Source organism: Kitasatospora sp. NPDC098652 (assembly GCF_044760155.1).
In the GTDB taxonomy this organism is placed as follows: Bacteria; Actinomycetota; Actinomycetes; order Streptomycetales; family Streptomycetaceae; genus Kitasatospora.
The window spans coordinates 213,849-324,079 of the sequence record NZ_JBIWAQ010000003.1 but is presented as its reverse complement, the minus strand read 5'-3'; the positions used below and the strand labels follow the sequence as shown (position 1 = coordinate 324,079).

General features: G+C 74.3%; 107 protein-coding genes and 1 pseudogene (1 of these 108 only partly in view). 56 read left to right on the top strand and 52 right to left on the bottom strand.

The features are described from left to right. Positions 1–10 precede the first annotated feature (10 nt). Complete coding sequence (gene galE, locus ACIQWA_RS09435) at positions 11–1,027, top strand: UDP-glucose 4-epimerase GalE (RefSeq protein ID WP_360240398.1); 1,017 nt, start codon at positions 11–13, stop codon at positions 1,025–1,027. Positions 1,028–1,034: 7 nt separating this feature from the next. Here the strand turns inward: galE and ACIQWA_RS09430 are convergent, their stop codons facing one another. Further along, entirely contained in the window at positions 1,035–1,733 is a 699-nt protein-coding gene (locus ACIQWA_RS09430) for a lytic transglycosylase domain-containing protein (RefSeq protein WP_402480294.1), read from the bottom strand. A gap of 82 nt (positions 1,734–1,815) precedes the next feature. Beyond that, the gene (locus ACIQWA_RS09425) at positions 1,816–2,022 is read right to left on the bottom strand and encodes an antitoxin (RefSeq protein WP_360240392.1); all 207 of its coding nucleotides are present in this window, start codon (positions 2,020–2,022) and stop codon (positions 1,816–1,818) included. A gap of 257 nt (positions 2,023–2,279) precedes the next feature. Here ACIQWA_RS09425 and ACIQWA_RS09420 point away from each other — a divergent pair, with 257 nt between their 5' ends. After that, on the top strand, positions 2,280–2,852 hold the full coding sequence (locus ACIQWA_RS09420) for a DUF6542 domain-containing protein (protein WP_402480292.1): 573 nt from the start codon (positions 2,280–2,282) through the stop codon (positions 2,850–2,852). Next, entirely contained in the window at positions 2,845–4,473 is a 1,629-nt protein-coding gene (locus ACIQWA_RS09415; RefSeq protein ID WP_402480290.1) for an LCP family protein, read from the top strand. The genes ACIQWA_RS09420 and ACIQWA_RS09415 overlap by 8 nt, the downstream gene beginning before the upstream one ends. Positions 4,474–4,616: 143 nt before the next feature. Here the strand turns inward: ACIQWA_RS09415 and ACIQWA_RS09410 are convergent, their stop codons facing one another. After that, positions 4,617–5,423 carry a nucleotidyltransferase gene (locus ACIQWA_RS09410; protein ID WP_402480288.1) on the bottom strand — a complete coding sequence of 269 codons (807 nt, stop codon included), beginning with the start codon at positions 5,421–5,423 and terminating at the stop codon, positions 4,617–4,619. Between the two features lie 113 nt (positions 5,424–5,536). Here ACIQWA_RS09410 and ACIQWA_RS09405 point away from each other — a divergent pair, with 113 nt between their 5' ends. After that, a complete protein-coding gene (locus ACIQWA_RS09405) occupies positions 5,537–5,974 on the top strand; it encodes a DUF4259 domain-containing protein (protein WP_402480285.1) in 438 nt (145 codons plus the stop codon). A 7-nt stretch (positions 5,975–5,981) separates the two neighbouring features. Here ACIQWA_RS09405 and ACIQWA_RS09400 read toward each other — a convergent pair whose 3' ends face one another. After that, entirely contained in the window at positions 5,982–7,214 is a 1,233-nt protein-coding gene (locus tag ACIQWA_RS09400; protein WP_402480282.1) for an MFS transporter, read from the bottom strand. Positions 7,215–7,345: 131 nt separating this feature from the next. Between ACIQWA_RS09400 and ACIQWA_RS09395 the strand changes: the two genes are divergently transcribed. After that, positions 7,346–7,789 carry a winged helix-turn-helix transcriptional regulator gene (locus ACIQWA_RS09395; protein ID WP_402480279.1) on the top strand — a complete coding sequence of 148 codons (444 nt, stop codon included), beginning with the start codon at positions 7,346–7,348 and terminating at the stop codon, positions 7,787–7,789. Between the two features lie 63 nt (positions 7,790–7,852). On the opposite strand, the gene ACIQWA_RS09390 is transcribed toward ACIQWA_RS09395, so the two are convergent. Continuing rightward, positions 7,853–9,361 carry a DUF6777 domain-containing protein gene (locus ACIQWA_RS09390; protein WP_402480277.1) on the bottom strand — a complete coding sequence of 503 codons (1,509 nt, stop codon included), beginning with the start codon at positions 9,359–9,361 and terminating at the stop codon, positions 7,853–7,855. Between the two features lie 186 nt (positions 9,362–9,547). On the opposite strand from ACIQWA_RS09390, the gene ACIQWA_RS09385 reads away from it, so the two are divergent. Continuing rightward, on the top strand, positions 9,548–10,957 hold the full coding sequence (locus ACIQWA_RS09385; protein ID WP_402480275.1) for a streptophobe family protein: 1,410 nt from the start codon (positions 9,548–9,550) through the stop codon (positions 10,955–10,957). 49 nt (positions 10,958–11,006) lie between these two features. Here the strand turns inward: ACIQWA_RS09385 and ACIQWA_RS09380 are convergent, their stop codons facing one another. The 4 genes from ACIQWA_RS09380 to ACIQWA_RS09365 all read right to left on the bottom strand — a co-directional run bounded on the left by ACIQWA_RS09380 (position 11,007) and on the right by ACIQWA_RS09365 (position 15,611). Next, positions 11,007–11,381 carry a DUF1304 family protein gene (locus tag ACIQWA_RS09380; protein WP_402480273.1) on the bottom strand — a complete coding sequence of 125 codons (375 nt, stop codon included), beginning with the start codon at positions 11,379–11,381 and terminating at the stop codon, positions 11,007–11,009. A 13-nt stretch (positions 11,382–11,394) separates the two neighbouring features. Next, complete coding sequence (locus ACIQWA_RS09375; RefSeq protein ID WP_402480874.1) at positions 11,395–12,384, bottom strand: serine/threonine-protein kinase; 990 nt, start codon at positions 12,382–12,384, stop codon at positions 11,395–11,397. Between the two features lie 95 nt (positions 12,385–12,479). After that, positions 12,480–13,118, bottom strand: a complete 639-nt coding sequence (locus ACIQWA_RS09370) for a hypothetical protein (RefSeq protein WP_402480270.1) — start codon at positions 13,116–13,118, stop codon at positions 12,480–12,482. Between the two features lie 108 nt (positions 13,119–13,226). Beyond that, the gene (locus tag ACIQWA_RS09365) at positions 13,227–15,611 is read right to left on the bottom strand and encodes an FHA domain-containing protein (protein ID WP_402480268.1); all 2,385 of its coding nucleotides are present in this window, start codon (positions 15,609–15,611) and stop codon (positions 13,227–13,229) included. 125 nt (positions 15,612–15,736) lie between these two features. On the opposite strand from ACIQWA_RS09365, the gene ACIQWA_RS09360 reads away from it, so the two are divergent. Beyond that, positions 15,737–17,086 (top strand): acyltransferase, encoded by a 1,350-nt coding sequence (locus ACIQWA_RS09360; RefSeq protein WP_402480266.1) that lies wholly within the window; start codon positions 15,737–15,739, stop codon positions 17,084–17,086. Between the two features lie 58 nt (positions 17,087–17,144). On the opposite strand, the gene ACIQWA_RS09355 is transcribed toward ACIQWA_RS09360, so the two are convergent. The 12 genes from ACIQWA_RS09355 to ACIQWA_RS09300 form a co-directional block, all read right to left on the bottom strand. Then, a complete protein-coding gene (locus tag ACIQWA_RS09355) occupies positions 17,145–17,930 on the bottom strand; it encodes a DUF3050 domain-containing protein (RefSeq protein WP_402480264.1) in 786 nt (261 codons plus the stop codon). A 133-nt stretch (positions 17,931–18,063) separates the two neighbouring features. Further along, on the bottom strand, positions 18,064–19,032 hold the full coding sequence (locus tag ACIQWA_RS09350; RefSeq protein ID WP_402480261.1) for an alpha-ketoacid dehydrogenase subunit beta: 969 nt from the start codon (positions 19,030–19,032) through the stop codon (positions 18,064–18,066). After that, complete coding sequence (locus ACIQWA_RS09345) at positions 19,029–20,081, bottom strand: thiamine pyrophosphate-dependent dehydrogenase E1 component subunit alpha (RefSeq protein ID WP_402480259.1); 1,053 nt, start codon at positions 20,079–20,081, stop codon at positions 19,029–19,031. The genes ACIQWA_RS09350 and ACIQWA_RS09345 overlap by 4 nt, the downstream gene beginning before the upstream one ends. After that, entirely contained in the window at positions 20,078–20,992 is a 915-nt protein-coding gene (locus ACIQWA_RS09340; RefSeq protein WP_402480257.1) for a phytanoyl-CoA dioxygenase family protein, read from the bottom strand. The genes ACIQWA_RS09345 and ACIQWA_RS09340 overlap by 4 nt, the downstream gene beginning before the upstream one ends. 26 nt (positions 20,993–21,018) lie before the next feature. Beyond that, complete coding sequence (hppD, locus tag ACIQWA_RS09335) at positions 21,019–22,062, bottom strand: 4-hydroxyphenylpyruvate dioxygenase (protein ID WP_402480255.1); 1,044 nt, start codon at positions 22,060–22,062, stop codon at positions 21,019–21,021. 97 nt (positions 22,063–22,159) lie between these two features. After that, entirely contained in the window at positions 22,160–23,413 is a 1,254-nt protein-coding gene (locus tag ACIQWA_RS09330; RefSeq protein ID WP_402480253.1) for a beta-ketoacyl-[acyl-carrier-protein] synthase family protein, read from the bottom strand. Further along, positions 23,410–25,041: an AMP-binding protein gene (locus tag ACIQWA_RS09325; protein WP_402480251.1), complete on the bottom strand. Its 1,632-nt coding sequence runs from the start codon at positions 25,039–25,041 to the stop codon at positions 23,410–23,412. The genes ACIQWA_RS09330 and ACIQWA_RS09325 overlap by 4 nt, the downstream gene beginning before the upstream one ends. Before the next feature lie 216 nt (positions 25,042–25,257). Beyond that, a complete protein-coding gene (locus ACIQWA_RS09320; protein WP_402480249.1) occupies positions 25,258–25,779 on the bottom strand; it encodes a hypothetical protein in 522 nt (173 codons plus the stop codon). 16 nt (positions 25,780–25,795) lie between these two features. Then, complete coding sequence (locus ACIQWA_RS09315; RefSeq protein WP_402480246.1) at positions 25,796–26,989, bottom strand: beta-ketoacyl synthase N-terminal-like domain-containing protein; 1,194 nt, start codon at positions 26,987–26,989, stop codon at positions 25,796–25,798. After that, the gene (locus ACIQWA_RS09310) at positions 26,986–27,267 is read right to left on the bottom strand and encodes an acyl carrier protein (protein WP_402480244.1); all 282 of its coding nucleotides are present in this window, start codon (positions 27,265–27,267) and stop codon (positions 26,986–26,988) included. The genes ACIQWA_RS09315 and ACIQWA_RS09310 overlap by 4 nt, the downstream gene beginning before the upstream one ends. Beyond that, positions 27,264–27,539, bottom strand: a complete 276-nt coding sequence (locus tag ACIQWA_RS09305) for an acyl carrier protein (protein WP_360243150.1) — start codon at positions 27,537–27,539, stop codon at positions 27,264–27,266. Before ACIQWA_RS09305 ends, ACIQWA_RS09310 begins: the two co-directional genes overlap by 4 nt. A gap of 81 nt (positions 27,540–27,620) precedes the next feature. Further along, positions 27,621–29,054: a class I adenylate-forming enzyme family protein gene (locus tag ACIQWA_RS09300; protein WP_402480239.1), complete on the bottom strand. Its 1,434-nt coding sequence runs from the start codon at positions 29,052–29,054 to the stop codon at positions 27,621–27,623. Positions 29,055–29,242: 188 nt separating this feature from the next. Here ACIQWA_RS09300 and ACIQWA_RS09295 point away from each other — a divergent pair, with 188 nt between their 5' ends. From ACIQWA_RS09295 to ACIQWA_RS09280, 4 genes are all read left to right on the top strand, one after another. Next, complete coding sequence (locus ACIQWA_RS09295; protein WP_402480237.1) at positions 29,243–30,343, top strand: alpha-hydroxy acid oxidase; 1,101 nt, start codon at positions 29,243–29,245, stop codon at positions 30,341–30,343. 41 nt (positions 30,344–30,384) lie between these two features. Next, positions 30,385–31,203, top strand: coding sequence for a class I SAM-dependent methyltransferase (locus ACIQWA_RS09290; RefSeq protein WP_402480234.1), 819 nt, complete (start codon positions 30,385–30,387; stop codon positions 31,201–31,203). 141 nt (positions 31,204–31,344) lie between these two features. Beyond that, on the top strand, positions 31,345–32,280 hold the full coding sequence (locus ACIQWA_RS09285) for an alpha/beta hydrolase (RefSeq protein ID WP_402480231.1): 936 nt from the start codon (positions 31,345–31,347) through the stop codon (positions 32,278–32,280). Continuing rightward, positions 32,277–33,656, top strand: a complete 1,380-nt coding sequence (locus ACIQWA_RS09280; protein ID WP_402480228.1) for a PLP-dependent aminotransferase family protein — start codon at positions 32,277–32,279, stop codon at positions 33,654–33,656. The genes ACIQWA_RS09285 and ACIQWA_RS09280 overlap by 4 nt, the downstream gene beginning before the upstream one ends. Before the next feature lie 74 nt (positions 33,657–33,730). Here the strand turns inward: ACIQWA_RS09280 and ACIQWA_RS09275 are convergent, their stop codons facing one another. From ACIQWA_RS09275 to ACIQWA_RS09260, 4 genes are all read right to left on the bottom strand, one after another. Next, entirely contained in the window at positions 33,731–34,495 is a 765-nt protein-coding gene (locus tag ACIQWA_RS09275) for an ABC transporter permease (RefSeq protein WP_360243132.1), read from the bottom strand. 42 nt (positions 34,496–34,537) lie between these two features. After that, positions 34,538–35,512 carry an ATP-binding cassette domain-containing protein gene (locus tag ACIQWA_RS09270; RefSeq protein ID WP_402480226.1) on the bottom strand — a complete coding sequence of 325 codons (975 nt, stop codon included), beginning with the start codon at positions 35,510–35,512 and terminating at the stop codon, positions 34,538–34,540. A 150-nt stretch (positions 35,513–35,662) separates the two neighbouring features. Further along, a complete protein-coding gene (locus tag ACIQWA_RS09265) occupies positions 35,663–36,895 on the bottom strand; it encodes a glycosyltransferase (RefSeq protein WP_402480224.1) in 1,233 nt (410 codons plus the stop codon). After that, on the bottom strand, positions 36,892–37,191 hold the full coding sequence (locus ACIQWA_RS09260; protein ID WP_402480222.1) for a hypothetical protein: 300 nt from the start codon (positions 37,189–37,191) through the stop codon (positions 36,892–36,894). The genes ACIQWA_RS09265 and ACIQWA_RS09260 overlap by 4 nt, the downstream gene beginning before the upstream one ends. 204 nt (positions 37,192–37,395) lie before the next feature. Here ACIQWA_RS09260 and ACIQWA_RS09255 point away from each other — a divergent pair, with 204 nt between their 5' ends. The 5 genes from ACIQWA_RS09255 (at position 37,396) to ACIQWA_RS09235 (ending at position 42,252) form a co-directional block, all read left to right on the top strand. Next, positions 37,396–38,328 (top strand): 3-oxoacyl-[acyl-carrier-protein] synthase III C-terminal domain-containing protein, encoded by a 933-nt coding sequence (locus tag ACIQWA_RS09255; RefSeq protein WP_402480219.1) that lies wholly within the window; start codon positions 37,396–37,398, stop codon positions 38,326–38,328. Between the two features lie 92 nt (positions 38,329–38,420). Beyond that, positions 38,421–38,711 (top strand): phosphopantetheine-binding protein, encoded by a 291-nt coding sequence (locus ACIQWA_RS09250; protein WP_360243117.1) that lies wholly within the window; start codon positions 38,421–38,423, stop codon positions 38,709–38,711. Between the two features lie 4 nt (positions 38,712–38,715). Further along, complete coding sequence (locus tag ACIQWA_RS09245) at positions 38,716–39,573, top strand: hypothetical protein (protein WP_402480216.1); 858 nt, start codon at positions 38,716–38,718, stop codon at positions 39,571–39,573. Beyond that, positions 39,570–40,247: a 4'-phosphopantetheinyl transferase family protein gene (locus ACIQWA_RS09240; protein ID WP_402480214.1), complete on the top strand. Its 678-nt coding sequence runs from the start codon at positions 39,570–39,572 to the stop codon at positions 40,245–40,247. The genes ACIQWA_RS09245 and ACIQWA_RS09240 overlap by 4 nt, the downstream gene beginning before the upstream one ends. 193 nt (positions 40,248–40,440) lie before the next feature. Then, complete coding sequence (locus ACIQWA_RS09235) at positions 40,441–42,252, top strand: condensation domain-containing protein (protein WP_402480211.1); 1,812 nt, start codon at positions 40,441–40,443, stop codon at positions 42,250–42,252. Between the two features lie 30 nt (positions 42,253–42,282). Here the strand turns inward: ACIQWA_RS09235 and ACIQWA_RS09230 are convergent, their stop codons facing one another. Both ACIQWA_RS09230 and ACIQWA_RS09225 read right to left on the bottom strand, forming a co-directional pair. Further along, positions 42,283–43,023 carry a hypothetical protein gene (locus ACIQWA_RS09230; RefSeq protein ID WP_402480208.1) on the bottom strand — a complete coding sequence of 247 codons (741 nt, stop codon included), beginning with the start codon at positions 43,021–43,023 and terminating at the stop codon, positions 42,283–42,285. Next, positions 43,020–43,652: an RNA polymerase sigma factor gene (locus ACIQWA_RS09225; RefSeq protein ID WP_402480207.1), complete on the bottom strand. Its 633-nt coding sequence runs from the start codon at positions 43,650–43,652 to the stop codon at positions 43,020–43,022. The genes ACIQWA_RS09230 and ACIQWA_RS09225 overlap by 4 nt, the downstream gene beginning before the upstream one ends. A gap of 236 nt (positions 43,653–43,888) precedes the next feature. Between ACIQWA_RS09225 and ACIQWA_RS09220 the strand changes: the two genes are divergently transcribed. The 6 genes from ACIQWA_RS09220 to ACIQWA_RS09195 all read left to right on the top strand — a co-directional run bounded on the left by ACIQWA_RS09220 (position 43,889) and on the right by ACIQWA_RS09195 (position 48,292). Then, complete coding sequence (locus ACIQWA_RS09220) at positions 43,889–44,692, top strand: SAM-dependent methyltransferase (protein WP_402480204.1); 804 nt, start codon at positions 43,889–43,891, stop codon at positions 44,690–44,692. A gap of 192 nt (positions 44,693–44,884) precedes the next feature. Beyond that, positions 44,885–45,310: a DUF2690 domain-containing protein gene (locus ACIQWA_RS09215; RefSeq protein WP_402480201.1), complete on the top strand. Its 426-nt coding sequence runs from the start codon at positions 44,885–44,887 to the stop codon at positions 45,308–45,310. Positions 45,311–45,451: 141 nt separating this feature from the next. Next, entirely contained in the window at positions 45,452–46,366 is a 915-nt protein-coding gene (locus ACIQWA_RS09210; RefSeq protein WP_402480198.1) for a hypothetical protein, read from the top strand. Between the two features lie 51 nt (positions 46,367–46,417). Then, a complete protein-coding gene (locus ACIQWA_RS09205; protein ID WP_360243090.1) occupies positions 46,418–47,224 on the top strand; it encodes an SDR family NAD(P)-dependent oxidoreductase in 807 nt (268 codons plus the stop codon). Next, positions 47,221–47,991 (top strand): polysaccharide deacetylase family protein, encoded by a 771-nt coding sequence (locus ACIQWA_RS09200; protein ID WP_402480196.1) that lies wholly within the window; start codon positions 47,221–47,223, stop codon positions 47,989–47,991. Before ACIQWA_RS09205 ends, ACIQWA_RS09200 begins: the two co-directional genes overlap by 4 nt. 64 nt (positions 47,992–48,055) lie before the next feature. Further along, entirely contained in the window at positions 48,056–48,292 is a 237-nt protein-coding gene (locus ACIQWA_RS09195) for a hypothetical protein (RefSeq protein ID WP_402480193.1), read from the top strand. A 63-nt stretch (positions 48,293–48,355) separates the two neighbouring features. Here ACIQWA_RS09195 and ACIQWA_RS09190 read toward each other — a convergent pair whose 3' ends face one another. Genes ACIQWA_RS09190 through ACIQWA_RS09180 form a run of 3 tightly spaced genes read right to left on the bottom strand, consistent with a single transcriptional unit; the run spans position 48,356 to position 51,556 of the window. Beyond that, a complete protein-coding gene (locus ACIQWA_RS09190; RefSeq protein ID WP_402480190.1) occupies positions 48,356–49,435 on the bottom strand; it encodes a hypothetical protein in 1,080 nt (359 codons plus the stop codon). A 13-nt stretch (positions 49,436–49,448) separates the two neighbouring features. Beyond that, on the bottom strand, positions 49,449–50,393 hold the full coding sequence (locus ACIQWA_RS09185) for an NAD-dependent epimerase/dehydratase family protein (protein ID WP_402480187.1): 945 nt from the start codon (positions 50,391–50,393) through the stop codon (positions 49,449–49,451). Between the two features lie 38 nt (positions 50,394–50,431). After that, positions 50,432–51,556 carry a DegT/DnrJ/EryC1/StrS family aminotransferase gene (locus tag ACIQWA_RS09180; RefSeq protein WP_402480185.1) on the bottom strand — a complete coding sequence of 375 codons (1,125 nt, stop codon included), beginning with the start codon at positions 51,554–51,556 and terminating at the stop codon, positions 50,432–50,434. A gap of 391 nt (positions 51,557–51,947) precedes the next feature. On the opposite strand from ACIQWA_RS09180, the gene ACIQWA_RS09175 reads away from it, so the two are divergent. From ACIQWA_RS09175 to ACIQWA_RS09160, 4 genes are all read left to right on the top strand, one after another. Further along, positions 51,948–54,164: an MMPL family transporter gene (locus ACIQWA_RS09175; protein WP_402480182.1), complete on the top strand. Its 2,217-nt coding sequence runs from the start codon at positions 51,948–51,950 to the stop codon at positions 54,162–54,164. Positions 54,165–54,468: 304 nt separating this feature from the next. Then, positions 54,469–55,932 carry a sensor histidine kinase gene (locus tag ACIQWA_RS09170; protein ID WP_402480181.1) on the top strand — a complete coding sequence of 488 codons (1,464 nt, stop codon included), beginning with the start codon at positions 54,469–54,471 and terminating at the stop codon, positions 55,930–55,932. After that, the gene (locus tag ACIQWA_RS09165) at positions 55,929–56,603 is read left to right on the top strand and encodes a response regulator (RefSeq protein WP_402480179.1); all 675 of its coding nucleotides are present in this window, start codon (positions 55,929–55,931) and stop codon (positions 56,601–56,603) included. The genes ACIQWA_RS09170 and ACIQWA_RS09165 overlap by 4 nt, the downstream gene beginning before the upstream one ends. Before the next feature lie 112 nt (positions 56,604–56,715). Further along, entirely contained in the window at positions 56,716–57,369 is a 654-nt protein-coding gene (locus tag ACIQWA_RS09160) for a hypothetical protein (RefSeq protein WP_360245398.1), read from the top strand. 118 nt (positions 57,370–57,487) lie between these two features. Here ACIQWA_RS09160 and ACIQWA_RS09155 read toward each other — a convergent pair whose 3' ends face one another. After that, positions 57,488–58,318 (bottom strand): SAM-dependent methyltransferase, encoded by an 831-nt coding sequence (locus ACIQWA_RS09155; protein WP_402480174.1) that lies wholly within the window; start codon positions 58,316–58,318, stop codon positions 57,488–57,490. Positions 58,319–58,560: 242 nt separating this feature from the next. On the opposite strand from ACIQWA_RS09155, the gene ACIQWA_RS09150 reads away from it, so the two are divergent. From ACIQWA_RS09150 to ACIQWA_RS09125, 6 genes are all read left to right on the top strand, one after another. Beyond that, positions 58,561–58,908, top strand: a complete 348-nt coding sequence (locus ACIQWA_RS09150; protein ID WP_360245404.1) for a PRC-barrel domain-containing protein — start codon at positions 58,561–58,563, stop codon at positions 58,906–58,908. A 198-nt stretch (positions 58,909–59,106) separates the two neighbouring features. Further along, on the top strand, positions 59,107–59,373 hold the full coding sequence (locus ACIQWA_RS09145; protein WP_360245407.1) for a metal-sensitive transcriptional regulator: 267 nt from the start codon (positions 59,107–59,109) through the stop codon (positions 59,371–59,373). A gap of 326 nt (positions 59,374–59,699) precedes the next feature. Next, on the top strand, positions 59,700–61,133 hold the full coding sequence (locus ACIQWA_RS09140; RefSeq protein ID WP_402480171.1) for an endonuclease/exonuclease/phosphatase family protein: 1,434 nt from the start codon (positions 59,700–59,702) through the stop codon (positions 61,131–61,133). A gap of 14 nt (positions 61,134–61,147) precedes the next feature. Continuing rightward, positions 61,148–63,142: a phosphocholine-specific phospholipase C gene (locus ACIQWA_RS09135; RefSeq protein ID WP_402480168.1), complete on the top strand. Its 1,995-nt coding sequence runs from the start codon at positions 61,148–61,150 to the stop codon at positions 63,140–63,142. Positions 63,143–63,237: 95 nt separating this feature from the next. Then, positions 63,238–63,711 carry a VOC family protein gene (locus ACIQWA_RS09130; protein ID WP_402480165.1) on the top strand — a complete coding sequence of 158 codons (474 nt, stop codon included), beginning with the start codon at positions 63,238–63,240 and terminating at the stop codon, positions 63,709–63,711. Between the two features lie 4 nt (positions 63,712–63,715). After that, positions 63,716–64,165 (top strand): SRPBCC family protein, encoded by a 450-nt coding sequence (locus ACIQWA_RS09125; RefSeq protein ID WP_360245415.1) that lies wholly within the window; start codon positions 63,716–63,718, stop codon positions 64,163–64,165. A 62-nt stretch (positions 64,166–64,227) separates the two neighbouring features. Here the strand turns inward: ACIQWA_RS09125 and ACIQWA_RS09120 are convergent, their stop codons facing one another. From ACIQWA_RS09120 to ACIQWA_RS09110, 3 genes are all read right to left on the bottom strand, one after another. Next, positions 64,228–65,475, bottom strand: coding sequence for an aromatic acid exporter family protein (locus ACIQWA_RS09120; RefSeq protein WP_402480163.1), 1,248 nt, complete (start codon positions 65,473–65,475; stop codon positions 64,228–64,230). Between the two features lie 59 nt (positions 65,476–65,534). Then, a complete protein-coding gene (locus ACIQWA_RS09115; RefSeq protein WP_402480161.1) occupies positions 65,535–66,272 on the bottom strand; it encodes a polyprenol monophosphomannose synthase in 738 nt (245 codons plus the stop codon). Between the two features lie 194 nt (positions 66,273–66,466). Then, positions 66,467–68,032 carry a N,N-dimethylformamidase beta subunit family domain-containing protein gene (locus ACIQWA_RS09110; RefSeq protein WP_402480158.1) on the bottom strand — a complete coding sequence of 522 codons (1,566 nt, stop codon included), beginning with the start codon at positions 68,030–68,032 and terminating at the stop codon, positions 66,467–66,469. A gap of 394 nt (positions 68,033–68,426) precedes the next feature. Here ACIQWA_RS09110 and ACIQWA_RS09105 point away from each other — a divergent pair, with 394 nt between their 5' ends. Next, positions 68,427–70,328 carry an amino acid transporter gene (locus tag ACIQWA_RS09105; protein ID WP_402480156.1) on the top strand — a complete coding sequence of 634 codons (1,902 nt, stop codon included), beginning with the start codon at positions 68,427–68,429 and terminating at the stop codon, positions 70,326–70,328. 19 nt (positions 70,329–70,347) lie between these two features. Here the strand turns inward: ACIQWA_RS09105 and ACIQWA_RS09100 are convergent, their stop codons facing one another. Together ACIQWA_RS09100 and ACIQWA_RS09095 are read right to left on the bottom strand one after the other, a co-directional pair. Further along, positions 70,348–70,641, bottom strand: a complete 294-nt coding sequence (locus ACIQWA_RS09100; RefSeq protein WP_360245427.1) for a hypothetical protein — start codon at positions 70,639–70,641, stop codon at positions 70,348–70,350. 85 nt (positions 70,642–70,726) lie between these two features. Next, complete coding sequence (locus tag ACIQWA_RS09095; protein ID WP_402480153.1) at positions 70,727–70,996, bottom strand: GlsB/YeaQ/YmgE family stress response membrane protein; 270 nt, start codon at positions 70,994–70,996, stop codon at positions 70,727–70,729. Between the two features lie 268 nt (positions 70,997–71,264). Here ACIQWA_RS09095 and ACIQWA_RS09090 point away from each other — a divergent pair, with 268 nt between their 5' ends. Further along, entirely contained in the window at positions 71,265–71,630 is a 366-nt protein-coding gene (locus ACIQWA_RS09090) for a hypothetical protein (protein ID WP_402480150.1), read from the top strand. Positions 71,631–71,681: 51 nt separating this feature from the next. On the opposite strand, the gene ACIQWA_RS09085 is transcribed toward ACIQWA_RS09090, so the two are convergent. Both ACIQWA_RS09085 and ACIQWA_RS09080 read right to left on the bottom strand, forming a co-directional pair. Then, on the bottom strand, positions 71,682–72,500 hold the full coding sequence (locus ACIQWA_RS09085; RefSeq protein WP_402480148.1) for a HEAT repeat domain-containing protein: 819 nt from the start codon (positions 72,498–72,500) through the stop codon (positions 71,682–71,684). 11 nt (positions 72,501–72,511) lie between these two features. Next, positions 72,512–73,273 carry a TetR/AcrR family transcriptional regulator gene (locus tag ACIQWA_RS09080; protein ID WP_402480145.1) on the bottom strand — a complete coding sequence of 254 codons (762 nt, stop codon included), beginning with the start codon at positions 73,271–73,273 and terminating at the stop codon, positions 72,512–72,514. 112 nt (positions 73,274–73,385) lie between these two features. Between ACIQWA_RS09080 and ACIQWA_RS09075 the strand changes: the two genes are divergently transcribed. Continuing rightward, the gene (locus tag ACIQWA_RS09075) at positions 73,386–74,597 is read left to right on the top strand and encodes an FAD-dependent monooxygenase (protein ID WP_402480143.1); all 1,212 of its coding nucleotides are present in this window, start codon (positions 73,386–73,388) and stop codon (positions 74,595–74,597) included. On the opposite strand, the gene ACIQWA_RS09070 is transcribed toward ACIQWA_RS09075, so the two are convergent. Then, positions 74,581–76,554: a hypothetical protein gene (locus ACIQWA_RS09070; protein WP_402480140.1), complete on the bottom strand. Its 1,974-nt coding sequence runs from the start codon at positions 76,552–76,554 to the stop codon at positions 74,581–74,583. The genes ACIQWA_RS09075 and ACIQWA_RS09070 overlap by 17 nt on opposite strands. Before the next feature lie 382 nt (positions 76,555–76,936). Between ACIQWA_RS09070 and ACIQWA_RS09065 the strand changes: the two genes are divergently transcribed. Together ACIQWA_RS09065 and ACIQWA_RS09060 are read left to right on the top strand one after the other, a co-directional pair. Beyond that, a complete protein-coding gene (locus ACIQWA_RS09065; protein WP_360245448.1) occupies positions 76,937–77,566 on the top strand; it encodes a CBS domain-containing protein in 630 nt (209 codons plus the stop codon). A 145-nt stretch (positions 77,567–77,711) separates the two neighbouring features. Then, entirely contained in the window at positions 77,712–78,362 is a 651-nt protein-coding gene (locus ACIQWA_RS09060; protein WP_360245451.1) for a beta-glucanase, read from the top strand. Positions 78,363–78,479: 117 nt separating this feature from the next. Here the strand turns inward: ACIQWA_RS09060 and ACIQWA_RS09055 are convergent, their stop codons facing one another. Further along, complete coding sequence (locus ACIQWA_RS09055; protein ID WP_360245454.1) at positions 78,480–78,851, bottom strand: hypothetical protein; 372 nt, start codon at positions 78,849–78,851, stop codon at positions 78,480–78,482. 209 nt (positions 78,852–79,060) lie between these two features. On the opposite strand from ACIQWA_RS09055, the gene ACIQWA_RS09050 reads away from it, so the two are divergent. Beyond that, positions 79,061–79,435, top strand: coding sequence for an SHOCT domain-containing protein (locus tag ACIQWA_RS09050; RefSeq protein WP_402480137.1), 375 nt, complete (start codon positions 79,061–79,063; stop codon positions 79,433–79,435). A gap of 199 nt (positions 79,436–79,634) precedes the next feature. On the opposite strand, the gene ACIQWA_RS09045 is transcribed toward ACIQWA_RS09050, so the two are convergent. Beyond that, positions 79,635–80,045 carry an organic hydroperoxide resistance protein gene (locus ACIQWA_RS09045; protein ID WP_360245460.1) on the bottom strand — a complete coding sequence of 137 codons (411 nt, stop codon included), beginning with the start codon at positions 80,043–80,045 and terminating at the stop codon, positions 79,635–79,637. A 184-nt stretch (positions 80,046–80,229) separates the two neighbouring features. Here ACIQWA_RS09045 and ACIQWA_RS09040 point away from each other — a divergent pair, with 184 nt between their 5' ends. From ACIQWA_RS09040 to ACIQWA_RS09030, 3 genes are all read left to right on the top strand, one after another. Beyond that, a complete protein-coding gene (locus ACIQWA_RS09040) occupies positions 80,230–80,706 on the top strand; it encodes a MarR family winged helix-turn-helix transcriptional regulator (RefSeq protein WP_402480134.1) in 477 nt (158 codons plus the stop codon). Between the two features lie 324 nt (positions 80,707–81,030). Beyond that, the gene (locus ACIQWA_RS09035; RefSeq protein ID WP_402480131.1) at positions 81,031–81,600 is read left to right on the top strand and encodes an RNA polymerase sigma factor; all 570 of its coding nucleotides are present in this window, start codon (positions 81,031–81,033) and stop codon (positions 81,598–81,600) included. Next, complete coding sequence (locus tag ACIQWA_RS09030; protein ID WP_402480128.1) at positions 81,597–82,319, top strand: hypothetical protein; 723 nt, start codon at positions 81,597–81,599, stop codon at positions 82,317–82,319. Before ACIQWA_RS09035 ends, ACIQWA_RS09030 begins: the two co-directional genes overlap by 4 nt. 152 nt (positions 82,320–82,471) lie before the next feature. Here the strand turns inward: ACIQWA_RS09030 and argG are convergent, their stop codons facing one another. From argG to ACIQWA_RS09015, 3 genes are all read right to left on the bottom strand, one after another. Beyond that, positions 82,472–83,884 carry an argininosuccinate synthase gene (gene argG / locus ACIQWA_RS09025; RefSeq protein ID WP_402480125.1) on the bottom strand — a complete coding sequence of 471 codons (1,413 nt, stop codon included), beginning with the start codon at positions 83,882–83,884 and terminating at the stop codon, positions 82,472–82,474. A gap of 320 nt (positions 83,885–84,204) precedes the next feature. Further along, the gene (locus ACIQWA_RS09020) at positions 84,205–85,038 is read right to left on the bottom strand and encodes an SAM-dependent methyltransferase (RefSeq protein ID WP_402480122.1); all 834 of its coding nucleotides are present in this window, start codon (positions 85,036–85,038) and stop codon (positions 84,205–84,207) included. Positions 85,039–85,135: 97 nt separating this feature from the next. Continuing rightward, positions 85,136–85,963 (bottom strand): rhomboid-like protein, encoded by an 828-nt coding sequence (locus ACIQWA_RS09015; RefSeq protein WP_402480121.1) that lies wholly within the window; start codon positions 85,961–85,963, stop codon positions 85,136–85,138. 245 nt (positions 85,964–86,208) lie between these two features. On the opposite strand from ACIQWA_RS09015, the gene ACIQWA_RS09010 reads away from it, so the two are divergent. Together ACIQWA_RS09010 and ACIQWA_RS09005 are read left to right on the top strand one after the other, a co-directional pair. Continuing rightward, entirely contained in the window at positions 86,209–86,976 is a 768-nt protein-coding gene (locus tag ACIQWA_RS09010; RefSeq protein ID WP_402480118.1) for a rhomboid-like protein, read from the top strand. Between the two features lie 211 nt (positions 86,977–87,187). Continuing rightward, positions 87,188–89,938: a glycosyl hydrolase gene (locus tag ACIQWA_RS09005; protein ID WP_402480871.1), complete on the top strand. Its 2,751-nt coding sequence runs from the start codon at positions 87,188–87,190 to the stop codon at positions 89,936–89,938. Positions 89,939–90,053: 115 nt separating this feature from the next. Here the strand turns inward: ACIQWA_RS09005 and ACIQWA_RS09000 are convergent, their stop codons facing one another. The 4 genes and pseudogenes from ACIQWA_RS09000 to ACIQWA_RS08985 all read right to left on the bottom strand — a co-directional run bounded on the left by ACIQWA_RS09000 (position 90,054) and on the right by ACIQWA_RS08985 (position 92,998). Continuing rightward, positions 90,054–90,434, bottom strand: coding sequence for a VOC family protein (locus ACIQWA_RS09000; RefSeq protein ID WP_402480115.1), 381 nt, complete (start codon positions 90,432–90,434; stop codon positions 90,054–90,056). Positions 90,435–90,545: 111 nt separating this feature from the next. Then, positions 90,546–91,481 carry an STM4011 family radical SAM protein gene (locus tag ACIQWA_RS08995; RefSeq protein WP_402480114.1) on the bottom strand — a complete coding sequence of 312 codons (936 nt, stop codon included), beginning with the start codon at positions 91,479–91,481 and terminating at the stop codon, positions 90,546–90,548. 11 nt (positions 91,482–91,492) lie between these two features. Further along, positions 91,493–91,876, bottom strand: a pseudogene (locus ACIQWA_RS08990) (coproporphyrinogen III oxidase family protein); the annotation flags it as partial. A 78-nt stretch (positions 91,877–91,954) separates the two neighbouring features. Further along, on the bottom strand, positions 91,955–92,998 hold the full coding sequence (locus ACIQWA_RS08985) for a helix-turn-helix domain-containing protein (protein WP_402480112.1): 1,044 nt from the start codon (positions 92,996–92,998) through the stop codon (positions 91,955–91,957). A 163-nt stretch (positions 92,999–93,161) separates the two neighbouring features. Between ACIQWA_RS08985 and ACIQWA_RS08980 the strand changes: the two genes are divergently transcribed. The 4 genes from ACIQWA_RS08980 to ACIQWA_RS08965 all read left to right on the top strand — a co-directional run bounded on the left by ACIQWA_RS08980 (position 93,162) and on the right by ACIQWA_RS08965 (position 95,917). Further along, positions 93,162–93,602: an ATP-binding protein gene (locus tag ACIQWA_RS08980; protein WP_402480109.1), complete on the top strand. Its 441-nt coding sequence runs from the start codon at positions 93,162–93,164 to the stop codon at positions 93,600–93,602. A gap of 262 nt (positions 93,603–93,864) precedes the next feature. Beyond that, a complete protein-coding gene (locus ACIQWA_RS08975) occupies positions 93,865–94,224 on the top strand; it encodes a hypothetical protein (RefSeq protein ID WP_402480106.1) in 360 nt (119 codons plus the stop codon). After that, on the top strand, positions 94,221–94,535 hold the full coding sequence (locus tag ACIQWA_RS08970) for a hypothetical protein (protein WP_402480104.1): 315 nt from the start codon (positions 94,221–94,223) through the stop codon (positions 94,533–94,535). The genes ACIQWA_RS08975 and ACIQWA_RS08970 overlap by 4 nt, the downstream gene beginning before the upstream one ends. Before the next feature lie 179 nt (positions 94,536–94,714). Beyond that, positions 94,715–95,917, top strand: a complete 1,203-nt coding sequence (locus tag ACIQWA_RS08965; protein ID WP_402480101.1) for a DUF6745 domain-containing protein — start codon at positions 94,715–94,717, stop codon at positions 95,915–95,917. Between the two features lie 18 nt (positions 95,918–95,935). Here ACIQWA_RS08965 and ACIQWA_RS08960 read toward each other — a convergent pair whose 3' ends face one another. Continuing rightward, on the bottom strand, positions 95,936–97,729 hold the full coding sequence (locus ACIQWA_RS08960) for a hypothetical protein (protein WP_402480099.1): 1,794 nt from the start codon (positions 97,727–97,729) through the stop codon (positions 95,936–95,938). A 373-nt stretch (positions 97,730–98,102) separates the two neighbouring features. Then, the gene (locus ACIQWA_RS08955; RefSeq protein WP_402480869.1) at positions 98,103–98,885 is read right to left on the bottom strand and encodes a class I SAM-dependent methyltransferase; all 783 of its coding nucleotides are present in this window, start codon (positions 98,883–98,885) and stop codon (positions 98,103–98,105) included. Positions 98,886–99,083: 198 nt separating this feature from the next. On the opposite strand from ACIQWA_RS08955, the gene ACIQWA_RS08950 reads away from it, so the two are divergent. The 3 genes from ACIQWA_RS08950 to ACIQWA_RS08940 are packed head-to-tail and all read left to right on the top strand — an operon-like array spanning position 99,084 to position 100,899. After that, the gene (locus ACIQWA_RS08950) at positions 99,084–99,752 is read left to right on the top strand and encodes a hypothetical protein (RefSeq protein WP_402480096.1); all 669 of its coding nucleotides are present in this window, start codon (positions 99,084–99,086) and stop codon (positions 99,750–99,752) included. After that, positions 99,749–100,129, top strand: a complete 381-nt coding sequence (locus ACIQWA_RS08945; RefSeq protein ID WP_402480094.1) for a hypothetical protein — start codon at positions 99,749–99,751, stop codon at positions 100,127–100,129. The genes ACIQWA_RS08950 and ACIQWA_RS08945 overlap by 4 nt, the downstream gene beginning before the upstream one ends. 8 nt (positions 100,130–100,137) lie before the next feature. After that, entirely contained in the window at positions 100,138–100,899 is a 762-nt protein-coding gene (locus ACIQWA_RS08940; RefSeq protein ID WP_402480092.1) for a class I SAM-dependent methyltransferase, read from the top strand. A 76-nt stretch (positions 100,900–100,975) separates the two neighbouring features. Here ACIQWA_RS08940 and ACIQWA_RS08935 read toward each other — a convergent pair whose 3' ends face one another. Together ACIQWA_RS08935 and ACIQWA_RS08930 are read right to left on the bottom strand one after the other, a co-directional pair. Beyond that, on the bottom strand, positions 100,976–102,577 hold the full coding sequence (locus tag ACIQWA_RS08935) for an ABC-F family ATP-binding cassette domain-containing protein (protein WP_402480089.1): 1,602 nt from the start codon (positions 102,575–102,577) through the stop codon (positions 100,976–100,978). A 237-nt stretch (positions 102,578–102,814) separates the two neighbouring features. Further along, the gene (locus tag ACIQWA_RS08930; RefSeq protein WP_402480087.1) at positions 102,815–104,149 is read right to left on the bottom strand and encodes an NAD(P)/FAD-dependent oxidoreductase; all 1,335 of its coding nucleotides are present in this window, start codon (positions 104,147–104,149) and stop codon (positions 102,815–102,817) included. 473 nt (positions 104,150–104,622) lie between these two features. Here ACIQWA_RS08930 and ACIQWA_RS08925 point away from each other — a divergent pair, with 473 nt between their 5' ends. From ACIQWA_RS08925 to ACIQWA_RS08900, 6 genes are all read left to right on the top strand, one after another. Next, positions 104,623–105,792, top strand: a complete 1,170-nt coding sequence (locus tag ACIQWA_RS08925; protein ID WP_402480084.1) for a magnesium and cobalt transport protein CorA — start codon at positions 104,623–104,625, stop codon at positions 105,790–105,792. Between the two features lie 336 nt (positions 105,793–106,128). Next, positions 106,129–107,577 (top strand): hypothetical protein, encoded by a 1,449-nt coding sequence (locus ACIQWA_RS08920; RefSeq protein ID WP_402480081.1) that lies wholly within the window; start codon positions 106,129–106,131, stop codon positions 107,575–107,577. Between the two features lie 198 nt (positions 107,578–107,775). After that, the gene (locus tag ACIQWA_RS08915; RefSeq protein WP_360229074.1) at positions 107,776–108,372 is read left to right on the top strand and encodes a helix-turn-helix transcriptional regulator; all 597 of its coding nucleotides are present in this window, start codon (positions 107,776–107,778) and stop codon (positions 108,370–108,372) included. A gap of 65 nt (positions 108,373–108,437) precedes the next feature. Beyond that, entirely contained in the window at positions 108,438–109,454 is a 1,017-nt protein-coding gene (gene lepB / locus ACIQWA_RS08910; RefSeq protein WP_402480078.1) for a signal peptidase I, read from the top strand. Positions 109,455–109,643: 189 nt separating this feature from the next. Beyond that, entirely contained in the window at positions 109,644–109,958 is a 315-nt protein-coding gene (locus ACIQWA_RS08905) for a hypothetical protein (RefSeq protein WP_402480076.1), read from the top strand. A 96-nt stretch (positions 109,959–110,054) separates the two neighbouring features. Next, positions 110,055–110,231 carry the beginning of a zinc ribbon domain-containing protein gene (locus ACIQWA_RS08900; protein ID WP_402480073.1) on the top strand. The gene runs 483 nt beyond the window's last position, so the window shows 177 of its 660 coding nt (coding positions 1–177); its start codon is at positions 110,055–110,057; its stop codon lies off the right edge, out of view.

Genomic DNA, 110,231 nt, shown 5'->3' with positions numbered 1-110,231 from the left:
GCATCCGCGTATGAGGAAGGTCCTGATCACCGGCGGTGCCGGCTTCATCGGCAGCACGGTGGCCTCGGTCCTGCTGGACCGGGGCATCACCCCGGTCGTCCTGGACGACCTGTCCAAGGGCCGCGCCGAGTTCGTGGAGAACCGCGTCTTCTACCAGGGCGACATCGCCGACGCCGCCCTGCTGGACCGGATCTTCACCGAACACCCGGACATCGACGCGACCGTGCACTGCGCGGCCAGGATCGTCGTCCCGGAGTCGGTGGCCAAGCCGCTGTTCTACTACCGGGAGAACGTCGCCAAGACCGTCGAACTGCTCGACGCCCTCCAGCGCCACGGCTGCACCCGGGTGGTGTTCAGCAGCTCCGCCTCGATCTACGCGCCCACCCCGGACGGCCGGGTCGACGAGGACTCCGCGCTGGAGGCGAACAGCCCGTACGCCCGCACCAAGCTGATGATGGAGCAGGTGCTCCAGGACTGGACCCGGGGCGAGGGCGCCGAGCGGCAGCGGGTCATCACCCTGCGGTACTTCAACCCGGTCGGCGCCGACTCCCGGCTGCGCACCGGTCTGCAGAACCTCAACCCCAGCCACGCCCTGGGCAAGCTGATCGAGGCCCACACCGAGGGCACCCCGTTCACCGTCACCGGCGTCGACTGGCCGACCCGGGACGGCTCCGGCATCCGCGACTACGTCCACGTCCAGGACCTGGCCGAGGCCCACGTCGCGGCACTGCTCCGGTTCGACGAGGTGATCGCCCCCGACGCGGCCGACCGCTTCCGGGCGATCAACGTCGGGACGGGCGAGGGCACCACCGTCCGCGAGCTGGTCGCCGCCTTCGAACAGGCCGTCGGCACCGAGCTGGACGTCCGCGAGGCCGGCCCGCGCCCGGGCGACGTGATCGGCTGCTACGCCTCCGTCGACGCCGCCCGCGAACTGCTCGACTGGACGCCGCGGCGCACCCTCGCCGAGGGCGTCGCCGACGCGCTCGCCTGGCGCGCCAAGTGGGCCGCCCAGCTCGGCGCGAGCTGACCGGCCGTCACCGCTGCTTCACGGCCTCGCCGGACTTCGCCCAGTTGTCGTGCAGGCGGTCCAGGTAGGACTGCGCCTGCGGGCCGATCTTGACGCCCCTGGCGAAGGCGAGCATGTTGCCCGCCCCGGCGTTGTAGCCGAGGGCGAGCAGCTCGTCCTTGTTCAGCGGGGCGCCCACCTTGGCGGGGAGCTGTTCGGCGAGGTCGTGGAGGTGCCAGGCGGCTGCCTGGACGGCCAGGTTGCGGTCGTCCGGCAGCTCCTCCCAGCGGCGGGAGGCGAACGGGCGGCCCGGCTTGGTGTCGTCGAAGGCGGCCCGGTGCATGTTGGCGATGCCGAAGGCGGCGTCCGGCTTGTTGCGCTGCCAGGCTCGCTCGAAGTCCGGGTCGTGCGGCTTGTACGCCTCGTTGTAGAGGATCGCCATCAGCAGCTGGGGGTTGACCCCGGCCTCGGCCGCGTACTGGCGCACCGGCGCCGCGTAGTCGGCGGGCTCGTAGGGGCCGGAGGGCTTCGACGGGGCCGCCGACGGCCCGCCGGATCCGGCCGACGATGGGGCGGCGGCGGCGGACGACGAGGACGAGGACGAGGGCGTCGCCGAAGCGGCCCCGGGCTCGTGGCCGCCGCTGCGGACGATGCCCCACCCGGCTGCCGCCAGCACGCCGATCACGATCCAGCGCCCCCAGCGCGGACCCTTCTGCTCCTCGCTCACCGCCGTCGACCCTCCCCGTTCGCCCGTCATCCAGTTCGACCGCCGTACGGTCGCTCGCGCCCCGCGGGAGGCCCGGCCGGTGCTACTCGGCGGACTTCGCGTCGCCGTCGAGGTTGCGCAGGAAGTCCTTCGCCTTCTCGACACCGGTGTCGATCTGCCCGCTGTACTTGCCGTCCGTGCGGTCGTCGATCACGTCGCCGACCTTCTCCAGGCCCTGCCCGAGCACGTCGCTGTGCTCGCGGGCGAGGTCGGTGGCCTTGTCCGCGATGTTCTTAAGACTTTCAAACATGGTGACGCTCTACTCCTCTTGTGCGTTCCTGTTGGTGTGCCGACGTGGCGGGGATCATGGCCATCCTAACGAGGGGCGGCCGGGCGGCCCGCCGCTGCGGAACGGCGGCGAGTGACTTTGCCGAAATGGGTTTGTATGCTCCAGACCAGCCTCTACAGGCCTGTAGACAGCGGGAATTGCCGGCGGACGGATGGCGTCCCGGCACGACGGGCGGCGTGGTCGCGCCGCCGCAGCCGAAACGATCGAGGGAAGTGCGCATGGCCGGCCAGCGGGCGAGAACGCCGTACCAGGACGCGGGACCTCGCACCGAGGACCCCGCCGTGCCCGCCCAGCGCTCCCGCGCGGCCGGCGGTGACCCCGACCCGTCGCGGGAGACCCGCACCCAGCGCGCCGGGGCCTCGCGCCGCAGGCACCAGGCCCGTCGGCGCGGCGGAGCGGTCGCCGCGCTCGCCGCGGTCGGGCTGCCGCTGCTCGGCGGGATCGGCGACGAACTGGGCGGCCCCGGCGTCGGCATCCTGTTCGCGGTCGGCGCGGTGCTCGGCACCGGCGTCGCGGCGGTGCTGTGCAGCCGGAGCGGCCGTTGGTGGGTGCTGACCGCGACCCCCGTGGTGGTGCTGCTGACGGCCTCGGGTGTCGAGTACGCGGCCGATCCCGCCAAGTACCAGGGCAAGGGGCTGGGCACCGGCGCGGTGCGCTGGGTGGTCGGGGCGTTCCCGGTGATGGCGACGGCGCTGGCGGTCGCACTGCTGGTGATCGTGGTGCGCACGGTGCTGGACCGCCGCCGGCCCCCCAGGGCCGGGGCCCCGAGCGGAAGGGGCCGCCGTGGCTGAGCGCACCAACCGCACCAACCACACCAATCGCGCCAAGCGCCCGCGCGGCCGGTCCCCGCGCCGAGGCTCCGCCCCGCTGACCGTGGCCGGCCGCACCCTGGCCTGCACCGTCTCGGCCGCCGTGCTCGGTGCCAGCGGTTTCACCTGGTACGAGTACCGCAGCCTGGACGACGGCATGATCAAGTCCGGTGCGCTGAACGAGGCGAAGAAGAACGCCCCGCCGCACCTGGACAAGTCCGTCAACCTGTTGCTGATCGGTCTCGACAGCCGCAAGGACATGGACGGCAACGACCTGCCCAAGCAGTTCGTCGAGGACGAACTGCACGCCGGCTCCAGCGAGATCGGCGGCTACAACACCAACGCCCTGATCGTGCTGCACATCCCGGCCAACGGCGGGAAGGTGACCGCGCTGTCCGTGCCGCGCGACGACTACGTGCAGACCGCCGGCGCCGACGGCAAGATGCACAAGATCAAGGAGGCCTACGGCATCGCCAAGGAGGCCGCCGAGTCGAAGCTCGCGGGCAAGGGCCTCTCCAAGGCGGATCTGGAACGGCAGAGCCGGGAGGCCGGCCGCTCGGCCACGATCCAGACCGTGCAGAGCTTCCTGGACGTCCCGATCGACCACTTCGCCGAGGTCAACCTGATCGGCTTCTACGACATCGCCAAGGCCGTGGAACCGATCCAGGTCTGCCTCAACCACCCGGTCGACGATCCGATCGTCGCCCGGACCGCCGCGCACGAGGGCGGCGGCACCGGCCTCAAACTGCCCGCCGGGATCAGCTCGTTGGACGCCGCCCAGGCACTGTCCTTCGTCCGCCAGCGCCACCACCTCACCAACGGCGACCTCGACCGCACCCACCGGCAGCAGGCGTTCATCTCCTCGGTCGAGTACAAGCTCAAGCAGCAGGGCATCCTCAACGACTTCGGACAGATGCAGAAGCTGTTCGGGGTGGTGAAGAAGGACGTCGTGATCGACAACGAGTGGAACATCCTCGACTTCGCCCAGCAGGCGCCCAACCTCACCGGCGGCAACGTCGAGTTCAACACCCTGCCCATCACCGGGTTCAAGACCATCGGCGGGCAGGAGGTCAACACCGTCAACCCGGACCTGATCAAGAAGATCGTCCGGCAGCTGTTCAGCCGGGAGCAGGCGCCCGCCGCCCCGGCCGCGGCACCCGGCGACACCCCGGGCGAGACGGCCCCGCCCTCGCCCTCGCCCAGCGCCGTACCCAAGTCCGTGGTCGACGTCAACGCGGCGGCGGGCGCGGGTGCCGCCGCCACCGAGTCCAAGGCGCTGGTCGACCTCGGCTACCAGGCCGGCCGGATCGGCGACGCGCCCGCGCGGATCCGCACCACCACCGTGACCTACGGCACCGGCACCGGCGCCAAGGCGGACGCCCAGGCGCTCGCCGCCCGGTACGGCGTCACCGCCGGCCCGTCCTCGGCCGTCCCGGTGGGCCACGTCCTGGTCACCCTCGCCGCCGCCCGGGCCGCGACCCCCAGCCCGGCCGCGCCCGCCTCGGGTGCCCCCGCGCCGGCCGACGGCTCCGCCGACCCGGCCGCCGGGCTGCCGATGCAGGGGCCGGCGGTGAAGGCCGGCGGGATCCCCTGCGTGGACTGAGCGCGCCTCACCGGGGAGCGCCACCGGCGTGCGTCACTGGGGTGCGTCACCTGCGCGCGTCACCGGGGTGCGGCGGCCGGCCGAGCGCCGCACCGGGCGGGCGGCCGCGCTCGGTGGACGACGGGCGGCCGGGCTCCCGCCGGTCAGGGGCGCGGGGCCTTCTCGCCGTGGACGGCGGAGTACTCGGCGGCCAGCCAGGGGCCCAGTCCGTCGATGAGGGCGGCCAGGACCGCGCGGTCGGTGGTGGGTGTGCGGGCGACGGCGGCGGCCAGGCGCATCCGGTCGGCGTGGTCGGGGTAGTGGGCGGCGAAGGCCTCGGCGGAGACGGTGAGGTCGCTGGTCCAGCCGCCCCAGCGGGGCATGACCAGGGTGAAGCCGGTGCGGACGAGTCGGCGGGAGACCGCGCGGCTGAGCGCAGTGAGCTGGGCGTCCGTGTCGGCGGCGGCCAGTCGCTCGCGCCAGCGGGGGAGGGCGAGCGCGAGGTCGCCGTTGGTCTCGCGGGCGAGCAGGGAGTCCGGGCGGTAACGGGGAAGCTGCTCGGCGAGGTCCTCGCCGAGCAGCGGGGTGCACAGGCAGGCGACGAACCAGCCCAGGTCGTGCCGTTCCAGCTCGCTGAGCAGCGTGCCGGTGCCGAACAGGAGCACGCCGACGCCGTCGACCTGCGGGAAGTCCGCGTCGAGGCCTGCCCCGAGGGCGTCGGCCGCGCGCCGGTCGTCGGGGGTGGGCTCCCGGTGCAGGGCCAGCAGCAGGTCGAGGTCGGAGACGCCGGGGACCGCGGTGCCGCGCGGGATGCTGCCGTACAGGTAGGCGCCGTGCAGGCGGTCCGGGCCGAAGGCGGCGGCGATCCGCGCCCGGGCGGCGTCGACCAATGGCGTGAACTCCGGTCGGACGCGCTCCAGCGAGCCCTCCCGCGCGATGTACCCGTCCTCGTCCAGCCCCTGAGTGTCCATGGGGCGAACCCTGCCGTACCGTCACGTGGTTGACCAGCGAATTTCCGGGGCCCGGGCGAATTGTCAGTGGGGCGTGCCAGCATCCATTGCACACGAACACGAGGGGAATCACGATGGGGACCTGGGGCACCGGCTACTTCGACAACGACACCGCGGCGGATTTCGCCGGCGGCCTGGACGACGCCGCGCCGGGCGAGCGGGCGGCGCTCGTCCGGGCGGCGCTGGAACGCGCCGCCCGTGGGTCGGAGTACCTGGACGACGACGAGGGCGCGGAGGCCGTCGCGGCGGCGGCGCTGGTCGCCGCCCAGTGCCCCGGCGGTACGGCGGTGACGACCGCCTACGGCCCGGCCGAGCCGATACCCGGGCTGCCCGGCGACCTGCGCGCGCCGGCGGTTGCGGCGCTGGACCGGGTGGTGGCGGAGGCGTCCGAACTGGCCGAACTGTGGGGCGAGTCGGGGTCCGACCGGGTGTGGCGGCGGGGGATCCGCGCCCTGCGCGAGGTCCTGGAACCGGTGCCGCCGACCGCAGGCGCTCCGCTGCCGGGGCTGTGAGCGGGCGTCAACCGTCCTTGGCGGTGCGCCAGTAGGCGAGCGCGGCGAGGCTGGTGGCGGCCCCGAGCGCGCAGACGGCGTGCCAACCGCCCTGGTCGTACACCAGGGTGGAGGCGATGGCGCCCGCTCCGCAGCCGACGGAGTACAGCAGCATGTAGCCCGCGGTCAGGCGGCTCCGGGCCTCGGGACGGACTTGGTAGAGGAGGTGCTGGTTGACCACGTGCACGGACTGGAGGCCGTAGTCGATGACGACCACGGCGAGCACCAGCCACCACACCGAGTGGGGCAGCAGTGCGGCCGGGAGCCAGGCGGCGAGCATGGCCACCAGGCCGAGGCCGGCGGTGCGTTCGGCGTGGCCGCGGCCGCGGTCGGCCTGGCGTCCCGCGTGCCCGGCGCCGAGCGCCCCGGCGGCGCCGGCCAGTCCGAACAGGCCGATCTGGGTGTGGCTGAGCTCGAAGGGCGGTGCGGCGAGCGGGAGGACCATCGGGGTGAGCAGGACGGTGACGGAGGTGAAGGTGAGCAGGGCGAGCACGGCGCGCACGCGCAGCACGCGCTCCTCGGCGAAGAGCGTGAACACCGAGCCGACCAGGCGCAGGTAGCGGATCCGCCGGGCCGCCGGGCCGCGGCGTTCGGGCGGTAGGACGGCCGCGACGGCGAAGGCCATGGCGCCGGTCGCGACGGCGGAGGCGAGGTAGACGGCGCGCCAGCCGGCCAGGTCGCCGATCGTCCCGGCGACGGTGCGGGCGAGCAGGATGCCGACCACGATGCCGCTGGTGACGGTGCCGACCACCCGGCCCTGGTCGCCGGGCGCGGCGAGCGAGGCGGAGTGGGCGACGACGACCTGGGCGACGACGGCCAGCACCCCGACGGCCGCCATCGCGGCCAGCAGCAGCGGAGCGGAGGGTGCGACGGCGACGGCGAGCAGGGCGAGGACGGACAGCCCGAGTTGGGCGGTGGTCAGGGCACGGCGGTCGACGTGGTCTCCGAGCGGGACGAGCAGCAGCAGGCCGAGCCCGTAACCGACCTGGGTGAGGGTGCCGACCAGGCCGACGGTGGCCGGGTCGATGCCGTAGTCCCGGGCGATCAGGTCCAGCAGGGGCTGGGAGTAGTAGACGTTGGCGACGGCCAGGCCGCACGTGACGGAGAGCAGCCAGGCCGCGGCCGGTGACAGGCCGCGCGGCGGCGTGGCCGCGTGCGTCACGTCGGTGGTGGGCGGGCCGGTGGGAGCGGGGGAGGTCATGAGCGGGAACCCCTCGACGGGCAGCAGTGGTTTCAAAGTGCTACCACGCCACCCTGGCATATCCTGGTTTCAATAAGCAACCACTGGTTCGGCGGTACGCTGGCCGCCGACCGGTCGAGAGGTGGGACGAAGTGCCGAAACGCACCACGCACGAGGAGTCGACCTGCCCGGTTGCCCGCCCGCTCGACGTGGTCGGCGACGGCTGGACGCTGCTGATCGTCCGGGACGCCTTCGACGGGCTGCGCCGCTTCGGGCAGTTCCAGAAGAACCTGGGGCTGGCCAGGAACATCCTGTCGGCGCGGCTCACCAACCTGGTCGCCACCGGGGTGTTCGAACTCGCCCCGGCCGCCGACGGCAGCCCCTACCAGGAGTACCTGCTCACCGAGAAGGGCCGCGCGCTGTTCCCGGTGATCACCGCGCTGCGGCAGTGGGGTGACGAGTGGTTCTTCGCCGAGGGCGAGCCCCGGGCCCGGCTGGTCGACCGCGTCTCGGGTGCCCCGGTCGCCCCGGTGGAGGTGCGCTCGGCGGACGGGCGGCTGCTCGGCCCGGACGACGCGAAGGTGCTGCTGCCCTGAGACGTGCCGCCGCCACCGGCCGACGGACGGACGGTGGCGGCGGGGCTCCGGCTCGGGACTGCGTCAGGGCGTGGTCGGACAGGGCGGCAGGGTCGACGGCGCCGTGCTCGCACAGGTCGCGGTCGGTGTCCTCGGCGCGGTGCCGGTCGAGGTCGTCGTGCCGGTCGAGGTCGTGGTGCCGGAGGAGGTCGTGCCGGTCCCGGTCGTGGTGGTCTTGCTGGTCGGTGCCTCGCTGAGCGTCGACGCGGACGAGGAGTGCGTTGTCGCGGTGCTCTCGGAGGGCTTGCCCGAGGTGGTCGAGGAGGTCGCCGAGGCCGAGCCCGTCCCGGTGGAGGCACCGGAGGAGGTCGCGCCGCTGGACGTCGCACCGCTGGAGGTGGCGCCGCTGGAAGTCGCTCCCGACGAGGTCGCGCCCGAGGAGGTCGCTCCCGAGGTCGAGGAGGTCGCCCCCGAGGAGGTGGCGCCGGAGGACGTCGCCCCCGAAGTGGTCGCGCCCGAGGTCGAGGCCGTCGCCGTCGGCGACGTGGGCTTCCACGGCATGGGCGGCGGAACGCCCGGCACCAGTTGCTTCGGCGGCTCGGCGCGCTTGTCCACCACCTCGATCCGACCGGTCAGCCGGGAGAACCAGCCGCCCGTCTCGATGTTCACCAGGATGATCTCGGTCACCGGCTGCGGGGCCGGCACCACCACGATCAGCGTGGTCGGCTCGAAGCCCGTCCAGGCCTTCCCGGTGTACTTGGCGTTGCTCACCAGCACCGCCGGCTTCAACGGGTTGCCGCAGGCACAGCGCACCCGGGGCACGCCCTGGGCGTCCACCAGGACGGCGGTGCCCGCCTGCAGCACGGACTGGTACTCGACCACGGCGCCGCTCTTGTAGCTGTGGTTGGTCACCCGGCTGTCCACCCGCAGGTACGCCGAGGTCAGCGAGCGCAGGTAGGACGGGATCGCGGACTGCTCGATGCCCGCCGCCGAGGCCCAGGCCCGTCCGGCGTCACCGCTGGAGACCATGCCGATCAGCCGTTCGGTGTCACAGCTGGGCCGGTTCATCGTCCCGCCGTACAGCCCTGCCGAGCTGCCCTGCACGCTGTGCAGGACGGCCGGGGAGCCGGCCTTGGAGGTGCCGCCCGGTTGCGGCGCCGTGCTGGTGGGAGCGGGGGCCGGGGCACTCACGCCCTGGGTTTCCACCGATGGGGTGAACGGCGCCGGCCCGGGGTCGGCCGGGGTCTGGAGGGCGACCTCGTTGGCGGTCGGAACGGCCTCGTTCTTGCCGCCCTGGTTGTTGACGATCAGCACCGTCGCCACCACGGCCGCCACCACCACGCCCGCCGCGACCGAGAGCCCCTTCCTGGAGCGCCACCACGGGGTGCGCGGACCCCGCCCGCTGCCCGCGCTGGAGCCACCCCCACCGCCCCCGGACGGCCCCGACGGGCCGGAGGGCGGCGGCGGTACGGACGGTGGTCCGCCCGTGCCGCCACCCGAAGGGGGACCGGCCAGCGGGCCGGACGGGGGACCGGAGGGCGGGCCGTAGGGCGGCTCGCTCGGCGGGCCGGACGGGGGCGGTTGGGAACTCATCGAGGCTCCGTTTCGCAGGCGGCCGACACGTACGGTCGGCACGGGAAGCTCCTGCCACTGGGTTCCATTTCTCCCCCGGCGCCCCGTTCGCCGCAACAGCAGGTGGCCCCGCCGTCGCCGAGCGTGCCCCGCGGCAGTCGGTCACCCTGGGAACGGACCAGGCCCGTTCGAGCAGAGGGAGGCGGCATGCAGCAGCCCACCACCGGGGCCGCCGGCCCGCCCGGAGTCGTCCGCGGCTGGCTGGACGCGCTCGCCGTGGTGCTGGCCGGACTCGTCGCGATGGCGGCGGTGGCCGCACTGGGCCTCTGGCTGGCCGGCGCGAGCGACCTCCCGGAGGGCGGCTTCCCGCCGGTGCTCGCCGCGACGCTGGCGCTGGCCGTCGGCGGTTCGGTCCAACTCGACGGCGGCGCGGGCAGCTTCGCGGCGGTGGACGCCGGGGTCAGTGCGATGCCGCTGAGCGTCTCGCTGGTCGGTGCGGTGGTGATCGCCGAGGTGTTCCTGCGTCAACTGCGGTTCCGCGCGGTCGCGGGCGGCGGTGAACTGCTGGGCCGGATCGCCCGGACGGTGGTGCTCTGGCTGATCGCCCTGGTGGTGATCACCGTCACCGCCAAGCACACCTTCGTGATCCAGCTCGGCGGCAGCCTGGTGGAGACCATCGGCGGCGCCCTCGGGCTCACCCCGGAGGTCGGCTTCCACGCGGACGGCGCCACCACCATCGGCATCGGGCTGGCCTGGCTGCTGCTGGTGTTCGCCGCGGTCTTCGCGGTCTCCCGCCGGGCGCCGCTACCGCGCGGCCTGCTGCGTTACCAACTCGCCGTCCGCCCGGCCGCGTTCGCGCTCTGGACGGTCCTGCTCGGATACGTCGCGATCGGCGCGGTGGCCGGGGTCGTCACCGCGCTCGTGCACGGCAACGCCCGCTCGACCATGGCCGTGCTGCTGCTCGCCCTGCCCGACCTGGTCTGGCTGGCCTTCGGTCTCGGCCTCGGTGCCGTCTGGCACGGCCGGCTGGTCGGCGCGCTCGGCCTGCCCGTCCCCCAACCGCTCAGCGCGGTGCTGCGGGCCCCCGGCGGGAAGGAGGCGACCATCGACCTCGGCACCCTGGCCGACCACGACGCGCGCAGCTGGTGGCTGCTGCCGGTGGCCGCCGTGCTGCTGACCGCCGCCGCCTTCCTGGCCGCCCGCCGCTCGCCGCGCGGCGTCCGGCTCTGGCAGCACGCCGTCCGCTTCGCGCTGGCCACCGCCGTCACCGTGCTGCTGGTCGGCCTGTGGACCCGGATGGACGCCGACTACGGGCTGTCCGTGCTGGGCGTCGGCCTCGGCCAGGGCGGACTGGGGGACCTGCTCGGCGCGGTGCTCGGCGGGGACAACCCGGTGTCGGCGCTGGGCAGCGGCAGCCTGACGCTGCGCCCGGAGCTGTGGACGGCGGTGCCGCTGGCGGCCGGCTGGGGGCTGCTGACCGGACTGCTCGGCGCGCTGCTGGCGGCCCGGGTGCGGCACCCCGGGGAGGTCACCGGCGAGGTCACCGGGAAGGGCGCCGGGAAGGGCGCCGCAGCGAGCGGCGGAGCGGCGAGCAGCGGAGCGGGCCCCGGCGGCTGAGCCCGGAGCGGATACCGGCGCCCGGGCCGCCCCGACAGCCGCCCCGGCCTCAGAGCAGTTCGGCGAGCAGGACCGCCGCCGCCGGGACCGCCTGGCCGAGCGCGCCACGCCACAGCTTCGGCTCCGAGACGAACAGCGTCGTCCCGCCGGCCACCATGAAGGCCGCGATGTAGAGGATCACCGGCCGCCCCGCCCCGGAATGCCCGGTGTGCAGCAGGACCAGCCCGGTGACCAGCCCGAGAGCCAGGAACAGGTTGTAGAAGCCGACGTTGAACCGCCACAGCCGGACCTCCGGGGCGTCCGCCGTGCTGCCGGTGAGCAGGTAGCGCACCCTCGGGTGCCCGTACAGGTAGCTCTCCAGCGGCCACACCACGAGGTGGATCGCGGCGGCGAGCATGGCGAAGACCTGGCTCACGGCGTTCATGGTCTACGGCTCCCTAGGACAGGCCCTGACGGTCCCGGTACGGCGGGTGGACGACCGGGCCGGCCCAGGCGGGCGGGTCCGGCACCGGGGTGGGGCCGGGGGCCCGGGCGACCGCGGGGACGACCCGGGTGGGCGGGCCGTCCGCCGTCCAGGGCGCGGGCCCGTTGGCCGCGCGCAGCTCGGCGACGAACTGCAGGCAGCTGTCGTACCGCTCCCCGGGTGTCTTGGCGAGCGAGCGGGCCACCGCGGCGTCGACCGCCTCGGGGAGGTCCGGGCGGTGCCGGTGCAGTTCGGGCGGCGGGTCGTTGAGGTGGGCCCAGAGCAGTGCGAGGTCGCTCTCCCGGCGGAACGGCGGGGTGCCCGCGAGCATCTCGAAGACCACGCAGCCGAGCGCGTACTGGTCGCAGCGCCCGTCCAGCGGCCGGCCGGAGATCTGCTCCGGCGCGGCGTAGTCGAGGGTGCCGACGATCTGGCCGACGCTGGTCAGCCCGCTGAGCGAGAGGGACTTCTTGGTGAGCCCGAAGTCCGCCAGGTAGAGGTGCTCGGGGTGCTCGCTGTCGGTGCCGGCGGCGACCAGGACGTTGCCGGGCTTGACGTCCCGGTGCACCAGTTGGTGGTCGTGCGCGGCGTCCAGGGCGGAGGCGATCTGCAGGGCCAGCCGGGTGGCGCGCTCGATCGGGAGCGGGGCGTCCCGGTTGATCAGCGCGCGCAGGTCGCCGCCCTCGACGTAGCGCATCGCCAGGTAGAGGATGCCGTCGTGCTCCCCGGCCTCGAACACCGGGACGATGTGCGGGTGGTCGATCCCGGCGGCGGCCTCGGACTCGTGCATGAAGCGCTGCCGGAACACCTCGTTGCGGGCCAGCTCGGGGGCCAGCAGCTTGACCGCGACGGTTCGGCCGAGCCGCAGGTCCTTGGCCCGGTAGACCACCGCCATCCCGCCGCGCCCGATCTCCTGCTCCAGCCGGTAGCCCGCCACCTTCCGCCCGACCAGGCCGGCGGGCAGCCCGCTTTCCGAGGCCGGGGCCGAGGTCGAGGGCGAGGCCGGGGCCGAGGGCGGGACCTGGGCGGAGGCCGTGGCCGGGGGCCGTTCGGCGGGGGTCACGGCTCAACCGTCCGGGTGGGCGCGTACGGGCCCTGCGCCTGCGGGTCGGGCACCGGTGCGGCCGCGGGCCCGACGGCCGCCTGCCGATCGGTGGCCGCCTGCCGGTCGGTGGCCGCCTGCCGGTCGACAGCTGGTTGCCGGTCGACGGCCGGCCAGCGGTCGGTTGCCGCGTAGGTCTGCAACTGGAGCCCGTCGCAGTAGCACCAGCGGTCGTGCACCGGGTCGAACACCCAGAGCTCCTCGCCGTCCGCCACCAGGCCGATCCGCAGGCCGCGGGTGCGCTCCCGGAAGGACTCCAGGTCCAGGGCGCCCGTGGCGAGGTCCTCCAGGAGGGCGCGGTGCCGGGTCAGCGCGGCCCCGGCCTCGGCGAGGGCGGGCCGGGGGTCGGCGGTGCGGGCGGGCGGCCCGTCCGCGGCGGGGGGCGGCTGGGGCAGCACGACCAGCAGCCGGGCGTCCACCCAGGCGGTCCAGCCGTTGGAGCAGAGCACCTGGCCCCAGTCGCCCTGCCGGGCGATCAGCCGGACCGGGAGCAGCGGGTCGAGCCGGGCGGAGGGCCGTGCCGGGTCCGGCGCCGTCCAGGTCGCCAGGCCGTCCGGCGGGGCGACGTGGGTGGGGCGGAACGCGAACTCGTCCATGGGCGGCTACATTCCCTCCGCCGCGCCGACCGGTGCCGGGGGGCAGGGGTCGCGAGCGGCATTCGCACCGCAGTTCGTCTCCCACTCTACCGGCGGGGGCGGGGGCGGCTACTTGCGCATGACGGTCGGCTCGTGCCGCCGCAGCAGGGCGAGCACCGCCAGCCCGTACGCCGCCGCGAGCGCGGCCAGCGCGCCCATCGAGACCAGCCACCCGGTGCGCTCCGGGCGGAACATCGGGTCCGCGGTGATCGAGCTCGGCACGGTGAGCCGGCTCAGGTCGACGGTGCGGGCCATCGCCGACAGGCCCCACCGGGACGGCACCAGCCAGGCGAACTGCTCCAGGCCGGGCACGCCGTGCAGCCGGAGCATCAGGCCGCTGAACACGACCTGGACGATCGCGAGGAGCACCAGCAGCGGCATGGTGGCCTCCTCCTTGGCGACCAGCGCGGAGACCACCAGGCCCAGCATCATCGAGGTGAACGCCAGCAGCGCGATCGCGACGATCAGCTCCGGCAGCTGGGGCATCAGCACGCCGCTGGTCACCGGCGGCGGGGCGTTCGGGCCGGGCCGCGCGGTGAGCGTGACCCCGGCCAGGCCGACCACCGTCAGCACCGCGGCCTGCGCCACGGTGACCGCGCCGAGCACCACCACCTTCGACACCAGGTACGCCGACCTGGACAGGCCGACCACCCGCTCCCGCCGGTAGATCGCGCGCTCCTTGACCACCTCGCGCACCGCGTTCGCCGAGCCGGTGAGCACCCCGCCGAGACAGAGCGTGAGCAGGCAGTTGATGGCGTTCTCGAAGGTGAGCCGGCTGCCGGCCATCGCCCGGCACATCAGGCCGATGATGAACGGCAGCACGATCATCACGGTCAGGAACAGCCGGTCGGCGGCGAGCACCGCGGCGTACCGGCGCACCAGAGTGCCCAGCTGGGAGAACCAGCCCTGCGGCTTCTCCCGGCCGACGGGCGGCCCGGCCCGCCCGGCCGGCTCCGGTGGGCGCGCCGGGTGCACCGGGTGCGCCGCCTCGGCCGTCACGTACCGCTGGTACTGCGGCGAGGCGCGGAAGCGCTCCCGGCAGAGCCCCTCGGAGTCGTTCTCGAAGGCCTCGAAGGCCTCCGGCCACTCCGCCTCGCCGAAGTACGCCAGGGCCTCGGTCGGCGGCCCGTAGTAGGCGGTCCGGCCGCCGGGGGCGAGCACCAGCAGCCGGTCGCACACGTTGAGGCTCAGCACGCTGTGCGTCACCACGACCACCGTGCGGCTGTCGTCGGCCAGGCCGCGCAGCAGGTGCATCACCGAGCGCTCCATGCCCGGGTCCAGGCCGGAGGTCGGCTCGTCCAGGAAGAGCAGGGAGGGCTTGGTGAGCAGTTCCAGCGCGATGCTGACCCGTTTGCGCTGGCCGCCGGAGAGGCTGGCGATCACCTGCTGCTCCCGCGCCTCCAGGCCCAGTTCGCCGATCACCTCGGAGACCCGGTGCTCCCGCTCCTCCTTCGCGGTGTCCCCGGGGAAGCGCAGCTCGGCGGCGTACGACAGGGCGCGGCGGACGGTCAGCTGGGTGTGCAGGATGTCGTCCTGGGGGACGAGGCCGATCCGGCGGCGCAGCTCCGCGTAGTCGCGGTAGAGGTCGCGCCCGTCGTACAGCACGGTGCCCTCGTCGGCGGGGCGCAGCCCGGTGAGGGCGTTGAGCAGGGTGGACTTGCCGGCGCCGCTCGGGCCGGCCACCGCGAGCAGGGCCTTCTCGGCGAGCGGGAAGCTCACGTCGTCCAGCAGCACCCGCTGGTCCGGGCCGACCCGGACGACCAGGTGCTGGACGTCCAGCGAGACCTCGCCGGTGTCGGTGTACTCGACCAGCCGGCCGTCGGCCAGGCAGAGCGAGGAGTGGCCGATGCCGACCAGGTCGGCCGGGCCGACCGGGGCGCGGCGCACCGGGCGGCCGTTGAGGTAGGTGCCGTTGTGGCTGTCCAGGTCGACGATCTCGTGCCCGCCGTCCGGCAGTTCGCGCAGCTCGGCGTGGTGCCGGGAGACCACCAGGTCGTCCAGGACCAGGTCGTTGTCGGGGGCGCGGCCGATCCGCAGGGTGTGGCCGGGCAGTTCCAGTACCGCGCTCGGGCTGCGGAAGGTGCCGGAGCTCTGCGGGGCGAGCAGCACCGTGCGTTCGCCGGGGGCGGGGTCGGGCAGGCCGGCGAAGGTCGCGGACGGGCCGGTGGCCGGATCGCCGAAGCGCAGCCGGGTGCCCGGGCCGACGTCCTCGTGGTCGATCCGTTGGCCCTGGTCGTAGGTGCCGTTGGTGCTGCCGACGTCCTCCAGCAGCCAGTGGTCGTCGGTGGCGCGCAGCACCGCGTGGTGCCAGGAGACCCGGGGGTCGTCCAGCACGATCTCGCTGGTCGGGTCCCGGCCCAGGTGGTACGCCCGGGTGGGGTCGATCAGCCGGGATTCGCGGTCGGTGACCAGGACGAGGGGCGGCGCGGTGGGTGCGCCGGGGCGCTGTCCCATGCTCGGCATTCTATCGTCGGCGGGCCCGAACGGCCTTTCCGGATCCTGACATTGGACTGGACCACTGCCTCGGCGCGGCACTATCGTTCGGCGTGCCCGCAGGCCGAACCACCGGATGGGAACCCATGACGACCTGGCCGCAGCCGCGCAGCTCCCGGACCGTCCGCGCCGGCCGGGCCGACGGCCGGGTGCTGAGCCTGGGCCTGATGGACACCATGCTCGCCGACCTCGCCGTCTCCGTCGTGCTCTGCTTCGACCGGCCGCTGGACGAGGACCGGCTCGCCGCCGGACTCGCCCTCGCCCTGGAGCGGGTGCCGGTGTTCGCCGGCCGGCTGCGCACCGAGGACGGGGCGCTCCGGGCGGTGTGCGACGACTCCGGGGTGCCGCTGGCGGTCTGCACCGTGGACGGCACCCTCGCCGAGGCGATGGGCCGGGTGGTCGCGGCCGGCTCCGGACTGGTCGACCCGGTGGACGCCGTCGCCGCGCGCACCGGTGGTGCCCCGCTGTTCACCGTCCGGCTCACCCGCACCGCCGACGGCGGGACGGTGCTCGGCTGCTCCTGGCACCACGCGATCGGGGACCTGCACAGTTTCGTGCTGCTGCTGCGGATCTGGTCCGCGGCGGTCGCGGGCGAGCCGCTGCCGGAGGCCGAACTCGTCGACGACCAGGACGCGTTGCTGGACGCCGTGCTGCCGGCCGAGGACTGCGGACGCCCCGGCTTCCGGCTGCCGGGCCCGGCGGAGGCGGCGCAGCTGGCCCGTGAGATCGCGGCCGGACCGCGCGCCAACCGGACCGTCCAGATCGCCTTCACCGAGGCCGAGGTCGACCGGATGCGCGAGGAGTTCGGGGCGGCCGCCGGGCGACGGCTCTCCGCCGGGGACGTGCTCTGCGCCCATGTGCTCGCCACCCTGCGGGAGTTGGACGGCGACCTGGCCGAGCGGATGCTCACCGTCCCGGTCAACGCCCGCCGCTGGCTGGGCCTTTCGCCCGCCCTGGTGGGCAACCTGCTGAGCGAGGTGCACGTGCCGCACCGGCCGAAGGACGGCCCGGCGGTACTGGCGGCCGCGCTGCGTACGGCGGTCGAGGAGTTCCCGACCGCCCACCTCAACCTGCGCTCCAACCTGGACTTCCTGGCCGGGCTGGGCCGTTCACGACTGGGGGAGTGCGTGCCGTTGGGCTTCGACCCGCAGCAGCGCCGGTTCAGTTTCTCCAACTGGAGCCGCTTCGGCGCCTATCGGGTGAGCTTCCAGGACTGCTTCCCGGTGCTCGTCAGTCCGGCCGCCAACTATCCGCTTCCGTGGGTGAGTTGGACGATCGAGGGGTATCGCGGCGAGGGGTGGCTCAGCACGGTGGTGCTGCCCGCCCGGCTCGCCGCCCGGGTGCGCGGGGCGGACGGCCGGGCGGCGCTGCACCGGTTCCGGGCGGCGGGCGACGAGCTGCCCGCCTCGGCGGCGGTGCTGCCGAAGGTGCTGTGACGGCGGGCCCCGGGTGGGGGTAGTGGGGCCGGAAGGCCCCGGGATGGTCCAGAAGGACCTAGAAGGACTGCTCGATCGCGGTCCACAGCCGCAGTCGGGCCTCCAGCGCCGTCCGGACGGTCTCGGCGCAGGAGTCCCACAGGGCCTGGTCGTCGCCGCACAGGTCGATCAGCATCTGCATCGCCATCGGGGTGTGCTGCTCGCCGTCCACCTCGATGTGGCGGGCCAGGTAGTCCTTGAAGACGGTGAGCACGCCGTCGGGGTCGTCGATGCCGACCACCTGGGTGAACATGTCCGGGATCAGGTCCTCGCGGCCGAACGCGAAGGCGGCGGCCCGGGCGTGCACCGGCGCGTTCTCCACGATCGACCAGGTGACGGAGGTGAAGTCCGCCGCCGGGGCCGGCACCCCGGCGCCCTTGAGCGCCTCGGGTACGGCCGTACCGGAGCCCAGCAGCGCCAGGAAGTCCGCCACCGGGCGGGGGTCGGCGCCGGCCTGGCGCATGCCCTCGACGTACAGCTCGAAGTGGCTGGTGTAGCCCTCGCCCAGCTCGTCGCTCTCCTCCACCAGGACGATCTCGTTGATCAGCCGGCGGCTGGCGGTCGGGCCGCTCGGCGCCCACGGCACGTCCACGCAGGTGAGGTCGCGCTGGAGGCTCTTGAGCAGCGACATGAAGTCCCAGACCGCGAAGACGTGGCTGTTCAGGAAGGTGCGGACGCGCGCGATGCTGGTCAGCGAGCGGTAGACGGAGTGCTCGACGACCTCGCGGCGCAGCGGGTCGATGGCCTGCTGGAGGCTGGTGAGGCCGGGGTGGGAACGGTCCCAGTGGTAGCGGTTGGTCGACATCGGTGCTCCTGTTCTCGGGGCGGGGGATCGCCGTCACGGTGGTGGCCGAGGGGTGTCGTGACGGGGGTCAGGGGTGTCGTGACGTTGGGGCGGGGGGGTGTTGTGACGGAGGGTCGGGGGTGCGTGGCGTCGCTCAGCGGGCCTTCATGACGGACCGCAGGGCGTGCCGCAGCTGCTCGCGCCCGGGCTGGACGGCCCGGTCGAGGGCGGGCGCGAAGGGCAGCACCGCGCCGTCCGGGCGGGTGATCCGGCGCGGCGGGGCGATCAGCCGCAGCTCCTCCGCGGCGGTGGCGAGCACCTCGGCGCCGAAGCCGCAGCTGCGGTTGGAGTCGTCCACGACGACCAGCCGGCCGGTGCGCTCCAGCGACTCGGCGAGCGCCGGCCAGTCGAAGGGGTGGACGGTGCGCGGGTCGAGCACCTCGACCGAGAGCTCCGGTGCCAGCTCCTCGGCGACGGCCAGGGCGTCGTGCACCAGGTGCCCGAGCGCGACCAGGGTGACGTCCGTGCCGGGCCGGTGGATCCGGGCCCGGCCGAGCGGCACGGGGGTGAGTTCCCAGGTCACCGTCTCGCGCACCGGCAGGGCGGCCGCGGGGGCGAACACCACCACCGGGTCCGGGTCGCGGATCGCCGAGCGCAGCAGCCCGTAGGCGTCGGTCGGGGTGGCGGGCACCACGGTCTTCACCCCGGCGTGCGCGAACAGGCTGTACGGGTGGTCGGAGTGCTGCCCGGCCCAGCCGTCGCGGGAGCCCGAGCCGGGCACCAGGCAGGTCAGCGGGACGGCCGCCTGGCCACCGGTCATCAGCGAGAACTTGTGCGCCTGGTTGACGAGTTGCTCGAAGACCAGGAAGAGCAGCGAGGGGATCTGGAACTCCAGCACCGGCCGCCGCCCGGCCAGTGCGGCGCCCATCGCCATCGCGGTGAAGGCCTGTTCGGAGAGCGGGGTGTCGACGATCCGCTCCGGGCCGAAGCGGTCCAGCAGGCCCAGGGTGGGGCCGGCCAGACCGGCGCCGATGTCCTCGCCGAACACGCAGACCGCCGGGTCCTCGGCGAGTTCGTCGGCCAGTGCCCGGTTGAGCGCCTTGGTGTACGAGAGCCTGGTCACGCCGACACCCCCGCCCGGGGGCGCAGGCCGTCGGCGTAGAGGTGGTCCAGCGCGCCGGCCGGGTCCGGGTGGGCCGAGGCCAGGGCGAACTCCTCGGCGGCGGCGAGCTGTTCGGCCACCGAGCGGTCCAGTCCGGCGACGGTGGCCCGGTCCAGCGGGGCGGCGGCCCGGGCCAGCGGGTCGCGCTCGCGCCAGGCCGCGACCTCCTCGGGGGCGCGGTAGCGCAGCTTCATCCGGCGTTCCATGGTGTGGTGGCCCTCGTAGCGGTAGGTGCGGCACTCCAGGAAGCCGGGGCCGCCGCCCGCGCGGGCCCGTGCGACGGCGCGCAGGGCGGCGGCCCGGACGGCCTCGGTGTCCATGCCGTCCACCTGCTCGGCGGGGATGCCGAAGGCGGCGGCCCGGCCGGTGGCGGTGCCCGCGACGGCGGTCGCGGCGGGCAGGGTGGTGGCGTAGCCGTTGTTCTCGCAGACGAAGAGCACCGGCAGCCGCCACATCGCTGCGAGGTTGAGCGACTCCAGCAGCACGCCCTGGTTGAGCGCGCCGTCGCCGAAGAAGGCCACCGCGACCGGGCTGCCCGCGACGCCGGCTCCGGTGCCACCGCTGCCACTGCCGCCGCCGGCACCGGCCGCGGCGTGCTTGGCGGCCCAGGCGGCGCCGACCGCGATCGGCGCCCCCGCGCCGACGATGCCGTTGGCGCCGAGGATGCCCAGCGAGAGGTCGGCGGCGTGCATCGAGCCGCCCCGGCCGCCGTTCAACCCGTCGACCCGGCCCGCGAGTTCGGCGAGCAGCCGGTCCGGGGCGGCGCCCCGGGCGAGCACGTGGCCGTGGCCGCGGTGGGTGCTGGTCAGCCGGTCGGCCGGGCCGAGCGCCGAGCAGACGCCGACCGCGACGGCCTCCTGCCCGATGTACGGGTGGATGCCGCCGGGGATCGCCCCGGACTTCACCAGGCCGAGCGCCACCTCCTCGAAGCCGCGGATCAGCCGCAGCATCCGGTAGCGCTCGGCCGGGGTGGCCAGCGGTGCGGTCACGGCGGCGGGCGGTGCGGTCACAGGGTGCCCCGCCAGACCGTCGGGCAGAACGCCGGGTCGGCGTAGTCCGGTCGGCCGTCGGCGGTGCGGCGGACCAGCACGTCGTGGTTGTACACCACCGGGCCGCCGTCCGGCCGAACGCGGTGCCGGTACTCGTTGGCGCCGTCCTGGAGGTGCAGCGAGACGGCCCGGCGGGGGAAGGAGGCCAGGTTGGGGCCGCTGCCGTGGTAGGTGCGGCAGTGGTGGAAGGACAGGTGGCCGCGCGGGATCAGCATCGGGATCTTCCGCACCTGCTGCCCGTTGAACGCGGCGTTGGCGTCCAGGATGGCGTCCAGCTCGGACTTGTCGCGGTCGGCGAAGTGCCGGGTGGAGTCCTCGTCGGAGGGCATCTCCCGCCAGCGGTGGCTGCCGTCGACCATGGTGATGGTGCCGTTCTCCTCCCGGCAGTCGTGGAACGGGATGAAGGCGGTGAGCATGTTCTGGGAGGTCGAGGTCTGCCAGTAGTGCTTGTCGAAGTGCCAGGGCACGTGGTTGCTGGGCTCCCCGGGCACCGGCGGCTTGTAGATCAGGGTGGCCTGGAAGATCCGGATCTCCTCGGCCCCGGCGAGCCGCGCGGCGACCGCGCCGACCAGCGGCTTGCGCAGGATCGCGCCGATCGCGTCGCTCTGGTGGTGGACGTAGTCGTTGTGCCGCTGGACCGGCCCGTGCGAGGGCTCCCAGGCGGCCAACCGGGGCGGGCGGACGGGGAGTTCGCGGTCCCGGTGGCCCGCGTAGTAGAGCTCGGTGGCGGCCTGGAGGGTGTCCAGCTCCTCGTCGGTGAACAGCCGGCGGGAGAGGTACCAGCCGTGCTCGCGGTAGTGCGCCACCTCCTCGGGGGTGGGCAGCAGGGCGTGTTCGGCGGCGGTGAGGCGGAACTCGGTGACGGTGGTCATCGGTGGTGCTTCCCTTCTGGGGGCGGTCAGCGGGCGGCGGCGGTCTGTCGCTCGACCGCCTCGTAGAGCGCCTTGATGTTCGCGGTGCCGAACGTGCCCGCGCCCTGGCGCTCGATCAGTTCCAGGAAGGAGGTGCGCCGGGGGTGGGTCGAGCGGGCGAAGATCTGGAACAGCTGGCCACCGTGGTCCTGGTCCACCAGGACGTGCAGGTCGCGCAGGGTCTCCACCGGGATGGCCGTCCGGCCGAGCCGCTCGGTGAGCGCGTCGAAGTAGGCGCCCGGGGTGGTCAGGAACTCCACGCCGCGGGAGCGGGCGGTGCGCACGGCGGTGGCGATGTCGTGGGTGCTGAACGCCAGGTGCTGCACCCCGGCGCCGCCGTGGGCGGAGAGGAACTCGTCGATCTGGCCCGGGCGGCGGGCGGTGTCGGGCTCGATCAGGGTGAAGGTGACCAGGCCGGAGGCGCTCTGTACCACGGTGGAGTCCATGGCCTGCTCGCCGACCTCGATGTACTCCTCGAAGATCGCGTGGAAGCCGAGCACGGCCTCGCAGAACCGTACGGCGTCGGCGAGTTCGCCGCCGGGCAGGCAGATCGCGACGTGGTCGAGGGCGTCCAGCAGCCCGGCCCCGGCGGCCTCGTCCGCCCCGGCGGCCTCGTCCGCCCCGGGGGCCTCGTCGGGCCCGGGGGCCTCGTCGGGCCCGGGGGTGTGCATCGAGGTGAACCGCAGGGCGGTGTCGCCGAATCCGGCGATCAGCCCGGCCTCCCGGTCCAGCACCCGGGCGCCGTGCCGTTCGGCCCGCTCCAGGGCGGCCTTCGGGTCGGTGCAGCCGAGGGCGAGCGCGGCGACGCCGTCGCCGTGCCGGGCGACGTAGGCGGACACCGGGTGGCCGGGGTCGGCGGCGGAGGTCAGGCGCAGCCGGATCGAGCCCTGGCCGAGGTCGATGGAGCGGGTGCCGTCCGCCGAGGTGGTCGGGGGCGCGGCGGTGAAGTCGTAGTCGGCGTGCAGTTCGGCGGCGGTCTTGTCGGCGTCCGCGCAGTGGAACTCGACGCGGGCGATGGTCTGGATGGACAACGGGATCTCCCCCCGGAGGGATGGTGGTTCGAGGATCGGCGCGCTGCCGGGCGGCGCTGCCCGGCAAGGACCCGCAGGCGCTGGGCCGTGTGTCGGCCTAGCGCCTGCGGACGGAGGCCGGGCCGAGGATCAGGCTGAGGTTGTGGCCGCCGAAGGCGAAGGCGTTGCTCAGTGCGGCGCGCACCGGGGTGGACCGGGCGGCGCCCCGGACGTGGTCCAGCTCGCAGGCCGGGTCCGGGTCGACCAGGTTGAGCGTCGGCGGCAGCGTCCCCCTCGCCACCGCCAGGGCCGTTACCGCTGCCTCCAACGCGCCTGCGGCGCCCAGGAGATGGCCAGTGGCGCCCTTGGTGGAGCTGACCGCCGGCCGGTGCGCGCCGAAGACGGCGTGCAGGGCGGCGGTCTCCGCCACGTCACCGAGCTTGGTGCCGGTGCCGTGGGCGTTCACGTAGTCGATGTCCTCCGGGGCCAGGCCCGCGTTGGCGAGCGCGGCGCGCATCGCGTCGGCGGCGCCGGCGCCGTCCGGGCGGGGCATGGTCGGGTGGTGGGCGTCGGTGGAGGCGCCCCAGCCGAGCACGTCGGCGTAGCCGGTGGCGCCGCGCGCGGCGGCGTGGCTCGCGCTCTCCAGGACGAGGACGGCGCTGCCCTCGCCCAGTACGAAGCCGTTCCGCCGGCTGTCGAAGGGCCGGCTGGACTGCTCCGGATCCTCCCAACCCTGCGCCAGGGCCCGGGCGTTGGTGAAGGCGGCGGCGATGGTCGGGTGCAGCGAGGACTCGGTGCCGCCGCACACCACCACCTCGGCGTCGCCCGCGCGGATCAGCCGCAGCCCCTCGGCGATCGCCTGGGCGCCGGCCGCGCAGGCCGTCACCACGGCCGAACTGTAGCCCCGGATACCGTACTTGATGGCGATCCGGGCGGCGGCCATGTTGGAGAGCATGCCGGGCAGCAGGTACGGGCTGACGCCGGGACGGCCGCGCTCCCGCCGGCGGTGCGACTGCTGCTCGAAGGTCTCCAGCCCGCCGCCCCCGGTGGCCAGCACCACGGCGGTCCGGTGCGGGTCGGCGTCCCGGCCGACCACCAGGGCGGCGTCGGCGAGTGCGTCCTCGGCGGCGGCCAGGGCGAGGAGTACGAAGCGGTCCACGCAGCGGGTCTCGGTGGGCGGCAGCACCTCGCGGCCGTCCACCGCGGGGGCGATCCCGGCGGCGGGCAGCCAGCCGTGCGCGGGGTGGTCCTCGGGGACGGCCCGCAGGCCGGAGCGGCCGGCGGCCAGGGCCTCGAACACCTCGGCGGGCCCCCGGCCGAGCGGGGAGACCAGGCCGATGCCGGTGATGACGGCGGCTTCGCGTCCGGTCATCGGGCGCTCACCGCCGCCAGGTGGCGCTCACGCAGCAGCACCTTGCGGACCTTGCCGGTCGGGCCGAGCGGGATGTCGTCCCCGGTGACCACCAGGACCTGGCGGACGGTCCCGGCGGTGGCCTCGTCCAGGGCGGCGACCACGGCCTCGGCGCGCTCGGCGTCCGGGCCGGTGCCGCGCCGGGCGTCCTGGGCCAGGAGCAGCAGCACGTCGGTGACCACCTGCTCGCCGTCCCGGACGGCGACCACCGTGCAGTCCAGCACGTCCGGGCGGGCGGCCAGCACGCGCTCCTCCGACATCGCGGTGAACAGCCGCTTGCCGTCGCCGAGTTCGAGCGAGTCCACGGCCCGGTCGACGTGGTACCAGTAGCCCTCCTCGTCCCGGTACATCAGGTCCCCGGTGAGGAAGCGGCCGCGCAGCCGGGTGCGGAAGGTGGTGGCCGAGTCGTTCCAGTAGCCGAGCGCCAGGGTCGGTGAGGCGGTGGCGAGTTCGCCGACCTCGCCGGGGCCGAGCGGTTCGCCGTCCGGGCCGACCACCTCGCAGTCGACGAAGGCGTGCGGGCGGCCGACGCAGCGGCCGTAGCGGTCGGTGCCGGGGCCGTGGGTGATGAAGAAGTGCGAGTGGCCCATCTCGGTGGAGCCGAGGCCGTCCACGAACAGCGAGCCGGGCAGCCTGGTGCGGCCCTGGCGGGTGACGGTCTCCCGGCTGCCGGTGGCGATCAGCCGGCGGATGTGCACCTCGTGGGCGCAGTCGCCGGTGTTCCACCAGAGCGCCACGGACGCCAAGTCCCGTGCGGCCAGGTCGTGGTGGGCGAGGTCGGCCCAGGTGGCGGCGAAGCCGATCACCCCGGTGGGGTGCCACTGCTCGATCGCGTCCAGCACACCGGCGCCGGACTGGCCGGAGAGGCAGGCCAGTTCGGTGTGCGAGCTGAGCGCGAGGTTGAGCGCGATCAGGGTCGCGGCGTGCGGGGCGGGCAGGGCGCTGAGCATCCGGTCCTGGCCCTGCGGGCGGGGCAGCCGCAGTCGGTGGCGGATCGCCGCGTACAGACTGGCGTGCGAGTGCACGACGGCCTTCGGCATGCCGGTGGTGCCGGAGGAGTGGGTGATCGCCACCGGGTCGCCGGACCAGTGCCGGTAGGGCTCCGGGGCGGCGTCCGGGTCGCCCGCGCCGAGGGTGGAGATCTCCGGGAGCAGCGGTGCGCCCGGGTCGTGCTCGGCCAGGGCAGCCAGGTGGGCCTGGTCGGCGAGCACCCCGGCGGCGCCGAGCCGGGCGATGTAGCGGGCGGCGCGCTCCGCGTCCAGGTTGGGGTTGAGCAGGGCGGGGACGGCGCCGAGCCGGGCCAGGGCGAGGAAGGCGAGCACGTGGTCGGCGGCGCTGCTCGCGTGGACCACGACCGGGTCGCGCGGGGTGATGCCGAGGCCGTGCAGGGCGGCGGCGCGGGCCCGGACGGCGCGGTCGAGCTCGCGTAGGGTGAGCGGCTGCCAGGCGGGGTGGCCGTCCACCGGGGTGTCGAAGGTGAGCAGCGGCTCGTCGAGCCCCTGGCCGAGGGCGATCCGGGCGGTCAGCACGTTGCCGGCGCCCACGTCGGGGTCGTCCGCGAGCTGGGTGCGGAGACTGCGGATGGTCACGGGGGTGGATCCCTCCCTCGGGGCCGGGGCGGCCCGGGCGGCTGATCGGGTGTCGGGGTGCGGCCGGCGCGGACGGCGGCCGGGCGGTGGTGGGCGTCGGCCGTGGCGGGGCGTCGGCGGTGCGAGGGTGGGCCGGGCGGGTCGCTGGTGTGCCGGGTGCGGCTGCGTCAGGCGGCGGGCCTCATCGATGGCTACGGGCGCCGCCGGCCCGCGGGTTCAGTCGACGGGCCCGGTGAGCAGTACGGCCACGGCGTGGTCACCGCCGGGGCCCTGCTCGGCGGCGATCACCAGGACGTGGTCGGCGTCCCCGTCGGCCAGCAGCAGCGCGGCCAGCTCGTACGCGTCCACGGGGACGGTGCCGGGTACGGCCTCGGCCGGGCTGATCGCCACGACGGGGCCGGTCAGGCCCCAGCGGGCGGCGATGTGCCCGAGGACGGCGTTGGGGTTGGACTGGAAGAACAGCAGCGGGGCCGGGCGGTGTCCGGGCTCCGCGCTCCGGTCGATGGCGCGCGCGGTGGCGAGGTCGCCGCTCGCGCTGGCGAGCAGCAGGGCGGTGCGCCCGGGGGCGGGCGGCGGGCCGTGGTGGGCCCGCAGGCAGCGGTCGGCCGTGTCGGCGATCAGCGGGGCGAGGCCGGCAGGGGTGAAGCCGGGCAGCGGTGGCGGGGGCCCGGGGAGGTCCGGGCCGGGGCGGCGGGCCTCGGCGAGGACGCGCGGGGCGGCGGTGGCGGGGGTGGTCATCTGTGGGTGTCCGGGGTCAGGCGGCGGCCAGCAGCAGGGCGGTGTTGGCCCCGCCGAAGGCGGAGTTGAGGGTGAGCGCGTAGTCGGGGCGGGCGGTGTGCGGGCCGTCCAGCACGAGGTCCAGCCGGACGTCGGGGTCGGGGCCCAGCCAGCCGGCGTTGACCGGGGTCAGTCCGCTCTCCAACGCGCCGACGGTGACGGCGAGTTCGAGCAGGGCGGAGGCCTCCAGGGCGTGGCCGTGCACGGACTTGCTGGAGCTGACCGGCAGTCGGTCGGTGTGCGGGCCGAACACCGTGCGCAGGGCGGTGGCCTCGGCCCGGTCGGCGAGGTCGGAGCCGGTGCCGTTGGCGTTGACGTAGCCGACCTGCTCCGGGGCGATGCCCGCGCGGCCCAGCGCGGCCTCGATCGCCCGGGCGACCCCGGCGCCGTCCGGCTCCGGGCGGCAGACGTGGTGGGCGTCCCCGGCCCGCCCCCAGCCGGCCAGCCGGGCGAGTACGGGAGCCGAGCGCCGTTCGGCGGCCGGGGCGGACTCGACCAGGACGGCGACGGCCGCGTCGCCGAGCAGGGTGCCGGTGCGGCCGGTGCTGAACGGGCGCAGTTCGCCGTCCCGGGCCAGGGCGCGTCCGGCGTCGAAGACGGCGAACACCCCGGGTTCGACCAGGTGCCCGGCCGCGACCAGGACCCGTTCGTGCCGGCCGGCGGCGACCAGGGCGGCGGCGTCGGCGACCGCGGTGGCGGCCGCCACGCAGGCCCCGGTGTACACCCGGGTGACGCCCGGCGCGCCCCAGCGCGCCCGGACCCCGGCGGCCACGGCGTCGGCGGTGGCGCGGGTGCGTTCGTCGCTGTGCAGGGCGAGCAGGACGGGCATCGCGGCGCCCTCGGCGGCGGTCAGCCCGGCCTGCCGGCCGGCCTGTCCGATCGCCTCCAGTACGGCCCTGGCCAGCGGGAAGGTGCTGGCCAGCGGCACCGTCCCGGGCAGCAGGGCGGCCCGGGTGGTCCGGCGCCCGCTCACGTCGAAGCGGGCCACCTCGGTGAACGCGGCCTTGCCGTGGGCGGCGGCCTCGGTCAGCGCGGCGAGCCCGCGCCCGGCGGCGCTGAGCACCCCGACGCCGGTGATGACCGGGCGGTCGGCGGGCGCCACAGGCCGGGGTGCGGCGGGCCGGTTCGTGGCGGGCCGGGGCGTCGGGGCGGACGTGCCGGCGCCGGTCACGGCCGCGCTCCGGCGCGGGCGGCCAACACCGTCTCGCGCAGCAGCTCGGTGGCGTCCTCGACCGTCCGCACGGCGCCGAAGTGCTCGTCGTCCAGGTCCAGCTGGATTCCGTAACGCTGCTCGAACTCGGCTATCAGCCAGGTCAGTTCGAGCGAGCCGAGTTCCTCGGGCACGGTGTCGGCGGCGCGCTGCCCGAACGCCGCCAGCATCGTCAGGACCTCGGCTCGGTCGGGGAGCGCACCGGCGTCGGAGCCCGCGGGGCGGGCGGAGTCGCTCACGCCGCGCTGCCGGTGGCGGCGGGGAGGGCGTCGATCCGCTTGACCACGTCGGCGGTGAACTCGTCCAGCGTCATCATCGCGGTGGTCTCCATCTCGTCCAGGTCGAACTTGATCCCGAACTCGTCCTCGACCTGCACCGAGAGTTCGGCCAGCGCGAGCGATTCGAGGTCCAGCCCGGCCGGTCCGAGGTCGGTGTCCCCGGTGACCTCGGAGACGTCGTACTGCATCTCGGTGAGGGCGGCCAGAACGAACGCGCGGATGCGGTCCTGCATGATGGTGGGCTCCTTGTCGGGGTTGTCCGGGCTGGTGTCCGGCGGATGTCCGGGCGGTTGTCCGGCGGATGGTGCGTCCGGTCAGCGCACGGCGGCCGCGGCGGTGTCGCGCAGGGCGGCCGGGTCGCGCAGCAGCTTTCCGGTGGCGGTGCGGGGGAGTGCGGGCAGCAGGACGAGGCGGCGCGGCCGCTTGTAGGCGGCGAGCCGGCGGGTCAGCCCGTCCTGGACGAGGGCGGGTTCGGCCCCGGCCTCGACGGACAGGTACGCCTCGATCGCCTCGCCGTCGAAGACGACGACCGCCTCGCGGACCTCGGGCAGCGCGGTGAGGGTCTGCTCGACCTCGGTGAGGTCGACCTTCAGCCCGCCGATCGAGACCTGGGAGTCGAGCCGGCCGTGCACGGTGACCAGGCCGGTCGCCTCGTCCAGGGCGGCGGCGTCGCGGGTGTGCAGCCAGCCGTCCGACCAGCGGCTCGGGTCGTCCAGCCCCGGGTACGGGGAGGCCGCGGCGCCGAGCTGCAGCTCGCCGGCGACGAGCCGCATCCGCATGCCGTGGACGGGGCGCTTGGCGGGGTGCAGCGTCCCGTCGAGGTCGGTGGCGATGACCCCGGTCTCGGTCATGCCGTACATGGTGCCGAGCGGCACGCCGTACCGTTCGGTGAACAGTGCGGGCAGGCCGGGGCGGACCAGTTCGCCCGCGACGACCATCCGGCGCAGCTGCGGCAGTGCCGGGGGAGTGGCCGTCCCCGCCAGCAGTTCGGCGTGGAAGGGCACTCCGATGACGGTGGTCGGCCGTCGGTCGGCGGCGACCGCGGCGAGGATGCCGGCGGCCGTCATCCGCTCCGGGACGGTGAGCGCGGCCCGGGCGTGCAGGGCGTTGAGCAGCCCGCCGACCAGCCCGAGCACGTGCACCACCGAGGACAGCAGCACGACCCGCTCGCCCTCGCCGGGGAACTCCACCAGCCTGCGGTAGCAGTCGAGTTCGCGCAGCAGGTCGGCGGCGGTGCGGGCGATGACCTTGGCCGGGCCGGTGGACCCGGAGCTGAGTTGGATCAGGGCGTGCCCGGTGCGGGCGGGGAGCCCGTCCGGCAACGGGACGGCGACCGGTTCGATCTCGGAGAAGCCGCGCAGCGCCGCGGTCGGCCGGTGGGCGGAGCCTACCAGCACCTGCGGGGCCAGCCGGGCCACCGCCGCGTCGACTTCGTGGTCGGTCAACCGGTGGTCGAGCAGCGCGACTTGGGCGCCGATCCGCCAGCAGGCCAGCAGGACGGCGACGAAGGCCACCGAGGGTGGCAGCCGCAGCGCCGCGGTGCCGCCCGGGCCGAGCCCGGCGGCGGTCAGTCGGTCGCACTGGTCCTCGACCAGGGCGCGCAGGGCGTCCCGGTCGAGGGGTGCGCCGAGGCGCAGGCACTCCTCGCCGCCCGGTCCCGCCAGCAGCGACCGTTCGACCCAGTCCGGCGGGGCGTCGGCGTGCGGCGGTGCGGAAAGCGGAAGTGAAAAGGAGGAAAAGCCGGTCAACGCGGCTCCACAACAAGTGAGGGGATTTGACATGGACGCAATGGGCGTCGTTCTCAACCAATACGGTCAATTCCGTTGCCAGACCTTGGCACAGACGTTTGGTCAAATCAAGGTCTATACCAATGTGCTCGTTGCTCCTACGCTGCCGAACCGGGACCGGCCCGCGCGTGGCCGTCCGGGAAACGAGGATGCCCGTGGGAGCACTCACGCTGGCCGGGATCGAGCACGCCGCACGCGACCGACTCCCCCCGGAAATCTGGGACTTCATCGAAGGCGGCAGCGGCGCGGAACGCACCCTGACGGCGAACCGGGAGGTGTTCGGGCACTATGCACTGCGCCCGCGCACCCTGGTCGACGTCTCGGTCTGCGACCCCGCGCTGACCCTGCTCGGCGCACCGCTGCGGATCCCGCTGGGCATCGCCCCGATGGCCTACCACCGGCTGGTCGACCCGGAGGGCGAGACCGCCACCGCGCGCGCCGCCGGGGCGGCCGGCGCCCTGCTGGTCGCGGGGATGTTCGCCAGCCGCACCCTGGAGGAGATCGCCGCGGCCGCCACCGGCCCGCTCTGGCTCCAGCTCTACTGGCTGCGCCGCCGTGCCGCCCTGACCGCCCTGGTGGAACGCGCCGAGGCGGCCGGCTACCGGGCCCTGGTGCTGACCGTGGACGCGCCCAGGATCGGCCGCCGGCTGCGCGACCTGCGCAACGGCTTCGCCGTCCCGCCCACCGTCCGCGCGGTCAACCTGGACGAGACCCTGATGTCCGCCAGCCACCGTGCCGCCGACGGCAGTTCCGGCATCGCCGAGCACGCCCGCGAGCAGTTCGACCCCACCCTGAGCTGGTCCGACCTGGCCTGGCTGCGCGAGCGCACCCGGCTGCCACTGGTCCTCAAGGGGGTGCTGACCGCCGAGGACGCCCGGCTGGCCGTCGAGCACGGCGTGGACGCCCTCCTGGTCTCCAACCACGGCGGCCGCCAGCTCGACGGCGCGCTGCCCGCCCTGGCCGCGCTCCCCGAGGTGGTCGACGCGGTGCCCGCCGAACTCCCGGTGCTGCTGGACGGCGGCGTGCGCACCGGCACCGACATCGCCGTCGCCCTCGCCCTCGGCGCCCGGGCCGTGCTGATCGGCCGCCCCGCGCTCTGGGGCCTCGCCGTCGACGGCGAGGCCGGGGTGTACCGGGTGCTCCGCCTGCTGCACGAGGAACTCGACCACACCCTGGCCCTGTTGGGCCGCCCCCGGCTCGCCGACGTGGGGCCCGACGCCCTCGCGCGCTGGCCCGGCCCGGTCGGCTGAACCGCGCCGCACCCGCAGCCCGTTCCTCCAGGAGGAGACCGATGACCGAACCGACGAGCAGCCCGAACGACCGCTTCCCCGGCTGGGACTGGGACGACCCGGAAGGGCTGGAGACCCGCCTGGACGCCTTCAGCGCCCAGGTCGCCACCTGCAAGACGCTCGAAGCCCGCCCCGGCGCCCTGCCGCACGACCACCACGACTTCCGCGAACTCGGCCTCACCGGAATCGAGTTCGCCGCCTTCCGGACCGCCCACCCGGAAGGCCTCGGCACCGACCTGGCCACCCTGCGCAGCACCGCGGCCGAGACCGAGACCGAGACCGGGCCCGGCCTCGCCACCGAGCCGGGCACCCTGTACCGGGTCGACGGCGACCGCTGGTTCACCCAGCTGGACGTCTCCCACCCGCTGCCCTTCGCCGACGCCAGCGTCGACTGGGTCTACGCCGAGCACCTGATCGAGCACGTCACCCTGCCCGTCGCGGTCGGCTGGCTGCGCGAGGCCCGCCGGATCCTGCGCCCCGGCGGCGTCCTGCGCCTCACCACCCCCGACCTCGCCCGCTACCTGGTCGGCTACGCCACCGGCGACGGCTTCCTCGGCAGGCACCGCCGCCGGCTCGGCACGCTGGGCTTCGGCCCGCCGATGCCCGCCCGGCCGGCCTTCCTGGTCAACCAGATCTTCCGGTACTACGGCCACCAGTGGATCTACGATCTGGACGAACTGCGGCACGTCCTGACCCTGGCCGGGTTCGCCCCCGACCGGATCCGGCACTGCGCCTACCGCCAGGGCCTCCGTTCGGACGTCGCCGACCTCGACACGGCCTTCCGCACCGACGAGACCGTCTACGTTGAGGCCGACCGCTGAGCCGCCGCCGGACACCTGCCCGCTGGATCCCCGCCCGCTGACCCGCGGCTGAACACAGCCCGCCGCACCCCGCCGAAACCCGCTGAACCCCCGCCGAGCCGCCGCCCGGCCCCGGCCGGGCCACCGAACGGACCGCCACCCATGCCCCTGCACCCCCAGGCCGAGGCCTACCGCGCCCACCGCGCGCGCAGCGGCGCACCGCCGCTCTACACCCTCACCCTCGCCGAGGCCCGCGCCGCCGACCTCGCCGACATCCGCGCCGCGTCCGGCACCCCCGAGCCGGTGGCCGCCGTCGAGGAGCACCGCATCCCCGGCCCCGGCGGCGAACTCGCCCTGCGGCTCTACCGGCCCGAACCGCCCGGCCGCCCGCTGCCCGCCCTGCTCTACCTGTTCGGCGGCGGCTGGACGCTCGGCTCGGTCGACACCAGCGACGCGATCTGCCGCCGCCTCACCAACGCCGTCGGCTGCGTCACCGCCTCCGTCGGCTACCGGCCGGCCCCCGAACACCCCTTCCCCGCCGCCCTGCACGACTGCCGGGCCGCCCTGGACCAACTGGTCGCGGGGGCCGCCGGGTTCGGCATCGACCCGGACCGCCTCGCGGTCGGCGGCGACAGCGCCGGCGGCAACCTCGCCGCCGCCCTGACCCTGCTGCTGCGCGACGGGGGCGGCCCGGCGCTGCGCCACCAGCTGCTGGTCTACCCCAACACCGACCACGCCGCCGACACCCCCTCGCTGCGCGAGCACGACGACCCGCTGCTGTTCAACCGCCGCTCGGCCGCCTGGTACTGGGGCCACTACCTGGCCGACCCGGCCGACGGCGCCGGCCCGTACGCCTCCCCGCTGCGGGCCGCCGACCTCTCCGGCCTGCCGCCCGCGACCGTCCTCACCGCCGAGTACGACCCGCTGCGCGACGAGGGCGAGCAGTACGCCGAGGCGCTCCGCGCGGCCGGGGTGCCGGTGGACCTGCGCCGCTACCAGGGCATGCCGCACGGCTTCTTCGCCATGACCGGCACCCTGGACGCCGCCGCCGAGGCCCAGGCCCACGCCGCCGCCCGACTCCGGGAGGCCCTGCGGTGACCGACCACGACCCGACCGACCTCGACCTGACCGGCGACGGCCTGATCGGCGAGGGCCCGACCGACCACGACCCGACCGGCGGCGACCCGACCGACCTCGACCTGGCCGACCTGCACGGCTCGCTCGCCGACCCGCTGCTGGACGCGATGACCTTCCTCAACGAAGTCACCACCCGCTACCCCGGCGCCGTCTCCTTCGCACCGGGCCGCCCCTACGAGGGCTTCTTCGAGCCCGAGGACGTCCCCGCCTACCTGGACGGCTACCTCGACCACCTGGCCGACCGCGGCCTCGACCGCGACGCCGTGCGCACCGCGCTGTTCCAGTACGGCCCCACCAAGGGCATCATCGCCGACCTGGTCGCCCGCACCCTCGCCAACGACGAGGGCCTCACCGTCGACCCCGCGGCCGTGGTGCTCACCGTCGGCGCCCAGGAGGGCATGCTGCTGGCCCTGCGCGCCCTGTGCGCCGGCCCGCAGGACGTCCTGCTCGTCAGCTCGCCCTGCTACGTCGGCGTGACCGGCGCCGCCCGGTTGCTCGACCTGACCACCCTGCCGGTCCCCGAGGGCCCCGACGGCGGCCCCGACCCGGAGGCCGTCCGCGCCGCCGCCCGGGCGGCACGGGCCGAGGGCCGCCGCCCGCGCGCCCTGTACGTCGTCCCGGACTTCGCCAACCCCTCGGGCACCAGCATGCCGGTCGCCGCCCGCACCCGGCTGCTGGACGCTGCCGCCGAGGAGGGCCTGCTGGTCGTCGAGGACAACCCGTACGGCTTCTTCGCCCGAACCCCGGGCCCGCGGCCCACCCTCAAGGCGCTGGACCGCCGCCGCCAGGTCGTCTACCTGGGCTCCTTCGCCAAGACCTGCTTCCCCGGCGCCCGGGTCGGCTACGTGGTCGCGGACCAGCGGGTGGCCGGCCCGGGCGGGCGCCGCGGCCTGCTGGCCGACGAACTGGCCAAGTTGAAGAGCATGACGACGGTCAACACCCCCGCGCTCAGCCAGGCCGTCATCGGCGGCATGCTGCTGGCCCACGACTGCAGCCTGCGGGCCGCCAACGCCCGCGCGACGGCCCACTACGCGGCGGGGATGGACACCCTGCTGCGGGAGCTGGACCGGCACTTCCCGGCCTCCGAGCGGCGCCGGCTGGGGGTGGACTGGAACCGGCCCGAGGGCGGCTTCTTCGCCGTGCTCACAGTGCCCTTCCTGGCCGACGACGCGGCCATGGAGCGCTGTGCCCGGGAGTTCGGCGTGCTCTGGACGCCGATGACGCCGTTCTACCCGGCGGGCGGCGGCGAGCACCGGCTCCGGCTCTCGATCAGCTCGCTGACGCAAGCTCAGATCATCGACGGCGTCGCCAAGTTGGCGGAGTTCATCCGCTCCTGAGCGGTACGGGGGAAGCTGCGGGGCCCGGCTCGCGAGGTGCGAGCCGGGCCCTTCCGTACCTCTTCCGTACCTCGTCACCGCACCCGGGTGGAGAACAGCCGGGCCGACCAGTACACCGCCAGGACGGTCATCAGCACGACCACCAGCAGCCCCTGCCAGACCGCGGCGTCCCCGGCGTGCCCGGAGAACAGCGCGCGCATGCCCTCCACCGCCCAGTAGAAGGGGTTCCACCGGGCGAGCTGCTGGAGCCAGTCCGGCGCCAGGGTGAGTGGCAGCAGCACCCCGGAGAGCAGCGCGATCGGCTGGGCGATGGTGTTCACCACCGGCGACATGGCGGCGTCGGTGGGCACCATCAGCGCGATCCCGAAGGAGATCGCGGAGGTCATCAGCGCCAGCAGGGCCAGCAGGACGTAGGCGAGCAGCAGGTTCAGCGGGCTGACCCGCAGGCCGAACGGCAGCGCGATCAGGGTGATCAGCACGGCCTGCACCAGCAGCGCCACCATCTCGCGCAGAGCCCGGCCGAGCAGCAGCGCCAGCCGGCTGACCGGGGTGACCCGGGCGCGCTCGATGATCCCGGCCCGCAGCTCGCCCAGCAGGCTGAAACCGGTGAACAGCCCGCCGAAGATGCACAGCACGGCCAACAGGCCCGGCACGTAGACCTGGTAGGCGTCGGCGTAGCTGCCGGCGCCGTCCGGGGCGAGCACCTTCTTCAACAGCGGGGCGAACAGCAGCAGGTAGAACAGCGGCTGGATGATGCCGACGGCGATCCAGATCGGGGTGCGGATCATGAGCAGCAGCTGGCGCTGGAGGATCAGCCAGGTGTCGCGGGCGAGCTTCACGGTCTCCCCAGGGGGTCGGGCAGGCAGGGCGGTGGGGCTGGGTCAGGACTGCTGCAGCGAGCGGCCGGTGCGGGCCAGGAACACGTCGTCCAGGCTGGGCCGTTGGAGCTGCACGGTGCCGGGGGTGACGCCCGCCGCCTCCAGGGCGCGCAGCAGCCGCGGGATGGCGGCCGCGCCGTCCTCCAGGTAGAGCCGCAGCCCGTCGTCGCCGTCGGCCTCCAGCCGATGCAGGTACGGCTGCGGGCGGAGCACCGCGGCGGCACGCTCGGCGACGTCCTCGCCCGGGACGAGTCCGAGCAGCACGACGTCGCCGGAGATCTCCCGCTTGAGCGCCTCGGGCGTGCCCTCGGCCACCACCTGCCCGTGGTCGACGATGGCGACCCGGTCGCAGAGCGCGTCGGCCTCGTCCAGGTAGTGGGTGGTGACGACCACGGTCATGCCCTCGGTGCGCAGCCGGCGGATCTCCTCCCAGACGTACGCCCGGCTGGCCGGGTCCAGCCCGACCGTCGGCTCGTCCAGGAACAGCACCCGCGGCTGGTGGATGACCCCGAGGGCGATGTCCACCCGGCGGCGCTGGCCGCCGGAGTAGGTGGCGCACGGGCGGTCGCCGAAGTCGCCCAGGTCGAAGGCCTTGAGGGCGTCCTCGGCGGCCCGGGCGGCCTGGGCCTTGCCCGCGCCGTACAGCCGGGACTGGAGCACCAGTTCCTCGCGGGCGCTGACGGTGTCGGTGGTGCCGCCGCCCTGGGCGACGTAGCCGATCCGGCGGCGGACCCCGGCTGGGTCGGTGAACAAGTCGGCCCCGGCGATGTCGGCCCGTCCGCCGTCGGGGCGGATGAGGGTGGCCAGCATGCGCAGGGTGGTGGTCTTCCCGGCGCCGTTGGGGCCGAGGAAGCCGAAGATCTCGCCGGCGGCGACGGACAGGTCGATGCCGCGCACGGCGTCGACGGTGGAGTCCTCGCCGCTCCGGCGGGAGGTCTTCTTGCGGTAGGACTTGCGCAGTCCCGCGGTCTCGATCAACCGGAACTCCCGTACGGGGATGGGCTGCCAGGGCACCCGGGAAAGGGCGGGCACGGCGCCTGGGAAAGGCGGTGTTGCTGCGACACCCTAGGGGCGGACCGGGCCCGGAGACAATGGCCTAGACCAATGGACGTGTGATCACCTGTTCTGCTAAGGGGCGGTCGCAGTGGTGGTCACCGGGGTGGTCGCCCGGGCGGTCACCGTTGTGGTCACCGGGGGCTGTTGTCCAGGGCTCAGCGCCTCCAGCCGGTCCGCGGCGGCCGCCGCGCCGCCGCCCGCCAGCAGTTCTCGGCCGACCTGAACCGCCCGGTCCCGGTGCTCCGTCGAATCGAGTACGGCGGTGAGCGCCGCCGCCAGCCGCTCGGGCGTGACCCGGGCGAACGGCACCCGCAGGCCCGCCCCGGCCGCCGCCACCTGCGCGGCGACGAAGGGCTGGTCGTGCCGGATCGGCGCGGTCACCAGCGGCACCCCGTGCGCCAGCGCCTCGCCCACGGTGTTCATCCCGCCGTGGCAGAGCACCGCGTCCAGCTCGCCGCGCGCCAGCAGCTCCAGCACCGGCGCCCGGTCCACCGCCACGGCGTGCGGCGGGAGTTCGGCGGGCGGGGGCAGCAGCTCGCGCGGTGCCGCGAACACCGGCTGCACCCGCGGGCCGCACAGCTCCAGCGCCCGGACGGCCCGGGCGTGGAAGTCGGCGCCCAGCCCACCCGCCAGCGTGCCCATGGTGACCAGCACCCGCCGCCGCCCGGGCAGCAGATGCTGCCAGGGGAAGTCCGGGTCGTGCGGGCGGGGTGCGAGCACCGGCCCGACCAGCGCGTGGTGCGGCGGCGCGGCGCTCCCGGTCAGGGCGGGCCCGGTGGTGGCCAGCACCAGGGCGGGGGAGAAGCGCGGGTCCAGGTACTCCTCGGCGGGCAGCTTCGCCCGCTCCCAGAGGCCGCGCAGCAGCCCGGTCATCCAGGCCTCGACCTGCGGCAACGCCCGGTACGGGCGACCCAGTTCCATCGCCCCGGGCGCGAAGGACGCCCACGGCAGGCGGTGCCGGTGCGCGACCAGCGCGCCCGCCGGGGTGTGCTGGTCGACCAGCAGCACGTCCGGCCGGTACTCCCGCACGATGGTGTCCAGCGGCTTCGCGGTGAACCGGGCGTACGGGACGATGAAGCCCTCCCAGAGCGAGCGCAGCGCCGCCAGGCCGTGCCCGCCCTGGGCCCGGAAGGCCCGGGTGCCGGTGCCGAGCACCCGCGCGTCCGGGCCGAGCAGCGGGCGCAGCACCGACTCCGTGCCGGTCCAGGCGACTTCGTGACCGCGTGCGGTCAGTTCGGCGGCGATGCCCGCGGCCGGGTTGACGTGCCCGGTGAGCGGCGGCATCACCAGCAGGAACCGGGTCATCGGCGGTCCTCCTCGGGGAGCAGGGCCTGGAGGTCGGCGACGGTCAGCGCCTCCAGGGCGGCCAGGTCCAGTCCGGCCCGCAGGACGGCCAGGTCGGCGGCGGGGCCGAAGCGTTCGGGCAGCCGGGCGGCCAGCTCGGCGAGTTCGCACTCGTCCAGCAGCAGGTCGCCGTCCAGGCGGGCGTCCGGGGTCAGCCGGTCCGCCCAGGCGGGCGGCGCGCCGGCCACCTCGGCCAGCAGGGCGGCCAACATCCGGTTCAACGGCTGGGCGGGGAGGGCTGGTTCACGGTCTGACATGGGAGGTTCTCCCGTCCGGTCGACGGTGCGGAGTGGGGCGGAGTGGGGTTGCGCGGCGGTCCCCGGTGGTGCGGCCCGGCGAAGGGTGTCGACAAAGGGTGCCGGCGGCCGGGGCGGTTCCGAGGGAGCCCGAGGAGGCGGTCGCGCAGGAGAAGGGCCCGAGATCACTTGTGCGACCAGGCGGGCGTCGGAATACTAGCCCGGGTGACCGCACTGGAGGCAGTGGCCGTTCACCTCCCCCCACACGCCGTGCCCATCGAGGCGGTGGGCGAGCGCATCGGCCTGACCCCACGTCAACTCCGTCTCTTCCGCCGCTTCCACGGCCTGGACCAGCTGCGACTGGATCCGGGCGGGACGCTGCCCGACCTGCTCGACGCAACCCTCGACGACCTGCCGGAGCTGCGCGGACGCGAGCGGCACGTCCGCTTCGTGATCCACGCCCGCAGCATGCCGGTGGCCGTGCCCTACCCGCTCAACCCCCTGCGCGAGGTGCTCGCCGGCCGTGGGCTGGCGCACGCGAGCGCCTTCACCGTGACCCACCACGCCTGTGCGGTGGGCCTGTTGGCCATCGACCTGGCGGGGCGGCTGCTGGCCGGCGATCCCGACCCGCAGGCCCTCGCCCTGGTGCTGGCGGGGGAGAAGACCTTCACCCGGGATGCCCAGGTGGTGCCGGAGACCGGCATCTTCGCCGAGGGCGCGGCCGCCTGCCTGGTCAGCGCGGACGGACCGCAGCACCGGGTGTGCTCCTTCGCGGTGCGCCAGCGCCCGGAGTTCGACGGTCGGCTGGCCGAGGACGCGGAACTGCTCGCGCGCTACCAGCGGGAGTACCCGAACGTCATGGTGGAGGCGATCGAGGCCGCCCTCCAGCGGGCCGGTCTGGACCTCTCCGAGCTGGCCGCGGTGCTTCCGCACAACGTCAACCAGGCGTCGTGGCGGATGATAGCGCGGCGGATCGGCTATCCGCTCGACCGGGTGGTGCTGGACAACGTGCTGTCGGTCGGGCACAGTTTCGCTGCGGACAGCCTCATCAATCTTCACACCGCCACCACGCGGGGGCTGATCCGCCGCGGCGACCACTACCTGATCGCCGCCGCCGGCATCGGGGCCACCTTCTCCGCGATGGTGATGCGGTACTGACGCACCGTCAGTCCGACGCCCGAACCACCGGGCGCGTTTCCCACGTTGTCAAACCAGAGCACACTTCCCACGCACGACGGGACGGGACACCCATGTCAGAACCACTGGTCCAGACCACTGACCCCGAGCTGCGCGAGCGCATCCTGCACGGCATCGGCGAACTCCTGCCACGCGTCCTCAAGCGCGAACTGCCCGAGATCCCCGCGGACGCCTGCCTGTTCGACGACCTCGGCCTCACCTCGGCCGGCACCATCGAACTCATCCTGGAGCTGGAGGAGTCGCTCGACATCCAGGTGGACGTGGAGCAGATCACCGAGGACGACCTGCGGTCGGTCACCAAGCTGGCCGACTACGTCGCCGGGCACCTCATCGCCGAGGACTGACCGGGTGCCCGTCGGTCCCCCCGGTTCCCCCGGTTCCCCGGCCAGTACTCCGACCGCGGCCGGACTGCGGATCACCCGGGCCCTCGCCCGGTGCTCCGACGGCCGCTCGGAGGCCTCGCTCGACCCCGACCTGCGGGTCTTCGTCTCCGACCTGGTCCGCCCGTACGGCCTGCCGCTGCGCGAGGACCTGCTGCGCGAGGGCGTCGGTCACTCCTACGAGGAACTGGCCGCCGACCTGCTGCGCGAGGCGGTGGGCGAGGACGAGCCGGTGGACCTGCTGATCCTCGCCTTCGACACCCCGGACGTGCGCCCCGGCGCACCCTCCTCGCTCGCGCTCAGCCGGTCCGTCCCCGGCGGGCCGCTGGCCTTCGCGGTCTGCGACCAGGGCAGCGCCGCGGCCTTCACCGCACTGCGGCTGGCCGCCGAGTACCACCGCGCCGGAGCCTGCCGCCGCGCGGTGGTGGTGCTCGCCGAACAGACCGCGCTGCACTACGAGCCGGCCGAGCCGGTGGCGCTGCCCCGGCGGCACGCCGCGGTGGTGCTGGTCTGCGAGGAGGAGCCGGGCGCCGGGCTGGCCGTGCGGCAGCAACGCCACCCCGCCGACCGGGCGGAGTCCGCCGTCCGGCCGGAGTCCGTCGTCCGGGCGGAGTCCGTCGTCCGGGCGCGGACGGCGGAGCTGGGCCCAGGGGCGGCGGTGCTGGACGCGACCGGCGGCGACGACGGACCAGCCGCACAGCCGTTCACCGGCCTGTGGGCGGAGCTCGCCGAGCGGCTGCCCGAGTGGCGGGCGCAGCGGCGGCCGCTGCTGGTCGCCGGGTTGGACCGCAGGCTCGGTGTGCTGAGCACCCTGGCCCAGCCGTGACCGGCCTCGAACTGCGGCTGATCGACGCCGATCAGCCGCCCGAGCTCGTCGCCCGGCTGTGGCGCACGCTGGACGCGGAGGAGCGGTCCCGCGCGGAGCGGGCGGACGACGTGCGGCGGAACCGGTTCACCGTGGTGCGCGGCGCCGTCCGGGAACTGGTCGCCGCGCGGCTCGGCATCCGCCCGGCCGAGGTGGTCTGGCGGCGGAACCAGTACGGCAAGCCGGAGCCGGTGGGCGCGGGCGGGTTGCGGGTGAACTGGTCAGCTGCGGAGGGGCTGGCGGTGCTGGCCCTGGCCGAGGGCCGGGCGGTCGGCGTCGACGTGGAACCGCTGCGTGAGGCCCGGCTCGCCGAGCGGATGGCGGCGCGCTGGTTCCCCTTCGAGGAGGCTCGCTTCGTCGCGGAGGCCGCCGAACCCGCCGAGCGGGCGGCCCGGTTCACCGTGCTCTGGTGTCGCCGGGAGGCCTGCGTGAAGGCGTACGGCGGGCGGCTGGTCCAGGCGCTCGGGGTGTCCGTGGCGGGCCCCTCCCCGCTGTCGGTGGCCGATCCGGGGGCGCTCGGAGCCGGTCCGGTGGGGCTGTGCGACGTGCCCGTCCCGGAGCCGTACCGGGCTGCCGTCGCTCTGCTCGGAGACTGTCCTGATCAGATCAACTCCCTTGCCTGGTCCGCGAGTTGATCGATCATCAGCTCGCCTGGACGATCACCGGCGGCCGCTGGTAGCGTCCGCCCGTAGTCCCCGCTGAGACCTTCCCGGCGAGCCGAAGGGCACGTACGACGTGACTGCGCACAACGCTGCACCGCGAGCTGCCGAACCGCACGGAGCAGGATCACCCGAAGCCGAACCGCACGACGCGGCACCGGGCGACGCGATGCCGCACGATGCGGCACCGCACCACCCGACCCGGGCGGGCCGGCGGATCACCGTCCGCTTCGCCGCGACGAGCGGCGGCTCGGGGCCGCTCACCCGGGGTCAGGACAACATGATCCGGTGCATCCGGCGCGAGGCCCCCGAGGCGATCAACAAGGAGTCGGTCTGGCCCGTGCCACCCGGCACCTCGCTCGCCGCCGGTCTGGACGCGCTGCGGCTGCTGGTCGAGCGGCACGAGTCACTGCGCACCTCCTTCCCGCCCGATCCCGGCCCGGACGCCTTCCCGGTGAGCCAGGTGGTGCACGGGGACGGCCGGTTCGCCGTCACCGCGATCGAGGCGGGCGGCCTGTCGGACCATGAACTCGATGCGCTGGCAGCCGAGTTGGGGCAGATCGACGTCGCGGTGCCGGTTCCCCTGGACATCGTGCCGAGGATCCGCTTCACCCTGCTCGCCGACGGGCAGCGGCTGCTGAGGCTGATCGCCGTGGTCTGCCACGCCGGCGCCGACGGTGCCGCGACCGCGCTGCTGATCCAGGACTGGTACGCCCTCGCGGCCGGGAAGGAGCTCCCGCCCGTCACCGCCCCGACGCCGATCCAGATCGCCGCCGCCGAACAGAGCCCGCAGGGCCGCCGCCGGGCGGCCGGGGCGCTGCGGCACTGGGCCAGGGTGCTGGGCAGCGGCCCGCAGGTGGTGTTCGCGGACTCCCGGATCACCGGCCCGCCGAGCGGCCCCGCCGCCCTGATGGTGCGCTCCCGCAGCGCGGCCGCCGACCTCGCCGCGGTCTGCCGCCGCACCGGCGCCAGCCCCTCCGTCGTCCTGCTCGCCGCCTTCTCCGCCCTGGTCGCCCACCGGGCCGGGCGCGCGGAGCTGGCCCTCTCGGCGCTCTCCGCCAACCGCCAGCGCGCGGCCCTGCTCGACCACGTCGGCACCCTTGCCCAGGACGCCCTGATCCTGCTCGACACCGGCACCGCCGACCTCGACCAGCTGATCGGGCGCACCAAGTCCGCCTCGCTGACCGCCTATTGGCACAGCGTGCTGGACGCCGAGCAGGTCTGGCAACTGGTGGAGGACGCCGCGCACGTGCGCGGCTCCCGGTTCGCCCGCCAGGTGGTCGTCAACGATCTGAGCCTCACCATCCCGGCCGCCGTCGCCGACGCCCAGCCGGTGGCCACCGCCGACCCCGAACTCACCCCGCTGCCGGCCCCGCCGCTGCCGGTCCGGCTGATGTTCACCATCCTGCGGATCAGCGGCAGCCTCGACTTCGCCCTGATCTCCTGCCCCCAGGTGCTCGACCCCGAGGAGACCGAGCGCTTCGCCCGGGCCCTGCTCGCCCTGCTCGCGAAGGCCGCCGAGGGGCCCGTCCCGCTCGCCGACCTGCACGGGATCCCCGACCTGCACGGGATCCCCGACCTGCACGGGACCCCCGGCCCGCCGGCAGCCGGCGGCGACGCGAGCGGAGGTGACTGGCAGCTCGTCGACGGGGCCCGGATCGACCTGGCCGCCGTCCGCAGCCTGGTCGGTGCCGCACTCGACACCGCATTCGACACCGCCCTGGACACCGGACCCGGACCCGGCTCAGACTGCCGAGTCACCGTCGAGGACGGCAGGTTGACCGTCGACCTGGCCACCGCCGACCCCCACCTGACACCCGCCGACGTGCACCGAGCGGTGGTCGCCGCGCTCCCCGGCCGGGACACCGCGATGGCGCCGCAGCAGTACCGGATCCGCCACCTCGGTCCGGACGGCGAGCGGCTCGCCGTCGGCAGCGGCCGTGACCCGGAGGTCGTCGCCCGGTTCGCGGCACTCACCTGAACGTGGGGACGGCGGGGCCGGCGGGGGGCGTCACCCCAACGGGTCCCGCCGGTCCTCCGGTTCCGCCTCGCCGAACACCCAGGAGAGGTCCCAGGAGCACGCCGAGGTCGCCCCGGAGGTGAGTCCCCACGGGTTCGGCACCTCCTCCTCGTCCCCGTCCTGCAACGGCAGCCGGTCGATCACCGCGACCAGCGCGGGCGGCAGTTGCGGGGCCAGGCCCCGGTGCACCCGGGCGAGGATGTCCCGCCGGACGTCCTCCGGCAGCAGTGGCCGGCTCATCAGCAACGGCCGCGGCCCGGGCGGGCGTTCGGCCGTCGACAGCTGTTCGGACCAGGCCCGCCAGTAGTCGGCGTCGTCGGTCTCGCCGAGCTTCAAGTGGTGCAGGTGGAGGCAGTACGCGGCCGTCCCACTGCCCGAGCCGGCCGCGAAGCGCCACCAGAACTCGGCGCCCTCCTCCTTGCCGGTCGCGTACAGCAGGGCGCCGAACACCTCGGCCCCCTCGGGCTGGATCCGGCGGGCGTTGACCAGCAGGTCCAGCCCGCGGGAGGCGCACGGCGCCCCCAGCACCAGGGCGACCACCAGGCCGAGTTCGAAGGCGGCCTGCTCGTGCTCGGTGGGCAGGTGGGCCGGGGCGGCGGTGAGCCGGGCCTGCCGCAGGGCCGCGATCCGCTCGGCGTGGGCGCGTTCGGGCCGGGGGACGTGGAACACCGCGCGCCCCCCGCCCGCCACACGCCCACCGCCGAAGCTCCGCTCCGCCCCGTCGCCGGTCATGCTTCGCCGCCGTGGTCCGGCAGTTCACCCACCCCGAGCCGACGCGCCAACCGCTCCCGGGCGTGCCGGAGGTTCGAGTGCACTGTGGCCACCGGCCGTCCCAGGTACGCGGCGATCACCTTGGTGTGCAGGCCGAGCAGGTAGCGCAGGATCACCACATCCCGCTGCCGGTCCGGCAGTTCGAGGATCGCCGCGTACAGCCGCACCTCGTCCGCCTCGCTGTGCAGCAGCCCGTCGGCGACCTGCTTGAACGCCCCGATCACCGCCGCGAAGGTGACCGCCTCCACCTCGACCGGTTCCTCGGCCGACACCCAGTCCCCGACGTGCCGGTTCGCCAACCGCCAGGCGTACGCGGCCGGTTCCTCGAACCGCAGCACCTGGGGCCAGCAGCGGGCCAGGTCGGCCTTGACCGCCTCGACCACCAGTGCGGCGTCGGCCTGGCTGCCTATCCTGGTCAACGCGAGGGCGTGCCAGGCGGGTTCGTGGGTCTCGCAGAAGGCGCCGTAGGTGAGGTCCAGCCGCAGGCCCGGGTCCACGGCCGCCATCCGCTCCGCCCCTGCGGCACCGGCGTGCTCCACCGTCGCCCCTCCCCGGTACCCGCGCGCGGGGGCACCCCTGTCGATCGTCATCGAGCCTGCTTTCCGTGGCCGTCGGCTGCGCACCGGGCCACCCGAGGGTCGGGCTGTCCGCGCCCATCCTCATTCCCTCAGGCCCGTCACTCCAGGCCGCACAGCGAATACAGATTGTCATTCCATCTGATCAGCCCAACTGATTCCCTGCGAAAACGGCCTGGCAGGAGGACGATTGCCCCCCGGAAGCGGTGGGCAGCAATCGGACGGTGTCCACGGAGCCGAGGGGAAGGGCCATGAGCCTCTACGACGGGGTCGACCTGCGGCTGAACGTGCCGCACTCGGCCCGGATGTACGACTACTACCTGGGCGGCTTCACCAACTTCGCCGCCGACCGCGAGGCCGCCGGGCACGCCCTCGCCATCGCCCCCTGGCTGCGCGAGACGGCCCGCGCCAACCGCTCCTTCATGCACCGCTCCACCCGCGCCCTCGCCCGGGCGGGCATCGACCAGTTCCTCGACATCGGCACCGGCATCCCCACCTCGCCCAACCTCCACGAGATCGCCCAGAGCGTCCGGCCCACGGCCCGGATCGTCTACGCCGACAACGACCCCATCGTCCTCACCCACGCCCAGGCCCTGCTCACCGGCACCCCCGAGGGCCGGACCGCCTACGTCGAGGCCGACGTCACCGACCCGGACGGCCTGCTCGCCGCACCCGGTCTGCGCGAGACCATCGACCTCGCCCGCCCGGTCGCGCTCTCCCTCAACGCCCTGCTCCACTTCGTCCCCGACGCCCGCGGCGCCCATGAGCTGGTCGAGCGCCTCAAGTCCGTGCTCGCCCCCGGCAGCGCCCTGGTGATGACCCACGTCACGCCGGACTTCGCCCCCGAGGAGATCCGCCGGATCACCGGCATCTACCAGGCCGCCGGCACCGCCGCCCAGGCCCGCACCCGCGCGGAGTTCGTCCGCTTCTTCGACGGCTGGACGCTCCTCGAACCCGGTGTCGTCCCCACCCCGCACTGGCGGCCGGTGCCCGACGAACCGGCCGTCTCGGACTCCGACGCCTCCGCCTACGCGGGCGTGGCCCTGCGGCCCTGACCGCGACGCGCCCGGTCCGCCCCGCGGGGCCGTCCACGGGCGGCGGCCCGATCCCGTCGCCGTCCCGGGATGGCCGGGGATGACCCGGGGACGGCCCGGGACGACGGGGACGCCCCCTCGCGGTGCCAGGGTGTGAGCGGGCGACGCCACCGGGGCGTACCGCCGCACCCTTCACCCACTCGGGGGGACCCCTTGAAGCCTTCCCTGCGTACGCTCGCGTCCGCCGCCGCCACCCTGGCGCTGGCCGCGTCCGGCACCCTGGTCGCCACCGGCACGGCCTCGGCCGCCACCTCCTGCTACGCCAGGAGCTGCACCGGCCTCGACCCGGCCACCACCATCTGCCAGAACGACGCGCGGACCGTCGCCTACACGGCGCCCGACGGCGACGCGGAGCTGCGCTACAGCCCGACCTGCCGTGCCGCGTGGGCGCGCGCGACCGGCGGCAACTACGGCGGCATCCAGATCACGATCCGGGTCGAGAACAACCAGGGTGCTTCGTATTCCGCCGTGTACAACGGCAACGGCACGATCTACACCCGGATGGTCGACGACAAGGACATCCAGTCCCGGGCCTACTTCCAGTACAACAACAACTGGGGGTACTCGGAGTGGTACTGATCGGCAGGCGGGTCGTTACGGCGGCCGATACGGTGGCCGAGCGGATTCCGGCCTGACCGGCCCCGGCCGCCCACCCGTGCACCCCCGCCGCCCCGGGCCCAGACTGGGTGGTGAACCGCTGCCGCCCCGCGAGGGAGACGCATGCTGCTGGGACTCACCACCGCGCTGGTCGCCACCGTCTGCTTCGGCTTCGGGGCGGTGTTCCAGGCGCGCGGGGCGCGGTCGGCCCCGCGCGCGGACCGGGTGCGGGCGGGGCTGCTGGCCGCGCTGCTGCGGTCCTGGCAGTTCATCCTCGGGACGCTCCTGGACATCCTCGGCTTCGTGCTGAGCATCGTCGCCCTGCGCAGCCTCCCGCTCTTCCTGGTGCAGGCCGTCACCAACGCGAGCCTCGCCGTCACCGCTCTGGCCGCCGTCTGGCTGCTGGGCGCGCGGCTGCGCCGCAGCGACGCGGCGGGCATCGCCGCCGTGGTGGTGGGCCTCAGCCTGCTGGCGCTGGGTTCCGGCAAGGAGGGCCGGGAGTACGCCCCGGCGGCCTTCCACTGGGCGCTGCTGGCGACCACCGCCGTGATGCTGCTGGCCACCCTGGTCCTGGTCCGCCGGAAGGGCACCGCGGCCGCGGCCGGCCTCGGCCTGCTGGCGGGCGTCGGCTTCGGGATCACCAGCCTGGCGGTGCGGGTCCTGGACGCCTCCACGCTCACCGCCGTGCTCACCGATCCGGCCGCGTACGCCCTGGCGGTCGGCGGGCTGGGCGGCTACCTGGCGTACGCGCTGGCGTTGCAGCGCGGCACGGTGACGGCGGCGACGGCGGCCGGGACGGTGGCCGAGACCTTCGGCCCGGCCCTGGTCGGGGTGGTGTCGCTGGGGGACTCCGCGCGCCCCGGGTTCGCCTGGTGCGCGCTGACGGGCTTCGCGGTCGCGGTGGGCGGCACGTTCCTGCTGTCCCGCTTCGGCGAACTGGAGGGCGGTGCGGCCGAACTGTCGGCCCCGCAGCCGGACGCCGAGGCCCAGCCCGCGGTTCGCCCCGGTAGCCCGGACGACTCCGCCGTGCGAAGGTGACTTGCCGGACAAAACGGACGGCAGAACGCCCACGGACCCGGCAGGTGCGCGATGACGGAGGAAGCCGTGACGTCGGAGGACGCCCAGGCCCGGCCCCGGCGCTCGGAGCAGACCGACCGCCCCGTCGCCCTGATCACCGGCGCGTCCTCGGGCATCGGCCTGGCCACCGCCACCCGGCTGGCCGACGCCGGCTGGCGGACCCTGCTCTCCGGCACCGACCGCACCCGCCTCGACGCCCTCGCCGAGCGCACCGGCGGCATCGCCCTCCCCGAGGACCTGAGCAAGCCGGACGGCGCCGCCCGCCTCGCCGAGGCCGCACTCGCCGCCACCGGGCGGGTCGACGTCCTGGTCGCCAGCGCCGGCCTCGGCTGGCGCGGCCCGTTCGCCGACACCCCGTCCGACACCCTCGACCGGATGATCGAGGTCAACCTGGCCGCCCCGCTGCGCCTGATCCGACTGCTACTGCCCGGGATGCTGGAGCGCCGGCACGGCCGGATCGTGCTGCTCGGCTCGATGGCGGGCCAGGTCGGCGTGCGCGACGAGTCCGGTTACTCGGCCACCAAGGGCGGGCTGGCGATGTTCGCCGAGAGCCTCTGGTACGAGCTGCGCGGCACCGGGGTCGGCGTCCGCCTCGTCCTGCCCGGCGCGGTGGACACCCCGTTCTTCGACCGCCGCGGCACCCCGTACCAGCGCGAACGCCCGCGTCCGGTCTCGGCGGAGCGGGTCGCGGACACCGTGGTCGCGACCATCACCACCGAGCGGGACCGCCTCTACGTCCCGCACTGGCTCGGCTTCCCGGCCCGGATCCACGGGGTCGCGCCCGGCGTGTTCCGCCGGATGGCCGCCCGCTTCGGGTGAGCCCCCGGGCCTCCCGGGCCTCCCTGGCCTCCCGGGCGGGCACGGCCCTCGCCCTCGCGGCCGGCCTGGAGTTCCTGCACCTCGCCCCGGCCGCGGTCCGTCTCCCGCCGCTGCGCCGCACCCTGGCCCGCCGCACCGCCGGGTACGGCACCGCCCCCGGCCACCTCGCCCTCACCTTCGACGACGGCCCCGACCCGCGCAGCACCCCGTACGTCCTGGACGCCCTCGACGAACTCGGCGCCCGCGCCACCTTCTTCCTGCTCGGCGGGATGCTGGAACGGGCCCCGGAGCTCGGCCGCGAACTGGTGCTGCGCGGCCACGAGGTGGCCGTGCACGGCTGGCACCACCGGCAACAGTGGTACCCGGCCCCGGCCCGCGACCTGCGCGAACTGCGTCGCGCCGCCGAGGCGGTGACGCAACTCTGCGGCGCCCGCCCGGCCTGGTACCGCCCGCCGTACGGCGTGCTGACGGCCGGTCCGGCGCTGGCCGCCCGTCGGCTGGGCCTGCGCACCGTGCTGTGGACGGCCTGGGGCCGGGACTGGACGGCCGAGGCCACCGGCGAGTCCGTCTACGCCACCGCCCGCCCCGGCCTCACCGCCGGCGCCACCCTCCTGCTGCACGACTCCGACTGCACCTCCGCCCCGGACTCCTGGCGCGCTACCCTCTCCGCCCTCCCGCTGATCGCCGCCCACTGCCGCGCCCGCGCCCTCACCCTCGGCCCGCTGCGGGACCACGCCGTCCCACCCCTTGCCCACGGCGCACGGTAGTTGGGACGATCGGCGGGTCGCGTCCACCACGGGGGCGGGCGCGCCGACGACGGGGGAGGCACCCATGCCCGAATGGACAGGCGGACTGGCCCACGCGATCGCGGCGGTCGGCATCGTCACGGCGGCCCTGACCGGAGCCGCCGCGCCGGACGACACCGCCGGGGCCCAGGCCGGTCCGGACCGCTACGGCACCGCCACTGCTCCCGCCACCGCCCCGAGCGAGGTCCTCGGCACCGGCCCGAGCTACCTCTCCGTCACCGCCGCCCAGGACACCCAGGGCCCGAGCTACCTTCCGAGCTAGGGCCCGCACTCAACTCCCGTCCTTCGCCCGGAGGGCCGGGCCGCGGCGGCGCCGAACAGCCGCTCACCCCAGCCCCACCCGTTCCAGGGCCGCCCCGAAGCCCTTGCGCCAGGCGTCCGGGGTGGCGCCGGGCGAGGGGTCGGGCTCCGGTCGGCCCAGCGCGGCCAGCGCGTTGCGGACCACCTCGGCCGGGCGCGCGGTGGCCACGTCGGCGTGGCCGAGCTCCAGTTCGTGCTGGAGGTTGTCCCGCCCGTGGCCCTGGACGACGTCTAGCAGCAGCAGCCGGCGCCCGAGGGCCCGGGCCTCGCTGCAGGTGTCGCCGGAGCTGGTGACGACCAGGTCGGCGGCGGCCATCAGGGCCGGGATCCGGTCGGTGTAGCCGAAGGCGTGCAATCGCGGCTCCCGGCGGGCGGCCGCCCGCAGCCGCAGTTCGAGCTCCTGGTTGCGCCCGGCCACGGCGAGCACGTGCGGTCCGGCGGCGGCCAGTTCGGCGGCGGTGCGGGCGATCGGCCCGAGCCCCCAGGAGCCGGACATCAGCAGCACGCACCCGGCGTCCGCCGGCACGCCGAGCTCGGCCCGGGCCTCGGCCCGGTCGGGCGGCCGGTAGAACGGCTGCCGCAGCGGCGCGGGCAGCACGGCGACCTCGGCCTCGGGCCGGTAGCGGCGCACGGCGCAGGCGGCGACCTCGGAGGTGACCAGGAACAGGTCGGTGCCGTCCTGCACCCAGAGCCGGTGCGGGGTGACGTCGGTGCAGAACACGAAGTGCCGGAACCCCCGCCCCGGCAGCCGGTTGACCGCCGAGGTGGCCGTGGCGAACACCGAGACCACCAGCTGCGGCCGCTGGGCCTCGACGAGCGCGCCGAGCGCCGGGACGAGCCGGCTGCGCGCGGCCGCGTCGGCGAGCAGGGCGAGCCGGGCGCCCGGGCGCAGCGCCGAGAAGTGGAACGCGTCGTAGACCCCGGGCAGTTCGAGCAGTCGCCGGAAGACGGCCTCCCCGGCGGCGCCCGACCGCTGCCCGAGCAGCGCCATCGCGTCCACGGTGCTGGTGCTCCAGCCGCGCTCCCGCAGGGTGTCGGCACAGGCCTGGGCCATCACGTCGTGGCCCTGGCCGAGCGAGCCGGAGACCAGCAGGGCGTGCGGCATCGGGCGGTCCCGGTCAGCCGGCGGCGGGTGCGGTGGTGCCGGCCCGGTACCAGTCGGCGTAGCGGTGCACGCCGTCGGCGAAGTTGGTCCTCGGCGACCAGCCGAGCAGGCGTTTGGCCTGGGCGGAGGAGATCCGCCGCCCGGTGTAGTCGGCCTTGCGCCCGTCGATGTGCTCGATGGTGACCGGCCCGAGCAGTCGGTCGACGGTGTCGGCGATGTCGCGCACCGAGACGGCCGTGGAGCCCTCCAGCGCGAAGGTCTGGTCCTCGGCGGCGGGCGAGAGGGCGCGGACGTGGGCGTCGGCGAGGTCCTCGACGTAGACGAAGTTGCGGCTCTGCCGACCGTCCCCGGCGATGGTGATCGGCCGCCCCTCCAACGCGGCCTGGACGAACCGGGCGACGACCAGTTCGTCGCGCATCCGCGGACCGTACGGGATGCCGTAGCGCAGGATGGTGAAGTGCTGCCCGTAGAGCTCGCGGTAGCTGTGCACCAGCATCTCGGCGGCGAGCTTGGTGGCCACGTACAGGTGCCCGCTGTGTTCCAGCTCGATCGGCACGTGCTCGTCCAACTCCTGTTCCCCGCCGTCGAGTTGCTCGTCGGTGAGGGCGGCTCCGTAGACCCAGACGGTGCTCGCCAGGACGGTGCGGCTCAGTCCGCTGCGCCGGGCGGCCTCCAGGACGGCCTCGGTGCCGTCGATGTTGGTCCGCACCGCCCGGACGGGGTCGGCGGACACCTGCTCGACGTCGGCCATCGCGGCCAGGTGGTAGACCACCTCGCTGCCGGCCAGCGCCGAGGTCAGCGCGGGCAGGTCGAGGACGTCGAGGCGGGCGTGTTCGGCGTCGGGGTTGAGGTACTTGTCGGTGGTGTCCACGGCGAGGACCTCGTGGCCGGCCGCGATCAGGTGGTCCACGACGTGTGAGCCGATGAACCCGCAGCCTCCGGTGACGGCTATCCGCACGGTCTTGCTCCTTTCGGTCCGGCTGCTCGGCCGGCCGACTAGCCGGCCATCCGCCGGTGCACGGTGGAGACGGCCTCGATGACCAGCTCCGTCTCGTCCTCGGTCATGTCGGAGTGCACCGGCAGGCAGACCTGCCGCGCGCAGACGTCCTCGGCCACCGGCAGCGGACCGCCCCGGTAGGGGGCGAGGACCGGCTGGAGGTGCAGCGGCAGGTCGTAGACCTCACCGGACATCCGCACCCCGTACTCCTCGGCGACCGCCCGTTTGAACGCGGCGCGGTCGACGCCGGGCGCCAGCAGCGCCACGTACTTGTAGTAGTTGCCGCGGCTGCCGGGCGGTTCGAGCACCGGTCGCAGCCCGTCGACGCCGGCCAGCGCCGCGTCGTAGCGGCGGGCGACGGCCCGGCGGGTCTCGATGAACTCCTTGAGCCGGCGCAGGTGCACCGCGCCGACGGCCGCGTGCAGTTCGCTCATCCGCCAGGAGTACCCGAGCCGGACGTGGTGGTTGGTGCCGAAGGAGCCCTTGCCCTGGTCGCGGTAGATCCGGGCCTCGTCGCGCAGCTCGGGCGACTCGGTGAGGATCATGCCGCCCTCGCCGCTGGTGGTGACCTTGGTCGGGTAGAAGGAGAAGGCCCCGGCCAGGCCGAAGGTCCCGGCGGCGCGGCCGCCCAGGCTGCTGCCGTGGGCGTGCGCGGCGTCCTCGACCAGCGGGATGCCGCGTCGGTCGCAGAGCTCGCGCAGGGCGTCCACGTGCGGGGTGACGAGCCCGCCGATGTGGACGAGTACGACGGCCGCGGTATCCGGGGTGAGGGCGGCGGCCAGGGTCTCGGGGGAGAGCGCCAGGGTGGCCGGGTCGACGTCCGCGAACACCGGGCGGCCGCCCGCGTGCACCACGGCGCCGGCCGTGGCGTAGAAGGTGACGGCGGGGACGACCACGTCGCGGCCGCGCACGTCGACGCCGCGCAGGACGATCTCCAGGGCCGCCGTGCCGCTGCTCACCGCGACGGCGTGCGAGGCGCCGTGCTCGGCGGCGAAGGCCTGCTCGAACCGCTCGGTCCACGGGCCGAGGGTGAGGGCACCGGTGGTGAGCATCTCGGTCACGGCGTCGGCGACGGCCGCGCGGTCGTTCTCGTCGAACACGATGCGGGCGGCGGGCACGCCCATGGGGCACCTCCGGCGGCGGGCTGGGATCAGCACCGATCGGGACGGGTCGGCCCGGACCGGGGCAAAACGGTCGGGCCAGTGGCCCATCACGCTACTGGGCCGGGGCGGCCGCGGCCTGTCGTCACCGGCCGGCCGGGTGACCCGGGGCTGCTCCCGCCGCAGGCCAACGGGGTGCTCCCGGCTGCTCCCGGTGGAGGGCGTGCGCTCCTCCGTACGGGGGAGGGCCGTACTGCGTCCGCAGTACGCAAACGGCCTGCGCAGGGACGACGACGGAGCAGGGGCCGGCGATCAAGGATTGGTCATGCTGCGAGCGGACCGCCTCCGGGCGCCCGCTCCCGCACCCGTCCCCGCCCGCGTACCTGCTTCCGAACCCGAAGGAGCCCGTTCTCCCGTGGCAACGTTCCTGTACCGCCTTGGCCGATGGGCCTTCGTCCGGCGCCGGCTGGTGACCATGCTCTGGGTCGCCGTGCTGGCGCTCGCCGGAGTCCTGGCGGCCAAGGCGCCCGCCGCACCCGACGACGGATTCTCGATGCCCGGCACGGAGGCGCAGAAGGCCTTCGACCTGATGAACGAGCGCTTCCCCGGTGGCCACGCCGACGGCGCCTCGGCCCGCCTGGTGTTCGTCGCGCCCTCCGGGCAGAAGATCACCGCCGGGCCGAACCAGCAGGCCGTCGAGAAGACGGTCGCCGAGCTCGCCCACGGCGAGCAGGTCACGGCCGCGGTGGACCCGTTCAAGATGCCGGGCGCGGTCTCCAAGGACGGCTCGACGGCCTACGCGACGGTCAACTACTCCGCCAAGGCGGGCGAGGTGTCCAAGGGCGCCACCGACGCCCTCCAGCAGGCCGCCCAGCACGGCCGGGACGCCGGGCTCAAGGTCGAGATCGGCGGCAACGCCCTGATGGCCAAGCCCGACGCGGGCGGCAGCAGCGAGGCGATCGGCATGGCGCTGTCCGCCGTCGTCCTGGTGATCACCTTCGGCTCGCTGGTCGCCGCCGGCCTGCCGCTGCTCACCGCCGTGATCGGCGTCGGCCTCGGCATGTCGCTGATCACCGCGTTCGGCAGCGCGCTCGGCCTCTCCTCGACCACCGGCACGCTCGCCATGATGCTCGGCCTCGCGGTCGGCATCGACTACGCCCTGTTCATCGTCTCCCGCTACCGGGCCGAGCTCGCCGAGGGCCGCACCCCGCAGGAGGCGGCCGGCCGGGCCATCGGCACCGCCGGCTCCGCGGTGGTCTTCGCCGGCCTGACCGTGGTGATCGCCCTCGCCGGGCTCTCCGTGGTGGGCATCCCGATCCTCGCCAAGATGGGCATGGCCGCCGCCGGCACGGTCGTCATCGCCGTGCTGGTCGCGCTCACCCTGGTGCCCGCGCTGCTCGGCTTCATCGGCCGCCGGGCCCTGCCCCGCAAGGTCCGCAAGGCCCAGGGCGGCGGCGACGGCGCGGCGCGGCCGGTCGGCGCCAAGGAGAACGGCGGCGCCCGCTGGGCCCGGTTCATCGTGCGCCGCCCGCTCGGGGTGCTGCTGCTCGGCGTGGTCGGCCTCGGCGTGCTCGCCGCGCCCGCGCTCGACCTGCGCCTCGGCCTGCCCGGGGACGAGGCCAAGCCCACCTCCACCACCCAGCGACGCGCCTACGACCTGCTGTCCGAGGGCTTCGGCCCCGGCTTCAACGGGCCGCTGACCGTCCTGGTGGACGTCAAGGGCACCGCGGACCCGAAGGCCGCCGCGGACTCGGTCGCCAAGGCCGTCTCCGGTGTGCCCGGAGTGGTCACCGTGACGCCGCCGATGTTCAACAAGGCGGGGGACACCGCCCTGGTCAACGCCATCCCGGCGACCGGCCCGGCCGAGGCCGCGACCAAGGACCTGGTCCACACCATCCGCGGCCAGGCGGCCGGGCTCAAGGCCTCCACCGGGGCGACCGTGCTGGTCAGCGGTACGACGGCGATGAACATCGACGTCTCGCAGAAGCTCAGCGACGCCCTGGTGCCCTACCTCGCGGTGGTCGTCGGCCTCGCCGTCCTGCTGCTGCTGGTGGTCTTCCGCTCGATCCTCGTCCCGGTCAAGGCGGCGCTCGGCTTCCTGCTCTCGGTGGCCGCCGCGCTCGGCGCCGTCGTCGCGGTCTTCCAGTGGGGCTGGCTGGCCGACCTGATCGGCGTGGAGCAGACCGGTCCGGTGATGAGCATGATGCCGATCTTCATGATCGGCGTGGTCTTCGGCCTCGCCATGGACTACGAGGTGTTCCTGGTCACCCGGATCCGTGAGGCCTTCGTCCACGGCGAGGAGCCGGGCGAGGCCATCGTCACCGGCTTCCGGCACAATGCCCGGGTGGTCACCGCGGCCGCCTTCATCATGATCGCCGTCTTCGCGGGCTTCATCGGGATGAGCGAGCCGATGATCAAGATGATGGGCCTGGGCCTCGCCGCGGCCGTCGCCTTCGACGCCTTCGTGGTCCGGATGACGATCGTCCCGGCGGTCCTCGCCCTGCTCGGCCGCCGCGCCTGGTGGCTGCCCCGCTGGCTCGACCGCCTGATACCCGACGTCGACGTCGAGGGCAGCAAGCTGCACACCGCCGCCCCCGAACCGGCGCCGGTCAAGGAGTCGGTCACCGTCTAGGTCCGGCCTCGCCGGCACCGCCCGGCACCGCCCGGCTGGGCCGGCACCGCCCGGCACCGCCCGGCAGGTCCGGCACCGGCCCGGCCCGAGCACCCCTCGGGTCGGGTCGGGCCGGTGCCGACCGGCTCGGACACGGTTCGGACACCGGTTCGAGCCCCACCCGTTACCGTTGCTGTCGGGGGCCGCCGCCCGCGCACCGGCCCCCGACCCGGTACGCCGCACCCCACCGGGGGCGCGGCGCGACACCGACTGGCAGAACCCGGCGAGGGTGCCGCCAGGGCACCCCGACCCGGAGAACAGGACGATGAGCTACACCTGGCAGCGCCTGCGCCGCGACCACCCCCGGTTGCTGGACGTCGCCGGCGGCGTGGCCCTGATCGGCTTCACCGCCCTCGGCGCCACCGTCGACCAGACCAGCGGCCGCTTCGCCCCGGTCGACCCGGCCACCGGCCTGCTCGCCCTGATCGCCGCCGTCGCCGTGTTCTTCCACCGCCGCTACCCGCGCGCCGTGACCGTCGTCACGCTGGCCTGCACCATGGTGCTGACCTGGACCAGCCCCCGGCTCACCCCGATGCTCGCCACCCCGCTGCTGCTCGCCCTCTACTTCCTCGCCACCCGCACCGACCGGGCCACCGCGCTGCGCGCCTCGATCGCCACCGCCGTCCTGCTCACCGGGATGACGCTGGTCTTCGGCTCCGGCGGACCGCTCAGCGAGCGGCTCGGCGTGCTCGCCTGGGCCCTGCTGCCCGGCGCCCTCGGCGACTCCATCCGCAACCGCCGCGCCCACCTCGCCGCGATCGAGGAACGCGCCGAACGCGCCGAGCGCACCCGCGAGGAGGAGGCCCGCCGCCGGGTCGCCGACGAGCGGATCCGGATCGCCCGCGACCTCCACGACGTCGTCGCCCACCACATCGCCCTGGCCAACGCCCAGGCCGGCATCGCCGTCCACCTCATGGACAGCCACCCGGTGCAGGCCCGCGAGGTGCTCAGCCACATCACCGACGCCACCGGCTCCGCCCTCCAGGAGCTGCGCGCCACCGTCGGTCTGCTGCGCCGCGCCGAGGAACCGGCACCGCTCGAACCCGCCCCCGGCCTGGACCGGCTGCCCGAGTTGGTCAACACCTTCGAACGGGCCGGCCTGCCGGTCCGGCTCACCGTCGAGGGGGAGGCCCGGCCGTTGTCACCCGGCGTCGACCTCACCGCCTTCCGGATCGTCCAGGAGTCGCTGACCAACGTCGCCAAGCACGCCCACGGCGCCGACGCCGAGGTCACCCTCTCCTACAGCGGCAGCCGGGTCGCCGTCAGTGTCGCCAACGGCCGCCCGACCAGCCCCGGCCGCCCCCGCACCGCCCTGCTGCCGCCGAGCGCCCCGGGCCAGAGCGGCTTCGGTCTGATCGGCATGCGCGAACGGGCCGGCGCCGTGGGCGGCCGCCTCACCGCCGACCGGAAGTCCGACGGCGGCTTCCTGGTCACCGCCGAACTCCCGCTGCGCACCGGCGTCCGGGAGGACGTCGCACCCCCGGCGGGGGGCGCCGCCCGGCCCGCGGACGCCCCCGCGCCGGGCCGGCCGGCCGGGCCCGACGCCCGGGAGCGGCCCGCCCACGCCTTCTGGCGCGACTGCACCGTCCGGTCCGCCCGCCCCACCGGCTCCGCCCGCCCCACGGACTCCGTCCACCCCAGCGGCCCCGTCGGCCCTCCCGGCCAGGCCGCCCCCGCCGAGTCGAACCGACACGATCACGCCATCCGCAAGGACAAGGACCGCGCATGACCATCCGCGTGCTGCTCGCCGACGACCAGGCCCTGCTGCGCGGCGCCTTCCGGATGCTGATCGACGCCGAGGAGGACATGGAGGTGGTCGGCGAGGCCGCCGACGGCCGGGAGGCGGTGGAACTCGCCCGGGCCACCAAGCCCGACCTCGTGCTGATGGACATCCGGATGCCCGGCGCCGACGGCCTCGGCGCCACCGCCGAGATCTGCGCCGACGAGGAGCTGTCCGGCACCAGAGTGCTCATCCTCACCACCTTCGAGATAGACGAGTACGTGGCCCAGGCGCTGCGCGCGGGCGCCGGGGGCTTCCTCGGCAAGGGCGCCGACCCGAAGGAACTGCTGGCCGCCGTGCGCACCGTCGCGGCCGGCGACGCCCTGCTCTCGCCCGCCGCGACCCGCGCCGTGATCGAGCAGTTCCTCGCCCAGCCCGATCCGGCCGCCGCCGCGCCCGCCGAGCGGCTGGCCGTGCTCACCGCCCGTGAGCGGGAGGTGATGTCGATGGCCGCCACCGGGCTCACCAACGAGGAGATCGCCGAGCGGATGTTCGTCAGCCCGTTCACCGTCCGCACCCATGTGCACCGGGCGATGTCCAAGCTGGACGCCCGGGACCGGGCCCAGCTGGTGGCGATCGCCTACCAGTCCGGGCTGGTCCCGCCCGGCCGCCCGTCCTGACGCGACGTCAACCCTCCGTCCTCGGAAGCCGTTCAAGATCCGGCCCTGGCCGAAAACCGACTCCGAACTGGTGTATCAGCGAGTAGTCTGCCGATGACTCAGAATGAGGAGGATGTTCGTGGAAACCAAGGACACGGCCGGCGAGGTGCGGGTTCTCCAGCCGTTGCCCGAGCGCACGGAGGGCGGATCGCAGGCGTTCGAGCTGCGGCTCGCGCGTCTGCTCCGCGTGCTCGGGGCCGAGGTCGCGACGGGGGCGGACTACGCCGGTGCGGCCCGATGGGAGGTCCACAAGGCGCTCGCCGGTCGGTCCGAGCTGCCCGAGGAGTACTTCGAGCCGCTGTTGGAGGCGGCGGTCCACGACCCCAACCCGAGCTTCAATCGCCGCTTCGTCGAGCCCGCCCTGATCGCCTTCGGCCAGCGCCGGGTCCGGCTGGCCCTGCTCGGCTACCTGCAGACCGGCACCAACCCGGAGCGGGCGGGCGCCGCCCGGGCGTGGTACTGGACGGCGCTGACGGTCGTCGGCGGCCGGCACGCGACCGCCGACGAGGGCGCCACCGTGCGCGACAGCTGGAACCGGGCCGCACTGCGGGAGTTCGTCGGCAACGAGGACCTGGACGTCCGCCGCTGCATCCTGCCCGGCCTGCCGCTGGTGCCGCGCGCCTACCCGGTCGAACTGCACGCCCTGGTGGAGACGGCGGTCGCCATCGCCCGCTCCCACCCCGACGAGTACATCCGGCACCGCGCCGAGGTGCAGACCGGCCTCTGACCCTCGACGACCCTCGACGGCACGTCCGCTCCGGGTGCGCGCGCCGACGCGCGCGCCCGGAGCGGCAGTTCCCCGTCGGCGACGCTGCGGAGACGCCCCCCTCGAACTTGACGCCGGGTCAGGGCTTGCGCGCCACCGCGCCGTACATGCTCACCCGCTCCGCGCCCGGGGCCGGCTCCTCCTCCGGCCGCCAGAGCGGGACGGTGACCACCCCGGGCTCCAGCAGCTCCAGCCCGTCGAAGAACTCCCGCACCTGCTCCCGGCTCCGCCCGACCAGCGGCGCGGTGGCCCTGTCGTACACGCCGGTGACCCGGTCCCGGACCGAGGCGGGGATGAAGTCGGCCGTGCCGTGCGAGAGCACCAGGTGACTGCCGGACGGCAGGGCGGCGAGCAGCGTGGCCACCGCCCGGTACGGCTCGTCCTCGTCGCGCAGGAAGTGCAGCACGGCGGCGAGCACCAGCCCGACCGGCCGGGAGAAGTCCAGCAGCCCCTCGGCCCGGACGGCCTCCAGCACCGCGGTCGGCTCCCGCAGGTCGGCCTGGAGCACGGTGGTGCGTCCGGGCCCGGCGCCCGCCATCAGGGCGCGGGCGTGGCTGAGCACGATCGGGTCGTTGTCGACGTAGACGACCCGGGCGGCCGGGTCCACGGCCTGGGCGATCTGGTGGGTGTTGCCGGCGGTCGGGATGCCGGTGCCGACGTCGAGGAACTGGTCGACGCCCAGCTCGGCGACGCAGCGCACCGCCCGGGTCAGGAAGCCCCGGTTGGCCCGGGCGGTGGAGCGGAACTCCGGGTTGGCGGCGAGCGCCTTCTCGGCGGCGGCGCGGTCGGCGGGAAAGTTGTCCTTGCCGCCCAGGTAGTAGTCGTACATCCGGGCCGGGTGGGGTGTGTCGGGCCGCAGGTCGGCCGCGATCCGGGGGCCGCCGGACTCCCACATGCTCTGGTACCCCATGCCTGCCGCCCCTCTGCCGTCCCGGCCGGGGCGCTCCCCGAGCGGGCTGTTCCGAACGTCGGCGGACAGCCTAAAGCCCAGGTCAGTGCCCTGGTGGCGGTTGGCCGGCTCGCCCCCGTATGTCCCTTTCGTGGTGCCCCGGTGCCCGTCCCGGCGCAGGATGGGAACTCCGGGGCCCGAAAGCAGGGGCCGAGGGCAGTGGCAGTGCGTGACACGGGAGGTCCGGGCCCATGGGAATCGCTATGGCAGACATCCGCGAGTGGCGGGGCCAGGACGTGGTCGACGAGAACGGGAAGCGGATCGGCACACTGGAGTCGGTCTACGTCGAGACGTCCACCGACGAGCCGTTCTTCGCCACCGTCACGATGGGCATGATGACCAAGCGCCGGCTGGCCTTCGTCCCGCTGGAGGGGGCGGTGGTCGGCCCGGCCTACCTGCGGGTGGCGTACCCGCGGAGCAAGGTCAAGGACGCCCCGGCGATCGGCACCGACGACATCCTGCCCGCCACCGACGAGCCCGAGGTGTTCGCGTACTACGAGCTGCCGTACGCGACGGGCGCCGCGGGCGAACGCCGCCTGGCCCGGCGCTGACGCTGGCCCGGCGCTGACGCTGGCCCGGCGCTGACGCTGGCCCGGCGCTGACCCTGGCCCGGCGCTGACCCTGGCCCGCAGCCGCCCGCAGTCACCCGCCGCCGTCGCCCGCCTCGCGACGATCTTCGTCCGGCCGGGAATGAATACCCCGCCGGGTACACTTGTCCATCGAGAGTCGAGGCGAAAGGCGGCCCGCACATGCAGGTGGACGAGGAGGCGGTCGGCGCGGTCCTGAACCGACTGCGCCGGGCCCAGGGCCAGTTGGCCGGGGTGATCGCGATGATCGAGGCGGGGCGGGACTGCAAGGACGTGGTCACCCAACTCGCCGCCGTCTCGCGCGCCCTGGACCGGGCCGGGTTCAAGATCGTGGCGAGCGGGATGCGCCAGTGCATGGCCGCCGCCGACGACGATGCCGCGCCGATGAGCGAGGCCGAACTGGAGAAGCTCTTCCTCGCCCTGGCCTGACCGCCCCAGCAAGGCCGCGCAGCACGACCACACCACAAAACGACACAGCACGGCACGCAGCAAGGCCGCCCCGAGGGCCGCGACGGATCGCCCGTCGCGGCCCTCCGCGCATCCCCGGCGCCGGTCGCGCCACGGAGTTCCCGAACCGCCCGATGCCCCGTCACGCGCCGTTCACGCCCCGGTCGCTGGCCTTCGGATGAATGAGCCCGCCCCTAGTTGTACAGCCAACTGCGGGCTTCCTCCCTCCCAGCCTCCGTGACCAGCCGCGTGCGGCCCCGACACCGTCCCCCGGCGGACCGGGCCCGCCGGCGGCGGACAGGACAACCGTGGCCGCAGGCAGCGCCCTGACCCCGACCTCAACCAGCAGCCCCGCCGAAGGCGACCGGCTCACCTTCCACTGGACCACCGACGCCCCCGACGCCAAGAACTGGGTCGGCATCTACGACGGCAGCCGCCAGCCCGGCACCGGCTCCTCGCTGCTCTGGAAGTACACCCCCGGCGCCTCCGGCGACGTCCAGCTCGACACCTCCGCGCTGACCGGCGGCCCGTACACCGCCTACCTGCTGGCCAAGGACGGCTACGGCATCCTGGCCCGGACCGCCCCGTTCAGCTTCCGAACCAAGCCCCCGGTGGTCCGCCCGCACGCCGTCGTCGACTCCTTCACCGCCACTCCGGTCGCCCCCGGTGCGGCCGTGCGGATCCGGCTCGGCGGCCTCTGGTCCCGCCCGGCGGGCAACGGCCCCGGCTCGGCCGCCTACCGCAAGCTCGGCGGCGCGGCCTGGGCCGCGGTCGCCGCCGACGGCACGATCACCGGCACCGCACCCGCCGCCGGCCGCAACCCCGAGCTGGTCGTGGTCGGCGTCAAGGACAGCACCGGCGCCACCGACACCGTCACCGTGCTCGTCCCGGTCGTGGACCAGGCCGCCCCGCCCCGGCTCAAGGCCGCCAGCTGGAACCTGCACGACGCCGGCAAGGGCTACACCGACGCGCTGGAGAAGCAGCTGCGCGTCGTCCTCGCCCAGGGCCTGGACGTACTCGCCCTCCAGGAGACGGCCGGCGAGCGGGCGAAGACCCTGGCCGACGCCCTCGGCTGGTACGCCCTCCAGAGCCCGGGCAGCGTCGGCGTCCTCAGCCGCTACCCGCTCACCGAACCGGCCGCGGCCACCGCCGAGTTGCCCGCCGTCGCGGCCACCGTCCAGCTGCCCGGCGGCCGCGGCGTCCGGTTCTGGGCCGCGCACCTCGACGAGGCGGGCTACGGCCCGTACGCCGTGCAGGACGGCGGCACCGCCGCCCAGGTGCTGGCCGCCGAGAACGCCTCGCTGCGGCTCAAGCAGGCCGAGGCGCTGGCCGCCGCGGTGCGCGCCGACGCCGCCCGAGGACTCCCGGTGGTGCTGGCCGGTGCCCTCTCCTCGCCCTCCCACCTGGACTGGACGGCCGCCACCGCCGCCGCCCACCAGGGCGTCGGCGCGCTCGCCTGGCCGGTCACCACCGTGCTCCAGGCCGCCGGGCTGACCGACACCTTCCGCGAGGAGAACCGCGACCCGGCCAAGGCCCCGGGCGCCACCTGGTCGCCCACCCGCAAGCGCCGCGGCGACCGCCCCGAGCCGCAGGACCGGATCGACGTCGTCCAGTACACCGGCGCGCTGAAACTGGTCGAGGCGCACACGCTGGTCGCCGACTGGCCCCAGCCGGAGCCGAACGCCGCCGGCAACGAGTGGCCCTCCGACACCGCCGCCGCCGTCGCCACCTTCCAGCTCTGAGAGGCCAGTTCGTGATGTCCGAGCTCTCCCGCCGCACCTTCGTCAACGCCTCCGCGGCCGTCGGCGCCACCGCCCTGACCGGCCTGGCCGCCACCCGGGCCGACGCCGCCCCGGCCGCCCCCGCCGCCGCGCCCGCCACCGCCCTGACCGGCACCGTCAAGGACGTCAGGCACGTCGTCGTCCTGATGCAGGAGAACCGCAGCTTCGACCACTACTTCGGCACCCTGAGCGGTGTCCGCGGCTTCGGCGACAAGCAGGCGCTCCAGTTCCCGGACGGCACGGACGTGTTCCGCCAGCCTGACGCCCGCCGCAGCGACGGCGGAGTGATGCTGCCGTACCGGATGGACACCTCCAAGTACAACGCGCAGAACGCCGGCGGCCTCGCCCACGACTGGGCGACCGGCCACCAGGCCATCAACAACGGCGCGATGAACAAGTGGATCGCCGCCAAGGGCGAGCGCACCATGGGCTACTTCACCCGGGAGGACATCCCCTTCCAGTACGCCCTGGCCGACGCGTTCACCCTCTGCGACGCCTACTTCACCTCGCTGGCCGGCCCCACCGACCCCAACCGGCTCTACCTGTGGACCGGCACCTCCGGCCCCGGCCGCGACGGCACCACCGGCCCCTGGATCGACAACACCCCGGTCACCGACAACCCCGTCGCCGACTGGACCACCTACGCCGAGCGCCTCCAGGCGGCCGGCGTCAGCTGGCGGGTCTACCACAACCCCAGCAAGGACGACCGCACCGGCGACTACGACGACAACGCCCTCTCCTACTTCAAGCAGTTCCACGACTTCCCGCACGACGACCCGCGTTACGTCAACGCGATGACCAAGTTCGACCCCACCGACTTCGACCGCCACTGCAAGGACGGCACCCTGCCGACCATCTCCTGGCTGGTCGCCCCCTACCTGTTCTCCGAGCACCCGGAGGCCGGCCCGGCCTACGGCGCGCACTGGGTCAACCAGGCGCTGCAGTCGCTGATGTCCAACCCCGCGGTCTGGCAGCACACCGTCTTCCTGGTCATGTACGACGAGAACGACGGCTACTTCGACCACGTCGTCCCGCCCACCCCCGAGCCCGGCACCCCCGAGGAGTTCACCCAGGGGCGCGCCATCGGCCTCGGCAACCGGGTCCCGCTCTGGGTGGCGTCCCCCTGGTCGCGCGGCGGCTGGGTCAACTCCCAGGTGTTCGACCACACTTCGGTGCTGCGCTTCATGGAGGTGGTGACCGGCGTGGCCGAGCCCAACATCTCCGCCTGGCGCCGGGCCGTCTGCGGCGACCTCACCAGCTGCTTCGACTTCGCCGCCCCGGACACCTCGATCCCGAAGCTGCCGGACACCAACGCCCTGATGGCCAAGGCCGACGCGGGCACCAAGCTGCCCGGCGTCGCCCTCCCGGCCACCGGCGCCCAGGCGATGCCCGTCCAGGAGCGCGGCGAGCGCCCGCACCGCCCGCTGCCGTACCAGCCCTGGGCCGACGTCGCGGTGGACCGCAGGACCGGCAAGGTCACCTGCACCATGAGCAACGACGGTTCGGTGGCCTTCCCGTACACCGTCTACCCGAACATCCTGCTCCCGTTCGCGGGCACCCCGTACACCGTCGCCCCCGGCGCGAACGCCACCTACGTCTGGGACGCGGCCGCCACCGGCGGCCGCTACGACTTCACCGTGCACGGCCCGGACGGCTTTGTGCGCCGCTTCGCCGGGACGGTCGTCCGGGACGGGCAGGACGGCCAGAACGACATCGGCGTACCGATCGTCACCGCCGACCTGCACGGCAGCCTCCGGCTCACCCTCCAGGTGGCCAACGACGGTCTGACGGACGTGGCGTTCACCGCCGCGCCCAACGACTTCGCGGGCAGCCCGCAGACCGTCTGGGTCAAGCCCGGCAAGCAGGTGGACCTGTCCTGGCCGCTGGACAAGCAGGGCCGTTACGACGTCGTGGTCACCGCCCACACCGGCTTGCGCTTCGTCCAGCGCTACGCGGGCTGGGTGCACTGACCCCGGGGCGTGTCCCGCGCGGCCGGGGGCGCCGATCCGGTGACCCCCGGCCGTGGCTCGGCCGCGCTGTCGGAGCCCGCCGCTACCGTCGGCCCATGCAGAAAATCACCACCTTCCTCTGGTACGACGACCAGGCCGAAGCGGCCGCCGCCCTCTACACCTCGCTGTTCCCCGACTCCCGGATCACCAAGGTCACCCGCTACGGCGAGGGCGCCCCGATGCCGGCCGGCACGGTGATGACCGTGGAGTTCGAACTCGCCGGCCGGCCCTACGCGGCGCTCAACGGCGGCCCCCAGTTCCACTTCACCGAGGCGATCTCGCTCCAGGTCGAGTGCGAGGACCAGCGGGAGGTCGACGAGCTCTGGGCGAAGCTCACCGCCGACGGCGGCCAGGAGGGCCCGTGCGGCTGGCTCAAGGACCGCTTCGGCCTCTCCTGGCAGATCACCCCGCGCGTCCTGCTGGACCTGGTCGGCGACCAGGACCGGGCCAAGGCGGACCGGGTGATGGCGGCCATGATGCGAATGGGGAAGATCGAGATCCAGCCGCTGCTCGACGCGGCCAGGGGCTGAGGCCGTGACCGCCTTCCGCCACCGCAGCATCGTGTACCTGCGCGCCACCCCGGAACGGGTCTGGCACGCGCTCACCAACGCCGACGAGTCCGGTCTCTACTGGGGCCACCGCAACGTCTCCACCTGGCTGCCCGGCGCGCCCTGGGAGCACCAGCGCACCGACGACTCCGGGATCGCCGACGTGATCGGCATCGTCGAGGTGGCGGACCGCCCGCACCGGCTGGTCACCACCTGGGCCGGACCGGAGGGCGACCGCCCCGGCGGGCCCTCCCGGGTCACCTTCGAGCTGCGGCACTGGCAGGACCTCACCCGGCTCACCGTCACCCACGAGGACCTCGCCGACGAGCCCGAGCGCGCGGACGCCGAACGGGGCTGGTCGGCGGTGCTGTCCAACCTCAAGACCTACCTGGAGACCGGCCACCCGCTGCCGCAGCAGCCCTGGCTGATGCCCTGACCTCCGCCGTCCCCCGGCCCAGCCCCGCCCCGCCCCGCTCCCGATCGGCCCCCGTCGCCCCGTCAGCGCCCGGCCCCCGCGGCCGGGCGCTCCCGTTCCCCCCGCCGTCGGCCGCCGACGGCGCGGCGCAGCCCGGTGAGGCGGGAGAACCGCTCCCGGCCGGCCAGTGAGGCCCGGTCCAGCTCCTCCATCAGCCGCCGACTGCGGTGCTCCAGGTCCAGCTCGTCCAGGATCCGGTCGACCTCGGCCAGCATCGCGCCGTGCAGCTGCCAGGCCTCCGGGTGCTGCTGGACCTTGCGCAGCAGCACCTGGGCGACGTTCTCCCGGCAGGTCCAGGCCGCCGCGAGTTCGGCGGTCAGCCGCTCCTCGGCCTCCTCGGCGTTGCGGCTCACCTGGGTGGTGACCAGCACCGCGAAGCTGACCAGCGCCCCGCCGACGTGCGCCAGCAGCTCCTCCAGCCCGACCGCGACCTCTGGCGGGAACAGCTGCTCCGACGGCTCGCGCCGCTTGGCCAGGTCGGTCACCGAGCGGGCCAGCACCCGGATCACCACCACGCAGATCTCCAGGGTGTCCAGCCCGGTGCGCAGCACCAGCCGGGAGAGCAGGCCCTCGCTGATCCGGGGGTTGAGGCGCAGGCTGTCCTCGGCCTGGCGCAGCGCCGCGTCCACGTCCGCGATCGCCTGGTCGAGCCGCCGGGCCTCGTGCAGCCGCTCGGCGGCCCGGGCCACCGGGGTGGGGCGGCCCAGCTGCTCGGAGATGTCGACCAGCAGCTGACGGGCCCGCCGGGCGAGGTCCTCGATCGACTCCCCGGCGGTGTCCACCCAGACCGGCGGGGCGAACAGCAGGTTGAACAGCAGGCCGACGGCCGCGCCGATCAGGGTCTCCAGCACCCGGTCCCAGGCCTGGGAGGTCAGCTTGGTCACGCCCAGGATCAGCATCGCGCTGATCGCGACCTCCTGGACGAACTCCTCGACCCGGACGAACCGCCCGATCACCAGGGAGGCCAGGATGATCAGCCCGAGGCTCCACCAGGAGAGCCCGACCACGGTGCTGAACCCGATCGCGATCAGCACCCCGACCACCACCGAGACCACCCGGCGGACGCTGGTCTTGAGCGTCGAGTAGACGGTGACCTGGACCACCAGCAGCGCGGTGAGCGGCGCCGTCAGCGGAGCGGGCTCGCTGCTGAGCTGGGTGGCCACCGCGAACGACAGGGTGGCGGCCACGGTGGCCCGCAGCGTCTGGACGGCGAACGGGTCCCGGGCGGCGCGGCGGACCAGGGGCGTCAGGGACTCCGGCAGAAGGGCCATGTCGGCCTTGTTCCCCGTACCCGCCGCCCGCACCGCCCGTCGCGGCCGGGACTACTCGTCTAGCCCTCGCGGTTGAAGCGCAGCTTCCAGGGCGCCAGCGCGGACTCGACCTGCACCCCGATGCTCATCTTGGAGGCGCCCTCGATCCGCTCCTCGAAGCGGATCGGCACCTCGCGGATGGTCAGCCCCTGCTGGACCGCCCGGTAGTTCATCTCGACCTGGAACGAGTACCCGTTGCTCCGCACGGTCGGCAGGTCGATGGCCCGCAGGGCGCTCGCCCGCCAGGCCTTGAAGCCCGCGGTGGCGTCCCGGACGCCGAGGCCGAGGATCGCGTTGACGTAGAAGTTGGCCCAGGCGGAGAGGGCCTTGCGGTGCCAGGGCCACTCCGCGGCGGTCGAACCGCCGGGCACGTAGCGGGAGCCGAGCACCACGGCGGTGCCTTCGTCGGCGAGCAGGGTGCTGACCATCGCGGGTATCGCGGAGGCCGGGTGCGAGAGGTCGGCGTCCATCTGGACCACGACGTCGGCGCCCTCGTCCAGCGCCCGGGCCATCCCGGCCAGGTAGGCGCGGCCGAGGCCGTCCTTCTCGGTGCGGTGCAGCACGCCGACGGTGCCCGCGGAGTCGGCGGCGAGCTTGTCGGCGATCTCGCCGGTGCCGTCGGGGGAGTTGTCGTCGACCACCAGCAGGTGCAGGTTGGGCACCGCGAGGTCCGTGAGGAGCCCGGCGAGGACCGGAAGGTTCTCCCGCTCGTTGTACGTGGGGACGACGACAACGACCTTCGGGGAGGCCTCGACCATGTTCTGTTTCCCTCGTACCCTCGCCGGTCGGCACCCCGTGCCGCACCGGTCGGTTGTCCTGGACGACCTTCGCTGCTGTCAGATCGTGCGAGTCTAGCCGGGGCAACGGCCCCTTCCCGCCCCGGGGGAGCAGGGCGGATCCCCGCGGCCGGGGCCGTGGGCCGGTTCGATCACGATGGACCGCGGGACGCCGGCTACGCCTTGCCGTAGACGGCCGACAGGTTGTCGCGGGCGGGGTGGGTGCGGCCGGCCGGGCCGGCGGCGAACAGGCGCAGGACGTTCTCGGTGACCTTGCGGACCACGTCCCCGGCGTGGGCGTCGATGCCGTGCACGCCGCTGCCGTGGGCGTCCAGGGCCTCCACCCAGCGCATCGTGCCGGTGGCGAAGACGCCCGCGCCGCTGGGCACGGTGTAGTAGGCGGTGTCGGAGTGGGAGCGCCGGCCCTCGCAGACCACGGGGGAGTGGGCGATCACCTCGATCGGGCGCGGGGTGGGGAAGGCGGTGTCGACCCGGTCGTACTCGACGCCGACCAGGTGCGGGAAGGACGCCCCGGCCGTCACGCCCGTCCCCTCGAAGGCCCAGTGCTCCGGCGAGGTGACCACGTACGGGGCGTCCACCGGGTAGCCGTCGTAGATCACGCCGAGCATCGAACTCTCCGGGTCGGCGCCCGGGCCGGTGCGGAAGTCGGTGGTCGCCGGGGCGCCCGCCTGGTGGCCCGGGTCCTGCGCCCAGGCGTCCTTGTAGCAGACCACGGTGCGGTCCGGCCCGAGCTCGCTGGGCTCGAAGCGGACCCGGCGGAAGCAGCAGTTGGCGCCGAGGATCACCAGGTTGGTCCCGGCGTCGCGGGCCGCCGTCACGTTGGCGCGCTGCTCGGGGGACCAGTACTCGTCGTGGCCCAGCGAGAGCAGGGCGCTCGCCCCGTGCAGCAGGCCGGGCTCGCGGGCCACGTCGATCCCGGTGGTGTACGCCAGTGGCAGCCCGAGTCGCTCGGCCAGGGCGATCAGCGGCGCCTCGTAGACCAGGAAGCGCCCGGCGCCGTGGTCGTAGTCGTGCGGCCGGTCGAGGACGACCCGCAGCGAGCGGGTGGCCAGGGTGCCGGTCGGGCCGTTGTAGAGGCTGTAGCCGCCCCATTCGTTGTAGGCCTGCCAGGTCGCCGGGGCGCTCATCACCACGGTCCTTCCGGCGGTGCGCGCGGAGCGGACGGTGAGCGGGACGTAGCTGCGGCCGGAGCCGTCCTCGGCGTCCAGCCGCAGCAGGTAGGCGCCCTCGGGCCAGCCGGTGGTGTCCACGGCGAGGGTGCGCCGCCAGCCGGTCAGTACGGTGCGGGTGGTCGGGTCGACGTGCGGGGCGGCCTGCTTGCCGCCGGGCACGTGCTCGCGGCGCCAGACCAGCCGGCCCCGGGCGCCGCCGTACCAGCCCATCCGGTACGCGGAGACGGTGAAGGCGGTGGCCGCGGTGGAGACGTGCAGGCCGAAGGTCTCGCCGGGCAGCACGCTGACCCGGTCGGCGAAGCCCTCGACGGCGCCGGGCGCGCCGGGGTCGGTGATCTGCCAGTCGGCGTTGCCGGGCAGCGACTGTTCGTTCGGGGAGGCCTCCGCGGGCCCGGCGTGCCGGGTGCCGGAGGGGTCCGCCGGGCCGGGGGTGCCCGGGGCGTCGGGCGTGGGGAGCGGGGCGGCGTCGGAGTGCCGGGTGCCGCAGGAGGTGACGGCGGCCGCCATCAGGCCCAGGCCGAGGATCCTCCGCCGAGTCGGTTCCGTCACCGTTGTCTCCCTGCCGTCCGTCGCCGTACCCGAGGGCGCGTCAACCCGGTGGGTCAACCTCATGGGTCAACACGGTGAGTCAACGCGCGCGGACATGTCTACCCCGTTCGAGGGGGCCTCCGGTGACCGCCGCGCCGCGGTCCCGAGCACGGCCGGGGGCCGGCCGCACGCCGGCAGGGCCGTCCGGGCGCACCTCGGCGTGTCCGCCCGCGCGGCTGCCCGGCCCGCTCCGGCCCCGTCCCCTAGCCTGGCCGGGCCCGCCGTCCGGCGGCCTTGGGGGTCCGGAACCGTGCGGCGGCCGGCCGAGTCGTGGACAGGGGTGTACGTGGTCTCCTCGGGTTCGGTCGAACCGGGAACGGCGCCGTCGACGCGGGGCACGAGGTTCCGGGCGTGGATGCTCGAAGGCCTCTCGGACATGGCCAAGCAGCACCCCGGCCCGCACGTGGAGGCGCCCGCCGAGAAGGGCACGCGCTGGTGGCGGGTGATGTGCCTGACCGGCCTGGACTACTTCTCCACCCTCGGCTACCAGCCCGGCATCGCCGCCCTGGCGGCCGGCCTGCTGTCACCGATCGCCACCGTCGTCCTGGTGCTGGTCACCCTGTTCGGCGCCCTGCCGGTCTACCGGCGGGTCGCCGCCGAGAGCCCGCACGGCCAGGGCTCGATCGCGATGCTGGAGCGGCTGCTGTCGTTCTGGCAGGGCAAGCTCTTCGTGCTCACCCTGCTCGGCTTCGCCGCCACCGACTTCATGATCACCATCACTCTGTCGGCCGCCGACGCGACCGCCCACCTCATCGAGAACCCGCACCTGCACAGCGCCCTGTCGGGCAAACAGGTGATGCTCACCCTGATCCTGGTGGCCCTGCTCGGCGCGGTCTTCCTCAAGGGGTTCAGCGAGGCCATCGGCCTGGCCGTCGTCCTGGTCGGCGTCTACCTCGCGCTCAACGTCGTCGTGGTGGCCAACGGCCTCTGGCACGTGTTCAAGGAACCGCACCTGTTCGGCGACTGGACCGACGGACTCACCGCCGAGCACGGCAACGCCTTCGCGATGATCGGCGTCGCCCTCATCGTCTTCCCCAAGCTGGCCCTGGGCCTGTCCGGCTTCGAGACCGGCGTCGCCGTGATGCCGCTCATCGAGGGCGACCCGGACGACACCGAGGAGAAGCCCACCGGCCGCATCCGCGGCGCCCGGCACCTGCTCACCACCGCCGCCGTGATCATGAGCGCCTTCCTGATCTCCACCAGCATCATCACCACACTGCTCATCCCCAAGGAGGCGTTCAAGGCCGGCGGCGCGGCCAACGGCCGGGCCCTCGCCTTCCTCGCCCACGAGAACCTCGGCAGCACCTTCGGCAGCGTCTACGACCTGTCGACCATCGCCATCCTCTGGTTCGCCGGCGCCTCCGCCATGGCCGGACTGCTCAACCTGATGCCCCGCTACCTGCCCCGCTACGGCATGGCCCCGCACTGGGCCCGGGCGGTGCGGCCGACGGTCATCGTGCTGACCCTGATCGCCTTCCTGGTCACCTGGATCTTCGACGCCGACGTCGACGCCCAGGGCGGCGCCTACGCGACCGGCGTCCTGGTGCTGATCAGCTCCGCCGCGGTCGCCGTCACCATCGCCGCCCGCAAGGCCGGGGAGCGGCACTGGACCGTCACCTTCGCGGTGATCGCCGCCGTGTTCCTCTACACCACGGCCGTGAACATCGCCGAGCGGCCGGACGGCGTCAAGATCGGCGCCTGCTTCATCGCCGGCATCATGCTGGTGTCCTTCCTCTCCCGGCTCAAGCGCGCCTTCGAACTGCGCGTCACCGCCGTGGTCCTGGACGAGGTCGCCGAGCGGTTCCTCCGGGACTACACGTACCGCCCGCTGCGCCTGATCGCCAACGAGCCGAACAGCCGGGACCTCGCCGAGTACCGTGACAAGGTCCACCAGATCCGCCGGGACAACGACATCCCGCCGGAGGACGACCTGGTCTTCGTCGAGGTCACCGTGCTCGACCCGTCCGACTTCGAGGCCGAACTGACCGTCCGCGGCGAGGTGCTGCACGACCGCTACCGGGTGCTGACGCTGCAGAGCTCCAGCGTCCCCAATGCGCTGGCCGCGCTGCTGCTCCAGGTGCGCGACATGACCGGGCAGCTGCCGCACATCTACTTCGAGTGGACCGAGGGCAACCCCTTCGCCCAGTTCCTACGGTTCTTCCTGTTCGGCCAGGGCGAGATCGCCCCGGTGACCCGCGAAGTCCTCCGCGAGGCCGAACCCGACCGCGCCCGCCGGCCCGCGGTACACGTGGGCTGAGCCGGTTCAGGCCTCGTCGTCAGCAACGGAACCAGGCCTGATCGCCCTTGATGTGCAGCAGGAAGCCGTCCACCGGACCGTCGGGGCCGACCATGCCCAGCGACTCCTCGATGGGTTCGTAGGCACGGTCGAAGCCGTCGTAGTCCTCGGCCTCCACCAGGGCGGTGGACTCGTCGAACCAGGGCTTCACTTCGGAGAAGCCCGGTCGGGGTATGAAGCTGCCGTACAGCCACGGCCAGTCCATGTCGTCCACGACGATCTCGCCGAGCACCTCCCAGCCGCGCAGCAGTTGCCAGCGATCTCCGATGGGCATCGGCGAACCCTCCCGTCCGGGGCCCGTCCGGTGAGCCCTGTCGGGAGTCTTGCACCTGCCACTGACACTTCCGCCCGGCGTCAGGTCAGCGGGGCGCGCGGTTCTTGCTCCAGGCCGGGGCGACGAGGGCCACCAGGGCGACGGCGAAGCCGAGTTGGAGGAGGTGACGGATCCAGTCGATGCCGGAGGTGTGGCGGACGCCGATCCAGCCGGAGACGGCGTTGCCGAGCCAGGCCCCGGCGGCGCCGAGGAGCATGGTCAGCCACCAGGGGATCGACTGCGGCCCGCGCAGGATCAGCTTGGCGAGCACGCCGAGCACGAAGCCGATGAGCAGAATCCACAGGAGCTGGAACATCGCGGTCCACCTTCCGGGCGCCGCCGGAGTGGGCCGGCACGCCGTATCGCCGAAGACGCGGTTCGTCCCATGATCACCCGGTTCCGCCGAACGGGCACGTCGGCGGGAGACCTCGCAGGTGGCGGGCCCGGTGCGGGCCGGTGCGGGGGGCGGACGGGCGATAATCCGCCGTCGGCGGGGCCGGAAACGCTCTGTTCGGACGGAGTTTCGTACCGGTAGGAATGGCTCCTGACGCGGACCGTCCGCGTCACCCGAAGGGAGCCGCCCCGTGACCCGACTTCGTGCCGCTGTCCTCACCCTCGGCTGTACCGCCGCCGCCTTCACCCTCGCCCTGGGCACCGCCCAGGCCGCGCCCGGCAGCACCAGCACCAGCTGCGCCTCCTCGCTGACCCCGGCCGGTTTCGTGGACGTCCAGTGGTGGAACAGCGCGGGCTGCGGTTCCGGGTTCACCCCGAACACCAAGAAGATCATGGACCTCACCGGCTACCCGGTCGGCACCACGGTCAACGCCTGCGCCTCGACCTGGCCGCCGGCCGGCTGGACGATCGTCAGCAGCTTCTACAGCTCCGGCTGCCAGTACTCGGCCGTGCCGAGCTTCGACAAGAACTCCTGGCAGCTCAAGCGCGTCTCCTGACCCGGAGCCGTACCGAGGCCCCTGGACCCACGGGCAGCCGGCCCAGGGGCCTCAGGACTCCTGCTCGTCCATGAGCTCCCGGACGTCCGCGACGGCCTCGCGGACGTCCGGGTGCGGGTCCTCGGCGAGCGGGTCCAGCAGTTCGGCGACGCCGGGCGTGGACCAGCCCTGGACCGCCCACACCAGTTCGCGGCGGACGGCCGGGTCCGGGTGGGCGGCCAGCCGGGCGAGGCGGTCCACCGGGCCGCGGCGGCGCAGGCCGAACCAGTGCAGGGCGTCCAGTAGGGCGGCCTGATCGCCGGGGTCGCCCGCGGCCTCGATCCGGGCGAGCAGGACGGGGACGGGCGGCGGCGGCCCGTCCAGCGGGTGCGGGTGGCGTTCGCGCAGCCGACGGCCGCCGTACTCGCCGCGGATCCGGCAGCCGACGCAGGTGCAGGGGCGGGTGCCGTGGGCACCGGGGAGGTAGCGCCAGCCGGCCACCTGCGGCACGGCCCGGATCCGGTGCACCTCGCGCGCGCCGATCGCCCGCGGCACCACCACCTCCCAGCCGCGCGGGTCCGGCTGGGCGGCGACCCGGGCGACCGCCTCGGCGGCGGTCAGCCACTGCTGGGCGTCCTTGGCGCGGTCGCGGTAGTGCCCGACCAGCACCTCCTGGGCGTCGGCCAGCCGGACGTGCACCGCGGACAGCGCGCCCTTCGGCCCGAACCGGGCGAGTTCGCGCAGCCACTGGTGGGTGAGGGTGTAGGAGGGCAGCACGGGGAAGCAGTACACCCCGCGCACCCCGCCCTGGCCCCGACTGTCGGCCCGGATCCCGGCGCGGCGGATGCGCGGTGTGTTCGCCGCGGCCGTCAGGTGCACGAACATCGCCATAGGAGCGGATGTTAGTTGTCCGCGCGACCCCGGCTCGACGGGTTTTCGGTCGGCGACGCGGTTCGTCGTGGGCCGGTGCGGCGGTCGATCAGGGCGGCCAGCCCGTCCAGGATGCGGGCCAGGCCGAAGTCCAGGGCCTGGTCGCGGCCGTCCGGGTCGGCCATCGCGGCGGCCACGGCGGGGTAGCGGTCGGCGTGCCGGTGGACCACCGTGCCGAGGGCGGCGAGGAGTTCGGCCTCGGGGGAGCCGTCCGGGCCCACCGCGCGGGCCTGTTCGGCGATGGTGCGTACGTGTCCGGCGAGCAGGACGGCGGCGTCCATCCGCTCGGCGCCGGTCAGTCCGTGGCCGTCGAGGGCGGCCACCACCCGTTCCAGCCAGGCGAGTTCCCTCGGGCCGAGCACCCGGGGGCCGAGGGTGGCGTCCAGCAGCCACGGGTGCCGGGCGATGGCCTCGGACAAGTGGTTTGCCCAGGCGGTGAGTTGATCCCGCCAGTCGGACCGCTCCGCAGGTGCGGGCGGCTCGCCGAAGGCCGACTCGACCATCAGCGCGACGAGTTCGGCCTTGCCGGGGACGTACCGGTAGAGCGACATCTTGGTGAAGTCCAGCAGCCCGGCCACCTTCTGCATGGAGACGGCGCCCAGCCCTTCGGCGTCCGCGACCTCGACGCCCGCGGCGGCGATCCGCTCCAGGCTGAGGGCCGGCTTCGGCCCGCGGGTCGGCCGTGGGGGCTGTTCCCAGAGCAGCCGCACCGTGTCGTTCGCCGCCTCGCCCATCGCCTGCTCCTGTCCCGGGGGTTGCCCGTCCGCGCTAATTGCGTCTACCGTACACAGCAATGAACTGTGTCTCATGGACACAGTTACCTGATCCTCGAACGGAGTGGTTCCCATGAGTGCCTCCACGCGCACCAGCGTGCTGATCTCGGGCGCGAGCATCGCCGGCCCCGCCCTGGCCCACTGGCTGAGCCGGTACGGCTTCGACGTCACCGTGGTGGAACTCGCCCCGGCGCTGCGCGGCGGCGGGCAGAACGTCGACTTCCGCGGGCGCACCCACCTCACCGTGCTGGAGCGGATGGGCGTGCTGGAGGAACTGCGCGCCCTGGACACCGGCGGCAGCCCGATCACCTTCGTCGACCAGGACGGGCGCCGACTGCTGCACCTGCCCGCCGAGTTCGCGGGCGGCGAGCTGGAGATCCCGCGCGGAGAACTGGCCCAGGTGCTGTACCGGCACAGCGCAGCCCGCGCCGAGTACGTCTTCGGCGACTCCGTCGAGGCCCTGGAGCAGACGGCGACCGGGGTGCGGGTCGCCTTCCGGCGGGCCGCGCCGCGCGAGTTCGACCTGGTGATCGGTGCCGACGGGCTGCACTCCACCGTGCGGCGGCTCGCCTTCGGGCCCGAGCAGCGGTTCGTCCGCCACCTCGGCTACTACGCGGCCACCTGGCAGCTGCCCGCCGGCGGCGCGCTGCCGGCCGGCGGGACGGCCCTGAACGTCCCCGGCCGGATGATGTCCGTCGGCGCCGATCCGCGCGACCCGGGCCGGGCGGGCGCCTTCTGCCTCTTCGCCTCGCCCGAACTGCGCTACGACCGCCACGACACCCGGCAGCAGAAGGAACTGGTCCGCGCCGCCTTCGCCGGCCTCGGCTGGAAGGTCCCGGAACTGCTGCGCAGCCTGGACGACGCGCCCGAGCCGTACTTCGACTCGATCAGCCGCGCCGACGTCCCTAGTTGGTCCACCGGCCGGATCGCCCTGCTCGGCGACGCCGCCTGCGGGGCCACCATCGGCGGGATGGGCACCGGCACGGCGGTGGTGGCCGCGTACGTCCTGGCGGGCGAGCTGGCGCTGGCCCGCGGCGACCACCGGGCCGCCTTCGCCCGGTACGAGGGGCTGCTGCGCGACTACGCCCAGGGCTGCCAGAAGGGCGGGGACCGGACCGGCCCGTTCCTGGCGCCGCGCACCGCGGCCGGGCTGCGGCTGCGCAACGGGCTGCTCAACCGGCGGTGGGTGCTGAACCGGATGCTGGAGCTGGGGAAGCAGGTGTCGAGCGTCGAACTGCCGGACTACGGGACGCTGTTGGCGGGGCGGTTCAGTGCGGCGGGCTGATCCGGTTGCCGTTGTCGAGCAGCGCCTCGACCTGGACGGCGCCCCGGGCGGGCCGTTCGACCGCGAGGGTGTGGTCCGGGGCCGGCCGGTCGGCCGACCAGTCCGGGCCCTTGACGGTCAGTCGGGTGACCCGTCGGCTGCCTGCCGCGAGCAGGTAGTCCGCGCCCTGCGGGGAGTGCCACCACGCCCAGGCGACGGTGTCCTGCTCGTACCGGCTGCACCCGCGGCCCGGCCCGCCGCCGGTGCGCTGCGGGCCCCGGGTGGCCGGCAGCAGCACGGCGGTGGCGGCGCTGCCCTCGCCGGTCCAGCGGTCGGCGCGCAGGCAGTACCAGGCGGCCGAGCCGGCGTTCTGCGGCAGCGGCTGCACCGCGAAGGCCCACAGGTTGAGCTGCTTGACGCCCGGTGTGCCGTCCGGCACCGCGCAACCGGCCCGCGCCCAGGCCGCCAGGGCGTCCTGGCCGGTGGACTCGCCCGGCGAGCGGGCGGGCTGGGTGCGGTCCGGCGGCGGGGTGTAGGTGAGGTGGGCCGGGACGAGGCCGCCGAGATCGGCCAGCAGGAAGGTGTGCTTCTCGGCGATCACCGAGGAGGAGCGCAGCTGGAGCACGGTGGCGCCCCGGCAGTCCGCGAGCCCGCCGCCCGGCGCGGCCGGGGTGACCCCGTCGGGGTGGTCCAGCGGGCGGGCGGCGGTGTCGGGCTGGTCGATCCGGCGGGTCTCGGCGGTGTCCACCCAGGGCGCCAGCAGGTAGCGCAGGGCGGCGCCCCGGCGGCTCAGCACCACCGCGCCAGCCGTGGTCGGGTCCGAGTCGTCGGCCCGGGCGAGGTCCAGCCCGCCGCCGCTCCCATCACGCCCGTCACGCCCGCCGCTCCCGTCGGTCCAGCGGGCGATCCGGCGGCCGTCGTACAGCACGGCCACGCCGGTGCCGTCGACCGTCCCGGCGTACAGCAGCTGTGGTGGGGTGTCGGGCGGGGCGGTGTCCGTACCCGGCTCGGCCCGGGTCCGGGGGCCCGGCTGGGCCCAGGCGGCCAGGGCCCGGCCGAGCAGGGCCGCGTCCTCGCGCCGGTCGCCGCGGGCGGGCCAGGCGGTGAAGTCGATCCGCGCGGTGTGCTGCCAGGCGTCCGGCGCGACCCGGACCAGCCGGGCCGGGTCGGTGACGGCGCCCGGGGGCCGGACGGCCGACCGCGGAGCGCTGCTCGCCGGGGCGGAACCGCCGCCCAGTACCGCGGCCGTCGTGGTCAGCCCGAGCACCCCGACCGCCAGCGCGGCGGTCAGCGTACGGCGGCGGCGCAGCAGGTCGGTGGGCTGGACCCGGACGGCGCACGGGTCGAAGGCGAGCGGCTCCTCCTCGGGCCCGGCCGGGAGCTCGGCGGCCGCCGCGAGCGCCTCGGTGGGCCGCTCCACTCCGGCGGCGCGCAGCACCTCCAGTGCCTCCGGGCCGTCCAGCCCCTCGACCACGCGCAGCGCGAAGGCGGCCCGGGCCGGGGCGTCCAGGGCGGCGAGCGCGCGGTCCAGTGCCGCGTCCTGCTCGCCGCCGTGCGGGGTGAACAGCCGCAGGCCCCAGACCCGGGGCGCCAGCAGTCGCGCGGCCGGGCGCGGCCGCAGGGCGGCGCGCAGCACCCGTAGCCGCAGCGCTCCGTACAGCTGGTCCGGGTCGGTGCCGGTGGTCGTCGGCGCGCTGTCGGCCGGGTCGGCGGAGGCGGGCGCAGCACCGGGGGCAGGGGCAGGGGCAGGGGCAGGGGCGGGGGCGGTGTGGCGGGTCCAGCGGTACGGCAGGGCGCGCTGGACGGCCGCGTGCGCGGCGAGCACCCGGCTGTGCCGGTCCCGGTCGGCGGGCAGGGCGAGGTAGGCGAGCCGGACCAGCCTGCGGTAGTGGTGCACCAGCGCGGCCTCGGCCACCGCCACCGGGCGTGCCCAGCCGCCCCGGGCCGCCGGTTCCGCGCCCACCGTCCGTGCTGCCAACGGGCCCTCCCGGTGCCGATCGTGCTGTCGTGGTGGACGGTCCAACGACTCGATCATGTGATGGTTGCGCCGTTCGGGGTGTGCGGCGGGTTGCCGCGCGCCGTCCGACCCGTTCGACCCGTCGGATCGTCGGGTCGGGTGGATCGTCGGACCGGGCCGGCCGGTCGGCTCCGGTGCTCCGGGGTGGCCGGGCAGTTTCCCGTGTTGGAGGCGTGTTCGCAGGTCAGGGCCCTTGGTCCCACCCGTTCGGCCCCTTGGCCCCTGGCGCTCCGCGCGGCCGGGGGCCATGCTGCCGGTACCGGCCGGGACGATCCGCGCCCGATCGGACCAGCATTGTTGGACGAGGTGAACCGGCGTGCGGCATGCCACCGTCGAATCTGTGATGACCAGCCCCGTGGTCCGGATCGCGCCCGAGACCGGCTTCCGGGAGATCGTCGCGCTGCTGACCGACTACGACATCACCGGGGTTCCGGTGGTGGACCCGGACGGGCGGCCGCTGGGTCTGGTGTCGGAGGCTGACCTGCTGCGCACGCTGGCGGCGCAGGAGGACCCGGGCAGCCTGCTGCCCGCGCCCGAGTCGGCGAAGGCCGGGCCGGGCGGCGAGCTCACGGCGGCGGAGCTGATGACCGCGCAGCCGGTCTGCACCACGCCCGGCACCAGCGTGGTCGCGGCGGCTCGGCAGATGAGCCGGCACGGGCTCAAGCGGCTGCCGGTGCTGGACGAGGAGGGGCGGGTCATCGGCATGGTGAGCCGCGGCGACCTGCTGCGGGTGTTCCTGCGCGAGGACCGGGTGATCCGGCGGGAGATCGTCGAGGAGGTGCTCGGGCGGATCGACGGGGTGAGCCCGGCGGAGATCGGGGTGGAGGTCGACCAGGGGCGGGTGGTGCTCAGCGGCACCGTGCCCGAGGCACACCTGGTGCCGATCGTGCTGAACCTGTGCCGCTCGGTGGACGGGGTGGTCTCGGTGACCGACCGGCTCCGGGCCGGGGGCGCCACCGCGTCGGTCGGCTGACCGTGACCGGCGGGTCCCAGCCGGAGCGGTGACCCGGTGCAACACCCGACGATTTGCTTCGCATACTGCGGAGCGTATCGGGTAACTCACTCTGTGTGCCCGGCGGTTCGGACTGCCGGGGCGACGGAGCACTGGGGAGGCGGCCGTGGCGGTCGTGTTCGACGCGGACTTCACTTCGACCGGGCAGTGGGTCGCCGGGCGCAGCAGCGCATACCCCCGGATGGGGCCGACCAACCGGAGCGACCACAAGCTCGACTACCTGAGCCACGACTACTGCCCCGGTGGGCGGTTCACCGCTGTGCGGCGGCGCACCGGCGGGCTGTGGACGTGCAACCTGCTGACCACCGAGGGCAGTCCGGAGGGCTTCCAGGTCCGCACCGGGGACGTCCTGTCGGCGCAGGTGACGCTGCCCGTCCAGCTGGGCGCCTGGCCGGCGATCTGGACCTGGCGGGACGGCGGCAACGAGGTCGACCTCTTCGAGTACCACCCGGACAACCCGGACCTGCTGGAGATCTCCAACCACGTGCGGGGCGGCTTCCGTTACTGGCACGGCGGCGGCGTCGGGGTCGGCCCGGGGGCGAGCATCGGCCTGCGGGTGGTGCTCGGCGCGCACTCGGTGGACTGGTACGTCGAGGAGGAGCTGGTCTACGCGGACCTGCACGGGGTCGGGTCCGGCTGGCACGCCTACCTGATCGTCAACATGTCGGTGGCGGACGGGACGTACCACGCCCGGCCGCCGTTCGACGGGCCGGACCGGCTGAGCTGGGTCTGCGAGAGCCTGACGGTGGAACGCTGAGCGGTGCGGAGCGTTCGGGCGGGCGGGAGCGCTCGGGCCGGCGGGAGCGCGCAGGCCGTCCGGGGCGCTCGTGCCCTTCGGAGCGCCGGTGCCGTCCGCCGCGCCACCGCGCCGCCGCTACGGTGCGAAGCCGGCGGTGATCGGGCCGCCCGGTCCGGAGCGCTGGAACCAGACCGCGCGGCGGCGGGTGCCGATGTGCGCGGGGTCGGTGACGTAGAGGTCGTCACGCGGCGCGCGTTCGTTGCCGGGGGCCAGGGCGGCGTCCACGGCCCGGTCGGCGAGGGCGCGGAGCAGGGCGGCGGCGGTGGCCTCGGTGGCGGTGGGGGCGATCGCCAGGGCGGCGAGCTCGGCCCAGAGCGCGGTGGCGACGTAGGTGATCGGCGAGTGGTTGAGCGCCGGGTGGGGGTGCCCGTCGGTGTTGCGGCGGAGCAGCCCGGCCGCGACCAGCTGCTCGGGAGAGCGGTGGTCGTCGGGCGGATGGTGGTTCATGGACGGAAACGCTACCCCCGTGCGCGGGGCCGGTTCCGCAGGAACGTTTTCTCAGGCTTTCTTCACGACGCTTTGACCCGTCGCGGGCGCACGATGGTGGTAAGGCGCTGGTCACCCCGGGCAGCGCGGCAGCTCAGGCCGTACGACGCCCCGGTGGTCACGGCGTCGATCACCTCGACGGGCCCGCAGGGTCGGAGGAGGAGGACCTGATGAGGCACTGGCATTGGCACGGCTACGGGCCCGGCCACGGACCGGGCGGCTGGGGCATCGCCCTGATGGCGATCGTCTCGCTGCTCGTCCTGGCGGTGCTGGTGCTGCTGGCCGTCGCCCTGTTCCGCTACATCTCCCGCTCGCGGCAGTCGCTCCCGCACGGACCGGGCGGGGCGGGGGTCGCGGGCCCCGGTTCCGGCGGACCGTACGGCTGGGGGCACGGCCCGACCCCGGAGCAGGTGCTCGCGGAGCGCTTCGCACGGGGTGAGATCGACGCGGAGGAGTACCGGCACCGCTTGGACACGCTGCGCTCGCCGGGCGGCCCCGGCGGGCCGGGCGGCACGAACGGCCCGGTCGGACCTCCCGGCAGCTGACCGGGTGCCGGACTGACCGGGGTGCCGGACTGGCCGGGTGCCGGATCGGGGCAGGGACCGGGGGTGTCCGGGGGCAGGGGGCGGGGGAGCGGCTGAGGCCCGCCGCACGTGAGGTGCGGCGGGCCTCGTCGCCGGGCGGGGCGGGCAGGTTCCGGGCGGATCGTTGGGCCCCGTCCGGAGCCTGCCAGGGGAGCGGGTGTTACTCGACGACCAGCTCGACCGGGATGTTGCCCCGGGTGGCGCGGGAGTACGGGCAGACCTCGTGGGCCTGCTTGACCAGCAGCTCGCCGCCCTCGCCCGCGAGCGCCTCGGGCAGCTCGACGCGCAGCACGACGGCCAGCCCGAAGCCCGCGCCGTCCTTGCCGATGGACACCTCGGCGGTCACCGAGACCTCGCTGGTGTCCACCCGGGCCTGCCGGCCGACCAGGCCGAGGGCGCTGGCGAAGCAGGCGGCGTAGCCGGCGGCGAACAGCTGCTCGGGGTTGGTGCCCTGGCCGCTGCCGCCGAGCGCGGGCGGCATCGCGAGGGCGAGGTCCAGCTGGCCGTCCGAGCTGACGGCGCGGCCCTCGCGGCCGTTGGCGGTGGCGGCGGCGGTGTAGAGCGCGTCCATGGTTGGTCCCTTCGTGGTGCGCGGTCCGTGGTGTGTCGCGGTGCGCGGGGGCGGGCGGAGTCGTCCTGTTCCGGCGGCCGGCCGGTCCTCCGTGGAGGTCCGGCTGCCGACTGCTCCATAAGTAGAGCACGCAATTCAGTTGTGCACAACTAGATGGCGCAACGGCGATCGGTACCATGGGGGCATGACCACGCTCCCTCCCGGCATGGCGGACGAGGAACTGCTCCGCCTCGACCAGCAGATCTGCTTCTCGCTCAACGCCGCCTCCCGCGCCTTCGGCGGCGTCTACCGGGTCCTGCTCCGGGACCTCGGGCTCACCTACCCGCAGTACCTGGTCCTGCTGGTGCTCTGGGAGGACGGCGACCTGCCCGTCAAGCGGATCGGCGAGCGCCTGCGGCTCGACTCCGGCACCCTCTCCCCGCTGCTCAAGCGCCTGGAGGCGGCCGGACTGGTGCGCCGTGAGCGCAGCCCGGAGGACGAGCGGTCGGTGACCGTCAGCCTCACCGCCGAGGGGTCGGCGCTGCGCGAGCGGGCCGGACAGGTGCCGCGCCGGCTGCTCACGGCGACCGGGCTGCCGGTCGAGGACCTGGCCGCGCTGCGGCTGCTGCTGGAGCGGGTGACCGTCGCGCTGGACTCGGCGGACGTACAGCCGGCGCCGTAGGGCGGGGCCGTCGGGGCGGGTTCGTCGGGGCGGGGCTGTTGGGCCGGGGTGGTCGCCCTCGGCGGCGGGGTGGTTGCGGGGCTTGTCAAGCCGCTGTCCGGACGAGTGTGATCTGGGTCACTCGGGGGTGCGCGGGCGCCCGTTCGCGCCCGTGAACGGGCAGGTCAGCGGCCTTGTTCGAAAGTGAACAGAATTGTTCCCAATTGTCCGCCCGATCCGGTCGACAACCCGCCCCTCCCGGACGGTTACACCACGAGCCCCGAAACGGGCCGTCGGCGTGCCAACCGGTGGGCCGGCCAGCTGACCCAGGAGAAGGGGGCGCGTGTGAACACTCCCGGGCCGGGGGAGGAGCGGGGCCTTCGGGCGGACCCGCTCGACGACCTGCCGAACGACTTCGAGGCGTTCTTCACCCGCGAGAACACCGGCTACCTCCGCTACGCCCAGCAGCGCCTGCGCCACCGCGAGGACGCCCAGGACGCCGTGCAGAACGCCGGCACCACGCTCTACCGGAACTGGCGCCGGGCCCTGGCCAGCGCCGACCCGCAGGCCTTCGCCTTCAAGATCGTCAAGGACGCGGTGGTCGACGTCCTGCGCGAACGCGGCCGGGCCGAGCGCAAGCGGCTCCGGGTGATCGCCCAGCGCCGCCCCGACACCAGCCAGGACGAACTGGAGGAGCTCGCCGAACTGGACGCGCTGGACTGGGCGATGGACGCCCTCGCGCGCGCCGCGCCCGTCCAGGCCGACGTGGTCCGGCTGCGCCAGGCGGGCACCTCCTACCACGACATCGGCCGGGCGCTCGGCATCGCCCACACCACCGCCCGCACCTACTACAGCCTCGGGCGGCGCCACCTGGAGTACCTGCTGGAACACCCGGACGACGGGCAGGCGACATGAGGGTCATCGAGCTGCTGCGCGCACACGCCGCCGAGCTGGACGAGGAGTTCCGCGACCACGACCCGGTGGCCTTCACCCGCCGGCTGGCCGAACGGCTGGCCGCCGCCCGCCGGCCCGCCCCGACCGGTCGCGAGCGCCCCGCCCGGCCCCCCGCCGTCGCCCGGCCGCCGCACGCCGGGGCCGCCGGGGACCACCTCCGCTCCGGTGGGCGGGCCGAACTGCGGCGGGACCTGCGCCACCTGTGCGCGGGGGTGGCGGGCGCGGTCGAGCCCGGCGAACTGGCCCTGGACCTCGAACTCGCCGAGAAGGCCGCCTTCCGCACCCTCGGCTGCCTGCTCTACGGCATGGGCCGCACGGCGGACGGGGTCTTCTGGTGGCGGATCGCCGCCCAGTACCGCGACCAGCTGGCCGTCCACTGCCTGGCCGTCCACTACGCCGCCGAGGGCGAGCGGGGCGACGCGGCGCGCTGGGCCGCCGAGGCCGAGGACCTCAGCGACCCGGGGCGGCTGCCGGAGCTCGCCCCGGCGGTACGGCCGGGCTGCGCCGCCGAGCTCACCCGGCTGCTGGCGGAGCGGTACGACGGGGAGATCCTGCTGACCCTGCGGGACACCGTGGCGGCGCCGCCGACGGCGCCCGGGGCGGCGGCCGGGGCGGTGACCGGGGCCGGTCCGCTGGGCGCCCACCCGGTGCGCGGGCGGGGGGCGGTGCGGATCCGCTGAGGGGTGTCGGTCTCGGGGGTGGTGGGGGAGGGGGAGGTGCGGGAACGGCCGGGGCCGCCGCACCGGTGTGGTGCGGCGGCCCCGGCCGTTTTTCGGCGCGTTGCCGTTCCGGTACCCGTCGTTCCGGTACCCGTCGGCCGAGTGCCCGTAGGTCAGTCGGTGCCGGACTCGATCGCCGCGTGGTCCAGCGCGGTGGACTCGGCCTCGTCGCCGGTGCCCGCCGCGATCGGCGCCGCGCCGCCCGGCGTGAGCTCGCCGATCAGGCCGGTCCACGGCGCCAGCTGGCCATGACCCGCGTACTGCTCCAGCTTGCTGCGGGAGTCGGCGATGTCCAGGTTGCGCATGGTCAGCTGGCCGATCCGGTCGTCCGGGACGAAGGCGGCGTCGACGCTGCGCTCCATCGACAGCTTCTCCGGGTGGTAGCTGAAGTTCGGGCCCTGGGTGTCGATCACCGAGTAGTCCTGGCCCCGCCGCAGCCGCAGCGTGACGCTGCCGCTGACGGCCTGGCCGACCCACTTCTGCAGGCTGTCCCGCAGCATCAGCGACTGCGGGTCGAACCAGCGGCCCTCGTACATCAGTCGGCCGAGGCGCCGGCCCTGGCTGTGGTACGTGGCGAGGGTGTCCTCGTTGTGGATCGCGTTCAGGAGGCGCTCGTAGGCGATGTGCAGCAGCGCCATGCCGGGGGCCTCGTAGATGCCGCGGCTCTTGGCCTCGATGATCCGGTTCTCGATCTGGTCCGACATGCCGAGACCGTGCCGGCCGCCGATCAGGTTGGCCTCGTGCACCAGCGCGACGGCGGAGTCGAACTCACGGCCGTTGATCCGGACCGGCCGACCGAACTCGAACTCGACCGTGACGTCCTCGGTCCGGATCTCGACGGCCGGGTCCCAGAAGGCCACGCCCATGATCGGGGCGACGATCTCCATCGAGGTGTCCAGGTACTCCAGCCGCTTGGCCTCGTGGGTGGCGCCCCAGATGTTGGCGTCGGTGGAGTAGGCCTTCTCGGCGGAGTCCCGGTACGGGAGGTCGCGCTCGGCCAGCCACTCGGACATCTCCTTGCGGCCGCCGAGCTGGTCGACGAAGTCCTGGTCCAGCCACGGCTTGTAGATCCGCAGGTTGGGGTTGGCGAGCAGGCCGTAGCGGTAGAACCGCTCGATGTCGTTGCCCTTGTAGGTGGAACCGTCGCCCCAGATCGAGACGCCGTCCTCCTGCATGGCCCGGACCAGCAGGGTGCCGGTCACGGCGCGGCCGAGCGGAGTGGTGTTGAAGTAGGTCTGCCCGGCGGAGCGGATGTGGAAGGCGCCGCAGGCCAGGGCGGCCAGACCCTCCTCGACCAGCGGGGCCCGGCAGTCGATCAGGCGGGCCTGCTCGGCGCCGTAGGCGCGGCCACGGGCCGGGACGTCGGCGAGGTTCGGCTCGTCGTACTGGCCGATGTCGGCCGTGTAGGCGTAGGGGACGGCACCGTGCTCGCGCATCCACGCGACCGCGACGGAGGTGTCCAACCCACCCGAGAATGCGATGCCGATCCGTTCACCGACCGGCAGCTTGCTCAAGACCTTCGACATGCATGCACCCTTGACCCACCCGCGGTGCGGGCTCCTGATTTAGCGACGTGTGAGGGGATTCGGCCTGATTGATCCGATGCCCGCACTCTGGCATAGATTTGCAGAGTACCGCAAGAGCATACGGACGCGTCGACCGGGGCGGCAGCTCCGGAGGGCGACTCCCGGCGGTCGGGGCCGACCTCAACTCCCTTGGGCGAACCGGTGTTTGGCGGGTGCGGCGGGAGGCGCGGCCTCGGGGTGCGGAGGGGAGGACGACGGGACGGCGCAGGGCCGGACTCCCGGGGGAGTCCGGCCCTGCGGTGGTCCGGGGGAGGCGGGGGTCAGGCCTTGCGGCCCACGCCCGCGTACATCCAGCGGGTCGAGTCCGCGGTCGGCCCGTCCGGGCGCCAGAGCGGGACGAAGTCCACGCCCGGTTCCAGCGGCTCCCAGCCGGTGAGGAAGGCCTCCACCTCGGCCCGGCCCCGGAGCCGGATCCGCGAATCGGTGTCGTCCCAGGTCTTCACGACCTCGGCGGCCCGCTGCGGATTGCCCTCGGCAGTGCTGTGCGAGAGCAGTAGGAAGCTCCCCGGGGCGACGCGATCGTGGACGGCCTTGACCGCCGCGGCGGCCTGGTCGTCGTCGACGAAGTGCAGGACGGCCATCAGCAGGACGGCGACCGGCTGGGAGAGGTCGATCAGCTCGCGCAGCGCGGGCCGGTCGAGCAGCTCGTCGAGGTCGCGCAGATCGCCGGTGAGCACGGTGGTGGAGTGGTTGCTGGCGAGCAGCGCCCGGCCGTGGGCGAGCACGATCGGGTCGTTGTCGATGTAGACCACCCGGGACTCCGGGGCCAGCTCCTGCGCGACCTCGTGCACATTGCCCTGGGCGGGCAGGCCGGAGCCGATGTCGATGAACTGGCGGACACCGGCCTCGACGCAGAGCCGGACGGCGCGACGCAGGAAGGCACGGTTCTCCCGGGCGGCCTGCGGGACGTCGGGCGCGGCGGCTATCGCGTGCTCGGCGGCGGCCCGGTCGGGCGGGAAGTTGTCCTTGCCGCCCAGCCAGTAGTCGTAGATCCGGGCCGGGTGGGGCCGGTGGGTCTGGAGCATCACCGGGTCGACGAAGCCCGCCGGATCGGTCACGTCCGCAGGGCTCGTGGCGTTGTCGAACTCGGGCATCGGGTCCCCTCCGTTTGGCCTGATCAACGGTCACCAGAAGCTGGCAGCCAGCCGGTTGATCGGTTCTGCATCGTACCCGGCCCACTGGGAAGGACGATCAGGGGCCCTGGTCCGGTTCACCGGGAGACCAGGCGGAGCTGCGGGCACGGGCGGTGGGGCGGTTGCCCGCCCGGGCGCGGACGCGGGTGCGGAGCCAGGGGGTGCGGGCGGCGAGGACGCCGAGGGCCAGGGCCACCAGGTGGCCCGCGTCGGCCAGCTGCTGGTCCGCCGCCCAGGCGACGGCCAGTACCAGGGCGAGGAGCGGCAGGCCGTACCGGCGCAGCGCGCGCGGGCCCAGGGCGAGCAGGCAGCCGATGGTGGCGACCAGCCCGTAGCTGATCCCGACGTCCCGCGCGCGGGAGAGCGCCCCCGGGATCCGGGCGGTCAGCATCACCCACATGGCGCCCTCGGTGAGTAGGGTGGCGCCCAGGTGCCCGAAGACGAACACCGCGCCCGCGCGGGCCGGGCCCCAGCGCCACTCGGCCAGGCCCAGGGCGATCGCGACGGCGGCGATGCCGGCCCAGGCCGGGACCCCGTCGACCACCAGGCCGCTGGTGAACATCGTCCACCACTTGCCCACCTCCATGTGGTGGACGTTGCTGCTGTTGTGCCGGATGAACCGGGCCCGCTCGGCGTGGCCCTGGGTGGCGAGCCAGGCGGCGGTGACGGTCAGCAGGACGACGTAGACGGAGGTGAGGCGCAGCCGGAGGGCGGCGGTGCGGGCGGTCGCCGCGAGTGCGGCCCGGCCGCCGGTGGCCGTTCTGTCGGTGGCCGTCCCGACGGTGGGTGCTCTGTCGGTGGGTGTTCTGTCGGTGGGTGTTCTGGGGGCAGACGTCCGGGAGGTGGCGGTGTCGGTCGGCTTCGTCGTTCCGAGGCGGTCCCTCATCGTGCCTGGCGCCCTTTGCGTGCGGTGTCCGGTGTCCGGTGCCCGGCGGCCCCGTGGGCGGCCGGAGAGCCAGCCTACGGCAGTCGGGCGGGGCCGCCCCGGCGACGGTTTCCCGGGCGGCGGCCGGGCGCGGACGGTGTCGGGCCGGTCACCCGAACGGGCCGTCGCGGCGGCGGGCGGCGGCCGGGGCGGGCCAGGGTGAGGAGGGGGCCGTCGAGGAGGAGGGGGCCGTCGAGGAGGCGCCGATGACCGGCAGCACCGCCGGCGTGCCGCAGGTGCACCGGGGGCCCTGGTGGGCGCGCGCGGCCCGGGCGGCGTGGCGCTACGTCCGGCGCGCCCCCGGCACCTACATCTGGCTGGCGATCCTGCTGGTCACCACCGAGGTGATCCGGCACGTCGACCCGGTGACCGCCGACCGGATCCTGCAGCGGCGTTCGACCAATCTGCACCACCTCCAGGTCTCACCCGGTCGGGTGCTGCTGACCAGCGCGATGTGGATCGCGGGCGGCGGCTGGCTGAGCTACTTCGCGCTGTACAACCTCTTCCACGTGCCCGCCGAGCGCTGGCTGGGCACGCTGCGCTGGCTGTCGGTGGCGGTGCTGGCGCACGTCGGGGCGACCTACCTCAGCGAGGGGGTGCTCGGCTGGGCGATCCACCGCGGCCTGGCGGCGCCGAAGGCCGTCTACACGCTCGACTACGGCGTGAGCTACGCGCTGGCAGGGGTGGTCGGGGTGCTCAGCTACCTGATCGTGCGGCCCTGGCGGTACCTCTACGTGGTGGGCGTGCTCGCCGTGTACGTCTACGGCGTCCACCAGAGCCGGGACTACACCAGCATCGGCCACCTCAGCGCGGCGCTGATCGGACTCGCCTGCTATCCGATCACCCGGGACCGGCCCGGGTCCTTCGATCCGGCCGCCGTGGTGCGGGAGTCGTGGCGGCGGGCGCAGGGGTGGGCGCGGGGGTGGCGGCTGCGCGGGTGGCGGGTGCGCGGGTGGCGGGTGCGCGGGCGGTGAGCGAGGCCGCCGGACCCGAGGCGCTCGGGCATCGGGGCATCCCGGCAGTCGGGCATCCCGGCATTCGGTGAATGCCAACTGTTCGAAACGGTAAGGGTCTTAACCATCTCTTACCGTTCGGGCCTTCCCCCGGGCGGGTGCACCGGACAGGCTTACCCCCTGTTCAGCCGGGGTCGCGCGACCGCGCGGCCGGCCACAGGGGAGGACCGCAATCGTGCCCATCAGGCAACGCCGTCGGCTGCTGCTCAGCGCCGTCACGCTCACCGCTCTCGGACTGACCACCAGTCAGGCGCTCGCCGCGCCGTCGCCGTCCGCATCGCAGCCCTGGCAGGTGCGCCACCAGGCGGACATCGGGAAGCAGCACGCGAAGAAGGTCCGGGGCGCCACCACCACCTCGACCGCCCCCCGCTCGACCGCCGCCCCCGAGGCCGACTCGCCCGGGGACGGCGGAGACGAGGCGGAGAACTCCGCCGAGGGCGTCGCCCAGTACACCGAGGCGCGCACCGCGCCGGGTGTCGTGGCGCCGGGCGCCTACGGCGCGGCCTGGGCGCAGTTGAAGTCGATGCCGCACACCGGCGGCACCTGGGACCACGTCACCGACAAGCCGTACAACTCCGACGACCCGCGCTACCGGGACGTCAACTCCAACTCCAGCGGCGGCGCCGGACTGGTGACCGGCCGGATCACCGGCATCGCGGCCGACAGCGAAGGCTACGTGTACGCGGGCGGTGCCAACGGCGGGGTGTTCCGCTCCCGTACCGGCGGCGGCCGGTGGGAGCCGATCGCCGACAAGCTGCCCACGCTCTCCACCGGCACCCTGAACCTCGACGGCGGCGGCCGGCTCTGGTACGCCACCGGCGAGTCCAACACCGGGGCCACCTCGTACGTCGGCACCGGTGTGTACGTGCTGTCCGACCCGCAGCACGGCACGTTCCAGCCCCGCAACCGGGTGGGCGGGCCGGAGCTGGAGTCGACCATCATCCACGCGCTGCGCTTCGGCGGCGGCAAGGTGTGGGCGGCGACCAGCCGCGGTGTGTGGAGCCACTCGACCTCCGACCTGTCGGGGCCGTGGACGCTGGAGTTCGCGCCCAACCCGGACTACCTGCCGGGCGGTTCGCTGGCCAAGGACCCGAGCGCGCCGTACAAGAACATCGCCAACGACATCGCGATCGACCCCAAGGACCCGTCCAAGGTGGTCCTGGCGGTCGGCTGGCGCGGCGGCGACACCTACAACGGCTTCTACAGCAAGGCGGCGGACGGGAGTTGGCAGCGCGTCGGCGCGCTGGGTGACCTGCCGTCGGACGCCGCGAACGTCGGCAACGTGACCTTCGCGCGGTCGGCGGACGGCTCGCGCTACTACGCGATCGACCAGTCGCCCGATGTCGCCGCGCACAACCCGGACACCGGGCTCAAGGGCATCTACGTCTCCAAGTCCGGTTCGCCGTACGGTCCGTGGACGTTGGTCGCGGACAAGGACAAGCTCAAGGCGTCCGGCTCCGCGCTCCAGGATCCGGGCTACCAGCCCGGCATCCAGGCCTGGTACAACCAGTCGCTCCAGGTCGACCCGGCCAACCCGGACCACGTCTACGCAGGCCTGGAGGAGGTCTTCGAGACCACCGACGGCGGCAACGCGTGGGCGACGGTCGGGCCGTACTGGAACAACGGCTTCCCGTGCTGGAGCATCGACCCGAGCAAGCAGACCGGCGACTGCTCGCCGACCACCCACTCCGACCAGCACGCCGTCGCCTTCGGCAGCTACCAGGGCAAGGTGAACGTCTACGTCGGCAACGACGGCGGCATCTACCGGCGCCCGGGCAAGGGGCAGTTGGACGCCTGGGGCCACGGCAAGGACTGGACGCCGCTCAACGACGGCACCATGGACACCCTCCAGTACTACTCGGTCGGCGTCGGCAAGGACCCGGCGGACAGGTCCGGCAAGGGCGTCATCGTCAGCGGCGGGCTCCAGGACAACGGCGAGTCCGTCCTGCGGGCGCACGACAAGGTGATGGGCTCCAACTTCGGCGGGGACGGCGGCGACACCCTGGTCGACCCGGCCAACGGCTGCAACATCGCCGAGGAGTACGTCTACCTGGACATGTGGGTCACCCAGAACTGCGCGGTCAACGACGGCAGTTGGACGAAGGACCCGAGCAAGGCCACCTCCTACGAGGTCGCCCCGCCGGACAAGGACACCAACGCCGCCCGGTTCATCGCGCCGATGACCGCCGACCCGAGGGACGCCAACACCTGGATCGCCGGCGGCCGGCACGTCTGGGTGCAGCACAAGGGCTACGCGATCCGCAGCGGCAGCGAGTGGACCTCCGCCTACGACCTGGGCGCCGGCCATGTGGCCACCGCCGTCGCCACCGTCAACGGCACGGTGTACGCGGGTTGGTGTGGCCCGTGCAACAACCAGGGGTTCAGCCGCGGCATCGCGGTCGGCAACATCGACGGCACTGGCTGGCACCAGCTGAACCTGCCCGTCGACGGGACCGTCCCGAACCGGTACATCTCCTCCTTCGCGGTGGACGAGAAGGACGCCCGGCACGTGCTGGTGGCCGTCAACGGCTTCTCGCGCACCTGGACGGAGGGCCCCGGCGCGGGCACCGGCCACCTCTTCGAGACCCGTGACGGCGGCGCCACCTGGACCGACGTCTCGGCCAACCTGCCCGACGTCCCGGCGACTTCGGTGAAGCTCCTGCCCGACGGCGGCCTCGCCCTCGGCAGCGACCTCGCCGCGTTCTACCGGGCCCCGGGCGAGAGCCGGTTCTCGGTGCTCGGCCGCAACCTGCCGACCACGGCGGTGCAGCAGCTCAAGCCGGGCCCCGACGGCCGGCTCTACGCGGCGACCTTCGGGCGCGGCATCTGGTCGATCGACCCGCGCGAGCTCGGCCGGGACGGAGACGACCAGGGCGGCAACAGCCAGGGTGAGAACGGCCAGGGAGGCAACAGCCAGGGCTGACCGTCCCCAGGGCTGACCGTCCGTTCATGCGCCGGTGCCCGGCCCGCTCTCGAGGAGCGGGCCGGGCACCGGCGTCCCGGGTGCGGTTGGGTGGCGGGGTGCGGTTGGGGCTGAGTCAGCTGCCGACGCGCTGGGACACGCAGAGGATGTTGCCCTCGCTGTCCTTGAACCAGGCGGCGCGCATGCCGTCGCCCTCGGCGACGCCGTTGACCGTCTTGAGGCCGGGGAAGTCGTACTCCTCGAAGGTGATGCCGTGCTCACGCAGGGCGGTCATCTCGCCGTCGAGGTCGGCGACCTTGAAACTGGCGAGGGTGTGGGCGGCCTGGCCGCCGCTGGGGGTGTGGTAGATGGTGAACTGCGTCGCGCCGCATTCGCCGGTCAGCTCCTCCTCGTGCTCCTCGACGACCTTGAGGCCGAGGGTGTCGGTGTAGAAGGCCTTGGCGCGGGCGAGATCGGTGGCGGGGATGACTGCTTGCAGCGGTCCGTCTCCAAGCATGGTGGTTCGCCTCCTCTCGGTTACCAGGCTAGGGAGGTACGCGGCCGGGCGCTCGGTGGGCCGGGGAGCGCTGCGGGCCGTGCGCGTTCGGTCACGCGGGGGCGCGGACGATCAGCTGCCCCGAGCCCATTCCTGCGGCACCCGTTCCAGCACGCCCGCGCCGAACAGCTCGTACAGCGGCAGCGTCTCCAGGTGGACGTAACCGATGTGGCAGTCGCAGACCGGCAGCGGGCAGGGGCGCGGACGTAGCCGGGCGCGGTAGCTGCCGTCGTAGAGGTTGCCGAGGACGTCCCGGACGAAGTGGCAGCGGCGCACCGTGCCGTCGCCGTCCACGGAGAGTACCGACTCGCCGGTGCGGCAGGGCAGCCCGGCGCTCGGGTGGGCGTGCCGGCTGTAGCCGAAGTGCGGGTCGAGGGCCGTCCACTGCGCGGCCTCGGCATCGGTGTAGCTGCGGCCCTCGGCCGCGTTGATCCACAGGTACACCTCGGGGGCGAGCGCCGCGCGCAGCCTCCGGGCCTCGGGGAGGTGGTCCGGCTGCCCGACCACGCCCACGCTGTAGCGCACGCCCAGCGCGTCCAGCTCGCGGCACTTGGCGAGGAAGCGGTCGAAGGGCACCTGGCCGGGGTGGTAGGTGACCCACAGGGCGAGGGTGGCGGGGTCGGCCTCGGCCAGCCACCCGGTGCGGCAGCTCAGGTTGGTCTGGATCGCGACCCGGCGCACGTGCGGGAGCCGGCTCAGCTCGACCAGCGCGCGGCGGTACCAGGAGCGGACCAGGCCCTCGCCCCAGGGGGTGAACAGCAGCGACAGGGTGTCACCGGTGCCCGCGCGGGTGGCGGCCCAGGCGGTGAGGCGTTCCAGCGCGGCCCGGTCGGCGCGCAGCTGCTCGGGGGAGTCGCGGCGCTTGGCGAACGGGCAGTAGGGGCAGTCGTAGTCGCAGGAGGCGAGCGGGCCGCGGTAGAGCAGGGTGAGGTCGCGGGCCTGCGCCGCGTCGGCGTCGACGGTTACGGCGGTGTCGACGTCCGCGGGGACGGGGGCGCTGGAGGGCATGCCGAGGAAGGTCATTTCGCCTCGTAGCCCGCCATCAGGGCCCGGACCTCGGGCGAGAACAGCAGCGGCCCGACCGCGTCCGAGTGGGCCAGGCCCTCCGGGGTGAGCCGCAGCCGCTCCGGGCCTGCGGCCAGCCAGCCCCGCTCGGCGAAGTCGGCCAGCTCCGCGGCGAAGTCCTCGGCCGGTGAACTGCCGAAGCGCGCACGGTAGTCGGCCAGCGGCATGCCCTCGGCCTGGAGCAGGGACTGGACCAGGTGGCGGCGGCGCGGCTCCCCGCCGGCCATCCAGTGGCCGACCTCGGCGTGGTGGAAGTCCGCGGTGGAGACGTAGTCGTCGATGATGCCGCGCACCTCGGTGGCGTTCACCGCGTAGTCGAAGGAGTAGTGCAGCCGCGAGGCGCGCGTGAAGCCCGGGAAATGGCTGGTCAGCGCCATGATCACGCTTCTGTCGGGCGAGCAACGACCTGACGTCCGTCACGCCCTGCGGCGCGCGTCCTCCAGGCGTGCTGAGTAGAAGGCTTGGTCGCGCGGGTAGCCGTCCAGCTCGGGCAGTGCCTGTTGGAGGATGTCGACGGCGGTGGTCCAGTCCCGGGCGGTGTATGCCGCGTCCCCCAGGTTCAGCTTCGCCCGGACGGGGTCAAGCCAGTAGAGCCAACCGGGCCGCTCCTCCTCGTTCGGCACGCGAAGTGCCAACTCATAGGAACTCTCGGCAAGTTGACGTGACCGGTCCCGCTCTCCGACTGCGGCGGCTGCCATCGCTGCGGCGTGTGCTGCGATCGAGGCGGCAGCGGGCGAGAGGTCCCCCGGTGCCCGCTGGGCCGCCTCGGCGGTCCTCAGAGCTCGGACGGGATCGCCGTTGTTCAGGGTGTAGTAGGACCGGACCCGAGTGAGCCAGGACACCATGTCCACGGAGCCGGCATCCATCGCCCACCCGTGCGCCACGTCCAGCCAGGCCCGTGCGGGACCGCGCTTGCCCTCTTCGGCAGCCACCCAGGAAAGCCAGTGGCCGTGTTCAGCGGCCAGGATCAGCAGGCGGTCAGCCACAGCCCCCGAGGATCCGGGCAATAGTCGTGTGACTGCGTCGAGTTGGGACCGGACGACGGGCCAGAGGTCTCGACCTCCGATGGCGTCCTCGGCCCTGCGGTGCTCGGCGAGAACTCGGGAGATCCAGTCAGCCGAACGGACGTCAATTCGGCCCTTGGTGTGGGCATGTGCGATGCGGTCCGAGAGCTCCGGATCCGGGCTCCAGGACTTCGGTGCGTGGGGCTCAGGTAACCCTGTCAGCTCGTTCGGCACTTCCAACCCCTCGGTGATCCGCGCGATGAGATCGGCGCTGGTGACCTTCCGCTTTCCGCTCTCAATCAGAGACACGTGGGACTGCGGCATCCCGATGAGAGAGCCGAACTCGAGCTGCGACATACGCGCAGCTCGCCGGTACTCGCGAAAGATGGCTGCCCAGTCGCGAGATGCCCATGCGGCTCGCAAGCGAACGTCAGTCCATGATCCCGCGTCGGCCATGCGAAAGACGATACTGCGCGCACATACGCCCTGCGTATCGCTTCCACTCGATCGTGGCCCAATGCTGACTCTCAGCCGCAGATGAGGTCGGCGGCCGGCGCGCATCCGTCCGGTCGTCTCGGGAACACGCCACGAACTCGGGCGTCATGGATGGAGGATCGCCGTGCCTGACGCACTTGCCACACCGCTCGCACTGGCGGGCGACGCATTCTTCTGGCTCCCTCGCCATCGATCGTCGGTGCCCTTGGCCCGATCGCTGCTACGGAGCTTCCTCGGGAGTATTCCGGGCGGGGGTGCGCTCGCCAGCAGCGGTGAGCTGGTGCTCTCAGAGCTGGTGACCAACGCCGTGGTGCACGCCCGGGTGCCTCCGGGGCGGCGCATCGCGATCCGATTCGAAGCGGTCTGCGACCACCTTCGGGTGGAGGTGCACGACGCGAGCAGCGAGAAGCCGGTTGTCCGTCGATCCACGGGGGCGGACGGCTGCTCGGGGCGTGGGTTGCTCCTGGTGGAGACCTTGTCCGTGGAGTGGGGCTGTGTGCCCCGACCGGAAGGTATCGGGAAGATCATTTGGGCGCTGGTGGGCCCGGAAGGTGGTGCGCGATGAGGTTCGGGAGGCCGTCCGGGGTGGCGGGGACGCGGTGCTTCTACTGCGGTGCGGGGCTGCGGAAGGCGTTGGCCCGGTACATCGTCGTGAACGGTCAGGCGACGGGTGTGCACAGGTGGCACCCGCGTCGCGCGGGGGAGGTGTCGGCGTGACGGCTCTTCCAGTGGTGCCTGGTGCGGGCGCTTGGTCGCGGCCGGCTGACCGCTTTCCGCACCTGGCGTTCAGCCTGGGGCAGTGGCGGGTGGATGAGGCGTACTGGGCCATGGAGGAGATCCAGGGCGGTGTGCCGCTGGCGGAGATGGGTCACGCGGAGCTGCTGTCCGCAGCAGAGTGCGCGGTGTCGCACGTGAGGTCTTTGGTGAAGCTGCTGGAGGCGGTGGAGTGCGCGATTCCCATCGACCGGCCGGCGACGCTCGATGGGGTGGTCCAGCCGATCCGCGACTACCTGAGGTGGGCGCTGGACACGGACGTGCCGTTCAGGGGCGATGCGGCGGCGTTCCTCGGCGAGGTGCGGAGGGTGCGCCTGCCCGCGGTGCGGGTGCGGGTGGAACTGGACGTGGTGGAGCGACGGCTGAACGGCCTGGCGATCAGGCGCCGTGCGCGGAGGAAGGGAAAGTCATGACCGGAACCGAGCGCACTGCCCAGTCGCCTGCGCCGTACCTGTTCCCGGTGGCGGTGGAGGTCCGGGGCGTTATGGAGGAGGCGCGGTTCTCGCGATTGTCGGACGCGCTGACGGCGCTGCTCGGCTCGCTGCGGGCGCTGCCACTGGACGCGGAGCAGTGGAAGTATTTCGACGACCTGTTCGGGCCGGGAGAGGCGCCGTCGATCGGACACCGGCTCGCGATGTACGGCCAGGTACGGGCGCTCGCGTTCGTCGGGATCACTCCCTACGTGATCAAGCTGTACCCGGCTGATCCTGAGGTGGGCCCGTGATCCGGCACGACCCTCGGAGTGGTCCGTCAACGCGAGTACGTGCCGGGTGCGGTGCGGGTGGTCGCGGACTGACCTGTGGGAGCGGGTGCGGGAGCGAGTGTCGGTGCGGGTGCGGCACCGGGGATGCGAACGGGAACGGACGGCCGGGTGGGGAGCCCGGCCGGGGAACGGAGCGGACGATGACGACGGAGACGGTGATCCGGGCCAACCCGGCGGATCCGGGCGCGGACACGGGGGCGGGCGCGGGCGAGGTCGGCGGGGCGGCCGGCGCCGCCGGGGCCACGGCGCGCTGGCGGGCCGCTTCGGCCGCCACCGGGCCGGCCGACCGGGCGGCGGTCGAACGCGCGGTGCGGGCCGCCTACCGGGCGGCCGGGCTGCCCGAACCCGTGGCCGTGCGCTGGTTCGGCTCGCCGCTCGCGGCCGCCGAGGCCGCGCTGGAGCTGCGGGCCGCCAGGGCGGTGAGCGTGCGCGAGGAGGTCCGCACCCGGCCCTGGGAGGAGGCCCGGCGGCGGGCCGTCGAGCGGGTCGGCCCGGCCGGCTGGGCGGCGCACTGGGCGCTCACCGGCGGTGAACTCGGCCCGATCAGCACGCCGTTGGCCGAGCGGGTGCGCAACGCCGTGCTCGACCGGCTCGCGCCCGAGGCCGACCGCGACCGGGCCTCCGGCCGTGACCTGGCCTCCGGCAGCGACCGGACCACCGACGACGACCGGACCACCGACGGCGAGGCCGCCGCGGCCCGGAACCGTCGCACCGCCGTCCGCCTCGCCCTGCTGGACGCGGTGCGCGGCCAGCACGACGCACCCTGGTTCGCCGCCCTGGAGGCCGCCGGTGCGGGCGTCGAGGCCGTGGCACCGCTCGCCGAGGTGGGGCGGGGAGCCGGCTGGTGGTGGCCCTACCAGGAGGTGGCGCTGGTCTCCGAGCGGCCCGTCGCCCTGCACCGCGACGAGGCCGGCCGACTCGACCGGGCGGACGGCCCCGCGCTGGAGTACCCGGACGGCTTCGCGCTGCACGCCTGGCGCGGGATGCCCGTCCCCGCCGAGTTCCTGGCGGGCCTCGCCGAGGTGACGGCCGAGCGGATCCGCACCGAGGAGAACGCCGAGCTGCGCCGCGTCCTGCTGGAGCACTACGGCTACGAGCGGTACCTCGCCGACTCGGGCGCGGAGCCCGTCCACCGTGACGAGACGGGCGTGCTGTGGCGGATCGTCCTGCCGGACGACGAACCGGTGGTGATGGTCGAGGTGGTCAATTCCACGCCCGAGCCCGACGGCACCTCCCGCACCTACTGGCTGCGCGTCCCGCCGAGCACCCGGACGGCCCGGGCCGGGGTCGCCTGGACGTTCGGCATACCGGAGACGGCCTACCACCCGCAGCGCGAGACCTGACGCTCCCGCCCGCGCCCGTCAGGCCCACGGGGCCTTGCGCCCGCAGGTCACCGGCCACTCGGCGGCGGGGACGCCGGCGCACCACAGCCCGGGGTCGTCGGAGGACTCCTTCCGCGCGGTCAGGCCACGGTTGACGTCGGCGCAGGTCGCGACGGGGGAGTACCGCGGGCAGCGGCCGTCGGCGTCCTTGATCGCGTGTGCGCGCCAGGCGTCCAGACCCATGTCCTGGACCCCCGGGGCGGTGGTCGGTATGTACCGGTTGGCCGACCAGGAGCCGGCCATCGCGGTGAACAGCGCGATCGCGCAGACTCCGGCCGCGGTGATCCGGCGGACCGTCAGGAGGCTCCGGCCGGTGGCCGGGCCGCCGCCGGGCCGGGACAGCGTGCGGCTCCAGGCCGCCGTGTGCCGGACGGCCAGCATCAGTCCGAGCACCGCCAGGACGATCAGGCAGTACATGATGATCCACGTCGTCCGCGGGTAGAGCTGCACGGCCTGGGTGCGCTCCATCTGCGCGGCGAACCAGAACCGGAGCAGCCAGGAGCTGACCAGGACGGTGGCGACGGTCCGCACCAGGACGCCTCCCGAACCGAGGCCGATCGCGAGTGCCGCCGCCGCGAGCAGCAGCAGGGTGAACGCGCTCTGCCCGGCCAGCTCGCCGCTGACCGGCCAGTTGTGGTAGGTCTGCGTGCCGGCCCGGTCGGACGCCCATCCCATCACGTAGGCGGGGTCGGCGTAGACCGTGATCATCGCGTAGCGGTCCTTGGTCGTCGCACCGAACCGGACCATCTGGTAGAGCAGCGGCGCGCCGACCAGCGCGGCGCTCACCACCGTGACCCCCAGGAAGAGCAGCGTCCGCCGCAGGCGCGCCGCCCCCGCCCGCCAGGGGATCGAGAACCCGACCAGGACGAGCACACCGGGAGCGGCCCAGACGAACCAGCCGGAGTACCAGAGGAACACCACGCCCATCACGGAGCCGTACGCGACCGCCCGCCGGACGGCGCTGCGGGTCGGCAGCCGGTGAGCCCGGCGCAGGTCGCGCAGGCAGGCGGCCAGCAGCGGCACCATGACCAGCATGGCGCTGTGGCTGTAGGGGCGGATGGGGTCGATGAAGAGCACCGCGGCGGGCACCGCGACGAGCAGGGCCCAGAAGGGCCGGAGCAGCAGCCGCCAGACCAGATAGGCGATCGGGCCGGCGACGGCGGTGCAGAGCAGTTGCAGGTCCTGCATGGCGAACCCGACGCCCGCGACACCACCGTGGAACAGCTTGCCCCACCCGGCCAACAGCGCCGGGAAGAGCGGCGGGTAGACCCCGGGCAGGCCCTTGCCGCGGATCATGTCGTCGGCCATGCCCATCACGTTGCCCGGGTCGCCCTCCTGCCCCCCGAGCCCCCACGGGGTTCCGTGCAGCGCCACCGCGATGCCGCCGGCGACCAGGCCGGTGCTCAGCCCCGCGATCACCGCGCACCCGAGGCGGAGCGCCGGACGGTAGCGGTCGGGGCCGGCGCGGTGGGCGACGTACAGCAGCGCCGCGAGAACGGGCACGGCGACCACCGCGGCATGCACTTGGAGACCGGCGAGGCCGCTCACCTGGCCGATGCGGACGAGCGGGTTCACGTCGATGCTGCGGGCCCAGAGCATGAAGCCGACGCCGGTGACCAGGCTGACGACGGCCTCGGCGACCGCCGTCGCGTGCCGCAGGGGTCGACGCGCGCCCGCTGTGCCGGTGGACGTGACGGCGCCGGGTTCGGGGTCCGCCCCGGTGATCCCGGGGGCCGGTGGTGCAGCGGTCGGACGAGTGGTCGCATCAGTCATGCAGTTGTGCTTTCTCACTGTGCATCCGCCGCACCCGAATGGGCTCGCCGGACCCGGAGTCCCCCGCTTGACGGTCGCCCTGGGGAACGACCGGCACCCACCCCGGTCACGTGGCATGACCTGGACGGAGCAACGTCCACCAACGCCCGGACCGCGACGGGGTGTTCGGTGAGGAAGTCGAGGTTCGCCTCGATGTAGGCGGCCGGTTCGTGCTGGGCGCGGATCTGCGGCTGCATGGCGGCTCGGGCCTGTTCCTGGACAGTGTCGACCAGGGTCCGGAGGAGGTCCTCCCTGTCGTCGAAGTGGTACGAGATCAGCCCGCCGCCTCCGGTGGGGGAGGCGGCGGGGTGGTGTGGCGGAGGAAACCGGGAGGTCAGGGTGCCCGGGCGAGCAGGACGGGCTGGAAGAAGCCGGAGTCGGCGGGGTGGCGCCAGTCGGTGGCGGTGAGGCCCGCCTCGGTGGCGAAGGTGCTCAACTGGGCCTGGGTGAGGGCCCAGTAGCTGGACCGGCGGACCGTGGTGCGCCACTGTCCGGTGTCGTCCGGTAGGAGTCGGAAGAGCTCCAGGTCGTAGCGTTCGCCGTCCTCGTGCCAGTGCCAGAGCTGGAAGAGCACCGAGCGCCGGCCGTCCGGTTCGGCGGTCTGCGGCAGGGTGGCGGCGGGACGGTCCCGGCGCAGCTCGTCGTACGGGCGGGTGGAGAGCAGGAGCAGCCCGCCCGGGCGCAGCACCCGGCGCAACTCGGCCAGCGCGGCGCGGACGTCCTCGGCCGCGAGCAGGTGGGGGAGCGCGTTGTCGGCGCACACCACGACGTCGAACCGGCCGTCGGGGAAGGGGAGTTCGCGCATGTCAGCGGCCGCTGTGGGCAGTCGGAGCCCGCGTGCGGCCGCCTCCGCGGTGGCCCGGGCGGCGGCGACCGGGCTGAGGTCGGTACCGGTCACCCGGTGGCCCAGCGCGGCCAGTCCGATCGCCTGGGTGCCGATGCCGCAGGCGCAGTCGAGCACCTCGGCCGGGCCCTCGCCCAGGTGCTCCCGGACCAGGGCGTCCAGGGCCGCGCCCTGGCGGGCGAGCGCGGCGTTCCAGTCGGCGTAGAGCAGGTGGTAGTCCTCGGCGAAGTCGTCGTAGAAGCGGCCGAGTTCGGACTGCGGTGTGCTGGTCATGGCGTCGAGGTCTCCCCGCGTGGTGGTCGGCAGGACCAGCGGGCGGCCTGCCGTCCTGGCCGTCCGTCCTGGCCGTCCGTCCTGACCGTCCTGACCGTCCTGGCCGTCCGTCATGGCCCGCTATCCTCGCGCAGACGTATCGACCGGGGGTAGCGGTTTTCGAGGCCGCGGTTCCGGAACCGGAGGAAGGGGCGGACCGTGGAACGGATACCGGACGAGGACCCGCTGGACGGGATCCGTCCGCTGCTGGAGGCGGGGGAGGCGGTCCTCGGCTACGAGCCGGACGGGAGTTGGCCCGGCCCTGGACCGACGCCCGGGTTCGCCGACCGCTGCTGGGTGCTGCACACCTTGCGGGTGGACGGGCGGCCGGTGCGCTGGGCCGAGGCGCTGGCGGGCGCCGGGCGGCGCCTCGCCGACTGGCCCTTCACCCTGTCGCACCTGGTGTTCGACCGGCGCGTCGTGCTCCCGGGCGAGGTCGACCACCCGCTGATCGGGGTGCCGGACCGCGACTGCCTCGCGCGGCTGGTGGAGGTGCTGGCCCGGCACAGCGCCGACGGGCCGGCGACCGACTGCCGCTTCGCCTCGGCCGCGATCGAGGACCTGCCTCGACCGGTGACGGCCCACCGAGGCCGGCTGGACGAGGTGCTCGCCCACTACGACGCCCGGCCGGAGTACGCCCAGTTCCCCGCGCACTGGTGGCCTGCGGACCGCTCCTGGTTCGTCCTCACCAACTGGGACCTCAGCGCCACCGAGGTCTTCGGCCCGCCCGCCCTGATCGCCGACCTGCTCGCCGACACCGGGCTGGAGGCCGTCCGCCACCCGAGCATCGCGGCGATTCCGGACGGCCCGGTCCGGTGGCCGGAGTGATCGAGCTGCCGGCAGGGTCCTGGTGGGACTGGGACGTGTACTCCTGGCGCCCGGGGGAACTGCGTCTGGCCGCCGGGCACGACCTCGGCTACCACCACGGCCTGGAGCTGGTCCTCACCGACCCGCTGTACGTCCGCTGCCCGCAGGCCTTCCAGGATCCGGTGTTCCGCGAGCCGAGCGCCGAGGAGCGACGGCTGGTCGAGCGGCAGTGCGGGGAGCAGCCGGACGTGCTGCTCGCCTTCGAGGCGGACGGCGGCGGGGCGGAGCCGGTGTCCGGGCTGATCGCCGCCGGAGGCCTGGAGGTGCGGGTGGGGTGGGTGCTCCGGTACCCGGCCGGTTCCGAATCCACTGGCAGCGTGGCGCCGGCGCCGCGATGATGCCACGCATGCGCACCTTCGAAGAGCTGATCGCCGAGGCCGGGTCCGTCCCCGTGGACGGCTGGGACTTCTCCTGGCTGGACGGCCGGGCGACCGAAGAGCGCCCCTCCTGGGGCTACCAGCGGCTGCTGGCCGGGCGGCTGGCGTCGGCGTCGGCGGCCCTGGACATCCAGACCGGCGGCGGGGAGGTACTGGCCGGCGCCCTGCGTCAGGGCGGCCGCCCACCCGTCCTGGCGGCCACCGAGTCCTGGCCGCCCAACCTGGCCAAGGCGACCCGGCTGCTGCACCCGCTGGGCGCGGTGGTGGTCGCCGACCCGGACGAGCCGCCGCTGCCGTTCGCGGACGAGGCCTTCGACCTGGTCAGCAGCCGGCACCCGGTGAAGGCCTGGTGGTCGGAGATCGCCCGGGTGCTGCGGCCCGGCGGCGCGTACTTCGCCCAGCACGTCGGCCCGGCCTCGGTCTTCGAGCTGGTCGAGTACTTCCTCGGGCCGCAGCCCGAGGCGCGCGAGGGCCGCCGCCCCGAGGCGGAGGGCGCCGAGGCCCGGGCGGCCGGGCTGGAGGTGGTGGACCTGCGTTCGGAGCGGCTGCGGATGGAGTTCCGCGACATCGGCGCGGTGGTCTACTTCCTGCGGAAGGTGATCTGGATGGTTCCGGGCTTCACCGTGGAGGGCCACCTCGACCGGCTGCGCGAGCTGGACGCCCGGATCCGGGCCGAGGGGCCGTTCGTCGCCCATTCGGCGCGCTTCCTGATCGAGGCGCGCAAGCCGTAGCGGCCCACCGGGGGGACGGCGGACCGCTACGGGCGAGAGCGGTGGCGGTGGCAGTGGCTCACTCCAGGCCGGTGGCTCAGGCCTGGGTGACCAGGTCCAGGTACTCGTCGTGCCACAGGTCCTCGTCGCCGTCCGGCAGCAGCAGCACCCGGTCCGGCCGGAGCGCCTCGATGGCACCGGGGTCGTGGGTGACCATCACGATCGCACCCGGGTAGGTGCCGACCGCGGCCAGCACCTCGGCCCGGGAGGCCGGATCGAGGTTGTTGGTCGGCTCGTCCAGCAGCAGCACGTTGGCGCCGGAGTGGACCAGGGCGGCCAGCGCCAGCCTGGTCTTCTCGCCGCCGGAGAGCACGCCGGCCGGCTTGTCGGCGTCGTCCCCGCGGAACAGGAACGCGCCGAGGACGGTCCGCAGTTCGCCGTCGGTCAGGTCGGGCGCGGCGGCGGCCAGGTTGTCGCGCACGCTGAGCGCCGGGTCCAGGGTGTCGTGCTCCTGGGCGAAGTAGCCGAGCCGCAGGCCGGTGCCGGCCACGACCCGGCCGGAGTCCGGGCGTTCCTGCCCGGCCAGGACGCGCAGCAGGGTGGTCTTGCCGGCGCCGTTGAGGCCGAGCACGACCATCCGGCTGCCGCGGTCCACGGCGAGGTCCAGGCCGCTCAGCACCGTCCGGCCGCCGTAGGCCTTGGCGAGGCTGACCGCGCCGAGCGGGGTCCGGCCGCAGGGCGCGGGCTCGGGCAGCCGGATGCGCGCGGTGCGCTCGGCCTGCCGTACGGGTTCCAGCTCGGCGAGCATCCGGTCGGCGCGCCGGGCCATGCTGCGGGCGCTGGTCGCGGTGGCGACGTTGGAGCGCATCCGGTCGGCCTGGGCGTGCAGGGCGGCGGCCTTGCGCTCGGCGTTGGCCCGCTCCCGGGTGCGGCGGCGCTCGTCGGCCGCGCGCTGGGCCAGGTAGGCCCGCCAGCCGGTGTTGTGGACGTCGAGCGCGGCGCGCTGCGGGTCCAGGTGGAAGACCCGGTTGACGGTCTCCGCCAGCAGGTCGAGGTCGTGGCTGATCAGCACCAGCCCGCCCCGGTGGGCGGCGAGGAAGCCGCGCAGCCAGCCGACCGAGTCGGCGTCCAGGTGGTTGGTGGGCTCGTCCAGCAGCAGGGTGCCGTGGTCGGCGAACAGGATGCGGGCCAGCTCGACCCGGCGGCGCTGGCCGCCGGAGAGGGTGCCGACGGGGGAGTCCAGCACCCCGGCGGGCAGCCCGAGCCCGGCCGCGACCCGGGCGGCCTCGGCCTCGGCCGGGTAGCCGCCGCGGGCCTGGAACGCGGCGTCGGCGCGCGCGTAGGCGTCCATCGCCCGGCGTTCCTCGGCGGCGGAGCCGGCCCGGGCCATGGCCCGCTCGGCGTCGCGCAGCGCGCGGACGGCGGTGTCCAGGCCGCGGGCGGACAGGATGCGGTCGGTGACGGTGACGGCCGGGTCGGCGGCGCGGGAGTCCTGCGCGAGGTAGCCGACCGGTCCGGTGCGGGTGACCGTACCGGCGGCGGGGGGCAGTTGGCCGGCGAGGGTGGAGAGCAGGGTGGTCTTGCCGGCGCCGTTGCGGCCGACCAGGCCGATCCGGTCGCCGGGGGCGATGTGCAGGGTGACGTCGGACAGCAGCAGACGGGCGCCGACGCGCACGTCGACACCACGGGTGGTGATCATGGGATAACGCTCCGAAACAGCTGACGGGCACACGGGTGGCGTGGAGGCGGGTCCGTCAGCTAGGAGGTTCGGGGCGTAGACATGTCGGCCAGGCTAGCGGGCGGCCGGAACGGACGCACCCGAATTAACGGGCGCATCCGGACCGGGCCGGACCGGACCGTTCGGTGAGGACGGCCGGACCGGACCGGACCGCTCGGCGAGGCGGGCCGGGGCGGCCGCACTGGCCCGAGCCGGCCGTCAGCCGCGCAGCACGGCGGCCACCACCGCCGGGTGGAACAGCCGGGTCGGCGGCGCGACCAGCGACAGCACCTCGTGGAAGGCCGCCGTGATCGCGGGGTTGTGGGTGGCGCCCCGGAGCACCTTGTCCAGGTAACGGTGCTGGAGCCTGATCAGCGCGCCCGAGGGCCCGCCCGTGGTGGCGGCGAAGCGGACGTCCTCGGCGCTGGACATCATCCACGCGGTCTTGGACACCGCCGCGATCTCCCGGCGCGCGTCACGGGCCGTGGCCGGCCCGACGCCGCCGTGCCGGGCGGCCGTACGGCGCAGTACCTGGGCGCAGAACAGCGACACGGTGATGCCCTGCCCGTACACCGGGTTGAAGGTGCTCGCCGCGTCGCCGACCGCCACCAGGCCGTCCGGGGCGCCGCGTTCGTAGTGCCGCCGCACGCCCGGGCCGGGCAGGAAGCCGCGCACCTCGCCCGCCGGTTCGGCGCCCCGCAGCATGTCCGCGAGGGCCGGGTCGCGCAGCCGGGACAGGTGCTCGGTGAAGCCCTCGGTTCCGGGTGCGGGTTCGGCGCCGCGCATCCCGGCCAGGCTGACGATCCAGCGGTCGCCCTCGACCGGCAGCAGGACGCCCATCCGGGGCTTGTCAGGAGCCTTGGTCTGGAGGTAGACCGCCTGGTGGCCGAGGTCGACGCCGGGCGGGCGGTGGAACAGCCGGGAGGCGTACGCGACGCCCGCGTCCACCCGCTCCTCGGGCACCGGGCGGCCCAGTTCGCCGAGCCACTTCGGCACCGAGGTCGAGCGGCCGGCCGCGTCGATCACCAACTCGGCCGGGATCTCCCGGACTTCGCCGCGCTCCTGGCCGCGCTCGCGGACCTTCACCCCGGTCACCCGCTGCGCGGAGCCGAGCAGGCCGACCACGTCGGTGCCCTCCAGGAACTCGATCGACGGCTCGGTGCGGACCCGGTCCAGCACCACCTTGTCCAGCGCCGGCCGGGTGCAGGAGAGGAAGGCCAGCTGGGCCGGGTAGTCGGCCATCCAGCCGGCGGAGCTGAGCCACCGGAGGTCGCCCGAGGTGGAGACCCGGTGTGCGCCCGCGTCGGTCAACTCCTGCTTGATGCCGGGCATCAGCTCCTCCAGCGCGCGGTGGCCCGCCTCCAGCACCAGGTGCGCGTGCCGGCCCTGGGGCACCCCGGCCCGGAACGCCGGCTCGTCCGGGTACCGGTCCCGCTCCACCACGACGATCCGCTCGGCGCGGCCCCGCAGCGCCCAGGCCGCCACCACGCCGGCCAGCCCGCCGCCGATCACCACCGCCGTGCCCCGCGCGGGGGCCGTCTCCAAAGTATTCATGCGACGTAGCGTAGTGGCGGCGGCGTCGGAGCGTAATCGGTCCAGTTGGACGAACGGGCGGACGGCGCAAGTCCGTTGACGTCGGGTCGGGACCGCCCAGGAGCCGCCGGGGGATCCGGTCGGAACGGTGGCGGTGAGGGGCGGTGGAGAGGATCGGTCGGGCGGGTACTGAACGGGTACTAAAATCGGGCGGGTTGCGTCAGCGTCCTGGTCCTCCGGGGCGCGCGGATTCGAGGAGGTGAGAGCCGTGGAGTGCAGTAGTACGGGTCGAAGTCGGCCCCGCCCCCGGTTGTCCCGCAGGATTCGCGGCCCCCGGCACTCCTCCTCCCGTACGGCTCCCGAGCAGGCCTGACCCCGCCACCGGCGGGGCGTTGCTGCCGGTCGCGCCGTGCGCGTGGCGGCGGGCCGGGCGCCCCCGGCCCGCCGTGCCGAGCGCGGCGGTGGCCGGGCACCCACCGTGGAGGTTCCCCGCCATGTCCGACTGGCGTGTGCGCGCCGTGCGCGCGAGCAAGCGTCCGTTCTCCCGTCCGACGGCCGAGCGGCGGCCCGTCGATCCCCGCTCCGCGCCCGAGCACTCGATGGACCCGCGCCCGGACCAGCCGGTCGAGCCGGTGGCCCTGGAACGTTCCGTGGTGGACGCGGCGGTCTACCGCGACGGCCGCCGCACCGACGCGCCCGCCGACCTCGCCGAGATCTACCGTGAACTGCCGGACCGGCCCGGCACGATGGCCTGGATCGGGCTGTTCCGCCCGGCGGAGGCGCAGCTGCTGGAGGCCGCGGACCGGTTCAACCTGCACGAACTGGCCGTTGAGGACGCCATCGTGGCCCACCAGCGGCCGAAGCTGGAGCGCTACGGCGACACCCTGTTCGTGGTGCTGCGCGCCGCCCGCTACCTGGACGAGGCGGAGGAGGTGGACTTCGGCGAGATCCACCTGTTCGTCGGCCCCGAGTTCGTCATCACCGTGCGCCACTCGCAGGCCCCGGACCTCTCCGCGGTCCGCCGCCGGCTGGAGGACGACCCGGAGCTGCTGGCGCTCGGCCCGGAGGCGGTGCTGTACGGGGTGCTGGACGCCGTGGTGGACGGCTACGCGCCGGTGATCGCCGGGCTCCAGCACGACATCGACGAGATCGAGACCGAGGTGTTCGGCGGGGACCCGCACGTCTCCCGCCGGATCTACGAGCTGTCCCGCGAGGTGATCGAGCTCCAGCGGGCCACCCGGCCGCTGCTGGAGATCATGCGGAGCCTGGAGGCGGGCTTCGGCAAGTACGGCACCGACGAGGAACTCCAGCGCCGCCTGCGGGACGTCGCGGACCACGCCACCTACGCGGCCGAGCGGGTGGACGGCTTCCGGCAGATGCTGCAGAACATCCTGACGGTGAACGCGACGCTGGTCTCGCAGCGGCAGAACGAGGAGATGAAGCAGCTCGCCGAGGCCGGGCACGCGCAGAACGACGAGATCAAGAAGATCTCCTCCTGGGCGGCCATCCTGTTCGCGCCGACCCTGATCGGCACGGTCTACGGGATGAACTTCGAGATCATGCCGGAGCTCAAGTGGGCCTTCGGCTATCCGTTCGCGATCGGGTTGATGGCGCTGGTCTGCACCGGGCTGTACCTGGTGTTCAAGCGCCGCGACTGGCTCTGACGGCCCCCGGCGGGCCGTCCGGGTGCCACCGACGACCCCCGTGCTAAGGAAGCGTCAAGATCCGCCTCCGCCGGTGTCAAGGAGCCGTCAGGGAGCGTCTCATCGCCGGTGGCGCGGCACTAGCGTCGCGCGGCGGAGAGAAACGGTTCTGTGCGCGGTTCCCACCGGGAGGTTCGGTTCCCACCGGGAGCCCCCGGAGGACCGTGCCACGGGGGAAAGGGACGTGTGGTCATGACCACCTCGACTGCAGGCAGAGCGGCCACCTCGGAGGAGGCGGCCGCCGGAGGGGACGACGGCCCGGAACCGGCCGGGAGCGGGGAGCCCGCGGGAGCTCGGGTGCCGTCCGGACCGCTGGCCCGGCTCGGGCAGGGCCTGCGGACGGTCGGCAGCCGCTCCTACTGGACCACCCCGCGCCTGGTGCGCGGGCTCACCGCCCTGAGCCTGGCCGCCCTGATCGGCCTCGGCGCGACCGCCACCGCCGTGCTCGGCGGCGCCCGGGACGGCACCGACACCATCGGCCACCGGGCGGCCCCGCAGGCCACCCGGGCCGCCGACCTCTACTTCGCGCTCAGCGACATGGACGCCCAGGCCGCCAACCTGCTGCTGGTCGGCGACGACCAGGACTACGCCGCGCTGCGCAAGCAGACCCTGGACACCTACGAGCTGCGCCGCAACCAGGCCGACGACGACCTCCAGCAGGCCGCCCAGGCCGCCGCCGACGACCCGGCCGGGCAGCGCGCCGTCCAGCTGGTGCTCGGCCGGCTCGGCAGTTACGAGGCCCTGGTGGCCCGCTCCCAGCTGCTGGAGGAGCAGGCCAAGGCCCCGGCCGGCAAGCCCTCGCCCGCCGCCCTGGACGCCTATCGGCAGGCCTCCGACCTGCTGCGCAGCCAGCTGCTGCCCGCCGCCGACCAGGTCACCGCCGCCAACGAGGCGACCGTCGACCGCGTCTACGGCCAGCAGCGCGCCGCCCTGGGCACCGGCTGGTGGTGGCTGTTCGCCGTCGGACTGCTCGCCCTCGCCGCCCTGTTCGGGCTCCAGCGCGCCCTGTTCGTGCGCTACCACCGGGTGTTCAACCCCGCCCTGGCGGGCGTCACCCTGCTGACCGGCGCGGTCCTGGTGACCGGCCTGGCCCTGGTGGGCCGCACCTCGGACCACCTGGCGACGGCCAAGAGTGACGCCTACGACTCGGTGATCGCCCTCAGCCGGTCCCGCGCCGTCGCGTACGACATGAACGCCGACGAGAGCCGCTACCTGATCGACCCGGGCCGGGCGGCCGTGTGGGAGCAGGCCTACCTGGAGCAGAGCCAGGCGATCGTCCACTTCGACGGGGCGACCCTGGACACCTACGGCACCCGGCTGCAGACCGCCGTCGAACGGCACCACCAGGACCGCTCGACCGTCCCCTTCGGCGGGTACCTGGGCGACGAGCTGCACAACATCACCTTCCCCGGCGAACAGGCGGCCGCCGAGCGGGTGTTGAGCGCCTTCCAGGAGTACCAGGCCATCGACCACCGGATGCGCGTGCTGCGCGGCGCGGGGCAGCTCAAGGACGCGATCACGCTCAACACCGGCCTCGCCGAGGGGCAGTCCAACTACCAGTTCGGGCAGTTGAGCACGGCCCTGGAGGACACCATCGACGTCAACCGGAAGGCGATGGACTCGGCCGTCGCGGCGACCGACGGCGACCTCGACGGCACCACGGCGGCCCTGGGCGGGGTCGTTCTGGCGGCGGCGGTGGCGCTCACCGCGCTGGGGGTGCGGCCCCGGCTGCGCGAGTACCGGTAGCGCGCGGCCCGTTGACGGGGCGACCGCGTGACGGGGCTGCCGCATGAGGGGATGACTGGAAGGTTGTGATCCGGGAAGCCGGAGGACGGGGCCCGGTGGCGATCGGCGGACCGCCACCGGGCCCTGCCGGCAGGCGGGGTGGCCGTCACCGGTGTGCCGGATTGACAAGCACCCTTGCCGTCCCGGCGAATAGCAGGCATGGCCGACGAAGAGTTCGAGAACGTCCTCACCACGGTGGGTCCGCGGCTGCGGGCCCTGCGCCGGGAGCGCGGCACCACGCTCGCCAAGCTGGCCGCGGCGACCGGGATCTCGCTCAGCACGCTGTCCCGCCTCGAGTCCGGGCAGCGCAAGCCGACCCTGGAGTTGCTGCTGCCGCTGGCCCGGGAGTACCGGGTGCCGCTGGACGAACTGGTCGGCGCCCCGGCCACCGGAGACCCGCGGATCCACCCGCGCCCGGTGACCAGGAACGGGCAGACCGTCATCCCGCTCACCCGCCACCTCGGTGGTCTGCACGCGTACAAGCACATCGTGCCACCGGGCCGGAACGCCGGGCCGGAGCTGGAGTTGAAGGTCCACGAGGGCTACGAGTGGCTGTACGTGCTGTCCGGGCGGCTGCGGCTGGTGCTCGGCCCGCACGACCTGGAGCTGACCGCCGGTGAGGCCGCCGAGTTCGACACCCGGACCCCGCACGGCTTCGGCAATGCCGGCCCGCAGCCGGTGGAGTTCCTCAGCCTGTTCGGTCCGCAGGGCGAACGGATCCACATCAGGGCGCGCCCGGGAACCTCTGTTCGGTAGGTTCGTTCCCTGACAGGGGGTCTCCGCTTCGGGCTCCCCCCAGGCCGTCGGGAGGGGCCGAATACATGAGTGTGCAGCAGAGCACGGAGTCCGGCGAGAGCGGCGGAACCGAGCAGAGGCCGGGGACCGCGCCGGCGGGGCCGGACACCGGGCCGGGCGGCGGTTCGGCCACCGGTTCGGTCACCGGCCCGGGCAGCGGCTCGGGCACTGGTTCCGGAGCCGGGACGGAGGAGCCGTCGGAGCCGGAAGCCGGGCGGGCCACCGGACCGGAGGAGCCCACCGGGAACGGTGCGAAGCCCGCGCGCAAGAAGCGCCCGTTCTGGCAGGAGCTGCCGATCCTGCTGGTGATCGCCCTGCTGCTCTCGCTCGGCATCAAGACCTTCTTCGTACAGGCCTTTTCGATCCCCTCCGGTTCGATGGAGAACACCCTGCAGATCGGCGACCGGGTGCTGGTCGACAAGCTCACCCCGTGGTTCGGCGCCGAGCCGGAGCGCGGCGAGGTGGTGGTCTTCCGGGACCCGGGCGGCTGGCTGGAGGACACCCCCACGACGAGCTCCGGCGGCTTCACCAGCACCGTTCAGAAGGCACTGAGCACCGTCGGCCTGATGCCCTCCGCGGACGAGAAGGACCTGATCAAGCGGGTCATCGCGGTCGGCGGCGACACGGTGGAGTGCAACGCGGGCAGTCCGGTGAAGGTGAACGGCGTCGCGCTGGACGAGCCGTACGTGTTCCCCGGGGCGACGCCCTGCGACAACGACCCGGTCGGCACCGTCACCGTGCCCAAGGGCAAGCTCTGGGTGATGGGTGACCACCGGAACAACTCCCGGGACTCCCGCCCGCACCAGAACCTCACCGGGGACGGCTTCGTGCCGGTGGACAACGTGGTCGGCCGGGCCTTCGTGGTGGCGTGGCCGATCTCCGACTGGTCCACCCTGCCCGTCCCGGGGACCTTCGACAAGGTGCCCTCCCGGGCCGCGGGCGGCCCGGCGGAGGCGCCCCCGGCGCCGGCGGCGCTCGCCCTCGCGGGCGTGGTGCCGATCGCGCTGTGGCGGCGCCGGCGGGCGCGGCGCACCGGGCGCTGAGCGGGACCGCTTCGCCGGAACTCCACCCGCCGTGTTCTACGCGGCTGTAGAGTTCCGGCGACGGGCCGCGGCGACGGGCGCGGTCGCACCGGTCGGAGCGGAGGCGGAGCCGTGGTGGAGGGTTCGAACGGGCCCGCAGTGTCCGCGATGTCGCCCGCCGTGTCGTCCGCTGAGTTCGCGGCGCCCGCGGTGTCGTCCGCTGAGTTCGCGGCGCCCGCCGTGTCGCCCGCCGAGTTCGCGGCGCCCGCGGTGTCGTCCGCCGAGTTCGCGGCGCCCGCCGAGGTGCCCGGGCGACCGGCGGACCGGGAGGTCCGGTGGGTCTACCAGCCGGTCGAGGTCGACCTCGGTGACGGCCGCTGGGCGCCCGGCCGGATCAGCGGCTGGTGGCAGGACCCGGCCGGGCGGAGCTGGTGCCAACTGCGGGTCGGCCGCAGCGGACGGCCCGCCGACTGGCGGCCGTTCGAACCCGACCGGGTACGGCTGCTACCGGTCTCCGGGTTGTGAAGAGAGTGTCGGGAGTTCTTGGCGGAACCGTTCGAAGGCACCTGTCGTCCCTGGGAGCGAACGCCGACTAGGCCACTTTCAGCAACCGGGGACGACGTGAGTTCCGAGATCTACTTCAGCAACAACTACCGTGACCTGTGCGAGCAGTACGGGACCGGCGCGGGCTTCCAGTTCGAGTTCTCCTGCTACCGCTGCTCCGACACCTGGCGCTCGCCGTTCGAGCGGTTCACCACCGGCCAGGTGGCGGGCTGGCTGGGCAAGGGCGTCAGCGCG

Coding starts and splice junctions, on each gene's coding strand:
- ACIQWA_RS09405 (WP_402480285.1), top strand. CDS start 5,537: ATGGGGACCTGGGGCACCGGCTACTTCGACAACGACACCGCGGCGGAT.
- ACIQWA_RS09045 (WP_360245460.1), bottom strand. CDS start 80,045: ATGGACGCGCTCTACACCGCCGCCGCCACCGCCAACGGCCGCGAGGGC.
- ACIQWA_RS09010 (WP_402480118.1), top strand. CDS start 86,209: ATGACCGGCAGCACCGCCGGCGTGCCGCAGGTGCACCGGGGGCCCTGG.
- ACIQWA_RS09355 (WP_402480264.1), bottom strand. CDS start 17,930: ATGTCGACCAACCGCTACCACTGGGACCGTTCCCACCCCGGCCTCACC.
- ACIQWA_RS09340 (WP_402480257.1), bottom strand. CDS start 20,992: ATGACCACCGTCACCGAGTTCCGCCTCACCGCCGCCGAACACGCCCTG.
- ACIQWA_RS09100 (WP_360245427.1), bottom strand. CDS start 70,641: ATGCCCATCGGAGATCGCTGGCAACTGCTGCGCGGCTGGGAGGTGCTC.
- ACIQWA_RS09385 (WP_402480275.1), top strand. CDS start 9,548: ATGCAGCAGCCCACCACCGGGGCCGCCGGCCCGCCCGGAGTCGTCCGC.
- ACIQWA_RS08960 (WP_402480099.1), bottom strand. CDS start 97,729: ATGACTGATGCGACCACTCGTCCGACCGCTGCACCACCGGCCCCCGGG.
- ACIQWA_RS09150 (WP_360245404.1), top strand. CDS start 58,561: ATGGCAGACATCCGCGAGTGGCGGGGCCAGGACGTGGTCGACGAGAAC.
- ACIQWA_RS09420 (WP_402480292.1), top strand. CDS start 2,280: ATGGCCGGCCAGCGGGCGAGAACGCCGTACCAGGACGCGGGACCTCGC.
- ACIQWA_RS08995 (WP_402480114.1), bottom strand. CDS start 91,481: ATGCCCTCCAGCGCCCCCGTCCCCGCGGACGTCGACACCGCCGTAACC.
- ACIQWA_RS09235 (WP_402480211.1), top strand. CDS start 40,441: ATGCCGCACGATGCGGCACCGCACCACCCGACCCGGGCGGGCCGGCGG.
- ACIQWA_RS09260 (WP_402480222.1), bottom strand. CDS start 37,191: ATGTCAGACCGTGAACCAGCCCTCCCCGCCCAGCCGTTGAACCGGATG.
- ACIQWA_RS08935 (WP_402480089.1), bottom strand. CDS start 102,577: ATGATCACCACCCGTGGTGTCGACGTGCGCGTCGGCGCCCGTCTGCTG.
- ACIQWA_RS09115 (WP_402480161.1), bottom strand. CDS start 66,272: ATGGTCGAGGCCTCCCCGAAGGTCGTTGTCGTCGTCCCCACGTACAAC.
- ACIQWA_RS09145 (WP_360245407.1), top strand. CDS start 59,107: ATGCAGGTGGACGAGGAGGCGGTCGGCGCGGTCCTGAACCGACTGCGC.
- ACIQWA_RS08940 (WP_402480092.1), top strand. CDS start 100,138: ATGCGCACCTTCGAAGAGCTGATCGCCGAGGCCGGGTCCGTCCCCGTG.
- ACIQWA_RS08970 (WP_402480104.1), top strand. CDS start 94,221: ATGACCGGAACCGAGCGCACTGCCCAGTCGCCTGCGCCGTACCTGTTC.
- ACIQWA_RS09105 (WP_402480156.1), top strand. CDS start 68,427: ATGCTCGAAGGCCTCTCGGACATGGCCAAGCAGCACCCCGGCCCGCAC.
- ACIQWA_RS09365 (WP_402480268.1), bottom strand. CDS start 15,611: ATGGGACAGCGCCCCGGCGCACCCACCGCGCCGCCCCTCGTCCTGGTC.
- ACIQWA_RS09390 (WP_402480277.1), bottom strand. CDS start 9,361: ATGAGTTCCCAACCGCCCCCGTCCGGCCCGCCGAGCGAGCCGCCCTAC.
- argG (WP_402480125.1), bottom strand. CDS start 83,884: ATGTCGAAGGTCTTGAGCAAGCTGCCGGTCGGTGAACGGATCGGCATC.
- ACIQWA_RS09030 (WP_402480128.1), top strand. CDS start 81,597: ATGAGGGTCATCGAGCTGCTGCGCGCACACGCCGCCGAGCTGGACGAG.
- ACIQWA_RS09220 (WP_402480204.1), top strand. CDS start 43,889: ATGAGCCTCTACGACGGGGTCGACCTGCGGCTGAACGTGCCGCACTCG.
- ACIQWA_RS09155 (WP_402480174.1), bottom strand. CDS start 58,318: ATGGGGTACCAGAGCATGTGGGAGTCCGGCGGCCCCCGGATCGCGGCC.
- ACIQWA_RS09050 (WP_402480137.1), top strand. CDS start 79,061: ATGAGGCACTGGCATTGGCACGGCTACGGGCCCGGCCACGGACCGGGC.
- ACIQWA_RS09370 (WP_402480270.1), bottom strand. CDS start 13,118: ATGGACGAGTTCGCGTTCCGCCCCACCCACGTCGCCCCGCCGGACGGC.
- ACIQWA_RS08955 (WP_402480869.1), bottom strand. CDS start 98,885: ATGACCAGCACACCGCAGTCCGAACTCGGCCGCTTCTACGACGACTTC.
- ACIQWA_RS09180 (WP_402480185.1), bottom strand. CDS start 51,556: ATGGGCGTGCCCGCCGCCCGCATCGTGTTCGACGAGAACGACCGCGCG.
- ACIQWA_RS08925 (WP_402480084.1), top strand. CDS start 104,623: ATGTCCGACTGGCGTGTGCGCGCCGTGCGCGCGAGCAAGCGTCCGTTC.
- galE (WP_360240398.1), top strand. CDS start 11: ATGAGGAAGGTCCTGATCACCGGCGGTGCCGGCTTCATCGGCAGCACG.
- ACIQWA_RS09190 (WP_402480190.1), bottom strand. CDS start 49,435: ATGCCGCACGCCCTGCTGGTCTCCGGCTCGCTCGGCCAGGGCCACGAC.
- ACIQWA_RS09000 (WP_402480115.1), bottom strand. CDS start 90,434: ATGCTTGGAGACGGACCGCTGCAAGCAGTCATCCCCGCCACCGATCTC.
- ACIQWA_RS09210 (WP_402480198.1), top strand. CDS start 45,452: ATGCTGCTGGGACTCACCACCGCGCTGGTCGCCACCGTCTGCTTCGGC.
- ACIQWA_RS09400 (WP_402480282.1), bottom strand. CDS start 7,214: ATGACCTCCCCCGCTCCCACCGGCCCGCCCACCACCGACGTGACGCAC.
- ACIQWA_RS09165 (WP_402480179.1), top strand. CDS start 55,929: ATGACCATCCGCGTGCTGCTCGCCGACGACCAGGCCCTGCTGCGCGGC.
- ACIQWA_RS09085 (WP_402480148.1), bottom strand. CDS start 72,500: ATGGCGATGTTCGTGCACCTGACGGCCGCGGCGAACACACCGCGCATC.
- ACIQWA_RS09250 (WP_360243117.1), top strand. CDS start 38,421: ATGTCAGAACCACTGGTCCAGACCACTGACCCCGAGCTGCGCGAGCGC.
- lepB (WP_402480078.1), top strand. CDS start 108,438: ATGAGTGTGCAGCAGAGCACGGAGTCCGGCGAGAGCGGCGGAACCGAG.
- ACIQWA_RS09205 (WP_360243090.1), top strand. CDS start 46,418: ATGACGGAGGAAGCCGTGACGTCGGAGGACGCCCAGGCCCGGCCCCGG.
- ACIQWA_RS09170 (WP_402480181.1), top strand. CDS start 54,469: ATGAGCTACACCTGGCAGCGCCTGCGCCGCGACCACCCCCGGTTGCTG.
- ACIQWA_RS09195 (WP_402480193.1), top strand. CDS start 48,056: ATGCCCGAATGGACAGGCGGACTGGCCCACGCGATCGCGGCGGTCGGC.
- ACIQWA_RS09285 (WP_402480231.1), top strand. CDS start 31,345: ATGCCCCTGCACCCCCAGGCCGAGGCCTACCGCGCCCACCGCGCGCGC.
- ACIQWA_RS08915 (WP_360229074.1), top strand. CDS start 107,776: ATGGCCGACGAAGAGTTCGAGAACGTCCTCACCACGGTGGGTCCGCGG.
- ACIQWA_RS08930 (WP_402480087.1), bottom strand. CDS start 104,149: ATGAATACTTTGGAGACGGCCCCCGCGCGGGGCACGGCGGTGGTGATC.
- ACIQWA_RS09160 (WP_360245398.1), top strand. CDS start 56,716: ATGTTCGTGGAAACCAAGGACACGGCCGGCGAGGTGCGGGTTCTCCAG.
- ACIQWA_RS09020 (WP_402480122.1), bottom strand. CDS start 85,038: ATGCCCGAGTTCGACAACGCCACGAGCCCTGCGGACGTGACCGATCCG.
- ACIQWA_RS09040 (WP_402480134.1), top strand. CDS start 80,230: ATGACCACGCTCCCTCCCGGCATGGCGGACGAGGAACTGCTCCGCCTC.
- ACIQWA_RS09065 (WP_360245448.1), top strand. CDS start 76,937: ATGACCAGCCCCGTGGTCCGGATCGCGCCCGAGACCGGCTTCCGGGAG.
- ACIQWA_RS09290 (WP_402480234.1), top strand. CDS start 30,385: ATGACCGAACCGACGAGCAGCCCGAACGACCGCTTCCCCGGCTGGGAC.
- ACIQWA_RS09135 (WP_402480168.1), top strand. CDS start 61,148: ATGTCCGAGCTCTCCCGCCGCACCTTCGTCAACGCCTCCGCGGCCGTC.
- ACIQWA_RS09410 (WP_402480288.1), bottom strand. CDS start 5,423: ATGGACACTCAGGGGCTGGACGAGGACGGGTACATCGCGCGGGAGGGC.
- ACIQWA_RS09230 (WP_402480208.1), bottom strand. CDS start 43,023: ATGACCGGCGACGGGGCGGAGCGGAGCTTCGGCGGTGGGCGTGTGGCG.
- ACIQWA_RS09360 (WP_402480266.1), top strand. CDS start 15,737: ATGACGACCTGGCCGCAGCCGCGCAGCTCCCGGACCGTCCGCGCCGGC.
- ACIQWA_RS09015 (WP_402480121.1), bottom strand. CDS start 85,963: ATGAGGGACCGCCTCGGAACGACGAAGCCGACCGACACCGCCACCTCC.
- ACIQWA_RS09120 (WP_402480163.1), bottom strand. CDS start 65,475: ATGGCCCTTCTGCCGGAGTCCCTGACGCCCCTGGTCCGCCGCGCCGCC.
- ACIQWA_RS09320 (WP_402480249.1), bottom strand. CDS start 25,779: ATGACCACCCCCGCCACCGCCGCCCCGCGCGTCCTCGCCGAGGCCCGC.
- ACIQWA_RS09330 (WP_402480253.1), bottom strand. CDS start 23,413: ATGACCGGACGCGAAGCCGCCGTCATCACCGGCATCGGCCTGGTCTCC.
- ACIQWA_RS09075 (WP_402480143.1), top strand. CDS start 73,386: ATGAGTGCCTCCACGCGCACCAGCGTGCTGATCTCGGGCGCGAGCATC.
- ACIQWA_RS09305 (WP_360243150.1), bottom strand. CDS start 27,539: ATGCAGGACCGCATCCGCGCGTTCGTTCTGGCCGCCCTCACCGAGATG.
- ACIQWA_RS09055 (WP_360245454.1), bottom strand. CDS start 78,851: ATGAACCACCATCCGCCCGACGACCACCGCTCTCCCGAGCAGCTGGTC.
- ACIQWA_RS09130 (WP_402480165.1), top strand. CDS start 63,238: ATGCAGAAAATCACCACCTTCCTCTGGTACGACGACCAGGCCGAAGCG.
- ACIQWA_RS08985 (WP_402480112.1), bottom strand. CDS start 92,998: ATGGCCGACGCGGGATCATGGACTGACGTTCGCTTGCGAGCCGCATGG.
- ACIQWA_RS09425 (WP_360240392.1), bottom strand. CDS start 2,022: ATGTTTGAAAGTCTTAAGAACATCGCGGACAAGGCCACCGACCTCGCC.
- ACIQWA_RS09295 (WP_402480237.1), top strand. CDS start 29,243: ATGCCCGTGGGAGCACTCACGCTGGCCGGGATCGAGCACGCCGCACGC.
- ACIQWA_RS08975 (WP_402480106.1), top strand. CDS start 93,865: ATGGAGGAGATCCAGGGCGGTGTGCCGCTGGCGGAGATGGGTCACGCG.
- ACIQWA_RS09080 (WP_402480145.1), bottom strand. CDS start 73,273: ATGGGCGAGGCGGCGAACGACACGGTGCGGCTGCTCTGGGAACAGCCC.
- ACIQWA_RS08965 (WP_402480101.1), top strand. CDS start 94,715: ATGACGACGGAGACGGTGATCCGGGCCAACCCGGCGGATCCGGGCGCG.
- ACIQWA_RS09265 (WP_402480224.1), bottom strand. CDS start 36,895: ATGACCCGGTTCCTGCTGGTGATGCCGCCGCTCACCGGGCACGTCAAC.
- ACIQWA_RS09095 (WP_402480153.1), bottom strand. CDS start 70,996: ATGTTCCAGCTCCTGTGGATTCTGCTCATCGGCTTCGTGCTCGGCGTG.
- ACIQWA_RS09380 (WP_402480273.1), bottom strand. CDS start 11,381: ATGAACGCCGTGAGCCAGGTCTTCGCCATGCTCGCCGCCGCGATCCAC.
- ACIQWA_RS09225 (WP_402480207.1), bottom strand. CDS start 43,652: ATGACGATCGACAGGGGTGCCCCCGCGCGCGGGTACCGGGGAGGGGCG.